The organism is Pseudomonas sp. NPDC089743, from assembly GCF_044748785.1.
GTDB classification, from domain to species: Bacteria; Pseudomonadota; Gammaproteobacteria; order Pseudomonadales; family Pseudomonadaceae; genus Aquipseudomonas; species Aquipseudomonas putida_X.
In genome coordinates, this window is the sequence record NZ_JBIVGS010000008.1 from 1 (window position 1) to 113,953 (window position 113,953).

The following is a 113,953-nucleotide window of genomic DNA, read 5'->3' on the forward strand; positions in this document are numbered from 1 at the left end:
AATGGGTTATTCCAGGGCCTTGATGGGCGGGTCCTGGTAGTTTTCATCGATGGCGATGCCCATCTTTTTCAGGCGTGCTTCGGTTTGGGCGCGTTGCTGAGCCATGCAGTTGGGTTTGGTGGCGAACCTCATCATCAGGAATGCTCACTCGTTTGCTGGTCGGCAACTGCTACCTGCGATGGGCCAAGCAGCCAACCCTGGGTCTGCGTCGAGGCATGCCGGTCGAGCACCAGCACCGCCCCCTCCAGGCTGTTGGCCGCCTGCAAGGCCAGCGCCAGCCCGCTCATCTCGATGATGCCGTGCCCGTATTCGCCCGCCAGCAGCGCATGCCCGATGACGTGCTGCTGCAGGTCGCAGTCGGGCAGGCAGTTACTCAGGAACTGGTAAAGATGCTCAAGGCGATTGTCGTCGTGGTGGCCGTCGGTGACCACAGCCTTCACTTCGGCGACTGTGAGGCCACACCGCTCACACAATGCCGCGGCCACCTGCTCCAGGCCACCCGTACTTTTGCGTGACTGCGAGGCGCGGGGCTCATGGGTGTGAGCGACGGCAGGGTAGATATGCCAGCGGGGATTGCTATCGACGTTGGCCAGGTCGATTCGTTGCAACGCGAGCACGGCGATGGCCTCACCGGCCATCCGCTCACCCGTCAGGCCGCCAGCCCTGGCGATAGTCGCCCAAGAGTCGAGCCCGATGCACAAGAGGTTGGGGGCCTCCAAGTCATTCTGCAGCGCCCAAGGCAGCCAGGTGGAGAACGTTTGCTCCGGGGCAATGAAGCCATGACCGGGCAGATAGTCGAATGGCCACACCTCGAGCACCGCATCGAGCCACGGATCTGGAGCTATATCGGTGGGGGCGAACAGCACGACCTGAACCTGGTCCCAGTCCAGCTCGGTAGCGAAGTCATGCCACTGTCTGAGCATGGCCTGTAGCAATTGCAGCGCCCTCGGCAACGGCCTGACCTCAGCGCGGTCGGTGCCCGCGCGGATACGCCGCACATTGCGCCGATGGCCAGCCGGGCTGACCAGCCGTGGGTCGTGCTCGAAGTCAGCATCGACCTTGCCCAGCGCCTTGCCTGCCTTGGCCTCAGCCGGGGTCAGGTTGGGTAGCCACAGCCAGGCATCGGCCAGCCCGATGCGCGCGGTGTCGTAGTGCGCAACGGGGCGGGGAGGGGGCGCCAGGCGTTGCTCTTGTTCACGGCGTTCACCGATCACGTCCCATAGCGAGCGATGGCCCTGGGCAAAGGGTTTCAACATGCTGGCAGTCCTTAGAGTATTCCGGTGTCGCTGTTGGTCGCGATCAGGCTCGAGCCGCAGGCGGTCTTGTCGCCATGACGGGCCACGGGCTTACCGTCGACCAACGTGGTGGTGTCGCCACTGACGATTACGCAAGCACCGTGCGGGCACATCACCTTGTCACCCAGCCGGGCGACCGCACGGCCGTAAACCAACGTTGACGTTGAGCCTTGCACGACCATCCCTCCGCGGTCGGTAGGGTCGTTCAAGAGAATGATCGGACGCATGTCGAAACTCCTTTTCTGGCGGCTAGGACCACAAATCAGTCACGAGGTTGCAAGGTGCCGAGCACATCGCGAATGTTATCGACCACGCTGCTGTCCTTGATCACATCGTTGAGCCAGGACTCCAGCGGCATGTTGCCCCATTTGATGGCTCGTTCGACCAGGTAAGGCACCGGGCTGTGGGGCTCGGCTTGCTTGAAGTACTGCGCCACTCCCTGCAGCAGGGTGAAGGCTTCTTCGCGGTTGAGCGGCACAGTACGCAGCGGTGCATCGGCGGCGCGGTGTTCATACGCGACAGCAGTGGGGGCGACGTCATCGACGCGTTGCTCGGGCGCGGGTTCGTTTGTGGCTGGTGCTGCAGCCAGTTCGACGCCGCGCTCCTTGAGCAAGCGTTCGACCAATTGGCGGGCGTGCACCAGCACGTCGTTCAGTGCGAGGAAGCTAGGCGCATCGTGTACGAATACCTTGGTGACGGCAGCCTGAAGCTGCTGGCAGGCGACCAGGCATTCGCTGATCTGCGCATGCCGTTGGTGCAGATGTTCGGTGTCAGTGAGCACCACCGAGCGCTGGAACAGTTCGGCGTTGATCTTGCCTTCTTCCAAGGCTTGGTGCATTGCCGATGGGTTTTGCCGGGCGAGGTTTTCGACCTGCCGCGATTCTTCATATCTGTGCAGGCTGTAGTTCTGCCCCTGGGTGATCGGCAGGGTGCGCACCACCTGGGTCAGCGTGGTCGTAAGCCATGCGATGCGGGCCGCGCGTTCCTCCACACCCTCGTCGAGGGCCGGGTACAGCGTGTCCCAGAAATCTTCCAGCAGGGCTTGAGCCACTGCCAGGGAAAAACGAACGCCAGGGAACTGTTTCCTGTGTGCCAGGCCTTCGCCGAGCCAGGCCACCAGCATCAAGTCCTTGCTCTGCTCGGTGAGGCCAGCCGCGGCTAGTTGAATTACCTGCTCCCAGTCGGCCTGCTTGAGGTCGGTTTGCCAGTCGCCCTGGGTCAGGTAGTCAGCATCGGCACGGCGAGCCTCCTTGATCTGATCGAACAGGCTGGAAAAGCTCAGGTCCTCACCGGCACCGCCATCAATCGGGGCACGCAAGGCAGACAATGAAAGGTCGTCAAGAATGTCGGACATGGACGGCTCTATCGCTAAGGTAAAAGGAAGGTCGCCGTGCCGTGTGGCACGGGACCCTCTATCCAGCTGCCCGTTACAGGCGGCAGCTCAGGTCAGGCTCAGGCGTAGACCTTGTTCAGCGAACGGTCCCAGCCGCCGGTGACCTTGCCACCGCCAGCACCATCGGAGCGCTTCTGCTGGGTGTAGGTGGTCTTGATGCGCGAGAAGTTGAACTTGATCTCTTCCATCGGCAGGTCGCTTTCGGACTTGGCTTCGCCGTCCACCGGCAGGTTGCCGAGGAAGTTGACAGAGGAGATCACAACTTCTTCCAAGGTGATGGTCAGGTAGGTCACCTTGTCACCACCGGCGCGGTTTACGTTCAGCACCACTTCCTTGATGTGCTGGCCTTTGCAGCACGCCTCGAAAGCCTTGGCAGAGGCTTTGTCCACGTACTTGCGAATGGTGAAGTCGCTCAGGTTGACACGCTCGGACGACGCACCGCCCGAAGAGCTGGCAGTCGCCGAAGTGGCTTGGGTAGCGCCGTACTGGTACCCCAGCACTTCGATCCAGTCCTTGTGCTTGTCATCCAGTGCTTCGCCTGGGATGCCGTCAATCTTGAGGTATGCGTCAAATGCCATCTGTAAGTTTCTCCATAGGTGTAAAGGGCTTCCTTGATCCAACGATTGGACCTGCCCTGAGTTTGACCCCTGCGTACATGCCGCAGGGGTCGTGTTGAGACCTGGCATCAATCAAGTGCCCGGACCTCGATCTCGACGCGCCTGTTAGGTTCCAGGCACTGAATCAGTTGGGCGCGCGGCGCTTGCATGTTGCAGCGCACCAATGGTTTGTCGCTGCCTTCGCCCACGGCGTCGACCAGCTCTGCAGGCAGCCCTTTGCCTACCAGGTAGGTCTTGATGGTCTGGGCACGTTGCCGCGAGACCTGCAGGTTGCTCTGGCTGTCGCCAATCTGGTCGGCGTGGCCAGTGATGATGATCTTGCCTACGTTGGGGGTGTTCAGCAGCTTGTTGGCAATGCTGCTGAGCTGGCGTTGGCCCGCGGGCTCAAGGCTCTGGAAGTCGGCGCGGCCGAAGGCGAACAGTGTGTCGGACTCCAGCGTGATGGTTTCGATTGCGCGCAGCGACCGTGACAGCAGGCTGTTGATGTAGTTGCGCGAACTGGAAATCAGGAACGCGTTGTTGAGAATGCGCGGTACGTCCGGCTCGTGGATCTGATCGGCATAAAAGGCTATCTGGCGCCCGGCGAACTGGTAGTCATCGGCCTCGCCCGCGGCTTGCGCGGACTGCCCGTCAGCGTGTGGCACCTGCTTGTAGATGGCCGGGTACCAGTAATCGGGAATGCGTGCCTTGAGCACGGCGGGCTGGGCTTGCTCGCGCTGTGCCTTGGACAACATCAGATAGGTATCCAGGGTGGTCTGGCCGAAGGTCGCCACTGATTGAGCACGGTTGTCCACCGGCAGGGCGCGCGGTTCGACACTGTCGATACCACTCACCGCTTCCAGGCGGGGAGCGTTGCGCTGGTAGATCTTGATGCTGCTCAACAAATACAGAGAGCGGGTCAGGTTGTCGGCAGTTGGCTTGAGCATGACCTTTTCAAGTTGGGCGAAATACGCCTCGCGCAGGAACGGCTCGATGGCGTGGCCGGTGTACAGGCCCATGCGCATGGCCAGCGGCACGCCGTCGACGTGGTGGCGGGCATACAGTTTGGCTGCAGCGTGACGCATTTGGTCCAGTGTGTGCCAGTCGGTATATTGCTGGCTGGCTGCCGCATCCTGTTGTTGGGCTACGCTCAGGTTGGCTGCCAGCGACTGGAGGGCTGCCTTGTTGTTGCTGTACGACCAGCCCCAGGCCAGACACAGCAGCAACCCGGCAAGCCCGGCGACACCCACCCAGGTCGCCTTGCGACGGGTTTCGTGGTGGTTGCTGGTGTACAGCGCCACCAAGTGCTGATCGGGGATGATCACTTTGCGGAACAGGCTGGCGATGAACAGCGGCGCGGGTTGGCTGTTGGCGGCAGCGGCGTTGTCGGGTGCAGCCAGGGCAAAGCGTTCACGCACCTGGCGGGCGTACGCCCCCTCGGCTGGATCAGCGGCGTCCAAAGCACTGGTGAAGTAGAACCCGCGCAGCAGTTCGGCGCTCTGATAAGGGTTGGCGCGTAGCAGGTCGGCCACGAAGGTGTTGAGCAAGGGCTTGAGTGCTGCGAGCTCCAGCGGTAGTCGGTACGCAGCCGGGTCTTGACGGGTCAGTTGGATGTCCTGCTGCAGCATCTGCTGGTCGGCCAACGCCTGCCAGTGTTCGACCAGGTCGTCCAGGCCAGTGCTAAAGCGCGTGCCCCAGTCGGATTTTTCGAAACCTTCGTGGGCGAAGGTCTTGCCCATGACTTCGTCGCGCGCTGACGAGTCGAGCTGACGGTAGAAATGGGTGAAACCGGGCAGCAGGTCGCACTTGGTGAAAACCAAGTAGATCGGCAAGCGCAATTGCAGCAGTTCGTGCGCCTCCTGGATGCGTTCACGCAGGCGTTTGGCCAAGCGCTCGCGGCCTTCGGCGGTGGCGTGCAGGATGTCTTCGATGCTGACTGCGACTATCAGGCCGTTGAGGGGCCGGCGCTGGCGGTGCTGACGCAACAGGCCGAGGAAGGCGCGCCATTTGCCGGCCTCTTCCTGGTTATCCATGTAGCGCCCGGCGGTGTCGAGCAGGACCGCTTCGGAGCTGAAGAACCAATCACAGTTGCGCGTACCGCCCAGGCCGGAAACCCTTGCGCCTTCGCGGTCGGCGTAAGGGAACGTGAGGCCGGACTGGTAAAGCATGGTGCTCTTGCCCGAGGCCGGCTGACCGATGACCAAGTACCAGGGCAGGGCGTACAGGGCGTCCTTGTTGGCCCCGGATTTACCCGTGCCTTGTAAGCGCTCGATGCTTTGCAGCAGACGCTCACGTAGCAGGCTTATTTCTTCGCGGTCCTGCGGGTTGGCGTTGAGCACGGCCTGGTCGGCGTCATCGCGCAGCAGCGCTTCCAGGTCGTGGTGGTTGGACACGCCACGGTACATCAGCAATACATACGCGGCGGACAGAAGCACGAACAACCCGATACCTGCGAGCAAGCTATAGAGCGAGGCAAAGCCCAGCGCCACGCCGACGGCCCAGACCAGGAAAATGGCCAGGAAGAACACCACACCGAGTACATACGGTTGGTATTTGAAGAAGTAATACTTGAGCCTGTTCATCAATACTGTTCGTCCCGAGCACTGGCAAAGCGCTCTATGAAATCGTTCAGGGCGAGGTCATCGGCAGGTAGCGCCAATGCGCCGCCTGCCGCTGGCTGTGGCAAAGGGTCCAGCAGGTTGTAGCGCTCAGTGCTGTCGGCAACGCCAGTCAGCACGCGGTAGACCTCATCACTGCCGCGCGACACGAAGCACAGCAGCCCAGGTCGCATGAAGTCGTCCACCAGCACGCTGACGTCGGGCATGCCCCCCGTACCGCGCAGGCGGGATAGCAACGTGCACCAGAGGTCAGCCATCGGCCGTTTGAGGCCGCTCTGCGCTGGCAGTGGCAGGCTGATCGCTGCGAGTTGCTGTTGCTGCAGGGCGGCGCGCAGACGGTAAAGGCTGGCCATGCCGGATTGGGTGTCGAACTCCGGGTAACTGTGGCGCAGCGGCCGGGCGACGTCGCGCAGGTTGAAATCGTGCAGAAATTTTTCGTGCACACGGCGGTAAAGGTCGAGGTCTTGCACGGTCCAGCCGCGCATCGCCTTGATCCGGGCGAACAGTTCGGTCATGTCGGTGCCTTGTGCTGCCTGCATCAGCAACGGTTTGATCTGCCCGGCAAACAGCTCGCAGAGAATATGCGGGCTGACGAACAGTTCGTCGTGCTCCACCCGGATGCTTTGGAACACCATGAACGGGTACCGCCGGCCACTGGTGTCGCGCGAGCTGATGAAGCCGCCAAGCAGCCAGTGGCCGTTGCGGCTGCGGTAACAGAAGAAACACACCGGCAACGTGTCAAAGCGCTCACGCCAGTCGGCCTGAGACTGCATACGGCCCAGGCCGCTCTGCAGCCACAGGTCGAACTCGCACACCTCTGGCAGGGCGCCGTTGAGGCTGACGAAGTCGGCGCTGGCCGGGACTTTGCCGAAGCAACCGATCATCAGTTCACCCGCGCGCTGTCGTTGAGCACGCTCAGTGCTTTGACCTGAGCCAGGTCGGTCATCTTCACCCCGCCGTAGTTGCGAACGACCAGGCTCACCGGACCGGCCACCGATTGCCAGGTAAAGCGCTGCTGAATGGTGTCCAGGTCGGTGACACGGGCGCTATCGTTCATCTTCAGCAGGCCCCAGCGGCCGGGGTAGTCGAACACCGTGACGCGCTGGCCTTCGAGGGTCACCACGTCCAGGCGTGCCCCCGGTGCGTTGTTGCTGCCAGGCCAGGCGAAGCGGTTCCAGCTTGTGCGGCCGTTGCGGTAGTGCTGCTCCTGGCCGTCGAGAGTGAAAATGATGTCGGTGTAGCGTGCTGACGGTTCCAGCATGATCTCGAACCCGTTCTCGCGGTCTGACAGGCTGGCGATGACCTGGCCAACCGAGCTGGCCTTGTCGATGCTGTCGACCATCTTCGTGTTGACCAATGGGCTGCTGCTATTACCGGTACCCATGCCCAGGCCTTCACCGCCGGCCAAGTTGCCGATTTCGTTACGTTTGAAGGCGGGCAGCAAGCCGCTTTCGGGGTCGACGAAGCGCTGCAGGTCTTTGACCGAGGCTTCGTTATTGCTGTTGGCGACGATTGGATAACGGTGCGCCATGACCTGCTGCCATGGGCGGGCGATATCCTGCGCCCAGGCTTTGGCGATCTGCTGTCCGGCCGGGTCCCGCAGAGTTTCCCAGGTGTACTGCAGGGGCGAATTGAACAGGCGCAGCAGCGAATCGGACAAACTACCGGCACTTGTATCGACGCTGGTTTCGACGTAGTTGCGTACCAGGGTTATCTCCGAAGGCTGGCCTTCGAGGGTTTCGCTGATCAACAGTTTGCTGTTCTTGCCGACGTCCTGGGAGCGCTGGATATTGCTCAGGCGTACCTTCAGTTTGCGCAGCGCGGCCAGATAGCGATCCATCACGGTGCTGTCGGCGCCTTCAGCGTTCTGCGTGGCAAACAGCCGCGATACCGGCTCGAAACGTTTGGCCAGGCTGGCATCGTCAACGCGAGGCAATTTGGCGACGATAGCAGCCCCCTGTGCGCCCTGGCCGGCGAAAACGCCCTTGATGCTGCTCCAGAAACTGTCTTCGACGGGACTGGTCGGCGAGGTGGACGCTTGTTTGGGCAGGTCCCAGTCGGTGTTGTGGTTCACAGCCGCGAGCAGGCTCTTGACCGGCGAGTTTTGTACGTCACTCAAGACCGTAAGGCGTTCGCTGGCGTTAGCCATGTCGGTGAAATGACGCACACCAACGCCCTGCAGCAGGGTGAACCAGGCTTCGGCGTAGTCAGATTTGTAACGGGCCAGCAGCTCACGCATGAAGTTGGCTTTTTGCACCAGGCCGTTGCCGCCTTCGCCATCGAGCACCCAGTCGCTTTCGTTGCGCAACTCGCCCGACAGCAGCTTGATCAACTCGGGCTGGACGAATTCTTCCCAACCCTGGCGGGTGTAGAAGGCAGGGACAGATTCGGCGGAGAACAACTGGTTGCGGCTGTTGGCCGGGACCATATCGGCAAGCGTCAATGCTGGGTATTGACGGCCAGACTCCAGTTGCAGGCGCAGGTATTCACGGTCGACCAGGGAGCTGGCGATCATGAACGAGCGCAGGCTCTGCCGTGCATCGGTGACCAACTGCTCATTGCGGCGCAGTGCCGGAGCGCTGCCTTGCTCAAGGTAACGTACATAGGTTGCGCTGTTGGCGGCGATCAGCTCCGGGCTGATGTCTAGCCCTTGCGCCTGCGCTGCCTGTGCCCAGGCGCGGGGCAACTCGGTGGCGACGAAGTCGGCATCCGGGTGCGCCTGCGGGTGGGTCAGGATCAGGTACAGTTTGAGTGCGCTGTAGGCCTCGATTACCGAGGCTATCTGCTGCTCGCTAAGGCGTCCAAGGCTGTCCTCGGACAGCGAAAGCCCCGCAGTGAGTGCAGTGTCCTCAGAGGAGTCGGCGCTCGATATCGAGCGCGCCTTGTCCTGCAGTGCATCGAGCGCGCGTCGGCGGCCTTCCTGGCCGGCCTGGGTGGCTGTCGAATGGAGTTGGCCGAGGGTCGGGCTACCAGTGCCTGCAAGACCGGTCACCAACGGCGCACTGGCGGGGGTCTTGAACACTTTAACGGACTTGGCAGGTGCAGCATTGACGGCGGTTGCCTTGGCTGTGGGACGTTTGCCGGGTGCGGCCAGCGGGGTGCGGTCCACGGTCTCGGCAAACTGGTTGAGGGCGCGCAGTTGCACCTGCAGTTGCTTGCCGATCGGTTCAAGTGCCTGGGTACGCAATTGCTGCAGGTAAGCCTGGCGTAGCGGGCTGAGCAGATCATTACCACTGTAAAGCCCTGCGCCCAGGGCCAAGGGGACACCGTCGCTGTCGTAACCTTCGAATTCGCCGAGGTAGCGGCGCAACTGTTCCATCGCCTGGCCCGAAGCCAGCCGCTCGGCCTGGTCGGGTGCCTGTTCCAGTTCGCTGAGTTCGCCAGCGATGCTGGCAAACACTTGGCGGTTGTTGTGGAACGACACACCTTCCCACGCCAGCAGGGCGACCCCCGCAAGTGCAGCCGCTCCGGCGAGCGCCGGTGTGAGGGCGCGGGTGCGCCCTTGGCGCGAATAATAGAGGCTCAGGTTGCGGTCAGGGAACACGACATTGCGGAACGTACCAGTGATGAAGTAGCTCTTGTCGCCAACCTTTTGTGCGGGCGTGCCGGCAGCCGGGCGAGCGCTCGCTTGCAGCGCGTAGTGCGCGCCCAGTGCATCTTCATACACCGGCGGCAGTTGCTCATCGGTTTGCAGTGCACTGGTGAAATACACACCGCGCACGATCGGGGGGGTACGGCCATCGGCGTTGCGTTCGAACTGCTCTAGGAAGCCACCAAGCACCGTGGACAGCTCGGCAAAGTAGTTCGGGAACTGCAGCAGCTCGACGTTGGCCGTGTTGCCAGCGCCGATCAGTTGAGCGTCTACATGCTCGCGCACACTGGCCAGCAACTGGTTGAAGCGTTCTTCGGCCACTGCCCGCAAGCCCTTGCTGCGCAAGTCGGCCAGCGGGAAGGTCATGCCCAGGGGGTGCTGACGCTGGTTATTGTCCAGGCCTTCGAATGCCTGATTGAACCCCGGCAGCAGGTCGGTCTTGCTGAGCATCAGGTACAGCGGCGGGTTGACGCCCAAGCACTCGCTGTACTCGTCAATGCGGTTGACCAGGCGTGCGGCGATGGCTTCGCGCTCGGCAACGGTCGCGCAGATGATCTCTGGCAGGCTGACCACCAGCACCAAGCCGTTGACGGCAGGTTTGCTGCGTTGCTTGCGCAGCAGCCTGAGGAATGACGCGAACTCGCTGGCCGAGGCATCGTCACGCAGGTAGCGGCCGGCGGTATCGATCAGCACCGCCTCCGGGCTGAAGTACCAGTCGCAGTGTTGGGTACCGCTGTCGAAACCACTGGCCTGTGCACCGGCGATCGATGCGGACAGCCCGGAGCGGGTCAGCAGCGAGGTCTTGCCGGAAGCCGACATCCCGATTACCAGGTACCAGGGCAGGTCGGACAGTGCCGATGCACCCCCACCGCCCGCCGAGCGTGCCGAGCGCAGCATGGCGATGGCGTGCTTGAGGCGCTCGCGCAGCACATGTTGATCGCGGAATTCACCTTCGCTGCCCAGCGAGCGGTCAACTTCCAGTTGCACCAGGTTCTCGATGTTCTGCTCTGCACGGATGCGGCGGTATTGGCGCAACACGACCAGCAGCAGGCACACGGCGCTGAACAGCGTCATCGCCACATAGATTTGCTCGCGCGACACCTGCCAGCGCGGCAGTGCGAACCAGCAGGCCAACAAGCCAATGGCCCAGACCAGCGCCAAGGCAAACCAGAAATTTTTCAAACAGCGCAGTAGTGCTTTCATGTCTTCCTGACCGTACCCGAATTAAACGCCGAACAGCCGTCGGACCTGTTCCGCCAAAGCGGCGACTTCCTTGCCCAGCAACCAGTCCAGGGTCAGGTAGACCGCCCCGCAGACCAGTGCGATGAGCACCAGGTAAAGCCACAACGGCACTTCGTAACGCAGCATCTGCGACACCTGGTCGGGCAGTGCCCATTGCGGGGCGAGTGCCTTGCGGGGTGCCCGGTGGCGGGCGATGTCCTGGCCTAGGGTGTTGGCGATGTAACGCAACTGGTCCTTCTGCTCGAGGCTGTATTTGCCTTCGAAACCTAGCGCCAGGCACAGGTGGTAAACCTCGAGCACGTCCAGGTTGCGTTTGACGTCGGTGCGCAGGCTGTCGAGCTTGTCGAAGAAGCCCTGGCCAGCCAGGTGTACGCCGAAGTACTGGAATTGCAGCGGATTGATTTCGATCTGGTTGCGGATTTCGCTAGGGCCTGCGTTCAGCACGCTTTCGTCGAGGAAGGCGCACAATGCGTACTGGGCATCCTTGACCTGTTCGACGCTATAGTTGGCACGGCGTGCATCACGCTCCAGCGCAGGGAAGAACTCGTCAACACTGGCTCGAAGGCGCTTAACATCGACAACCTTGTTGCCCCGGCGGATCATCAGGGCCATGGTCAGGAAGTCCTTTACCAGGTCCTTCAGGGTCGAGGGCTGTTCAGTGGCGGCCACGCCGCCTGGCATTACGGCAACAGTCATTTGAGCACCGCCATCAGTTCGAGCTTGAGATTCTTGAAAGCACTGGGGACGTAGAAGGCGATGGCATTGGCGCTCATCATGCGTTCATACACACGTCCATGGGGTTCGATTGCGAAGTACTGGTTGTCCAGGCGTACCGGAATGGCGTTCGGTGTGCGTACGCAGTGGTTGAGCGTGGCACCGGGCATGGCCGTGTTGACCACCACTTCGATGTCTTCCGGTGAGCCAACCTTGAAGGCTCGGGGCACCAGTTCGAGTACTTGGGCGCCAGGCATGTCGGCGTGGACCGAGAAGTAGAAATCGGCGTCCACCAGGCGTGGATCGTTCAGGCGGCCGACGTAATACGAGGGGCGAGTCTGGTCCAGCGCAATCGGGATGTACTGGTTTGGCACCACGCTGTTGAGCAGTTCGCGCACCAGCCGGTCGAGCTTCATCAGCGAGGCGGCCGGGTCTTGGTGGTCGTAGGCCGGGATGTCGTCCAGCCGGGCGTTCAGCGAGAAGGTCAGCAAGCTGCCGGCCAACTCCGCGAGGAAGCGGTACAGTTGTTCCGGGTGCAGCTGCGGATGCTGCAGCAGGTGCGCAAGACCGGGGTAAGCGCGGTTGACGGTGTATAGCAGCCAGAACAGGCTGACATCGCTGGAGCCGAACTCGGCAATGTGATCAGCGCGTTCGCGTCGCCGGCCGGACAAGGTCTCGCTTTTGCTGTGCAGCAAAGCCAGCAGGCGCTGGGCGATAGTCAGCAAGGTTTCGTGGGCGCCCAGGTGCAATGCCGGGTGGACAAACTGGCTGTCGATGCTGAAGGCGTTGAGGTTGTTACGCTGCAGGTGAAGCAACGGGCAATAGCTGTAGCCGTCAAGCGCATCGCCATCGACCAGCAGCACCACGTTCAGGCGCAGGCTAGTGATTTCGTTTTCCAGATCACCTTCGTTGAGGTCGGGCAGCGTATCGAACGCTTTGCGGTAACGGCGGGCACCGGTTCGCTCGGCTCCGTCCTCAAGGTAATTGGCACTGTAGGGCTCTGCCAGTTTGAGGGCGGCGTACACCTTGAGGCCAGAGCCCTGCATCACCTCCTTGAGGTCGCGGGCGGCCGGCAACGGGTCGTGCTGCGGCGCATCGAATACGGAACCATCAGGGAACACCAGGTGCAGGCGTTTGAGCTGCAGTACACCGCTGCTCAAGGCCTGTTCGTCGACTTCCAGTACCTGAACACCCCAGTGGAACGGCGACGAGCGTAGGGTCGCCTGGGCCAGCTGATGTTGGTGGAACTCGTCCTGGTACTGGAAGTGCTGGGGCAGGAGGAACATCCCCTCCGACCACATCACACGGCTTTTCTTACTCATGGATACCTTCCAGTGAAGAGTCGAATAGGTTGTTCACTGATTTTTTGATGGATTTGTCAGCTGCCTCTTCGGCAGCCTGTTGGGCAGAGTCCAGCGCTTTGGCCTGCAGTTGCTGGGCAACAGACGGTTGTGCTTGCTGGGGCTGAGCGGGTTGCAACGTGGCGATTTCCTGCTGGGAGGGCATCTGCAGCACGTCCTGGCCGCGCTCGGCGATAATCTCGTTGCGGTCCAGCAGAATTCGACCACCGCTGGAAGAGAACAGGATGCCGTCTTTGCGGAAGGCGTCAGCGTTGAAGGCCATCTTCCAGCGCCCTCCGCTTTCATCGCGGAAGAACGCGGCCACTGCGACGTAGCGGGCCTGCTTGGTCAGTGGCCAGCGCTGGATGTCGCCGATGCCTGGCAACACAACCAGCTCGCGGGTATCGAGCAGGGTGTTGCCCAGTGCTTGCTCCGGGTTGGCCAGTAGCGTATCGGCGTCACTGCTGATGAAGCGTTCCAGGCTAGTGAGCTGATAGATACGGGTGACCACCGACAGCGGCGTGCCTGCTACGTCTGGGTTCAGCTGGTTGCCGCCATCAACGGTCAGGGTCACCTGCTCGTCGCTGCTGAACAGCATGTCGCCTGCCCACGTGTCGTCCACTCGCTTGCCGACCCGGTCTGTGACCCCACACGCGCTGAGCGCCGACGCCACGATCAATACACCCAGTAACCTGCCCATTGCACTGCTCCTGAAATCTCGGTCTGGCAGCTCCCGAACGGTGCGGGCTGCTGCTGATGGTCCTTGCGTCACGACTGCATCTCTTACGCCAGGCTGTAGGCGAAGCCACCGGCTTCATCCAGGTCGATGCGCAGGTTGCTGATCGGTTGATCCTCTGCCATGCGCGTGAGTACACGGTCGGCCAGCTCTGGCATGAGGCTGCCCGACAGAATGTTGTCGATGTTGCGCGCGCCGCTGTCGACCTCGGTGCAGCGTGCGGCGATTGCCGGTACCAGGGCCGGGCTGAAGTGCAATTGCGCTTGATGATTGCGTTCGAAGCGCTGGCGGATGCGCTCAAGCTTCAGACCTACAATGCGTTCGAGGATGGCGTCCTGTACCGGGTAGTAGGGGACGATGCTCAGACGGCCCAAGAACGCCGGTTTGAATACGGTATTGAGTTGCTCTCGCAGGTCCTCGACCAGTTGTGCCGGCGCCGGGGGCTGTTCGGCACCCAGGCAAGTACGCATGATGTGGTCAGTACCGACGTTGGAGGTGAGGATGATCACGGTATTGCGGAAATTGATCTCACGCCCTTCGCCATCGTCCAGGACACCCTTGTCGAACACCTGGAAGAACAGTTCGAGCACGTCCGGGTGGGCTTTTTCCACTTCGTCGAGCAGCACCACACTGTAGGGCTTGCGTCTCACCGCCTCGGTCAGCACGCCGCCTTCGCCGTAGCCGACGTAACCGGGGGGCGAGCCTTTGAGGCTGGAGACGGTGTGGGCCTCCTGGTATTCGGACATGTTGATGGTGATGACATTGCGCTCACCGCCATACAGCGTGTCGGCCAGCGCCAGGGCTGTCTCGGTCTTGCCCACGCCGCTTGGCCCGAGCAGCAGGAATACACCGATGGGTTTATTCGGATCTTCCATGCGCGCCCGAGAAATTTTGATGCGTTTGCCGATCTCGTGCAGGGCATGATCCTGCCCGAGCACGCGCTCCGCCATCAGCTGAGGCAGGCGTTGCACAGTGTCGATTTCGTCGCGCAACATCTTGCCCAAGGGAATACCGGTCCAGCCCGAGATGACCTCGCCAATGGTCGCGCCATCTACCAGTGCATGGACCAATGGCTCTTCACCTTGCACATCAGTCAGCTGGTTGCGCAATTCGGCCAGCTCGACGCGATTGTCGGTATCGCTGGCCTCGCTGAGGGTATGGATCTGGCCTACCAATTCCAGCTCACGCTGCCATTGCAGGTTCAGGCGCTGCTGGCGCTGAGTGGCTTCTTCGATCTGTTGGCGCAACTGTTCGAGTCGGCGCTGATGGTCACTGCCTTTGCCCTGTTCCTGCTCCAGCAGGTTGATTTCAGCCTGCAGATGCTCGACCAGGCGCAGGCAGTCTTCCAGGCGCCCTGGTTGCGAACTTTGGCCCAGGGCCACCCTGGCACAAGCGGTGTCGAGCACACTGACGGCCTTGTCGGGCAGTTGCCTGCCGGTGATGTAGCGGCTGGACAGGCGCACGGCCTGAACCAAGGCGTCGTCCATCACCGCCACGCGGTGATGCTCCTGCATCTTGTTCAGTAGGCCGCGGAGCATATAGATGGCCTGGTCCTCTTCTGGCTCCTCCACCTTGACCACCTGGAAGCGGCGGGCGAGTGCGGCGTCCTTCTCAAAGTACTTCTTGTATTCGGCCCAGGTAGTGGCTGCGATGGTGCGCAACTCGCCGCGCGCGAGCGCGGGCTTGAGCAGGTTGGCAGCGTCGTTTTGCCCGGCTTGGCCGCCGGAGCCGATGAGCGTATGAGCTTCGTCGATGAACAGGATGATCGGGTGGAGACTGCGTTTGGTCTCCTCGATCACCGATTTCAGGCGGTTTTCGAACTCGCCCTTGATGCCGGCGCCGGCCTGCAGCAGGCCGAGGTCAAGGGTACGAATGGCGACGTCCTTGAGCGGTGTCGGCACATCGCCCAGGGCAATGCGCAGGGCCAGGCCCTCAACCACTGCAGTTTTGCCGACGCCAGCTTCGCCAGTGAGGATTGGGTTGTTCTGACGGCGACGGGTGAGAATGTCGACCATCTGGCGTACCTCGGCCTCGCGACCCAGCACCGGATCAATCCGGCCTTCGCGGGCGCTGCGGGTCAGGTCTACGGTGTACTGATCCAGTGCTGGTGTCTTGCCGGGCGAGCGCACAGTTGGTTGAGCACTGGCGTCAGTGGGCAGAGCCGCGGTGATCTGAGCTTCGCCACTGGCGCTGATCAGGTCTGCCAGGTTGGCACGCAGGTCGTCCACATTGATCTTTTCCAGCTCGACCGCGTTGCCCAGCAACAGGCGGCGCAGCTCGGGGTCGTTGAGCAATGCCAGCAACAGATAGGCACTGCGGATCTGTTGGGTGCCGTACTCAATTGAGGCAAGGACCCAGGCGCGCTCGATCAGCTGAGTGATGTGAGGCGACAGGGCAGGGGTGCGGGTGTTGCCGGTCTTGAACCCTTCAAGCGCCTGAGCCAGCTGAGACTGCAGGCGCTCGATCACCACGTCGTAGTGGCGCAGCACGGGGCGCAGGTCGTTGTCGTCGGCTTCGAGCAGTTGCAGCAATACATGTTCGATGTCTACTTCGTAGTGACGCTCTGCCAGACACAGCGCGGCCGCGCTCTCGGTGGCACTGCGGCAGGTATCGTTGAGCTTGGCAAACAAGGACTTAAGGTTCACAGCGAGACCCCATCAAAAGGAATACTAAAAATGCCACAGCGAGCAGGCTTGGCCTGGCTGCCGGGCCGCTTCAGCCAGCCCAGCCAACCCAGCGCAACACCGCCTTCGCGGCCCAAGCGGGCAACGGGAACAGCCTCGGGCTTGAGTTGTGGTGCCAGTTCGAAATCGAGGGCGGGACCGAGGTAAAAACGCACCAGCTCGACCAGCTTGCGGTGGTTGTCGGTGCCGGGCAGGAACCGTTGATAATCGGCAAGCTCCAGCGGGCCTATTTCGATACGCACACACGACTGGTAGTCCCATACGCGATTACCGGCGACCGTGCTCTGCCCCAGCTGGGTGTTCTGCCGACCCAGCCGCGTGCATTGCTCTGGTTCCAGCTTCAACCAGCGCCCGGCGAACTGGCGCAGCGTGAAATTCAAGCCGAAGTAGAAGCACAGCATCGCCTGCAGGTTTTGCGCGTTGCGCGGTCGCTGGGTGAACAGGCCTGCGAAGTGGCTGAACAGTTCGTAGCGCAGCCCTGGGGCTGCTTTGTCGAACTTGCGCTTTTGCGCTTGCTCGCCAAACCCCACCAGGTTGAGCAGGTAACGCTCGAAGTCGGAGGTGCCTTTGCGTTCGTGCTCGATGTGAAACCTGTACTTTTGCCAGGCCTGGTAGAACAGCGCGACCATCCGGTGGGAGAACAGGTCCATGAAAGCATGCGCGGCATCGTCGCGGTGCTGAATGTGACGGTTCAGCAGCATCTCGGTGTAAGGCCGTGGCAGGACCCCGGACGGCCCGACCAGGCCCATGAAGGTAACCTGCACTTCGGACAGCGGTTGATCGTTGGCATTGGTGCGTTCGGCCCGCTCGAACTTCAACTCGCTGACTTCACTGACCGGAAAGTTCAGCGACAGCTGCGAGCGAAACCGCAGCGGGTCGTCATGCGGTCGCGTTTCTGGATCAATCCGACCCGCCCTGCTGTAGTGCAGGCGCAGTAACCGTACCAGTTGGAAAAACTCGAACCGGTACGGCTCCGCGCGTGCCTGGTCGATCAGACCAGGGGTTGATCGCCGGTTCTGGCTGGCCATTGTACGATTCTCTTTTCCCGCTGGCGGGTACGAAGGGTAAGTTGGGTAAAGCTGTTGACGGTGCAGTACAGGCCGAAAAAATGGTCCAGGATCTTGCCGAACAAGAAGACGCCACTGCCTATGTACTGGCTTTCGTCGAGCTCCAGGGTAATTCCGACACCGCGTACGAAGTTCGGCCGCGGGTGGCCGATGCGGGCGACTACCGGTTCGCTCTTGATCGAGAGAATGCCAGCGATCTGCTTGCGTACGGCCAGCCCGCGCCGGTAGTTGTAGAGGCTGAGCATTTCCTGCAGGACCTCTTTGCCTTGGGACACCAGCGACAAGTGGTTCAATGACAGGTGGGAAACCAGCCGCCAGATCAGGCCATCGCCCAGCGGCACCCGGGCAGTGGCCGTGGGCTTGCGCAGCATGCGGATGCTGTCGACCACGCCGTCCTGATCCAGGCTGAAATCGCTCTGGCTACCGCCATAGCTGAGTAGTTGGGGCAGGTCTCGGTTGCTGCAGGTCAGGGCGATACTCAAGGTATCGCTGCTGGTATCGATCAGATCCAGTTCGCGGTCGACCACACGGATCATCATGTCGGTGCCCGGCTGGCTGCCGCGACGCGATGGCTGTCGACGTCCTATCCAATAGCAGGCTTCAGGCCCCAGCTCGCCGCGGGGCTCGAAGAAAGGATTGCATTCGCTGACTCTGTCGGTGCCAGCGAGTTTACGCACGCGCTGTACGCGATCGATTGACACCACTTCGGCATTGCCTTGCAGGCGTACGTCCGGTGTGACGGGATATTCGTGCTGCGCGTGCGTGAGCTTGATCGGCTCGGCCTGTTGCTTGAACAGGTTGATGATCGGCGTGCAGCCGAGTTTGAAGTTGTTGCGCCCGATGTTCTGCGCCAGACGCACCAGGCGCTCGCCAAGTTCGTAGTGGGCGAAGTAGAAATTGATCTCGATCGTTTGCAGGTCACGGCCCGCAAGGCAACGCTGTAGCCCACCCAAGTCGAAAAACATGAACTTATCGGGGAAGGTGAAATAGTCGTGCAGCAAGCGGTAGCCGGTGAACGAACGGGGAGAATAGTCCACCAGGCCATCGGCAGCCTCGAAACCTACTGCTTGCAACGCGTCAGCAGGCAGGCCGATTTCGCGGCGCTGGCCGTTTTCTGTAAAGCTCAAGGTGGCTTTCGCCAGGTTGTTGAACAGAAGCTCGTACAGTTGCAGCATCAACGTGCTTTCGCCGTCGAGAAAGAACCGCAGCGAATGAATGTCCAACTGGCCGAAGTGCAGGTCGGTAGTAGCTGCCAGGCCAATTTTCAGGTGCGCTACCAGGTCGGCGCTGTGGCCGTTGAACACTGAGCGCTCGAGCTCGGCAAACGAGGCGTCCTGCACGACGATAGGCCACAGTTGCACGGGATAGCAGGTGCGGAACCGGCATGCGACGCCATCTACGCTGCGTGAGGTGATCTCGGTATGGCGGGCGATGTCATAGCGCGTCGTCAGCGCTGCCCGGTTGCCAGCAGAGAATTCGGCGATCGACAGCGCCGGCGTCGGGCGTAAGTAGTGCGGGTACAGGACTTCGAGAAAAGCCTCGACGATTTCCGGAAACTCGTCATCGAGTTTTTTATGGATACGTGCAGACAGGAAGGAAAACGCTTCGATCAGGCGTTCGGTGTGGGGATCTTCGCAGTTGTCCCCCTCGATCAGCAGGCGCGAAGCGATTTTTGGATACTCGCGCGCAAATTCCTGCCCAAGAAAGCGCAGGTGCGAGAGTTCCTTTTCGTAATAGGGCAGCAGGTCGTCTAGCATCAGTTGAGGTTCTGCACTTTGTATTCTTGGGTATTGACCTGCAATACCGCGTCGAAGGACACCTGGCGTGTGGCGTCCTGCAGTTGCAGCACGGCATCGACTCTGAAAGTCAGCATGCGGTGGCCTACCTGCTGGTTCATCAATTGCACGCGTACAGCGCGAAAACGTTTGTCACCCACGCTGATGGCACGCTCCAGCTGGGCCTGGATCAACCGCCGATCCTCCGGGTTGAGCACGCCTTTGCTGGTGAAGTCCGGCATGCCGTACTCAAGGATGGTTCCCGCCAGTTGAGGGTGGCTGCCGAGCCGGTCGGCAACCAGGCACTGGCGGGTATTGACCAGCACCTCAAGGTCGCGGATCAGGCTGGCTTTGTAGTCGGCCAGAGAGCACAGGCGCTTTGAGACCGCCTCGCTTGAGTGATGAGGAACATCATCAAGCAAGCGATCCAGCAGTGTTGGCACCAACTGATAGTGACGGCTCATGGGTGTACTACGCCTTCCTGGCCTGGGATCGATCAGCTACGAGTAGACTGCGGAAGTTCGGCGACCAATCGCAGAGACGCGGTCAATTCATCGAGCTGGTAGTGCGGGCGCAGGAATGCCACGGCCTTGTAAGCCCCGGGCTTGCCTGGCACTTCAACCACCTCGACGCTGGCATCGCGCAGCGGGAATTTGGCCTTGGCCTCCTGGCTTGCGGTGTCGTCGAGTAGTACATAGTCCGCCAGCCATTCGTTGAGGAAGGACTCGACATCCTTGCGCGAAGCGAAGCTGCCGATCTTGTCGCGCATGATGGCTTTCATGTAGTGAGCAATGCGCGAAGTGGCAAAGATGTATTGCAGTTGCGCCGACAGGCGTGCGTTGGCATTGGCGATGTCGGTGTTGTATTGCTTCTGCTTCTGCGTCGACTGAGTGCCGAAGAAAGCGGCGTAATCGGTGCCTTTGCAATGGACGAGGGGAATGAAGCCAAGGTCCGACAGCTCTTTCTCACGGCGGTCGGTAATGGCGATTTCCGTTGGGCACTTGAGGGCTACTTCACCGTCATCGGTCTTGAAGGTGTGGGTAGGCAGGCCTTCAACCAAACCGCCGCCTTCCACGCCGCGAATGGCGACGCACCAGCCGTAGCGGGAAAATGCATCGGTCACGCGAGTGCCCAATGCGTAAGCAGCGTTCATCCAGAGGTACTTGTTGTGGTCGCGGCCGTCGACGCTCTCTATGAAGTTAAACTCATCGACGGGAACGGTGTCCGGGCCGTACGGAAGGCGCCCAAGCACGTGGGGCAGCGTGAGGCCGACGTAACGCGAGTCCTCCGACGAGCGGAAGGACTTCCATTTGGCATATTCGACTGTGTCGAAAATCTTTGCCAGGTCGCGCGGCCCGGACATGTCTGTGAATGAGTCCCAGCCGAACAGCTCCGGTGATGCAGCGGAGATGAAGGGGGCGTGCGCTGCGGCGGCGACATGAGAAATTTCTTCGAGTAGATACATGTCTTCCGGGCTGCGGGTGAACTCATAGTCACCCACCAGCATGCCGAACGGCGCGCCACCGAAAGTACCGTATTCTTCTTCGTAGATTTTCTTGAACAGCGCGCTCTGATCAAACTCGGAGGCCGCTTTCAGATCCCGGACCAGATCTTTCTTTGAAGCGTTGAGCAGTTGGATCTTCAGCGTGGTACTGGTTTCGGTTTGGTCGACCTGGTACTTCAGGCCCCGCCACGAAGCTTCCAGCTGTTGGAACTCACGGGCGTGCATGATCTCGTTCATCTGCTCCGTAAGCATTGCATCGATTTCGGCGATGCGTGCATCGAGCACCGCGATCAGGTCCTTGCTAGGCGTCAGCTCACCTTCCAACACCTGGCCGACCAGCTCACCGATCAAGTCTCGGGTACGGCTACGCTCGGTGTCGGAGCGGGCAACGCGGCTTTCCGAGATGATGCTGTCGAGCAGCGAGGCCTGCGGGGCGAAGGTTTCCACCTCGACCAGGTCAGTGTCCTGTTGTGGCAATGTTTGCTTGTCGGTCATCGTCTGGCTCCTGCTTACTCTTTGCCATCGGCGGCGGGGACGGCGGCTTCGCGACCGAATTCCTTGCCCAGGGTTTTCAGCTTCTCGGTGTTCTGCAGCACGTCCATCAGCAGCTCTTCGAGCTTGTCGTTGCCGCCCATCTTGTTGCGCAGGTCGGCCAGCTTGTTACGCACTTCCAAGAGCTTGCGCAGCGGCTCGACTTGCTTCACGACGTTCTGCGGCTCGAAGTCTTCCATGCTGTTGAAGTTCAGCTCCACGCCCAGCTGGGTGCCGTTCTTGGCCAGGGTGTTGTCGACGCGGTAGGTCAGGCGCGGCTTGATGCCTTTGAGCACGCCGTTGAAGTTGTCGCGGTCGATGAAGACGAACTTGCGGTCCTTGAGCTTGGGCAAGGGCTCCAGCGGGTTGCCGGAAAAATCACCCAGCACGCCAACGACAAAGGGCAGCTCCTTTTTCTCGATCGCATCACCGATGTCCACGTCGTAAGTGATGTGAACCCGCGGCGCGCGAACGCGGTCGAGTTTGTGCTGGGTACTTTCCTTCTTCGCCATCGTGTTCTCCAGTGCGAGCAATTCGCTGCGAATCATGGCGCGGCCCGGCGGGGCCTGCGCGTTACAGTCCTTCGATCGTCAGCAGCAGGCGCTGACGGATTTCGTCGTTCATTTCCAGAATGTTGTCGCGGCCCACCAGCTCTTCGAAACTGGTGTTGCCGGCAATTTGCGTGCTGCTACGGATGACCGAATCGTCGGGAAGTTCCGAACGCACCGGCGAGCTGATGACGCAGAAAGGCAGGTCGCCCATGCCTTTGAGGCGTTCGAAGCTCAAGCCAAAGCGCAAGCCTTCGAACAGGCGGCCAAGGCCAGGCGACTTGCTCAGGCAGTAGAACAGCACCAGGTAATGCACCACGAAGCGGTACAGCTCGGCGCTGCTGCGGTTGGGGTCGTTGATGACATTGCGAAAGCGCGCCAGCTCGAAGCCCTGAAAACCCACGACCCAGCGCACAGGGCTGGTGACGCGGATGACCTGCCCGCTGGGGGCCAGGACCTTGTCGTATTCCAGGGGGAACAATTCGGGGGTGGTGCTGATGAGGTTAAGCGGCACTTCCAGTTCGCTGACCAGCTGGAAAGGCGTGGCCGAACCGATGCGTTCGTACAGTTCGATAAGCGACTGGAAGTGGCCTTGGGTTTCGCGCCCGCTGCTGCGTTGCGCACCCTGCAGGTATTCGCCGAACAGCGTTTGCGGACGGATCAGCGGCGCCACGGTAGCGAGGTAATCGGCCGCCTGCGCCTTGAGCGCATCGGAGATTGCCCGCGTCTGGCTACGCAGCTTGATCAGTGCTTCGACATCAAACGTCTGTGTCATCGGTACATCGTCCATGAGCCTTTTGAATCGTCCTGATACGCCGCTGGCGTGGACTGGAAACTCGGTACTGGCACATGAATATCGTGTTGCCAGTAATGCCGTGTATGGCACCCCGCGTTGGAAGAAGTTCCTGCTGGGGCCGCGATTTTTTCCCTGTTTGTGACGCAGCGCAATGATGTCGCATTGATATCTGGTAGCCGTTTTGAGTGCGTAGAATCTGGGCTTGGGCCCGTGGGGAAGGGGTTTTAGGCAGAGGAAAACGGCTGAAAAATCTTCTGGAAAATAATTTTAAAAAGGTGATGTAAGTCGCATTTTGGGTTGGCCCAGTAGGTGCTGTGAGGGCTTTAGGACGCCGCTTTCAATGATGGCAATGCGACGGAATACGCCGCACGTGGCGGCCGGTGAAGAGGTTTTTTATGATCCAGGAGCCGGCATATGTGATCTGCTTGTTCGACAGGATGACTGGCACGGGCTGGGCCCGTGATCGCCGGCAAGCCGGGTCCCACTGGAGGGAGGTGTGGGCTTTGGATATTTGACTCAGACCGCTATTGGCACGCTGGTCGCAACCGCTTGTGCGTCATCAGCTCCGACGATTGTGACACCGCTTGCTTGGCTCTTTTCCAGCATTGATGAGATTTGTGCAAGGGCAGTCCACCCATGTGGGCCGGCTTGCCGGCGATCAACGGCTGAGCCGGTGACATCCCCGCTCGACCGTGCCGTTCGGCGGCAGGTTGGGGCGTAGCTATCTACCGTCCACCTGGACGCAAATAGTCTTGTTACCCACAACTTTGCACGGCCAGTGGTCGTTGATGTAGGAATCGGGCGTAAAGCATATGCGCTCATCGTTCACCCAGAACATCTGCCATCCGGAGCCTGAAATACGTAGCTTTGGGCAAGACCAGTAGCCCTTCGCAGAGAGTGTGGCCGTGGTCGCGATGATCATGGCCGGGGCAGCCCAGCACATTATGGCGACCATCAACTGCAACGACCGGATTTCGAAGGTGTGAAGCCTGGATTTTGTGGGCGGGTCGAATTTCTGACCGGTCCATGCCGCGAAGGCGCAGACAACGAGCAGGTAGGGCGTTCCTGGAATCGCCGCGAGTACGAAAAAACTCATGAGCGGCGTTTCCACAACGGGTGCATTTCTGTAGAGGCGGCCATACAGCGGCAGCAGTTCGGCCCACAGCACGTAGAACGCAAGTGCGCACACCGCTAGCATGCACAGGGCAACGCCGATGGCCACGCAGCGAAAAAGCAGCGGGGACCTGACATGGAGTTCGGGATGAGATTTCATGATGACGTCAGCGTTCCTTGCTGTGCTTGATCGTTGATTATGCCAGAGCCTGTCTGGCGCTGTTGTCAGTGGCTGGCCAGGTCAGCAATATGGGCCCATGGATGAGAGTAAGCCTTTGCAAGGAGCCAGCATGATCGACCTGAGAAGCCCAGACGCAGTCCTGAGCGAATACGCCCAGCGCTATATCGACTTGGGCCCCGACATATCCCCCCAGTTACAGCAGCGTATGGAGTACATGTACGATCCAGGCGCGCCCATATTGCCACGTATCAAGCCAACCTGGCTTAGCGACAGGCCTTGCACGCTCTTACCCGAGCAAGCACTCGACCGCGCACAGGGCGCACTGCTAGGCCTGGCAATCGGTGATGCGGTGGGAACCACACTGGAGTTTCAGCGCCGCGGTCAGGGGCAGGTTACAGACATGGTCGGTGGTGGCCCATTCCGCCTCGCGCCCGGCGAGTGGACCGACGATACCAGCATGGCGCTGTGCCTGGCCGACACCTACGCGGCCAAGGGTGGCTTCGATTTTGCCACTTTTGCAGATGCACTGGTGCGCTGGTACCGCCAGGGCGAGAACAGCGTCAACGGGCGCTGTTTCGACATCGGCAATGTCACTCGGCGCGCGCTCGAAGGGTGGGAAGCTGAGGGGCTTGCTTGGCAAGGGAATACCGAGTCCTCGTCTGCTGGCAATGGTTCGTTGATCAGGCTTGCGCCCACTGCCATTTTTCGTCGCCACTCGCTCTCGGCGACCTGGCGAGAATGTGCCACACAGAGCCTAGTCACACATAGCGCGCCCGAAGTACTGGAGTGTTGCAGCCTGTTCGGCGCGCAGTTGTATCTGGCGCTCAATGGCGCCGACAAACACGAGGCGCTGGCAGCCAAAGTGCGCCCGCTCAAATCTCGGCCGCAGATCATCAATGCTGGCGAATACAAGCTCAAATCACGAGAGCAGATTCGCTCTTCTGGCTATGTGGTCGACACCCTCGAAGCAGCGCTCTGGGCGGTTTGGCACACTGACAATTTCAAGGATGCGATTCTGCTCGCGGCCAACCTTGCCGACGATGCCGACAGCGTGGCCGCCACGGCGGCGCAGTTGGCGGGTGCATTGTACGGAGTATCGGGAATGCCGCCCGAGTGGGTAGCCAAGGTTGCCTGGTCGCAGCGTATTGGCCACCTGGCAAGACGCTTGTTCGAGCATTCGCCGGCAACTGACGAACTCGATGAACTGGTGTATGCCGACAACTGATGCTCAAGCCTTCCTCTGGTGAACGGCTCGCGGCACGGGATCTTGCGCCACCTCATTGAGGTACGAATCACTCCCAGGTCTGCTGCTTACTACAAGGGGCTTCGGGCTGGGGGCGAATAGGGTGATTTATTAGCAGGTAACAAATAGGCTTATGTTTACCACCGATAGATTTTTTGCAAAGATTTGGTCGGCCTGGATGCTGGTCGTAATAGTCACCGTACTGATGATCGGGCTAAACCCAACGTTTTTCGCTATACCGGTATTTATTGGGGTGGTCGCAATGACGCTGTGGTGTATCCATTGTGCTTATCGGACTGAGTACTTCGTAAGCTTCGCGAAATTGCGCATGTTCTTCAATATGTCGTGTGCGCCAATGTTCGCGTCGTTGCTGATATCGGGTATAACGTTCAAGAAAATGAAGTTAAGTACGTCAACGTCGTTGATGTTAGGGCTCGCGCCCGTCGTGTTGGTGCTGTTGGCCTACGCTGTGGCTTATTACTGCCGCAGCAAAAACGACATCCTCCATTACAGAGGGGACCGCGTTGAATCCATAGAGCCGCCTCAGAAAGTTAGTTGGTGGCAGGCGGGTTTGGCCGCGGGTTTGAGCAGCCTAATGTACCCACTGATGAAAAGTCATGACGTGCCAGCCACCGGGTTAATCTATTGCTTGATGCTCCTCTCCGTGTATATGGTTTTTTATAATCGCGACAAGATCAGTGCGCTCAGAGACCTGAAGACGCTTGAGTCGAAGGAAAACCGACATTACATTTTCATGGACATTGAGGCTATTCAGAGCATGCGGGCTGCCTCGTGGCTCGGTAGGCTATTTGCCGTGCGTGCGCGCTAATTTCCACTGTTGCGGGGGAGTTACTTACTGACCGATGTGCTTTAGTTAGCACCTCCATAATTGGTTCCGCCATCGTTGGGGATTGGCGTTCGCAGGAATGCAGGCGTCACTATCCGGCTCGCTTGAGCGATGAAGTGACTGGCAAACTCATCATGTACACACAGAGCTGGCCCATCAAACTCTGCCACACGAAAGGCCAGCCTGAAGATTGGCTACCTAACGACGCATCCCCAGCTCAGCATCATCCAGAAGCGCCTTGGCCAGCGCGCTCAGGTAGTAGGACGCCCAGATCAGTTGCGGATTTTCATCCATCACCCCGGTGATGGTCAGATCGCGCACGCAACCCATCAGCTCCGAGGCTTGCTCCCTGGCATCCTGGCAGGGGATACCTGGGGCGATGCAGAACAGCGGGCGGGTTTGGCCCTCTGCCTGGTAGAACATGGTTTTGCCGGGTGTGGTGTATTCGTTTGTGCCGTCTTTTGGCATTGGTTAGCTCCCTGAAAATGCGGGTGCCTGGGCTGGCCCTTTCGCCGGCAAGCCGGGCCCACACGGGTTCACCACGCGCCTAAGGGTCGTCTACAACCTCAGGGGCGGCGCCGTGCGAGTGGTTAGCCTTCGAAAGCGCCAGAACAGGCCTGACATGATGCGGCTTAGTGCAGCGTTCTCGGCTCTGTCGGCATTTGCACTTGCACCAAGGCCACCTCAAGCAGCTTGCGCAAGGTTTCGAGCTCGTGCATGGAGGTCATGATCAACAATGAGCAGGGCGATTTGGGGTGCATCATCATCGCCTGCTGGGCGACGGCCTCGGCACAGAGTGCGTAGTCCGCAGCCATCATGAGTGTGTCTTCCAGGGTGTGGGGAGTGTGGGGTGGGTCGGGGACTATCTTCAGCATAAAACCCTCTCAGTGCCTGCAGGGCTGCCGCAAATCCGCTGTCAAACGGAAAGGGTGGCAGCTGTTCGTGGGTTGACAGACCGAGGGCACTGAGAATCCCGGCGCACACAGAGGTGCCCCACGTACAGCTGCCATAACAGGCATTGCACATGCTCTCAGTGACTCACGGTCTGTCAAAACCGTATCGCCGATTGGCAGCGACCGGCCGAGACTATGACCCACGTTTAGCGCATGCAACGAAAAACAGGCGCACGCATTATCTTTGGGAAATGGACTACAACAAAGGGAATTAATCTGATCCTTTCAGCCGTTTTCCGTAGGAAAACAGCCCCGCCACCGTGATGTTCCACCACGTGAAACCACATTCAATTGTGCTCCCGCCCCACTCGCGCTTATCTGTTCGCAACCACGACCTGCCTCAACCGTCGTGACCTCAAAGCGAACAACAAGAACGGGACCCACCCGCGCGAGGAGATTCCCCATGCAGCAGCACCAGCACATCCTGGCCTGGCTCACCGACGTGGCCAGCGACCTGCGCGCCATCCGCCACGATATCCATGCCCACCCCGAACTCGGTTTCGAAGAAAGCCGCACTGCGGCCCTGGTCGCGCAACTGCTCCAAGACTGGGGCTACGAAGTGCACACCGGCATCGGCAAAACCGGTGTGGTTGGCGTGCTACGCAATGGGAGCAGCTCACGCAAACTGGGCCTGCGTGCCGATATGGACGCACTGCCCATCGTAGAAACCACCGGCGCTGAATACACCAGCCGCCACCAGGGCTGCATGCACGCCTGCGGCCATGACGGCCACACCACCATGCTGCTCGGCGCGGCTCGCTACCTGGCGGCCACGCGCCAGTTCGACGGCACGCTGACGCTGATCTTCCAGCCGGCCGAGGAGGGCCAGGGCGGGGCCGAGGCGATGCTGGCCGATGGGCTGCTGGAGCGCTTCCCGTGTGATGCGCTGTTCGGTATGCACAACATGCCGGGGCTGCCGGCCGGGCACCTGGGTTTTCGTGAAGGGCCGATGATGGCTTCGCAGGACCTGCTGACCGTGACTATCGAAGGCGTCGGCGGGCATGGCTCGATGCCGCACCTGACGGTCGACCCATTGGTGGCGGCAGCCAGTGTGGTGATGGCGCTGCAAACCGTGGTGGCGCGCAATATCGATGCGCAGGAGGCGGCGGTGGTAACCGTGGGCGCCCTGCAGGCAGGCGAGGCGGCCAACGTGATCCCGCAGCAGGCGCTGCTGCGGTTGAGCTTGCGTGCGCTGAACGCCGAGGTGCGGGCGCAGACCCTGGAGCGGGTGCAGGCGATCATCGGCAGCCAGGCCCAAAGCTATGGCTGCAGCGCCCGCATCGAACACCGCCCGGCGTACCCGGTGCTGGTCAACCACCCCGACGAAAACGCCTTTGCCCACCAGGTCGGCGTCGAGCTGCTCGGCGCCGAGGCGGTGGATGGCAACACCCGCAAGCTGATGGGCAGCGAAGACTTCGCCTGGATGCTGCAACGCTGCCCCGGCGCCTATCTGTTCATCGGCAACGGCGTACAGCGCCCGATGGTGCACAACCCTGCCTACGACTTCAACGACGACATCCTGCTGACCGGTGCCGCCTACTGGGGCGCCCTCACCGAGCGCTGGCTCAACTAGGCAGCTTCAAGCTTCGAGCTTCAAGCTGCAAGTAAAGGCCGCGCATGGCCCGCTTCTGCTTGCAGCTTGCAGCTTGCAGCTTGCAGCTTGCAGCTCGCCGTTCGCCGCCGTTTCTGGCCAACAGATTGATGGAGTGTCCCGCATGCAGACTTCACACACAGGCGCGTCGCGTACCCGGCAAGTGGTCGCGGCGGTCATCGGTAACGCCCTGGAGTGGTATGACTTTATCGTGTACGGCTTTCTGGCCAGCATCATCGCCCGTCAGTTCTTCCCCTCCGACGACGAGTACGCCTCGCTACTGATGGCCTTGGCCACCTTCGGCGTGGGCTTTTTCATGCGGCCGGTGGGCGGGGTGCTGCTGGGTATCTATTCCGACCGCAAGGGGCGCAAGGCGGCGATGCAACTGATCATCCGCCTGATGACCGTGTCCATCGCCATGATCGCCTTTGCGCCCAGCTACCTGGCCATTGGCATGGGCGCGCCGCTGTTGATCGTGGTGGCGCGCATGCTGCAGGGCTTTGCCACGGGCGGGGAGTACGCCAGTGCCACGGCGTTTCTGGTAGAAAGCGCACCGGCCCACCGCAAGGGGTTGTATGGTTCGTGGCAACTGGTGGGGCAGTGCCTGGCGGTGTTTTCGGGCGCGGCCATGGTCGCGCTGGTGACCCACTTGTGCACACCCGAGGCGTTGGACAGCTGGGGCTGGAGGATCCCGTTCGTGATCGGCTTGCTGATCGGGCCGGTGGGGCTGTGGATTCGCAAGCACATGGAAGAGCCCGAGGCGTTCCTCGAAGCGCGCAAGCAGGCCAAGGGCAAGGCGCCGAGCTTGTGGCAGGTGCTGCGCGAGCATCGGCGCAGCTTGCTGGTGTCGATGGGGCTGGCCTGTGGGGCGACCGTGTCGTTCTACGTGGTGCTGGTGAACATGCCCACCTTCGCCCACAAAAACCTTGGCCTGCCACTGGACCAGGTGCTGCTGGTGCAGATGCTGGCCGTGGGCCTGATGACCGTGGTCATCCCCCTGGCCGGAGCGCTGTCGGACCGGCTTGGCCGGCGCCCGGTGCTGATGGCCTTTACCTTGGCATTTTTCGTGATGGTGTACCCGCTGTACGTGTGGGTAGCCGCAGCGCCGTCGATCGAACGCCTGCTGGTGATGCAACTGCTGCTGTGTACCGCCATCGGCGGCTTCTTCGGCCCGGCGCCCACCGCCTTGGCCGAGCAGTTCCCGATCGAGGTGCGTTCCACCGGGGTGTCGGTGGCCTATAACGTGGCGGTGATGGTGTTCGGCGGCTTCGCGCCGTTGATCGTCACGTGGCTGAGCAAGGTGCTCGGCACCCCGGTGGCGCCGTCGTTCTATGTGCTGTTCGCTTGCTTGTTGACGCTGCTGGGCACCTACTGCCTGAAAGAAGCCCCCCGCGCTGGCAAAGCTGCCGCTTTCAACCTTGGAGTGAAACCGTGAACCCGTTAGCCATCGATCCGATCGTTGCCCTGGATGCCCAGGCGTTGTCCGAGGCGATCCACGCGCGCCAGGTGTCGTGCCGTGAAGTGATGCAGGCCTACCTGGGCCATATCGAGCGCTTCAACCCACAGGTCAATGCGCTGGTGTCGCTGCGCGAGGGCGCGGTGCTGCTGGCCGAGGGCGAGGTGCGTGACCGCGAGCTGGCCGCTGGCCAGTCGCGCGGCTGGATGCATGGTATGCCGCAGGCGGTCAAGGACCTGGCGGCCACGGCGGGGCTGCGCACGACGCTTGGCTCGCCGCTGTTTGCTGAGCAAGTGCCGGCGCATGACGCCATCAGCGTGGCGCGGGTGCGGGCGAGCGGGGCGATCTTTGTCGGCAAAAGCAATGTGCCGGAATTCGGCCTCGGCTCGCAGAGCTACAACACGTTGTTCGGTACCACCACCAATGCCTATGACCACCGCCGTGTGGCCGGCGGCAGCAGTGGCGGCGCCGCGGCGGCGTTGGCCATGCGCCTGCTGCCGGTGGCTGACGGCAGCGACATGATGGGCTCGCTGCGCAACCCGGCCGCGTTCAACAACGTGTTCGGCCTGCGCCCTTCGCAAGGGCGGGTGCCTTACGGGCCAACGCCGGAGCTGTTCGTGCAGCAGCTGGCCACCGAGGGGCCGATGGGGCGCACGGTGACGGACGTGGCGCGGTTGCTGTCGGTGCAGGCCGGGCACGACCCGCGCGCGCCGCTGTCGCTCAGTGACGGCCCGCGTGACTTTGCCGCCGGGTTGCAGCGCGATTTCAAAGGGGTGCGGGTGGGCTGGCTGGGCAACTTCGACGGCTACCTGCCGATGGACGAGGGGGTGATGGACCTGTGTCAGGCAGCATTGGCAGACTTCGCCGAGCTGGGCTGCGAGGTCGAGGCGTGCCAGCCAGGGTTTGACCCGGGGCGTTTATGGCAATGCTGGCTCACCCTTCGCCACTTCCTGGTGCACGGCAACCTGGGCGCGGCGTATGCCGACCCAGGCAAGCGTGCACAGCTCAAGCCTGAGGCGCAGTGGGAAGTGGAGGGCGGCCTGCGCCTGACCGCGGCGGACGTCTACCAGGCTTCGCTGGACCGCAGCGCGTGGTACGTGGCGTTGGGCAAGTTGTTCGAGCGTTACGATTATTTGCTGTTGCCGGCTGCCCAAGTGTTCCCTTTCGATGCAGCCCAGCCGTGGCCCAAGGTGGTTGGTGGGCAGGCGATGGACACCTACCACCGCTGGATGGAGGTGGTGATTGGCCCGACTTTGGCCGGCCTGCCGAGCATGAGCGTGCCGGTGGGGTTCAACGCCGCCGGGCTGCCGATGGGCCTGCAGATCATAGGCCCGGCCCAGGCGGACCATGCCGTGCTGCAACTGGCCTATGCCCATGAACAACTGACCCGCTGGGTAGCGCGGCAGCCGCCTGGGTGCCTGCAGGTGCGCTGAAAGCCCTGGGCAGGCCCGTATCTTGCTGGGCATGATGACCATCCACGCACAGACACGGAGGTCGAACCCATGGGTATTACCGCAGACAGCGGGGGCGTGCGCTCGGTGGAGCGGGCACTGGCGATTGTCGAACTGCTTGGTGAGCACCACGCGCTGGGGCTCGAAGAGCTGCATTACCTGACGGCACTGCCCAAAGCCACGGTATCGCGCATGCTCGCCACCTTGCAGGAGCAGGGCTGGGTCTACCGTGGCCTGAGCGACCGCCGCTACCGCTTGTGTGCCCGGCGCCTGTTTGGCGACCGCCAGCTGCGCTTCAAGCGCACACTGGTGGAACGCGCCGCGCCGCTGCTGTTGGAGCTGAGCGAGCGCACCGGGCTGGTGGCGGACCTTTCTTCTTTTGACGGCGAACGGCTGGAGGTGATGGAAAGCGCCATTGCGCAGGTGCTGCGCAAACGCTACCCGCACACCTGCCAGCTCGTTGGGCACCATGCCAGCTTGTTTCACTCGGCCATGGGCCGGGCGTGCCTGAAGGAGCTGGCGGCGGATGAGGTACAGCGCTTGGCGGCGCATGAGCGGGTGCGCGATGAGGCGCTGTTGCGCGATATCGAGGCTGATGGGCACAACGGCTTTGGCCAGCGCACCGAAGGGTTCTGGGAATACCCGGTGCGCTTGCCGTTCCTGATCCGGGCGATTGCCCTGCCGGTGCGGGTGGAGGGGCGGCTGGTGGGCAGCATAGCGCTGCACTGGCCGCTGGACCTGGCACCGGTGGAGCGGGTGCAGAGCTTGCACCTGAACAGCTTGGCGGCGACGGTGGGGCAGGTACAGCACGCGTTGCTGAATTGAGGCGGCTGTTCCGGCCTCATCGCCGGCAAGCCGGCTCCCACAGGGACCGCGCAGTGCTTGAGCTCTGTGCTGTACCTGGACTGCCCAGGGCATTGGATTGGTGTCCAGATTCCTGAAGACAGCCCAGATCCCTGTGGGAGCCGGCTTGCCGGCGATGAGGCCAGTGAAAACAGTGCAAACAGTTGCCCCAAAGCGGCGTTTGCAGCTATGCCTACTGTTGCCCCCCAAACAAGGTCCCAAGCTAATGTTGGTCGTCGAAAACCTGCGCAAGTCATTCGCCACCGCCCAAGGCCCTCTGGAGGTGCTGCGCGGGGTGGACCTGTCGCTGGACCGTGGCAGCAGCCTGGCCCTGATGGGCGAGTCGGGCAGCGGCAAGAGCACCTTGCTGCACCTGCTGGCAGGCCTGGACCGCGCCGACAGCGGGCGCATCCTGATCGATGGCCAACCACTGGACAACCGCGGCGAAGCTGCCTTGGCACGCTGGCGGCGCGAGAGCATCGGCCTGGTGTTCCAGCAGTACAACCTCATCAGCAGCCTGGACGTGGCGGCCAACCTGGCCTTCCAAGCGCGCCTGGCGGGGCGCCATGACCCGGCCTGGGTGACCCACTTGGCCAGCCGGTTGGGGCTGGCCCCACTGCTGCAACGTTACCCGGAGCAACTGTCCGGCGGGCAGCAGCAGCGTGTTGCCATCGGCCGCGCGCTGGCCAGCCGGCCGTTACTGCTGCTGGCTGACGAGCCCACCGGCAGCCTTGACGAGGCCAGCAGCGATGAAGTGTTGACGCTGCTGCTGCAACTGGTCAACGAGGCGGGTAGCAGCGTGCTGATGGTGACCCACAGCCAGCGCCTGGCCGCCAGGCTGCAGCGCCGCTGCATGCTGCAGATGGGCCGGGTGCAGGGGTGATGAACAGTTTGCGGATCACCTTGCAGGCCCTGTGCAGCCATTGGTGGCGCCACCGGCTGCAGTGCATCAGCATCTTCACCGGGCTGTGGCTGGCCACGGCGCTGTGGAGCGGCGTTCAGGCGCTCAACACCCAGGCCCGTAACGACTACGCACAAGCCAGTGCAGTGCTCGCCGGGCCTGCCCGCCCACAACTGGTAGCACGCTCGGGGCAGCGTTTCGACCAGGCGTTGTATGTGCAATTGCGCAGGCTGGGCTGGCCGGTGACGCCCGTGCTGGAAGGGCGCCTGCGCCTGGCGGGGCAGCAGCAGGTCGCGTTGCGGCTGATCGGCATCGAGCCGCTTGGCCTGTTGCCGGGCATGGCCGTGGCCGGTGCCGATGTGCAGAATTTTGACGTGCAGGCGTTCGTGGGCACGCCGGGGCAAGCGTGGGTAGGCCCGGACACGCTGCGCCAGCTGGGCCGCCAGCCCGGCGATCAGGTCAGCACGGTGGATGGGCAGGTACTGCCGCCGCTTACCTTGCACGCGCAGCTGGCACCGGGTGTAGTGGTGGTCGACATCGGCCAGGCGCAGGCCTTGCTCGATGCCGCCGGGCAATTGTCGTGGCTGCTCAGCGACAGTGACCGGCCACTGCCGAGTGACATCGCGGCCAGCCTGAAGCTGCAGCCGCCCGGCGACGATGCCGACCTGCAGCGGCTGACCGCCAGCTTTCACCTGAACCTCGCCGCCCTCGGCCTGCTGGCCTTCGTGGTGGGGTTATTCATTGCCCATGCTGCGATCGGCCTGGCGCTGGAGCAGCGCCGCGGGTTGATCCGCACCTTGCGCGCATGCGGTGTGAGCCTGAAGGTGCTGTTGACAGCGCTCGCCTTGGAGCTGGGGTTGTTTGCGCTGTTGGGTGGTGTGGCGGGCGTGGCTGCAGGCTACCTGCTGGCCGCGCTGATGCTGCCTGATTTCGCCTCCAGCCTGCGCGGGCTTTATGGGGCCCAGGTGGCAGGGCAATTGCACTTGCCGGCGCACTGGTGGCTGGCAGGCATTGCCGTCAGCTTGTTCGGCGCGCTGCTGGCGGGGCTCGACAGCCTGCTGCGTGCGGCGCGCCTGCCATTGCTGGCCTTGGCGCAGCCCCAGGCCTGGCGCCTGGCGCAAGTGCCTTGGTTGCGGCGCCAGGGTGGCGCTGGCGCCGTGCTGCTGATGGTAGCGGCGGGCTGCGGCTACCTGGGTCAGGGGCTGCCCAGTGCGTTCGGCATGCTGGCCGCTTTGCTGCTGGCGGCGGCGCTGTTGTTGCCGGGGTTGCTGGCGCTTTTGCTCGGCGGCCTGGCGCGGGTGTGCAAGCGCCCGCTGGCGCAGTGGTTCGTTGCCGACAGCCGTCAGCAACTGCCGGCCTTGAGCCTGGCACTGATGGCGCTGTTGCTGGCCTTGGCCGCCAGTGTCGGGGTCGGCGGCATGACCGAAGGCTTTCGCCGCACCTTCATCGGCTGGCTGGACCAGCGCCTGGCCGCCGATGTGTACGTCACGCCCCGCGACAGCGCGCAGGCGCAGCAGATCTACGCGCGCTTGCGGGCAGACGGTACCGTCAGCGCGGTGCTGCCCAGCTGGCGGGTGGACTGGCGCCTGCAGCAGTGGCCGGTGCAGGTACAGGGGGTGGATGATCACCGCTTTTACCGTCAGCACTGGCCATTGCTGCAGCAGGCGCCGGGCGCCTGGCAGGCGCTGGCCGACGGCCGTGGCGCGATGCTCAGCGAGCAGCTGGCCCGTCGCCTTGGCCTGGCTGTAGGGCAGGCCCTGCAGTTGCCTGGCGAGCCACCGCAGGCCATGGCCGTGGTGGGCATTTATGCCGACTATGGCAACCCCAAAGGCCATGTGCTGGTCAACGCTGACTGGTTGCGCAGGCATGCACCAGCGGCCAGCCTGGCCGGCTTGAGCCTGCTGGTACCGCCTGAACGGGTAGCTGCGCTGAAGGATGAACTGCAACGACGCTATGCCCTGGATGACAATCAGGTGGTGGAGCAGGCCCGCCTCAAGGCCTGGTCGAGCGAGGTGTTCAGCCGCACCTTCGCGGTCACCGCGGCATTGAACAGCCTGACGCTAGGGGTTGCCGGCGTTGCGTTGTTCATCAGCCAGCTGACCTTGAGCCAGCGCCGCCTGGGGCAGTTGGCGCCGTTGTGGGCGTTGGGTGTGCCACGGCGCTGGCTGGCCTGGCTAAGCCTGGGGCAAACGCTGATGCTCAGTTGCTTCACCGTGCTGCTGGCGATACCCCTGGGCCTGCTGCTGGCCTGGTGCCTGGTGGCGGTGGTGAACGTGCAGGCGTTCGGGTGGCGGCTGCCTTGGCATGTATTTACCGGGCAGCTGGTGCAACTGGCCGTATTGGGTCTGTTGACCAGCCTGCTGGCCAGCGCCTGGCCGTTATGGCAGCTGGCACGCAGCCAGCCAAGCGCACTGTTGAGGCAATTTGCCGATGAAAGCTGAAACGTGGCTGTTGATGGCATGCCTGCTGCTGGCCGGCTGCGACCCGCCTGCGCCAGCACCCAAGAGCTTTGCGGGCCTGGGTGAGGATGCGGCGGCGTTCAGCCAGGTGGTACCGGGGCATGCGCTGGCATTCCCCCGTGACCATGGCGCGCACGAGGGCTTTCGTATCGAATGGTGGTACGTCACCGCCAACCTGCGCGATGCCCAGGGCCGTGACTGGGGCGTGCAATGGACGTTGTTCCGCTCGGCCTTGCGGCCCGGGCCTGAGACCTGGAACTGGAACAGCCCCAACCTGTGGATGGGCCACGCCGCGCTGACCGGCCCGGGCGGCCATCAGGTCAGTGAAACCCTGGCGCGCGGTGGCATCGGCCAGGCTGGCGTCGAGGCGCAACCGTTCCGGGCGTGGATCAACGATTGGTCGCTGCTGGGCAAGCCCGGTGTCGAGCGCCTGCAGATGCGTGCCAGCGGGGAGGGGTTTGGTTATGACCTGGCCCTCACCAGCGATCAGCCGCTGCTGTTGCACGGGGTGCAGGGCTACAGCGAAAAATCCGGCAAGGGCCAGGCGTCGTACTACTACAGTCAGCCGTTCTACAGGGTCAGCGGAGAGGTCGAGCGAGCGGGGCAGCGTGTCGCCGTCACAGGGCAGGCCTGGCTTGACCGGGAATGGAGCAGCCAGCCGTTGGCCGCCGGGCAAAGTGGCTGGGACTGGTTTTCCCTGCACCTGGCTACGGGCGCCAAGCTGATGCTGTTCCAGGTACGCGAGGATCAAGGGCCGCCTTACCGCGCGGGCACCTGGGTCGATGCCCAGGGGCAGGTACGGGCGCTGCAGGGCGGGCAGATCGAATTGGCACCGCTGGCCTGGACGCGGCAAGACAATGGCAAACAGGTGCCCACCCGCTGGCGGGTGAAAGTGCCAGCGGTGCAGGTGGATGTCGAGGTGGATGCGCTAGAGCCCAAAGCCTGGATGGGCACACGCTTCCCTTATTGGGAGGGCCCGGTACGTGTGGGCGAGAAGGGCCGTGGGTATCTGGAGATGACGGGTTACTGAGGCCCGCACTGGCAGCGCAGTGCTGTGCGGGCATCGGATTGCCACAGGAGGGATTTCACCGGCCTACTTGAAGCCCGTCACCGCATGTGGCACATACGGGGCTTGCAGGCGCTCCACTTCCTCAGCGCTGAGCTCGAACTGCAGCGCGCCAATCGCATCGTCGAGGTGCGCCACCTTAGATGCCCCTACGATCGGCGCCGAAACCCCTCGCTTGCCCAGGACCCAGGCCAGCGCCACCTGCGCCATGGGCACGCCACGTTCGCCGGCTATCTGTTCGACCACATCGATCACCCGACCGTCTTCCACTTCAGTTCTTTCATAGAACGACTGGCCGGAAATGTCGGTACGGGTACGCGCGGTCTGCTGGCCATGGGGGCGGGTCAGGCGGCCGCGGGCCATCGGGCTCCAAGGCATCAGGCCCACGCCCTGGTCCAGGCACAGCGGGATCATTTCCCGCTCCTCCTCGCGGTAGATCAGGTTGAGGTAGTTCTGCATCGACACGAAGCGGCTCCAGCCATTGCTGGCTGCCACCTGCTGGGCTTTGGCGAACTGCCAGGCATACATCGAGGAGGCGCCGATGTAGCGCGCCTTGCCGGCTTTGACCACATCGTGCAGCGCTTCCATGGTCTCCTCGATGGGCGTGTGGTAGTCCCAGCGGTGGATCTGGTAGAGGTCTACATAGTCGGTGCCAAGGCGGGTGAGGCTGGCGTCGATATTGGCCATGATCGCCTTGCGTGACAGGCCTTGTTCGTTGGGCCGGGTGCTGCCTTCCCACATGTTGGCCGGGAAGAACACCTTGGTGGCGATCACGGTTTCTTCGCGGCGGGTGAACGCCTTCAGCAGCTTGCCCAGGATCAGCTCCGAGGTGCCGGCCGAGTAGCTGTTGGCGGTGTCGAAGAAGTTGATGCCTTGCTCCACGGCGTGGCGGATGATCGGGCGGCTGTCGTCTTCGCCGAGGGTCCAGGGGTGGGTGCCGGCGCCCGGCTCGCCGAAGGTCATGCAGCCCAGGCACAGTTTCGAAACATCCAGGCCGGTGTTGCCCAACTTGACGTACTGCATCCGCTTCTCCTCGTGGTCGTTTGCGATGGGTGAAGCTTAGCGGGGCTATGGCCCTGCGGAAATCCCGTATCGCTGCAGGCGAGCTCTGCAGAAATTCACAAGCGCAGCAGGGGCTTGACCTGTTGCTGCAAAAAGTCGGTGACGGCCTTGATGCGTGGTGTATTGCGCACGTCCTCATGCACATTGCCTTTGCCGAAACCCTGGGCTACGAGCACCTGGGCCTTTCGGCATTCGCCACGTTGAACAATTTCATGCGCAAGAGCGCCGAGGCAACCGGCAAAGAACTGCGTTTTCGCTCCTATGTGTCGTCGTTCGACGCCGCGTACCGGCTGGTGCAGTTCGGCCTGGGCCTGGCGGTGTTCCCACAGGAGGCCGTGGCGCGCTATGCGCCGCTGTTCGATTTGCGCGTGATCCCGCTGACCGATGACTGGGCGCTGGGTGAATTCGTCATCTGCATGCGCGACCGGCATTCGCTGTCGCTGTCGGCGCGGCGCTTGCTGGACCACCTGTTGTTGCGCGCCCCAGCCAGGCAAAGCCTGCCCTGATATCCATCGTGGCTGGCGATGGATCAGCCCGTGAAACACGTCTTTTCTGCCTGCCGTGGTGCTCGTAGTCTGGCTGCACGCTTCAGACAGAGAACCCCTGATGACAACAATAACAATCAACGAAGTCGGCCTGCGTGATGGCCTGCAGAGCCTGCAAACGGTCATGCCGACCGCCGCGAAGCTGCGATGGATCGACAGCGCCTACGCCGCCGGCGTACGCCATATGGAAGTCGCCTCGTTCGTGCCGGCCAGGCTGCTGCCTCAGATGGCCGACGCCAAACAGGTGGTCGCCCACGCCCTGACATACCCCGATTTGCTGGTCACGGTCCTGGCCCCCAACCTGCGCGGCGCCCTGGATGCGCTGGAGTCTGGCGCGCAGCGTATCGTGGCGCCGGTGTCGGTTAGCACTGCCCACAGCCTGGCCAACGTCCGCCGTACGCCCCAGGAGATGGTCGAGGAGCTGGGGCGCATGTGCCAGTTGCGCAACGAGACGGGCCGGCATGAGGTGCAGATGATCGCCGGCATGTCGGTGGCCTTTGGCTGCACCCGCCAGGGTGACGTGCCGCTGAGCGACCTGTGCGCCTTGACCCGCCAGGTGATCGAGGTCGGTTGCGACCTGGTTTCGCTGGGCGACACCACCGGTTACGCCAACCCCGGCCAGGTCGCGACGGTGATCCAGGCCGTACGCGCCATCGCCGGCGAGCGGCTGCGCGCCGCGCATTTTCATGACACCCGTGGCCTGGCCTTGGCCAACAGCCTGGTCGCCGTGCAGCAGGGCATCCGCGAGCTGGACGCTTCGCTGGCGGGGCTTGGCGGTTGCCCGTTCGCACCGGGCGCCTCCGGCAATACCGTCACCGAGGACCTGGTGTTCATGCTGCAGAGCATGGGCCTGGACACCGGCATCGACCTGCAGGCGCTGATCGACTCACGCCAGGTGCTGCGTGACGCCTTGCCCGAAGAGCCGCTCTACGGCGCTATCGCCCGTGCCGGGCTGCCACTCAACTATTAAGGGATACAGCAATGTCCAGACTCCCCTTGGATGGCATCCGTGTCGTCGAGATTTCGCACATGGTCATGGGCCCCACCTGCGGCATGATCCTCGGTGACCTTGGCGCCGAAGTGATCAAGATCGAGCCTACCCGCGGTGACGGCACGCGCCGGTTGCTGGGTGCGGGGGCGGGTTTTTTCCGCACCTTCAACCGCAACAAGCAATGCATCGCCGTTGACGTCGAAACGCCCCAGGGCCGCGAAGCCGTGCTGGAGCTGATCGACACGGCCGACGTGTTCATCGAGAACTTCAAACCCGGGCGCATGCACAAGCTTGGTTTCGACTACGCCGCGCTGCGCCAGCGCAACCCCCGGCTGGTCTACGCCTCGCACAAGGGCTTCCTCAGTGGCCCTTACGACAACCGCCTGGCGCTGGACGAAGTGGTGCAGATGATGGCGGGCCTTGCCTACATGACCGGCCCGGTGGGCCGGCCCTTGCGCGCGGGCAGTTCGGTGAACGACATCATGGGCGGCATGTTCGGCGCCATCGGTGTGCTCGCCGCGCTGAACGAGCGCAACAGCACCGGCAGCGGCCGCGAGGTACAAAGTGCGCTGTACGAGAACTGCGTACTGCTGGCCGCCCAGCACATGCAGCAGTATGTGGTGACCGGGGAGGCCGCAGCGCCCATGCCCAACCGCATCAGCGCCTGGGCCATCTACGACGTGTTCACCTTTGCCGGGGGCGAGCAGATGTTCGTGGCCGCGACCGGGGAAGGGCAGTGGAACGCGCTGTGCCAGCTGCTGGGCCAGAGCGCATTGCGGGATGACCCGACGCTGGCCACCAACAATGACCGGGTGCTGCAGCGCCCACGCTTGCTGGCGCACCTGGCTGAGGTGTTCGCCAACCTCGATGCCCAGCAACTGGCGGCTGAGCTGGAGGCCAACGGCATCCCGTTCGCGCCCATCCGGCGCCCTGAAGAACTGTTCGATGATGCGCACCTGCTAGAAAGCGGCGGCATGGCCGAGCTGGTCCTGGAAGACGGCAGCAGCACGCCGATGCCGTTGCTGCCGCTGTCGCTCGATGGCCAGCGCCTGCAACCGCGCCGCTCGATCCCGCGCATTGGCGAGCACACGCACAAGGTCATGCGCGAGCTGGGCTACAGCGACCAACACATCGCCCAGCTGTGCGCAGCGGGCGTTCTCAAGACTGACGAGCAGGGGTGCTAAGGATGGCTATCTATCGCTACGACACACTCACTCCCAACCTACACCCAGAAACCTTCGTCGCCGAACAGGCCACGGTGATAGGCGACGTCACCCTGGAGCAGGGTGCCAGTGTCTGGCCGCAGGCGGTGCTGCGCGGCGACAACGCTGCAATCCGCATTGGCCAGCACAGCAATGTTCAGGAAGGCGCGGTGCTGCATGCCGACCCAGGCTTCGCACTGACCGTGGGCAATGGCGTCACCATTGGCCACCAGGCGATGCTGCATGGCTGCACGGTCGCTGATGGCGCACTGATCGGCATTCAGGCGGTGGTACTCAATGGCGCGGTCATCGGCCGCAACTGCCTGGTGGGCGCGGGCGCCATCGTTACCGAAGGCAAGGTCTTCCCCGACAATTCCCTGATCCTCGGCGCACCGGCCAAGGTGGTGCGCGAGCTGACGCCTGACGCTATCGCCCACATGCATGCCAACGCAGCCGATTACCTTCGCAAAGGGGCCGCCTACAAGGAAAAGCTTGTGCGCATTGGCTAACAGCCCTTCAGTGGCGCCCATAAGGGCGCCGCCGCTCTCCAATAATTACAAGAACGGAGATCCATCATGGTTGCCTTGACCGGTGTTCTGGCGCGCGAGCGCAATGACAGCCACATCAATGAACTGCTGCTGTACCGCCGCGTGGCCTGGCGCATCATGCCGCTGGCCATCATCTGTTTCCTGTTTTCCTACTTCGACCGCATCAACATCAGCTTCGCCAAAGCCCAGATGCAGGCTGAGCTTGGCCTGAGCGACGCTGCCTATGGCCTGGCCGCGAGCATGTTCTTCATTGGCTACGTATTGTTCGAAGTGCCGAGCAGCCTGGGCCTGAAACGCTACGGGGCGCCGGCGTGGATCTGCCGGATCATGGTGTCCTGGGGGCTGGCCACCGCCGCGCTGGTGTTCGCCTACACACAGTACACGTTGTACTTCCTGCGCTTTCTGATCGGTGTGATGGAGGCCGGTTTCGGGCCGGCGATCCTGTTCTACCTGGCGTGCTGGTTCCCGCGTAGACACCTGGCGAAGATGAATGGCCTGTGGTTCCTCGCAGGGCCTCTGGCCGGTGCGATGGGTGGGCCGGCAGCGGGTTTCTTGCTGGGGACCATGGACGGCGTGCTTGGCCTGGCCGGTTGGCACTGGCTGTTTTTGATGTCGGGCCTGCCATGCGTAGTGCTGGGTATCGTGGTGCTGTACAAGCTCGACCGTGATATCGAGTCGGCCCGCTGGTTGAGCCGTGCAGAAAAAGACCTGCTGGTGGAAAACCTGGCGCAGGACCAACGCGCGCAGAAACCGGTGCTGGGGTCGTTGTGGCGGGTACTGCTGACCCGCGAAGTGGCGATCATGGCGTTCATCTATTACGTGGTGAAATCCGCGTCCTATGGCCTGAACTTCTGGATGCCGCACCTGATCAAGTCCTCGGGTGTGCAGGACATGCTGTGGGTCGGCGTGCTGTCTGCGCTGCCGTACGCGGTAGCCTGTGTCGGCATGGTGCTGCTGACCCGGCGCTCGGACCGCACCGGCGAGCGCAAGCGCTACCTGGTCTATTGCCTGCTGGCGGCCGCGGCCGGCTACTTGCTGGCGTGCCTGTTCTCGGACTCGTCCTGGGCGATGATGGCGGCGCTGGTACTGGCCACGGCAGGTACATTCATCGCCATTCCGATCTTCTGGACCATCCCGCAGTCCACGTTCTCGGGCCTGGCGATCGCCACCGGCACGGCGGCGATCAACTCTGTGGGGCAACTCAGCGGCATCGTGGCGCCGGTGATGGTGGGGCAGATCAACGACCTCACCGGTAGCAGCTACATGGGCATGCTATCCATTGCGCCGCTGATCCTGCTCGCCTGCCTGGTGGTGATGCGTTACGTCAAAAACCCCAAGGCCTGAACCTGCCCGACAACAACAAGAACAAGGCACATTCATGATCACTTCCACCTCCGTGCGGGCATCGCTGATGCTCGCGGCGTTCTGCTGCGCGTGGCCACCCGCGCAGGCTGCCTTTGTCGAGGACGGCAAAGGTAGCCTGGAGCTGCGCAACTTCTACTTTGACCGCGACTTTCACGGTGAGGCCGCCAGCCAATCCCGGCGTGGCGAATGGGCCCAGGGCTTCATGCTCAAGTGGCAGTCCGGCTACACCCAGGGTGTGCTGGGGTTTGGCCTGGATGCGGTCGGGATGCTTGGCGTAAAGCTCGATTCATCGCCGGACCGCAGCGGCACCGGGCTGCTGCCGCGGGGCAGCGACAAGCGCGCGGCGGACAGCTACAGCAAGGCGGTCGCCACGTTCAAGACGAAGCTGTCGCAGACCGAGCTGCAGGTGGGCGCGCTCAGCCCGCAGTTGCCGTTGCTCGCGTCGAACAACAGCCGCTTGTTCCCACAATGGTTCAACGGCGCGCAACTGGTGAGCAAGGACCTCGACAACCTGGTGCTGACGTTACTGCAGGTAGATGCCACCAAGCTGCGTGACTCCACCGATTATGAAGACCTGACGGCGATGGCGCAGCAGGGCGCCTATTAGGCCACAGTGAGCAGTACCCGGTTGTATTACCTGGGGGCCGATTATCAGCCGATCAAGAACCTGACCCTGAGCCTGCACGGCAGCCAACTGGATGACCTGTTCCGCCGGGATTACGCCGGGTTCAAGTACAGGACTGGCGTGGGGCCAGGTGAAGCCTTCACCGAATGGCGCTGGTTCAATGCCCAGGAGCAGGGAAGGGCGTTGCTCGGTGAGGTGGATAACCAGACCTTGAGCACCCAGTTTGGTTACAGCTTCACCGGCCATACCCTCAGCGGGGGGTATCAGAAGGCCAGTGGCGATACGGCCTACGCCTATGTGGGCGGGACCGACACTTATCTGTTCAGCGAACAGCAGGTGAGCACCTTTGCGCTGGCCAACGAACGCGCCTGGATGTTGCGCTATGACTACAACTTTGCCGCGCTGGGCATACCTGGGCTCACGTTCAATGTGCGCTATGTGAAAGGCGATCAGGTCGACCCGCAGCGCATCGCCAGCGCCAAGGGCAGGGCGCTGGCTGCACGGGGCGGTGAAGGGGAGGAGTGGGAGCGCACAACGGATGTGACCTATGTGGTGCAGTCGGGGGCGCTGAAGAATCTTTCGCTGCGCTGGCGCAATGCGAGCATGCGCTCGAATTTTGCGGATGCGGCGGATGAAAACCGGGTGATTGTGGGGTATGTGGTCGAGTTTTGATGGGTGGAGTACAAGTGTGCTCCAGTGGGTGGATGGCTTGTTCTTCGCTTTGGGTGGCCTCCCGCGCAAGCGCGCCTGCGCGGGTGGCTACGGCCCATGCAAGTGATATGAAACCGGTTTCAAAATGTTTCCGAACCAGCTAGATTAGGCGGTTTATCAGGGCCTCTCCCTGACCGAAACCCAGACGGCGCAACCCAAGGCCGCCCAATGCTGATGAGGACTCGCAATGCCTGAGCATGCCCCCGACAACCCGCGCCGGGACTTCCTGCGCAAAACGTTGACCCTGATTCCGGTGGTCACCGTGGCGACCAGCACCGGCCTGGGTGCCGGCCAACTGCTGGCCCAGCCGGCCCGCGAACCGAAGGTGCCCGCGACACCGCCCGCTGGCCATTACCAGCCGACGTTCTTCACCGCTGAGGAATGGGCCTTCGTGCAGGCGGCGGTGTCGCGCATCATCCCCGCTGACGAGCTGGGCCCCGGCGCACTCGAAGCAGGCGCCGCCGAATTCATCGACCGCCAGATGAACACCCCCTATGCCACAGGTGCCCAGTGGTACATGCAAGGCCCGTTCAAGGCCGACGCCGCGCCGGAGCTTGGCTACCAGCTGCAACTGAGCCCACAGCAAATCTACCGCCTGGGCATCGCCGCTGCGGACGCCTGGTGCAAAAATGCCAGCGGCAAAACTTTCGCCGAGCAAGATAGCGCTACCCGAGACAAGGTTCTTGGCAAGATCGAAGCCGGTGAGATCGTTTTCGACCAATTGCCGGCAAAGGTGTTTTTTAGCCTGCTGGTGCAGAACACCCGCGAGGGGTTCTTCTGTGACCCGATTCACGGTGGCAACAAGGGCATGGTCGGCTGGACGCAAATCGGCTTCCCAGGTGCCCGCGCAGACTTCATGGACTGGGCCGAGCGCAACGAGCCTTACCCCTTCCCGGCAGTATCGATTCGTGGCGAGAGGGCGTAAGGCATGGCCAATGCAATGAAGAAGGTCGATGCGGTGATCGTCGGTTTCGGCTGGGCCGGCGCCATCATGGCCAAGGAACTCACCGAGGCCGGGCTGCAGGTGGTCGCGCTGGAGCGCGGGCCGATGCAGGACACCTACCCCGAGGGCAGCTACCCACAGGTCATCGATGAGCTGACTTACAGCGTACGCAAGAAGCTGTTCGTGGATGTCTCCAAGGAAACCGTCACCATCCGCCACAGCGTCCACGATGTCGCGCTGCCCAACCGCCAGCTCGGTGCCTTCCTGCCCGGCAAGGGCGTGGGCGGCGCAGGCTTGCACTGGTCCGGCGTGCATTTTCGTGTAGACCCGATGGAACTGCGCATGCGCAGCCACTACGAAGAGCGCTACGGCAAACGCTTCATCCCTGAAGACATGACCATCCAGGACTTTGGCGTGAGCTACGAGGAGCTCGAACCTTGCTTCGACTTCGCCGAGAAGGTCTTCGGCACCTCGGGCCAGGCCTGGACCGTGAACGGTAAGGTGGTCGGCGAAGGTAAGGGCGGCAACCCCTATGCACCGGACCGCTCAAACCCCTTCCCGCTGGTGTCGCAGAAGAACGTGGTGTCGGCGCAGCTGTTCCAGAAGGCCGCCGCCAGCCTGGGCTACAAGCCCTACAACCTGCCTTCGGCCAACACCTCGGGCCCCTACACCAACCCTTATGGCGCACAGATGGGGCCGTGCAACTTCTGCGGCTTCTGCAGCGGGTACGTCTGCTACATGTACTCCAAGGCCTCGCCCAACGTGAACATCCTGCCGGCGCTGCGCCAGGTGCCCCATTTCGAGCTGCGGGCCAACGCCCACGTGCTGCGGGTGAACCTGGACGACAGCAAGCGCAAGGCTACCGGCGTGACCTACATCGATGCCCAGGGGCGGGAAGTAGAGCAGCCGGCGGACATCGTCATCCTGGCCGCGTTCCAGTTCAACAACGTGCGCCTGATGCTGCTGTCGGGCATCGGCAAACCCTATGACCCGATCAAGAACGAAGGGGTCGTGGGGCGCAACTTCGCCTACCAGAACATGGGCACGGTGAAAGCGTTCTTCGACAAGGACACCTACACCAACAACTTCATCGGCGCCGGTGGCAACGGTGTGGCGATCGACGACTTCAACGCCGACAACTTCGACCATGGGCCGCACGGTTTCGTCGGCGGCTCGCCGATGTGGGTCAACCAGGCCGGCAGCCGGCCGATTGCCGGTGTTGCCAACCCACCTGGCACGCCCGCGTGGGGCAGTGCCTGGAAGAAGGCCACGGCCGATTACTACACCCACCAGGTGTCGATGGACGCCCACGGCGCGCACCAGTCTTACCGTGGCAACTACCTGGACCTCGACCCGACCTACCGTGACGCCTACGGCCAGCCGCTGCTGCGCATGACCTTCGACTGGCAGGAAAACGACATCAAGATGAACCAGTTCATGGTCGACAAGCTAAGCAAGATCGCCCAGGCGATGAACCCGAAAACGATCGCTGTGCTCGGCAAGAAGGTCCAGGAGCACTTCAATACCGCCAACTACCAGACCACCCACCTCAACGGCGGCGCGATCATGGGCACCGACCCCAAAACCAGTGCCCTGAACCGCTACCTGCAAAGCTGGGACGTGCACAACGTGTTCGTCCCGGGGGCTTCGGCGTTCCCCCAAGGGCTGGGTTACAACCCCACCGGCCTGGTGGCTGCACTGACTTACTGGTCGGCGCGGGCCATCCGCGAGCAGTACCTGAAAAACCCCGGCCCGCTGGTTCAGGCGTGAGGAGCGATGGCATGAAACGACTGTTGATCGCGACCCTGCTGTTGGGCACGGGCCTGGCTGCCCAGGCTGAGGAAGCCACCGATGCACTGGTGAAGAAGGGCGAGTACCTGGCCCGTGCCGGTGACTGCGTGGCCTGCCATACCGCCAAGGGCGGCAAGCCTTTTGCCGGTGGGCTGCCGATGCAAACCCCTATCGGCACCGTGTACTCCACCAACATCACCCCGGATGCCACCGGCATCGGCCAGTACAGTTTCAAAGAGTTCGACCTGGCCGTGCGCAAGGGCGTGGCCAAGGACGGCAGCACGCTGTACCCGGCCATGCCGTACCCGTCCTATGCGCGGGTCACGGACGAGGACATGCGCGCGCTGTACGCCTACTTCATGCAAGGCGTGCAACCGGTGGCGCAGCCGAACAAGGCCACCGACATCCCTTGGCCCTTGAGCATGCGTTGGCCGCTGGCGATCTGGCGGGGCATGTTCGCGCCAGAAGTGAAAGCCTGGCAAGCGCCGGCCGGCGCAGACCCCGTGGTCAGCCGCGGAGCCTACCTGGTGGAGGGCCTGGGCCATTGCGGCGCGTGCCATACCCCGCGTGCCCTGACCATGCAGGAAAAGGCCCTGAGCCCCGCCGATGGCGAGCAGTTCCTTGCCGGCAGCGCGCCGTTGGAAGGCTGGATCGCCAAGAACTTGCGCGGTGACCACAAGGATGGCCTGGGCAGCTGGAGCGAGGAGCAGTTGGTGCAGTTTCTGAAAACCGGCCGCAGTGACCGCAGTGCCGTTTTCGGCGGCATGAGCGATGTGGTCGAACACAGCATGCAGCACTTGAGCGATGGCGACCTGACGGCCATTGCCCGCTACCTCAAGACGCTGCCGGCAAGCGACCCGGACGACCAGCCGCATGTGTATGACAAGCAAGTGGCACAGGCTTTGTGGAATGGCGATGACAGCAAGCCGGGTGCGGCGGTGTACATCGACAACTGCGCCGCCTGCCACCGCACCGATGGCCAGGGCTATACCCGGGTGTTCCCGGCGCTGGCCGGCAATCCGGTGGTACAGACGGCCGATGCCACCTCGCTGATTCATGTGGTGCTCGAAGGCGGCACGGTGCCGGCGACCCATACCGCGCCGTCGAACCTCACCATGCCAGCGTTCGGCTGGCGCTTGAGCGATCAGGAAGTGGCTGAGGTAGTGAACTTCATCCGCACCAGTTGGGGTAACCAGGGCAGCGCTGTTTCGGCCAGTGATGTGAAGGCCATTCGATAGGACTGGCGCTATCCCTTTTGTGGGAGTCGGCTTGCCGGTGACCCCCGGCAAGTCATTAGCGACAGAGAGTGATTTCAGATCTGGAGATTGAATGACTCGGTGCTCCGTAAAAGGGGCTCCCCTGTAAAATCCCGACGAACGGTAGGTGACGAAAGCGCGCGGTTTTGATGTATTGAAACCGGTTTCATTCACCGTCACCGACAATAATCACAAGGGACCGAAATGACCGATCTGCCTGCCCATTCCCGTGAGCGCGTGACCATCAGCGAGGTCGCACGCGTTGCCGGCGTCTCCAAGGCCACCGTGTCGCGCTACATCGGCGGCGATCGCCAACTGCTGGCAGAAGCTACCGCCAAGCGCCTTGAAGAAGTCATCGAACGCCTGGGCTACCGGCCCAACCAGATGGCCCGCGGCCTCAAGCGTGGCCAGACGCGTTTGATCGGCATGCTGGTGGCAGACATCCTCAACCCCTATTCAGTGGCGGTGATGCACGGCGTTGAAACCGCCTGCCGCCAGCACGGCTACAGCCTCGTGGTGTGCAACACCAACCGCGACGACGAGCAAGAGCGCCATCACCTGGCGGCCCTGCAGTCTTACAACGTCGAGGGCCTGATCGTGAACACCCTCGGCCATCACCCCGGCGAACTGCTGAACCTGCAGCGTGACATGCCCATGGTCCTGGTAGACCGGCAACTGCCAGAACTGAACGTCGACCTGGTGGGGTTGGATAACGCCCACGCCATCGGCCAGGCCCTGGACCATTTGCAGGCGCGCGGCTACCGCGACATCCTGGCGGTCACCGAACCGCTGGACGGCACCAGCTCCCGGCTGGAACGCACCCAGGCATTCACCGCGTCGATCAGCCGCCGCGCCGGCATGCGCCAACAACTGGTGGAAATCGACAACGCGTTGCCCGCCCGGCTTGACGCCTTTCTCGCCAGCAAGGGCCATGGCCCGCAGGCCATCTTCACCTTCAACGGCGTTGCCACCCTGGCGGTGACCCGTGTACTGCACGACGCTGGTTGCAACCTGTTCCAGGACGTAGGCCTGATTGCGCTGGACGAACTGGACTGGTACCCGCTGGTTGGCAGCGGCATCACCGCGCTCGCCCAACCCACCCAACGCATCGGCGTGGCCGCCTTCGACTGCCTGCTCGACCGCCTGCGCGGGGAGAGCGGGGCGCCCCGGCGCCTGGACTTCGAAGCAGAGTTGATCATCCGAGGTTCCACTCAATCACGAGCCTGAAGCAACGGCCGGCAACGACGCTGGTCATTGCTGCAGCCTATAAATGAAACCGGTTTCATAAGGATAAGAACAATGCACGCGAACCCCGTTTCCATCAGCCTTTCCAGCTACGGTGCCAGCCTGGTCCGGGAGCGTGGCCAGGAGAGCTTCCTTGAAATGCTGGCCGCTGCCGGCGTGCGCTGTGTCGAACTGCGCGAAGAGCTGTTCGACGAGGCGCCGGATGCCACCGCGCTGTCGGCGGCAATCACCGCGCTGCAGTTGCAGTGCCTGTATTCCTCGCCACTGGAGCTGTGGACGCCTGAAGGGCAGCTGGACGCGCGCTTGCCCGCCAAGCTGGCGCTGGCCCGCGCACTCGGCGCTGTGGCGCTGAAGGTGTCGTTGGGGCATTACCCTGGCGCAGCCGACCTGACAGGCTTGCAAGCGCACCTGCGCCCGGGTGACCCGCTGTTGCTGGTGGAGAACGACCAGACCGTGCAGGGCGGGCGCATCGCCCCGCTGCTGCAGTTTTTCCAGCGCTGCGAGGAGCAGGGGCTGGCGCTGGGCATGACCTTCGATATCGGCAACTGGCAATGGCAGGGTGAATCCGCCGCGCAGGCAGCCCAGTCGCTTGGCCGCTGGGTGCGCTATGTGCATTGCAAGGCTGTGCAGCGCGAAGCCAGCGGGCGCCTGGTAGCCGTTGTGCCCCAGGCACGCGACCTGATGGCTTGGGAGGCACTGTTCGCCGAGTTCACCCCTGGGCTGATGCGCGCCGTGGAGTACCCGCTGGCCGGCGCTGACTTGCTGGCGTTGACCCGCGCCCAGGTCAACAACCTGGCCCGCATCGCCATGAGCGAGGAGGTGAGCCATGCCTACGCATGACGTTCTGTGTTTTGGCGAAACCATGGCCATGTTCGTTGCCGAGCAGGTCGGTGACCTGGCGGCTGTAGGGGCATTTACCAAGCGCATTGCCGGCGCCGACAGCAATGTGGCCATCGGCCTTGCCCGCCTGGGTTTTCGGGTGCGTTGGTTGAGCCGGGTGGGCAACGACTCGCTCGGCCGCTTCGTGCTCGACACCCTGCAGCAGGAAGGGCTGGACTGCAGCCACGTGGAGGTCGATGACCAGCACCCGACAGGCTTTCAGCTCAAGGGCCGTTGCGACGACGGCAGCGACCCGGCGGTGGAGTATTTTCGCCGCAACTCCGCGGCCAGCCACCTGTCGCTGGCGCAGCTCAGCCCGGCGTTGCTGCAGGCCCGCCACCTGCACGCTACCGGTATTCCACTGGCGCTATCGGCCGGCTGCAGGGCGCTGGCCCATGAGCTGGTCGAACGCATGCGCAGCGAAGGGCGCAGCATCTCCTTCGACCCCAATCTGCGCCCGTCGCTGTGGCCCGACAGCGCGAGCATGGTTCGTGAGGTCAACGCGCTGGCGGTGAAGGCGCATTGGCTGCTGCCAGGGCTGGAGGAAGGGCGCCTGCTGACCGGTTTGCAAAACCCGGCAGACATCGCTGCGTTCTACCTGGACCGTGGCGTCGAGCATGTGGTGATCAAGCTGGGCGGCGAGGGTGCCTACTACCGTAATGCCCAAGGCCAAGGGCAGGTCGCCCCTGTACCGGTGGCCAGGGTGGTGGACACCGTCGGCGCCGGCGACGCCTTTGCCGTTGGCGTGGTCAGTGGCCTGCTCGAAGGCCGCCCGCTGGCCGAGGCGGTCGCTCGCGGCAACTGGTGCGGCAGCCGCGCCGTGCAATCGCGCGGCGACATGGAAGGCTTGCCCCTGCGCCGGGAGCTGGAAGCGTACGCGTTACTCAAGAGTGCCTGAAACTTTGATCGCCGGTACGCCGGCCGGTTGCTACAAAAACAACAAGCTCAGGAGCCGCATCATGCAATCGACAAGCCTCGCCCCACGCCGTTGGTGGTACATCATCCCGATCGTCTTCGTCACTTACAGCCTGGCCTACCTCGACCGCGCCAACTACGGCTTCGCCGCCGCCTCAGGCATGGCCGATGACCTGAAAATCACCCCGGCGCTGTCGTCCCTGCTGGGGGCGCTGTTTTTCCTCGGCTACTTCTTCTTCCAGGTGCCTGGCGCCATCTACGCGCAAAAACGCAGCGTCAAAAAGCTGATTTTCGTCAGCCTGATCCTCTGGGGCAGCCTGGCGACCCTGACCGGCATGGTCAGCAACGTCTACCTGCTGATTGGCATCCGCTTCCTGCTCGGGGTGGTCGAGGCCGCGGTGATGCCGGCGATGCTGGTGTACCTGTGCCATTGGTTCACCCGCGCCGAACGCTCGCGGGCCAATACCTTCCTGATGCTGGGCAACCCGGTGACCATCCTGTGGATGTCGGTGGTCTCGGGGTACCTGATCAAGCATTTCGACTGGCGTTGGATGTTCATCATCGAGGGCCTGCCGGCGGTGCTCTGGGCGTTCATCTGGTGGCGCCTGGTGGATGATCGGCCAGCCCAGGTGGGCTGGTTGAGCGAGGCGGAAAAAGCCTCGCTCGAACAGGCCCTGGCCGCTGAGCAGCAAGGCATCAAGCCGGTGAAGAACTACCGCGAAGCGTTTCGCTCGGCGCAGGTCATCGTGCTGTCACTGCAGTACTTCTGCTGGAGCATCGGGGTGTACGGCTTCGTGCTGTGGCTGCCTTCGATCCTCAAGCAAGCAGCGAACGTCGACATCGTCGAGGCCGGCTGGCTGGCCTCGGTGCCCTACCTGGCGGCGGTGCTGGCCATGGTCGGGGTGTCGTGGGCCTCTGACAAACTGCAAAAGCGCAAGCGCTTCGTCTGGCCGCCCTTGCTGATCGCCGCGCTGGCCTTCTATGGCTCCTACGCGTTGGGCACCGAGCATTTCTGGGCGTCCTATGCATTGCTGGTGATTGCCGGGGCTTGCATGTACGCCCCCTACGGCCCGTTCTTCGCCATCGTGCCGGAGATCCTGCCCAGCAACGTGGCCGGTGGGGCCATGGCCCTGATCAACAGCATGGGCGCGCTAGGTTCGTTCGGCGGCTCGTGGCTGGTGGGCTACCTCAACGGCGCCACCGGTGGCCCTGGCGCTTCTTACCTGTTCATGTGCGGTGCGCTGCTGACAGCAGTGGCGCTCACGGCTGCACTGAAAACACCGCAAACCTCCGGCCAGGCCAAGCCCCGCGGCCAGCGCCTGGCCATGAGCCAATAGGAAACAGCCATGAAAAAGCGAATCGTCCTTTACAAGCGCCTGCCCGAGGCCCTGCTGGCGCGCCTGCAACAGCAGGTCGAGGTGACCTGGGTGGATACCACCGGCAGTGACGGCCTGGCCCGGCTGCGCGATGCCTTGCCCGGCGCCCACGGCCTGCTGGGCGCCAGTGTGCGGCTGGACAGCAGCCTGCTGGACCTGGCGCCCCAGCTTGAAGTGGTGGCCAGTGTGTCGGTCGGCGTCGACAACTACGACATTGCCGAACTCACCCGCCGTGGCGTGATGCTGACCAATACCCCTGATGTCTTGACCGAGACCACCGCCGACACCGGGTTTGCCCTGATCCTGGCTACTGCCCGACGGGTCGTGGAGCTGGCCGGCTGGGTACGTGACGGCCACTGGCAGGCCAACATTGGGCCGTCGCACTTTGGCAGTGACGTGCATGGCAAGACCTTGGGCATCGTTGGCATGGGGCGCATTGGCGAGGCCTTGGCAAGGCGTGGCGCCGCCGGGTTCGGCATGCGCGTGCTGTACCACAGTTCGCGGGCCAAACCAGAGGTGGAGGCTCGCTATGGTGCCCGCTATCGCACCCTGGACGCGCTGCTGAGCGAGGCGGACTTTGTCTGTTTGACGGTGCCTTTGAGCGCCAGCACCGAAGGCTTGATCGGTGCACGGGAGCTTTCGCTGATGAAGCCCGAGGCGATCCTGGTGAACATTGCCCGCGGACGTGTGGTGGACGAGCAGGCACTGCTAGCGGCGTTGCAGGCCAAGCGCATACGCGGCGCCGGGCTGGATGTGTTCGTGCAGGAGCCGTTGCCGGCACATTCGCCCCTGTTGCACCTGGACAATGTGGTGGCAACCCCGCATATCGGCTCGGCAACCCATGAAACCCGCGAGGCCATGGCGCGCTGTGCGGTGGAGAACCTGTTGAGCGCGTTGGCGGGGCACAGGCCGGCGAATCTGGTGAATGAGGTCTGAACGTGAGCGCCGCCGGTGCGGCGCTCACTGGAAGGCAGCCTGCTACTGGCCACCCTTCATGCGCCGCGCCACCGCGTATATCCCCAAGCCCACCAGCGCCGCAGCGGCGCCGATATAGCCGGTGCTGGTCCAGCCCAGCCCGGCACTGATGGCCATGCCGCCAAACCAAGGCCCCAAGGCATTGGCCAGGTTGAAGGCCGCATGGTTGGAAGCCGCTGCCAGGCTCGGCGCTTCGTGGGCAATGTCCATCAGGCGGATCTGCAAGGGCGCGGCCAGTGCGATCATGGTGCCGACCAGGCCGATGCCCAACAACAGTGTCCACAGCGAATGGGCAGCGAAGGTGAAGAACACCAGCACGGCGGTCGACCACACCAGGACGATGCCCACGGCGCGGAACTGCAGCCGGTCGAACAGCTTGCCGCCGGCAATGTTGCCGATGATGCCGCCAAGACCGAAAGCTGCCAGGCCAAAGGGAATCCACTGGGGCGCTACTTGAGTCACTTCCAGCATGGTCGGCGCCAGATAGCTGAACACACAGAACATGCCGGCAAAACCGATCGAGGCGATGCCCAGCGCCATCCACACCTGCGGCAGGGTGAAGGCTTTCAGTTCCTTGCGTGGGTCGCTGCGTACTTCATCGCTGCGTTGCGGCACGTAGTGCCAGACCAGGGCGATGGTGCACAGGGCGATCAGGCCCACCAGCAAAAACGCCGAGCGCCAGCCAAAGTACTGCCCCAGGAATGTCGCCACGGGGTTACCCAGCAACATGGCCAGTGTGAGGCCCATCATTACCCGGGCCACGGCGCCGGCGCGCTGGTTGCTCGGTACCATGCTCGAAGCAACCACCGCAGCGATGCCGAAGTACGCACCATGGGGCAGGCCGCTGATGAAGCGGAAGGCCACCAACCCTGCAAACGACGGGGCGAAGGCGGTGGCCAGGTTGCCGATGGCATACAGCGCCATCAACAAAAGAAGCATGTGCTTGCGCAGCAGCTTGGCACCGAGAATGGCCAGTGCCGGCGCACCTACCACCACACCCAGCGCGTAGGCGCTGATCGCATGGCCTACCTGAGGCTCGCTCAGTTGCAGGTTGGCGGCGATGTCCGGCATCAGCCCCATGATCGCGAATTCGCCGGTGCCAATGGCAAAACTGCCCAAGGCCATGGCGGCTTCCATCTTGCCGATTTCGCCTTTGGAAAGGGCGACTGGCGGTACTTCATGAACTGACATTAAGGTCCCTATTGAAACATGCTGAAACGTTCAACGCGGGATCATAGTCAATTCGTCCACTGAGCGTCGAGGATGACGGGCAGTGGATCAGTCCATCATCTGCAGCTCGGGCAGCTTCACCCGAAAGGCGCGGGTCAGCCCGAGCAAGCAGACGAAACCTGCCGCCATCCAGCACAGGCCGATGGTGAACGACATGCTCGACAGGCTGCTCCACAGCCACAGTGTGCTCAAGAAACCCAGCGCCGGCAGGGCGCCATACAGCAGGCAGTTGCGTGTGCCACGCAGCTTTTGGTCGACGAGGTAATGCTTGACCACCGCTAGGTTGACGGCCGAAAAAGCGAACAGTGCGCCGAAGCTGATCATGTTGGCGACGGTGTCCAGGGTGATGAACAGGGCGACCAGCGACAGGGTGCTGACCAGCATGATCGCCGTGGCCGGCACGCGCTTTCGCGTCGCCAGGCGGCCAAACGCCCGCGGCAATGCGCCGTCGCGGCCCATGGCGAACAGCACGCGGGACACGCTGGCCTGGGACACCATGGCCGAGGCGAAGCAGCCGGCCACGTAGGTGGCGGTAAAGCCGGTCACCAGCAGCTCGCCACCGACATGGCGCATCACATCCACCGAGGCGGAGTCCGGGTCAGCGAACGAGGCCCAGTCGGGGAAGACCATCTGGGCGCAGTACGACACCAGCAAAAACAGCAGGCCACCGATCACCGACACTGCCAGGATCGCCTGCGGGATACGCCGGGTCGGCTCGCTGGTTTCCTCGGCCATGGTCGACACCGCGTCGAAGCCCAGAAACGACAGGCACAGCACCGCAGCGCCGGTCATGATCAGCGGAACACTGAAGCCCTCGTGATGGAACGGTGCCAGCAATGACACCGGTGCGCTCTGCTCGCTGAGGTTGCGCACCGACAGCGCGACGAAAACGATGATGAACACCAGTTGCGCCACCACCAGGATCCAGTTGACCCGGGTGATCGACTCGATGCCGATCAGGTTGAGGAAGGTGACCAGGGCGATCGAGCCCAGCACCCACACCCAGGCGGGCACCGCCGGGAAGTATTCGGACATGTAGATGCCGATCAAAAGGTAGCTGAGCAAGGGCAGGAAGATGTAGTCGAGCAGCAGGGTCCAGCCGGCGATGAAACCGAAGTGGCTGCCGAAGGCCTTGCGGGTGTAGGTGTAGACCGAGCCGGAGTAGGGGTGGGCCTGGACCATGCGGCCGTAGCTGTAGGCGGTGAGCAACATGGCGGCGAGGGTCAGCAGGTAGGCGGTGGGCAGATGCCCTTTGGTCATCTGGGTGACCAGCCCGTAGGTGGTGAACACGGCCAGGGGCACCATGTAGGCGAGGCCGAACAGCACCAGTGCGGTCATGCCCATGGATTTTCTGAAGCGGCCTGAAGCGGTGGGGTGCGACGCAGAGTGGGGCGGGTGGGCTGTATTTGTTGTTGTATGCATTGCTGACTCCTGGTTCTGGATGCAGGACGCCGCAATATGCGAGCAGGCTCGATACTGTGGATGGCGTTGGATCAGGGGCAGAGCTTGAGGTGGGACGTGGGAATGCTCCCACACTCGCGGCGCACCCGAAATCACCCTTTGGGGGGAGCCTGTACAGGGGCCGCGCCATGGCTCCTGCACGCAGGTGGCGCGCTAGGCCAGCAGGTTTTCCAGGTTGTGCAGGATCGAGGCTGCGTCGTAGGGCTTGCGCACCACCGGCACATGTTTCAAATGCTCGGGGATGTTCATGCTGTCGCCGTAGCCGGTGGCGAACAGGAAGGGGATATTCAGGTTTGTCAGCGCTTCGGCCACGGCAATGGAGGTGCCGGTGCCCAGGTTGATGTCCAGCACGGCGACATCCGGGGTGTGGCTGGCAAGCAACTTCAGGGCTTCGGCTTCAGAGCTGGCGGTGAGCACTTCCTGCACCTGCGCATCGGCCAGGATCTGCTCGAGGCCAACCGCAATCACCAGCTGGTCTTCGAGTATCAGCACGCGCGCCTTGGCCAGGCTGCTGCAGTCTAGCTGTGGCTGCTGGTGGGTAACGGCCGGGGTCTCGCTGGCGAGCTCTTCGACCAGCGTCAGGTGCTTCGCCGGAATCCGGAAGAAGCCCTGCAGGCCCTCTGGCCTGTATTCAAGGGTGCTGCTGCCACCCAGGTCGAACGGGATGCTCCGTTCGATAAGAACAGAACCGAAGCCGCTGCGGGTCGGTGCCCGTACGGTTGGCCCGCCGCTCTCGCGCCAGGTGATGTCACAGGCCCCGCCCGTGTCGACCACCCAGTTGACGGCCAGCTTACCGCCCGCCCTGGACAAGGCCCCGTACTTGGCCGCATTGGTCGCCAGTTCGTGAAGCACCAGGGCCATCACCGAATAGGCGCGGGCATCGAGCAGCAGCGCGGGGCCGTTGAGCGCCAGTGCATCGGCGCTGGTGCGGTATGGCGACAGTTCGGCCTCCAGCAAGTTGCCAAAACGGCCGCCACCGTCACCGCGTACCACCTGATCATGTGCCAGGGACAATGCCTGGATCCGCCCTTTGAGCGTCGCCACATAGCCACTGAGCGTCTGGTTTTCCGAGGTGGGGTGGGCCACCAGCGCACCGATGAGCGAAAGAATGTTCTTCACCCGGTGGTTCAGTTCCTCGTTGAGCATCCGCTGGCGAACAGCCGCCCTGGAACGCTCATCGGCCAGCAGTTCGCTGTTATGCAGCGCCACCTCGACCACCGCCGCACGGATGGCTTCGCCAAACTGGCGGTCCTGCTCGGACCAGGGCAAGCAGTGGTGGTGGACTGTCTCTTTCCACACGGCGAAGCTCTTGCGGGGGGTGAGGCGGTCGCCCAGAGGGCCGCTTTCGTACGTCTTGTTGGGGTCGCCCGCCCAGCTCAGGGTTTCGACCACCTCCTTGCGAAACAGCATGAGGTAGTCACGTGGGTGCTGCGACATCGGGATGATCAGCACCCCCGCGACATCCATGGCATAGTCCTTGGCTGCAGGGTGCGCCAGCGACAGGCAGTTCGACGCCCAGGTACGGCCTTCGGCGACGCCTTCGGCAAAGCTGAGCAAGCCGGGTACCGCCTGCCTTGGCGGCGTCAGTCCGGCCACGGTCCATTGGCCTTGCAGCGACATGCCAATACCGTCGCAGGGGATCAGGCCCTGAAAGTCGGGCAAGCGCGCGCGCAGCAGTTCGTCGATGTCCGTTGTGCGGTGCGCATCGTGCAGCAGGTTGTCGAGCACCTGCCGGGCGTGGGCGGCGGCCTCCAGCGTTTGCCGGGCGTTGAGGGTCTGGATGTGCAGGGAAAAGAACTCGCCGAACATCTCAGCCGCGACCCGCTGGCCCATGCTCAGCGTGCGTGGCGCGTAATGGTGGCAGGCGATCAGCCCCCAAAGGGCACCGTCGACGATCACTGAAATGGACATGGATGCGCCCACGCCCATGTTGTTCAGGTATTCGCAGTGAATCGGCGAAACGCTGCGCAGGTGGGCATAGGAGAGGTCGAGGGGCTCGCCAGACAAATCCAGTACCGGGTCGAGCGGCACGGCCTTGAAGTTGGCGTCGGAAATGACCCTCACAGGGTTACGCAGGTACAGTGCACGGGCCTGCTGCGGAATGTCCGAGCCTGGGAAGTATTGCCCCAGGAAGCTCTCAAGCCCGCTACGCCTGGCTTCGGCCACGACCTTGCCAGCGCCGTCGGCGCCCAGCTGGTAGATCATCACGCGGTCGTAACCGAGCAGGGCGCGAACCCGCTTGGCGGTATCGGCCACGAGCCTGTCGGAGCGGTCGATCTCGCGCAATTGGGCGATGACCGTGCGCACCAGTTCGATTGGTTCGGCGATGCTTTGGCTGGCAGGCTCGAACTCAAGGATGACAGTGCCCTTGAACAGGTGGGCAGACACGTCGAATGCTTTGCCAGAGGCCAGCGCCACGCCGAACGACAGCGCTGGCCGGGAAGCTTCCCTCACACGCGCCAGTGAGTTGCGAACCGTATGGGCTGCCTCGACGCCGATGATTGTCTCCAGCCGTTGACCATTGACGCCGCCTGCCACGCCGAGCATGTGCGCGGTATTTGCCGAGTGGCGCAGGACCAGGCTGGCTGAGGCGTCGCAGGCGAGCAGACAGCCGTGTGGCTGGATGCTGCCCGGTATCTGGATCGGCTCGCGATCGCAATTGGTCAAGTTGACGTGAGGTTGCAAAGTCATGGGGTTTCCGCCGGCAGTGCTAAGACCGGCTGCCTGTGTGACCGCCGAGCATGTTCAAGCAAACGCAGTGTTCACAGTTGCATCAACTGGCGAGTCTAGCCTGCGCCTATGGCTTAGTCACCTTGGCGTTGCAGAGGTTTCGGCGGCTATCGCCCAAATTGCCATCAACGGGTGCCGGCGCAATGGCGTGGGTGTGCAGGCTTGGGCCAAGGGCGCCGGGGCGGGTTGACCTACGCCTGGAAGTCCGATGGGTTGGGCGCATCATTGAGTGCATCCTGGCGGATGTCGAGATATACGGCCGCTCCACATACGCCGAGCAGGCCTACCGAGGCGATCACGATGTCGCCCAGCAGCATGCCGGCGAGCAGGGTCAACAAACTCAGCCTACAGAACAGCGCCATGGCCACCTCCTTGGCAATTGGGATGCGCGATGCCCCGTACCCTATCGCCTGAGGCCCAGGGATGCAGCCTTGCCTGCTGGTTGTGGCAAGCCTGGCGCCTGCTTTGGCAGAACGAGCGCCTTCGGGGCGCGAACGGTGGTTCACCTGCCTGATCTGGTGTCCGTTTTGCCCTGCGCGCGCAGGTGGACCAACAGGTTCGCCAGTTGCACTGCACCGATCAGGATGAAGCCGGCCACGATCCCTTCCAGGCGGATCAGCCCAGGTGCAGGGCTGGCATCGGCATAGGCGTCCGGCACCATCACCACCAGGTACACCAGCGCGAACTGAGTGCCGGCATAGGCGAAGGAGCGGTTGCTGTTCTCGATATGCCGGCCCAACAGCACCCCGATGCACATCATCAAGGTCATGGCCAGCCAGTTCGAACCCATCAACCCCAGTGCCAGCCAAGCGCACGCGGCGCCGGCAGCACAGCCGATCAGGCGATGGATATTGCGCAGGGTCACTGCCTTGCTGCCAGGCACCAGCGCGGCTGGCGGCACCATCATCACCGCCATGATGGTAATGGCTGCCTGGCTCAGCCCCTCGACGGCGAGCCACTGGCCCAGCAGTGGAATCAGTGCCAGCGCAACGCCGGCCTGCAGGGCGTGCACCCGCATGCTGCGGGTAACCTTGGCGGGCAGGGCCGCCTTGGCAAGCGGGGCGTGCGCTGTGACGGCAGGCAACGCGCGCCTCACTGTGTGGCCAGAGAGCATCGCCACGAACCAGCAGGCCAGGGTACCGCAGGCCACTTCTTCGATCCGGGTTCTGGCGAAGTACAGCACGGCATCGGTGTCGTCGGCCTGCAGGCTCGCGATAGACACCATGGCGAAGGTAAGCCCGGTGAACAACCACGCATAACCATGGGCATAGCGGATGGCACACAGCAACGTGGCCGCACCGACCAGGCCGATGACCAGGCCAAGCCAGTGCCCGGGCAGCCCCGTGCGCGTCGCGAGTACGGCAGCGGCCATGGCGCCGGCCGCGGTGCCGATGATTCTCAGCCCGCCCCGATAGACAGTGTCGTGCAGGCTGGAGCGCATGACCATGTACCCACTGAACGCTGCCCAGCCGACATTGGCAACGCCCAGGTAGTGCGCCATGGCAATGGCCAACAGCACTGAAAGCAGGGTTTCCGCCTCGTCGACCAGGCGCTGGGGCAGCCGCTGTGGGGTGACGAACTCCGAACGTATGCCTTGGCAGAATTTCGCCAGGCCGTGCCAAGGTGAGTGTTGATCGGACATTGCAGTACCGTGACCATGTTCGACGGCGTGGCGCGACCTGCCACTGGCCCCTGAGCACAGGATAGGCCAGCAGCGGGCAGTGGTCGGTTTACCTAATCCCCCTGGGGTACTGCACTGTTGCCATTAACCGCTGCTTCAGAAGCCTTCCAGCACGATCTTTCCGCGGGCTTTGCCGCTTTCGAGCAGGGCATGGGCCCGCCGCAGGTTGTCAGCGTTGATGGCGCCGTAGTGCTCGCCCACGGTGGTCTTGAGCACACCCTCGTCGACCAGGGCCGACACGCGCTCGAGCAACTGATGCTGTTTGATCATGTCTTCGGTCGTGTACAGCGAACGGGTGAACATCAGCTCCCAGTGCAGCGACAATGACTTGCGTTTGAGCGGCACGACGTCCAGTTGGGCGGGGTCATCGATCAGCGCAAGCTTGCCTTGCGGCCGAAGCACTTCCACCAGTTGCGCCAGGTAAGTGTCGGTGTGCGTCAGGCTGATCACGTAATCGACGGGCTCCAGGGCGTGTTCTGCCAGTTGCTGGGGAATCGAAATGGTGTGATCGATCACATGGTGGGCACCCAGTTCGCTGACCCATTGCTGGGTTTGTGGGCGCGATGCCGTGCCGATCACGGTCAGCTGCGTGAGCTGCCTGGCCAGCTGCACCAGGATCGACCCAACGCCGCCACCGGCGCCAATGATCAGCAGGCTTTGCCCCTTGCCACCGTGCTGCTCAACGCCCAGGCGGTCGAACAGCAGTTCCCAGGCGGTGATGGACGTCAGCGGCAAGGCTGCGGCGCTGGCATTGTCCAGGCTGCGGGGTTTACGCCCGACGATGCGTTCATCTACCAGGTGGTACTCGCTGTAGCTGCCAGGGCGGTCGATGGCACCGGCATAGAACACCTCGTCACCGGGCTGGAACAGTGTCACCGCGTTGCCGACCTCGCGCACGATACCGACCGCATCCCAGCCCAGCACCTGGGGTTGGTCGGCGCTGCGCGAGGCCCTTACCTTGGTGTCCACTGGGTTGACCGCAATGGCCTTGACCTCGACCAGCAGGTCGCGGGCACCTGGGGTGGGCTTGGGCAGATCGGCCTCGTACAGCGACTGCGGGTCCTGAATCGGCAAACCGGGTTGGGTGAAAACAATGGCCTTCATTGCCATGACCTCGTTAGGGGAAGGAGTGCTGCTCAGGCTATCTGCATTGTGTTGAGTCAAAAACAGGGGCAATCGGATAAGACTTTCACTTTTACGGTGAAAATCAGCCGCGCCGCGCCTGTTTCGGTCGGCGTGGCTCAAAGCCTCTGCAGCGCCGGGGCTGGCTCGTGACACAGCGACAGCACCCCGCGTTCCGGCGAGTTGAACATCGACTTGAGATTGCTTTCGATATTGCGGCAAAAGTCTTCGGTACGGATGCGGTGCTGGCTGTTGCCGAACGGCGCCTGAAGGTCCGTGCCGATCCGTTCCATGGCCAGCAGCATGCAGCCCACGACCGTCGATACGACCGGTGTGAACCAGCCTAAGGTTGGAACCAGGCTCAGCGGCATGATGATGCAGAACAGCGTGCCAAACAGCCTGGGGAAATACACATAAGGGTAGGGCAGCGGTGTATTGGCGATACGCTCCATACCGCCTTGCCAGTTCGACAGGTCTACCAGGGTCGACTCGATGCGCGCCAGCCTGATGCTGTCCAGGCGGCCTTCGTTGAACTCGTGCGTGATCAGTTCTGCCGAACCGCTGAGAATGTCGTTGGGCAAATTGCTGGACCCGGCCAGGCGGGCCCGTTCACTTTCAGTGAGCAAAGCGCCCAGCGCTTCGGGGTTTCTGTCGCCGCCCAGGTGCATGCGCAGGGCATGCAGATAAGCCACATGCCGGCGCATGAGCTGGGCTTTGACCGGGTTCAGCCCCTGGGTGTCTTCGATGAGGGTAAGCACCTGCCGGCCCAGGCTGCGCGAGCTGTTGACCATCGAGCCCCACAGCGTCCTGGCCTCCCACCAGCGATTGTACGCACTGGAGTTGCGAAAGCTGATGAGCACCACCAGCGCGGAGCACAACAGCGTCAGGGGCATCAGCGGAAGCTCGAACCCGTAGCCTGTGACCAGCATGGCATCGAGGGTAACGGCCACGTCCCACAGCAGTAGCCACAGCAGCGACCACCCGACGTATGTGACCGTCCTGGCCAGGCATTTCCATTTCATATCCAGTGCGTGGGTCATGGCACAACTCCTTGTAAGCCCTTTGAAGACGGGCGAAAGCGCCTTTGCTGGGGACAGGTTAAGGTGCCAGACTTAAGCGCAGCTTAATCTTGAGCTTGAGCATGGTGGAGCCTTCCGGCGCTTGGCGCAGGTGTGCGACCATGGCCGACGGTTGCCACTGAGAGACAGGTTATGGATCGCGAAAGTCCTGGCATTTACAGCCCTACTGGCGCGTCTGCAGCGCAGAACCAGGAACATGCGTTTCCAACCAATACTGCAGAGCGATTGCAGTTGGCGCTCGATGCAGGTGCGATCATCGGCACCTGGTTATGGGATATCCCCAACAACCAGGTCACAGCCGATGAGCGCTTCTCCCGATCCTTTGGGCTGCCGGCAGACAGGTGCATGGCGGGCATACCGATCGAAGAAGCGTTCGCCTCCATTCACCCGCACGACCGTGAGCGAGTCTGGGCAGACATCCAGCAAGCGATGGACCGTGGTGGGGCATTCAGGTGCGAGTACCGGGTACGTCACGACGATGGCGGCTACAGATGGGTCGAGGCCAATGGCCGCGCAGAGCTCGACCTGCACGGTGTGGCTGTGCGCTTCCCTGGCATACTCATGGATATCGAGTCACGGCGCTCGGCAGAGGCTGAGCGCGACAGGATGTCGGCCCTTTTGCGAACATTCACGGCAGCGGTGCCCGGGGTTGTCTATGCCAAGGACCTGGCAGGGCGCATGTTGGTGGCCAACCATGGTGCCACGCAACTGATCGGCAAGCCGCCGGAGTTCTACCTGGGCAAGACCGATGTCGAGTTCCTGGAGGACAAAGCCCAGGCTCGCCAGGTGATGGAGACAGATCAGCGCATCATGCACGGCGGTGTGGCCGAGCAGATCGAGGAGCGGGTCGACATGCCCGATGGCTCGGCGACCTACTGGCTGTCCATCAAGGCCCCGCTACTGAGCGACACCGGCGAAGTCATGGGCCTGATCGGGTCCTCCATCGATGTCACTGCCCGCAAAAATGCTGAAGCCAAGTTGCGTGAGCTCAACCGTACGCTGGAAGCACGCATCGAGGAAGCCGTTGCCGAGCGCGAAGCGGCCCAGGCGGCGCTGCGTCAGTCGCAGAAGATGGAAGCGGTCGGGCAACTGACCGGGGGGATTGCCCACGACTTCAACAACCTGCTGGCAGGCATCACCGGCAGCCTGGACCTGATCAAGCTGCGTTTGAACCAGGGGCGGGTCGCGGACGTGGAGCGTTACTTATCGGTAGCGCAGGGGGCTGCCCAGCGTGCTGCCTCACTGACACACCGCCTGCTGGCATTCTCGCGCCGCCAGACGTTGCTGCCTGAGCATACCGACGTGAATACCTTGATCAGCGATATGGAAGAGCTGATTCGTCGAACGGTCGGCCCCTCGATCAACCTGCGGGTGCAGCTCAATGCGCAGGCCAGCACGTGCCTGGTCGACCCGGCGCAAGTCGAAAATGCGCTGCTCAATCTCTGTATCAATAGCCGTGACGCCGGCGGCGGCGAGATATCCATCAGTACATTCGACAAGGTGCTGCAGCCAGGGCCGGACCTGGATCCGGAGCTGTCCCCCGGAACGTATCTGACAGTTTGCGTGGCTGACAATGGCATCGGTATGAATGCCGAAACACTCAGCCGCGCATTCGAGCCCTTTTTCACGACAAAGCCGGTCGGTGCGGGCACCGGGCTGGGCTTGTCGATGATCTATGGGTTCGCCAAACAGTCAGGGGGGCAGGTGAAGATCGAATCGCAGGAGAGCGCAGGCACCCGCGTGTACCTGCAGTTACCCAGCCAAGCCGCCCGTGCAGGCCAGGATGCGTCTGTACGAGCGCCAGTCAAGGCGCCGCCGGTGCTATCCGGAGCCACGGTCCTGGTGGTCGACGATGAGCCCTCGGTGCGGATGTTCGTCAGCGAAGCCTTGGGTAGCTGTGGCTATGTCGTGATTGAAGCGGCTGACAGCCTGGCGGGCTTGCAACTGCTGCGCTCGGATACGCGTATCGACCTGCTGGTGACGGACATCGGCCTGCCAGGTGGCATCGACGGCCGGCAGATGGCGCAGACGGGCCGCCTTTGCAGGCCTGGGCTGCCGGTGCTGTTCATGACCGGGTATGCGCAACCGCATGTACTGGACCAGGCCCCGATGGAAGCGCACACGGCAGTGCTGACAAAGCCGTTTGCACTCGAAGCGCTGTCGCTGAACGTCAATACGCTGCTTGGACATTCAAGCCGATAACGGCTGGACGCTGCTGTTGCACCTCACGGTTCAGCGCGTGCAGCACTTTTGCAACGGCGGTGATCAGCGCTCGACAGGGCAAGTGCTGTTCGTCGACGAAGCCGCTTGACTGATCAGTGCCACCAGGCGCTTGACGTTGGCTTGTTGGGCGATCACAACGTCATCGATGCTATTGCCGGCCGCCGTCTGCAAGGTGCTGCGGCACGTCAGCTGGGCATCGGCGCCGCGTGCTCGCAAGCGCCAGCGTGCGTCCAGCAGGGCATACTGCCCGGGCACCGAATCGAACCGTTGCACATCCACCCGCAGTGACAGCTTGCGCGCAGGGCGGGTGTTGCTCAATTGGTCGATCAAGGCGCTGCGCAGCTCATCCACCAGGGTGGCGCCCCACCACTGCGTCTCGAGGATGGCCAGGCTGCTATTACCTTGACGGATCACCAGTTGGGGCCGGTCGACCTGGGGCGGCACGCTGACACTTTCAAGCAGGATTTCGTCCGTGGCGGCGTGGGAGGACGGCGCGGGCATCGCCGGGGTGAGGGTATGGAACTGGATAGGGTCACTGCGGCAGGCGCCCAATGCCATCAGCGCGACCAGCAGGGTAATCCTTGGCAACGGTGTCATGCTCAACACTCCTGTGGTCAATTGCGTGGCGGCCCTTGCAGGTCCATCGGCGCGGCGTTGTCCGGGCGGCCACGCAGCAGGGACTCAGGGTTCCGGCCCAGGTAATCGGCGAGCTCGCGCAGCGAGCGCGACATACGACTGAGCTCGTCCAGGGTCTGCGTCAGTTGTTCCCGCTGGGGCGAATCTTCTGCCAGCGTCGCGTTGGCAGATTTCAGCGTGCTGCTGACTTCGGCCAAAGTGCCTTGCACCCCGGGCAATGTCTTGCCGTTGAATTGTTTCAGGCTCTTGCGCAGCTCGACCAGGTTGGCGTCCAGGTTGCTGGCAATACGTTCCAGCGGCAGCCGGTTGACCTTGTCTACCATGGTCTGCAACTGCTCTTGCAGCAGCTCCAGGCTGCCAGGAATGGTCGGGATCATCACCGGTCGGGCAGTAGGGTCGAATGCCGCTTTCGGCGCTTTGGGGAAGAAATCCAGGGCGATGTACAGCTGGCCCGTGAGCAGGTTGCCACTGCGTGCCTGGGCTCGCAGGCCGTTGTCGATGAACGTCCCCATCAGTTTGGCGGCGGAGGCTTCGTCATTAGGATCGTGCTGCAGGGCCTTGAGCATCTTCTCGTGCGCGCGCCCCAAGCGCTGGGGGTAGATCACGATGCCGACGTTGACCGGGAAGCTGCGCTGTTTCTCATCGAAGTCAAGGTTCACCGAGACCACGCGGCCAATCTCCACGCCCAGAAACTCTACCGGTGCCCCCACCTTCAGCCCGCGCATCGCCTGGTCGAAGCGCAGTGCCAGGTACTGCGCCTTGCCGGCGGGCGGTGCCAGCGCGCTGGCCTGGTCGGCGAACAGCTCGAAGCGCTGGTCTTCGCTGGCGGCGCTGTCATTGGGGTTGTAGTCCGGTGCACGGAAGGCGATGCCCCCGACCAGAATGGAAGACAGCGATTCGGTCTTCAGCGCGAAGCCATTGGCGCCGACGTCTATGTCAATGCCACTGGCGTTCCAGAAGCGGGTGTTGGCGGTCACGAAGGCATCGTTGGGCGCGTGGACGAAGATCTCTACATCAACCCCTCTGCCATCCTTGTCCAGGGCGTAGGCGACCACCTGGCCGACCGGGATCTTGCGGAAATACACCGGGGAGCCGATGTCCAGTGAGCCCAGGTCCTGGGTGTGCAGGGTGAAATGCTTGCCGGGCTCGCCGTAGGTGATGGCGGGCGGGTTTTCGAGGCCGGTGAAATGTTTGACGCGGGTGTTGGACTGGCCGATGTCGGCGCCGATGTAATCGCCCGAGAGCAGGGTGTCTATGCCCGACACGCCGCCGGCACCGATCCGTGGGCGGACCACCCAGAATTTCGAGTCCTCACGGGTGAAGCCTTCGGCCTGCTTGTCGAGCTTGACGGTGGCGTTTACGTTCTTCTGGTCGTTGCTGAGTGCGACCTCGGTCACGTGGCCGATCACGACGTTGCGATAGCGCACTTCGGTCTTGTTGGCTGCAAGCCCGGCACCGGTCTTGAAGGTGAGGGTAATGGTCGGGCCTTCCTGCATGAGGTTGTGCACCACCAGCGAGAGGCCCACAAGCACTGCCACGATCGGCACGATCCACACCAGTGAAAAGCTGAACCGACGGGTCTTGACCGGTGCCTTGCCCGGCACGGCTGGGCTGTCATTGCTGGATGGGTTCATCCATGAGCTCCTTGTCAGGTGGCGTGTCCCAGATCAGACGGGGGTCGAAACTCATCGCAGAAAGCATGGTGAACACCACCACCAGGCCAAAGAACAGAATGCCGGGGCGCGGCTCGATATCGCCCAGCGCCTGGAACTTCACCAGCGCCGCAACCAGGGCAACGACCAGCACATCGAGCATCGACCAATAGCCGATCAGCTCAACGAACCGGTAGAGCTTGGAGCGCTGCTGTTGCGCCCAATGGCTGCCACGCTGGACCGTGATCAACAACATCGACAATGCCATGAACTTCACGCCTGGTACGGCGATGCTGGCAATGAAGATGATCAGCGCGATATCCCAGGCGCCGTGCTCCCAGAACTCGATCACGCCGCTCATGATGGTGCTGTCGGCACCGCTGCCGAGCATGGTGGTGTTCATCACCGGCAGCACGTTGGCCGGTATGTAGAAGGCAAGCGCCGCGAGAAGGTAGGCCCAGGTACGGCCCAGGGAATTGGTCTTGCGCCGATGCAAGGGGGCGTCACAACGGGGGCACCGATGCGGTTCGTCGCGCATGTCGCAGGCAAGCCCACAACTGTGGCACAGGCACAGGTTGAGTTCGCTGGCGGTTGGCGGCCTGTTCATGGCATATCCCACAGGTCGCGGATGTCCCGGCCGGCAATGCGGATCATCAGCAGGCTCAGGGCGGCCAGTGCGAGCAGGCCGATGCCCGGCAGCACATCGAGCATCCCGGCGAGCTTGAACACCGCCACCATCGCGCCGAGCAGGCACACTTCCAGCATGCTCCAGGGGCGCAGTGTCTCCAGCCAGCGCATGCACAGCTTGAATGCTGGTGAGCGGCGGGCGGCAAGGGCGTAACCCAGGACCCAGATGAGCAGAAGCAGTTGGAATGCCGGGGCGATGATGATCGAGATGGCCGCGACCATGGCCATGAACGTGATCGGCCCCTGGCTCAGTGCCAATACCGAATCCCACAACGTGGCGCTGTTCTTCAGGCCCTTCAGGCTGATGCTCATCACTGGATAGAAGTTGGCGAACAACCACAGCACCGCGGCCGTGAGCGTGAGCGCCAGGCGTTGCTCCACCGTCAGGCCATTGTGCCGCTGCAGCACACCGCCACAGCGGGCGCACAAGGTCTTCTGATGCTTGGCGAGCAGTGCTTTCTCGTACACGCAGTCGCAGTGCTCGCAGATGATCAATTGCTCTGTCGGGGGCATCATGACGCTCTGGTCAACTGAGGGCAGGCCTTTGTGAATATAGAAGCGCTGCTGTATTAGGCAAATGTTGTGCGAACAATCTGTAAATCCATGGGCCAGCGCATTCAGCCGGGTCTGTAGCTGCCTTTGCCCGATAGCACCGCTGGCGGCCTGCGGGCCGGTGAGCATTGCCCTGAGGCTCAGCTGACCGGGCCTTGTTCAGGGGGTTGGGGGCTGGCCGGGGCGGTATGCCACTGCTCTTTGGGTACCCATTTGGCCTGCTCGGGGTCACCCAGGTAGTGCGGGGACATGATCTGCACCCCATATTCGTTGAACACGTCCTGAATGTTGGCGTGCAACAGGCTCAGCAGCAGCGCGCGCGGCCTGGGCTCAGCGGGAACGGCCTGCGCGACCAGGCGGTATTCGGGGTAGAAATCCGAGAGAGCCGTCTGGAACACCTGTGGCCTGGGGTCCTGGAGTACGCCGTCGGTGCGCCGTGCCGCTTCCAGCAACATGGCCTCCACCTGTCGCCAAGGCGTGTCGTAGCCGATGGTCACAACCGTGTCCACGACATAGCCTTGCCCTTGCACGATACGCGAGTAGTTCTTGGTCACCGCCCCTGTAATCATGGAGTTGGGCAGCGTCAGGACTTCGCCGAGCCCGGTTCTGATCGTCGTGGTGAACATCCCCACTTCGGTCACTGTGCCTTCGTATTCGCCCACCCGGACGAACTCGCCGGCCCGAAGGGTACGGGTGTAGGTCAGGATCAAACCGGCTGCGCCCTGGCCGATGACGCTGGTCGCCCCCAGTGAAATCATCAAACCGATCAACACCGACAGCCCTTTGAAGGCATCGGTGCCTGAACCTGGCAGATACGGGTAAGCCATCACCAGCGCGAACAGCCAGATGGCCAGCGAGGTCAGGCGCATGGTGGGTTGCAGGGTTTCGGCGGTGAGCCAGGTCAATGTGCCCGGGCGGGCCATGCGCCGCAGCACACGCTTGGAAAAGGCGCTGATGCCACGGGCGATGAAGAAGATCGAGATGGCCACGGCAAGGCCCGGCATGGCACGCAGAATGCCGCTGACCAGGTACCTGAACAGTTCCATCAAGTGGATATTCAGGCTTTCGCCCCAGGAGCGGGTGTAGGGGAACTGCGACAGCACGAACCCCAGCCACTGGTAACAGAGCAGCAGCACGATCAACCAATACAACAGCCACAGTGAGCGGTCGATCAGGTAGTAGAGGTTCTGCAGATCGAACAGCGGCGTGTGCCCGACCTTGAAGCGCTCGGAGTGTTTGCCCATCAGGCGGGGCAACAGGCCCAGGAGCTTGCCGCGACCCAAACCTGCAGCCTTGAGCAGCAGGACGAACACCAAGGTGGCGGCCGCCGAGTAGCCCACCGCCGTCAACAGGAACTTCAGGCTGCGTGCCTGGCGGGTTTCCTCGACCACCAGGCGCAGGTTTTCGGCAGCACGTTCGGCAGCCTCGTTTGGCGTGATGGCGTCGGCTGCGGCATCGAGCGGTGTGACGATGAAGGCGCGACGGCCCCCCAGCAACACCAGATAACTGTTCAGGATAGGGTCGGTCCTGACTTGCAGGTCGTTGTCTTCCTGCAGGGTTTCTTCGATCAGGCTCTTTGCGCGCTGGGCGCGCGCCTTGGGCGTTTCGCCCAGCAAGGTAGAACGAAAGACGAAAACCGTGCGGTTGATGACCGTGAGCGCGGCTGGCTCGGCAATGACGCCCTCGACACCTGTGGCGGGCTGCTCGCCGTCGGCGTTAACGAGGGGAGAGACCATCATGTACAACCCCAGAATCAGCCAAGCCACCCGCCCAGACCAACGCTTGATCCCCATGCTTCACTCTCCGGCGCCTGCGTGCGAATTGTTTCCAGCATAGCCGGCTTCAGGCAACCCTCCGTGGCGTGCAGCAATCGGCTTCATCAAGCGGTGCAGGGACGTCACCACGCTGTAGAATGCTCACCTCTGCCTTCGCCAAGGAATCAAGATGCCGTTGCACCCTATGCCCACCGTAAGCGCCGCTTCATGAGCCGTTCGCTGTTCGTCTCCATGGACGGGCCCAAGGGCACCGGCAAAACCACATTGTTGGAGTCCGTCACCCAGGCACTGCGGGCTGACGGGCTGAAAGTCATCCGCATCTGCGAGCGAAAGAGCGACCCCTACAGGGGTGAAACCATGGCACTGGTCAACCAGTTCGTCAGAAACCCCAGCCCGGAACTTGAGCTGGCGATCTGTGAGCGCTTTGCCCAGAGCCGTGCGTGGATATCCCGGCACGTGCTGGCCAGGCAGCCGCCGGACAGCATCATCCTGATCGACCGCTGGTACCCTTCGGACGCTGCCTTTCGCCGGCTGATCCCGTTCCCTGGGATTCTGCGCCTGAACACCGCTTGTGATGTGCGCATACCCGACCTGCATGTGGGGGTGGTCACCGCCCCGGCTATTTCATGGGCGAGGGCGACGGCACGCACGCGCGGGTTGAGCAGCACGGTGATGCACAGGTTCGAAGAGCATGTGGCCTGTACCCAGGCCTTCGAGCGAGCCGTTGCAGACAACGGCTGGCTGATGTGCCGCAATGAAGGGACGATCGAAGACGCTACGCTGCAGGTGGTTTCAGCGATTCACCGCGTGCTTCGACGCCCTTAGTGTGTGCAGCTTTCAGGCGTCGAGCACCAGGCGCGAAGAGCGCGCCCCTGAGACGCACGGCGTGATCCATTCCCCGCTGCTGCGTTGAGCGTCGCTCAGGCACTCGTCACGGTGCTCTGGCGTGCCCTCGAGGACCCGGCACATGCACGCGCCGCAAATGCCCATGCCGCACGAGATGGGCAGGTCCACCCCGACCCGCGCAGCAGCTTGCAACAGGCTCTCGCCCGTTTGTACCTGCACCTCATGCCCGCTGCGCTGCAACACCAGTGTGCAGCTGGAATGGGTTACGGCGGTGGGCTCGCCGGGCTTGAAGTGCTCGCGGTACAGGGCCGATGCTGGCCAGCCCTGGTTGAGAGCGGCGTGCTCCACACTGTCCATGAACCCTGCGGGCCCGCAGCAATACACGCTGGCGTGGGGCTGCCAAACGGGCAACAGCTCGCTCAAGGCTTGCTTGATCTGCGCAGCGCGCAAGCCGCTGAATACTTCGATGGGCAGGCCCTGGCGCTGGACCAGCGGCAGCGGGTGCGCGTCACGGGTGAAATACAGCAGGCGCACCGCGCGCCCTTGGGCCAGGCATTGGCGGTACATCGGCAGCAGGGGCGTGATGCCGATGCCGGCCGCCAGCAATACCACTGAGCCTGTCCCCGGTTGCAGGGCAAACTGGTTGCGCGGGGCGCCGACCTCGATCCGTGCACCCAGGCGCAGGTGCTCGTGCAGCCACTGTGAACCGCCGCGTGACGCAGGCTCACGCTTGATGCCTAGGTACAGATGGCCCTCTTCGGGCAGGCTGACCACCGAATACTGGCGGACCATGCCGTTGCCCAAACGCAGGTCGACATGGGCGCCGGCTGCCCAGCTCAGCGGCAGCGGCGCGCCGCCCGGCGTGCCGAGCTCGACACCCAGCACGTCATCAGCTTCCAGGCGCAAGGCGCGTACTTGCAATGAGGTCCAGCTCATGCGCGCACCCCCGCAGCGCGCTGCAGGCGCAGCACGGCCTCACGGGCCTGGCTACCGAGTTCGGCGAGGTCCAGGCCAGGGATCGTGTCGTTGTCCACGCTCAGGCGCCCACCTACCAACAAGGCCCGCAAGGTCGGCCGGCCACCCCCCACCACGGGCGCAATGCCCGGGTCATGCAAGCCGAAGTACCGCGGCTGGTCCAGGCGGTAGACTGCCAGGTCCGCGGCCATGCCAACCTGCAGCGTGCCAAGGGCGTTCAGCCCGAGCACCTGAGCACCACCGGCAGTGCCCCAACGCACCACGTCTTCCACGCTGGCGGCATGGGCGCCGCCTTCCAGCTCGCCGCCTGCATAGTCGGGCAACGCCCGCTCACCGGCCTTGGCCCGTTGCATCAACCAGGCGGCGTGGGTTTCGCTGATCATGTCGCAGGCTTCGTTGGAGGCTGCGCCGTCGACACCAATCGAGATCGGCATGCCGGCCGCTTCCATCGCCAGGATATCGGCGATGCCGCTGCCCAAACGCCCGTTGCTTTGCGGGCAGTGGGCAATGCCGGTACCGGTGGCGCCCAGCAGGCGGATTTCCTCGCGGCTGAGCTTGACCAGATGGGCGAACCACACGTCTGCGCCGAGCCACTCGTGCTCTGCGCAAAACGCCACCGGAGACAGGTTGTAGCGGCGCTGCACCTCGTTCTGGTACTCCACCGTTTCGCTCAGGTGGCTGTGCAGGCGGATGCCCAGCTGGCGTGCAGCGCGGGCGGTTTCGCGCAGGTGCTCTGGCGGCATCGAGTAAGGCGGGCTGGTGGGCGCCATCACCACCCGGCGCCAGGCGTCGGGGGCAGGGTCGTGGTAGGTGCGCACCAGCCGCCCGACGTCATCAAGGTACTGTTCGAGGGTTTCCGGGCCGGCACTGGCGGCGCCTTCGGCCTGGCGCACCTGGGTTGCGCCGCCTCGGCACAGCACGAAACGCAGGCCTAGCCGCTCTGCCTCCTCGAACAGAATCTGCGCGCTATCAAAGGCCATGCCTGGCAGGTACAGGTAATGATGATCAGCGACCATGCTGCAGCCGGAGCGGGCAAGCTCGACCAGGCCGATACGCGCGGCCAGGCGGAAGCTGTGCTCATCGAACAGGCCGCGGTAGCGATAGGGCACCGCGGCCAACCACGCCCCCAGGCTGTGATCGATGCCAGCCGGGATCCCTTTGAGCAGTGACTGGAACAGATGATGATGGGTATTCACCCAACCTGGGTAAACCACGCAGTCGGTGGCGTCGAGCACCTGCTCTGCGGCCAGCGGTTGCAAAGCGCCGAGGGCAGCGATGCGCCCTTGGCTGATACGGATGTCCGGCCCGGCGTGGCGGGCGGCTGCGCCGGGCCGGCCAGTGAGGATGGCACTGGCGTTGCGGATCAGCCAGCTGTCGGTAGGGTTCATGAGGGGCTCCAAGGGCTTAACCCAGTTCACTTTCGTGCCAGTGGCGCAGGCTCAAACGTGCCAGCAGGGCCATCAGGCTGAACAATGCGACGCCGGTCAGGGCGATCAGCACCAGGGCGGCGAACAGCCGCGGAATATTGAGCTGAAAGCCCGCTTGCAGGATCTGGTACGCCAGCCCGGCGCCGGTGCCCCCGGTGCCGGCCACGAATTCGGCCACCACAGCGCCGATCAATGCCAGGCCACTGGCAATGCGCAGGCCGGCGAAGAAGCACGGCAGGGCACTGGGAATACGCAGGCGCAGCAGCACCTGCCAACGGCTTGCGCGATTGAGGCGGAACAGGTTGAGCAGCCCTGGGTTGAGGCTGCGCAGGCCCAGCACAGTGTTGGCGATGATCGGAAATACCGCCACCAGAGTGGCGCAGATCACCAGCGCCAGGGTGGTGTCGCTGCACCAGATGATGATCAGCGGTGCAATCGCCACCACCGGCGTCACCTGCAGCAATATCGCGTAGGGGAACAGGCTGGCTTCCACCAGCCGGCTCTGTACGAACACGAATGCGGCCAGGGTACCGATGACCACTGCGAGGGCGAACGAGAGGAAGGTGATCTTCAGGGTCATCCACAGCGCAGCGAGCAGCATGGGCCCGTCGCTGATCAGCGTGCGGCCGATGTCGGCGGGTGATGGCACCAGGTAGACCGGTACTTGCCAGGCAATGCATGCCAGCTGCCAGAGGCCCAGCAGCACAGCGCCGACCAGCAGCGGCGAAGCGATGCGCAGCACCGTGGGGTTGTGTAGCCAGGGAGTAGAGTGTCGACTCATGTCAGGGCTCTCAAGTTGTGCTCTGAAGTTATGCGCTCAAGCAGGCTCGCCGTTGGCCTGGGCCAGCAGCCGGGACAGGTGGGCGCATTGGGCGATGAAGGCGGGGGAGGTGCGGTAGGCCTCATCCCGCTGCAGCGGGCCGTCGATGGGCACATCGGCGATCACCCGCCCGGGCCGGGCACCCATCACCACCACCCGCGATGACAGGTACACCGCCTCGAAGATGCTGTGGGTGACGAACACCACGGTCAGGTCGCGCTGGGCCCAGAGCTGGCGCAGGTCGCTGTCGAGCTTGTTACGGGTGAACTCGTCCAGGGCGCCGAACGGCTCGTCCATCAACAGCAGGTTGGGTTCGGTGGCCAACGCCCGGGCGATCGATGCGCGCATCTGCATGCCGCCCGACAACTCGCGGGGGTAGGCCTGGCCGAACGCGCCCAGGCCAACCAGCTCCAGCGCCGCCTGTACCTTGGGCTGGCTGTGGGCTTTGGGCATGCCGGCAAGGTCCAGCGGCAGGCGTACGTTGTCCTGCACCTTGGCCCAGGGCATCAAGGTCGCCTCCTGGAACACCATCGCCAGGCTGCGCCCCGCACCGGTGCCCAGTGGCTCGCTGCCAGGGGCATCCTTGCCCCACCAGCGCACGTGGCCTGCCGAGGGTTGTTCAAGGCCGGCGAACATCTTCAACAAGGTGCTTTTGCCGCAGCCTGACGGGCCCAGCAACGACACGAACTCGCCGCGCTGGATCGCCAGCTTGACGCGGTGCAGGGCGACGGTGCCGTTGCTGTAGGTCTTCTCGACCTGGTTGGCGAACAGCGGCGGATCGCCACCCAAGGCGTCGGCGTTGGGTGGCGCCTGCAGCTGGGCGCGGGTTTCGGATAGGGTCTGCATCAACATGGCGCTCTCCCATAAGGTCATGAGCGGTTGCATATGCCCCGGCACACCGGGGCGCCGAACCGGCGGTCAGTGGCTGGCGAACACTTCGCTTTCGCCGTGGGCTTCGAGCAGGCCCAGCAGTTGCCGGCGGATCACCAGGCCTGGCTTGTCCGAGGGCATGTGCAGCTCCACACGCCGCCGGGTATCGACGCAGGCGTCCGGGTCGGTGGCCTCAAGGATGTCACGGTCTTCGGCGGTGATCGCCGCGTCCCAGTCGATCAGCGCCTGGGTCGGGCAGTCGGTCTCGCTGTCATTGCGATAGAGCCACTGCACCAGCATCAGCCGGCCGTCATCGATCGGTGTGGCGCAGTTGTAGATGATGTGGTGGATGCCGCTGTCCGGGTACATGCAGCCAAAGCGGCGAGAGAACGGCAGGTAGTAGCGGTTGACCAGGTGGCGCTCGGTGATCGGCGCACGGGTGCCGGTAATGGCGAAGCTTTCTTCAGGGTTGCGGATGGGCACGCGGGTCTCGGCTTCAAAGCCGTAGTCGGTTTCGCGAAAGTCATAGCTGGCCGGTTGGGGCTGGTCGAACAGGCCGAAGTTGGCCTTGTGCACGAAGGAAAAATGCGAGTTGTCGAACGAGTTCTCCATTACCCGCAGCGGGCTGGTTTTCCACTCTTGCTGGCCGGACGTAGAGACCAGCACCTGCTTGTTTTTCAGGCCGTCCAGGCCGTTGACATCGGCGTGCGTCATCAAGCCCTGCGGGTCACCCTGGAAGGGTGCAGCCACCGCGACCACCGGCAGCCCTTGCTCCACGCTCTTGAGGATCTGCAGGTCGTAGTTGACGATGAAGTCGGCTTGCTTGCTGACCAGCAACTGCATGCCGTTGACCTGTGGGCCGCCCATGCGGATGGACACATCCAGGCCTTGTTTTTCGTACAAGCCATCGGCCACGGCCTGGTAAAAGCCGCCCTGTTTTGCCTGGGCGTACCAAGAGGTGAGCAACACGACTTTGTCGTTGGCCATGGCCAGGGAGGCGCTGCTCAGCACTGCTGCGCCAAGCAGCGAGCGAAGCGGGTTAGTCAAAGCAAAGCGGTTTTTCATGATTGTTCTCCACCTCGATTCGAAATGCGCCAGGTGTTCGGGAACACGCCAGCGAGGACCGAGCGGAGAGAGAACGCAGCAAGAGGAGGGGTGCACAGCATGCAGCAGCCACGGCTGACACTTCTCTACTTGCCCAGGGCCGGCAGGCCTCGTGCAAATCATCCGCTCGGATGTACGCCCTATCCAAGGCGCAAGAGCAATGCCCCATGCCATGTCTGGCACTGACCGCTTCTACTCGAAGGCAGCTCAAGCCAGAAGCGTGCCAATGTGCGGCAACCGCCAAATACGGGCTGTTCAGGTGCAGGTAGGTGTTGCGAGGGCAGGACAGTGATCCGGGAAGGTGCAGGGCAGGACTGCCGGGCGCCATTAGAGTGCGCAATCCTTGGGTGGCCTGGTACTCAGTCATCCACGAAATTGGCCACAATCACCGAGCTAGACTGTATTCGATCAGTTGGCACGCGCCCTGCTATGGCACAGTCGAGTAGAAGCGGTCAGTGCCAGATATGGCATGGGACATTGCTCTGGCGGCAGCACGCCGCACACCCGGCAAGGGTGGCGCCACGGTTTGCAACGTGGCCAGAGGAGAGGTCCGTCCGCTGAATCCCTTGCTGGTGAACCTCACCGACCTCGACCCAAGGGATGCCCATGAAACTCACCCCTCTTGCCTGCCTTAGCTACTGCTTCCTGCCCCTCTGTGCCCTGGCCAGTTCCGGCGCCCAGGCCGGCCCGCTGATGTGGTACGACAATAGCCTGAGCTACCTCTATGGCCACAATTACAAAGTCGACGGCACCGGCAACGACATCCAGCAGACCGTCACCTTCGAACACGCCAGCGGTTGGAGCTGGGGGGATGTGTTTCTGTTCGTCGACAACAAATGGTCCAACGGGTTGTCGGGCAATGACGGCCATACCTACTACGGTGAATTCTCCCCGCGGTTATCGCTGGGTAAGGTCAGCGGACAGAACCTGCGCTTTGGCATCGTCAAGGATGTACTGATCGCCGCCACCTACGAGCGTGGCGAGGGGCACAATCGCAAGTACCTGCTGGGGCCTGCCGTGGACTTGACTATCCCGGGGTTCGATCGCTTTTCGCTCAATACCTATTACCGCAAGCCCGACGGGATTACCGGCAAGGCGTCAGGGCAATGGCAGATCAACCCGACCTGGGCGATGACCCTACCGCTGGGGCGGTCGGACATTCTGTTCGATGGTTACCTGGAGTGGTACGTGAATGACGTGGGCAGCAAGGGTACGTCGGATTACGTGGCCAAGAGCTTCCACTTCAACCCGCAGGTCAAATACGACGTCGGCAAGGCCCTCGGGCACACGCCGAAGCGGTTGTATGCGGGGCTCGAATGGGATTACTGGTCGGACAAGTATGGGATCGAGGACAGCCACGGGTTCCCGACGGATCAGAATGCGGTGAGTGTACTGGTCAAAGCGCATTTCTGAGAAAACATATTAGGATTGTGGCGTATCCCGTTGTTTCCAAGTGAGTATTGCATCGAGCGCAGCACGGGCTGCGCTCGATGCTCACGAACGCCAAACCGATAATGTTCGATTATCGGGCGCTAACGCCCTTCATGCACTCAACCTTCTGATTAACATGCCGAACGTAATGGGTAGTACATCCCACTGCCATCCGGATACGTCCCCCATGCGCCTGCGCCATCTCAATATCGCTACTCGCTCTTACCTGAGTTTCAGCCTGATCGCTGCACTGGTCGTAGTGCTCGGGCTGTTTTCCATCAACAAGATCTCCAGCATGCGCGAAGCGGTGGTGTATACCGAGCAGGTGACCAACGTCGGGACCCGCTACCTGGGCGAAGTGCGCAGCCACATGCTGGGCCTGCGCATCATCACCATGCGCATGGCCATCGCCCGTGAGCCCGCCCAGCTGGCACCGACCCTGGCGCGCCTGGAGGTGCTCAAAGGCCTGCTCGACAAGGGTGTAGAGGGCTACGGTGCAGTACTGCCAGCGGCGGGCAAACCGGCCTTTACCGAGATGCAGCACCTGATCGACGAATACCGTGTGCTGCTCGACCAGTACAAGGCGTTGTCCGAGCAAAACCAGGTAGCCCAGATGCAGGCGATGCTCAGTGGCGCCATGCAGGACATTTCCAACCGTATCGGTGAGCTATATGACAACCTGGTCAAGTTCAGCAGCGACACCGCCGAACAGCACACCGCCCACGCCCGCGCTGAGTACCAGAGTGCCCTGTACCTGACCTTCGGTGTGCTTGGCTTGGTGCTGGTGCTCACCATTGGCCTTGCCTGGTTGCTGACCCGCAGTATCGTCAGCCCGCTGCGTGAAGCCATCGACGTGGCACAGAACATTGCCCAGGGCGACCTTTCCCACACCGTGCATGCCACTGGCCGCGACGAGGCGACCCAGTTGATGCATGCCCTGGCGGCGATGCAGGCCAGCCTGAAGGACGCCCTGCGGCTGATCGGCGATTCCTCCCATCAGCTGGCTGCGGCCAGTGAACAGATGTCGGCGATTACCCAGCAAACCTCCCGCGACCTCAACCGGCAGAACGACGAGATCCAGCAAGCGGCGACTGCCGTGACGCAGATGAGCGTGGCGGTGGAAGAGGTGGCGCGTAATACCGTCAGCACCTCGGAAATCTCCCGTCAGTCCGAAGACGCGGCGCGGCGCGGTCGTCAGCGGGTGGGCGAGGCGATCAGTTCGATCGGCAAGATGAGCCAGGATGTACATGAGGCGTCGCGGCAGATCGAAGCGCTGGCGGTGCAGTCGCAGGAAGTGGGCAAGGTACTCGATGTGATCGGCGCCATTGCCGGGCAGACCAACTTGCTGGCGCTCAACGCCGCGATCGAGGCGGCGAGGGCGGGTGAAGCGGGGCGCGGCTTTGCCGTGGTGGCAGATGAAGTCCGCGCGCTGGCAGCGCGTACCCAGACCTCGACTCTGGAGATCGAGGAAATGATCAACGCCATTCGCAGCGGCACGGCGCGCGTGGTGGAGTCGATGCACAGCAACAGCCAGCAGGTGGGGCATACCCTGCAGGTGGCTGAGTTGGCCGGGCAGGCACTGGATGAGATCACCGATGGCGCGACCACGATCCATGAGCGCAATATGGTGGTGGCCAGTGCCACTGAAGAACAGGCACAAGTGGCTCGAGAAGTCGATCGTAACCTGTTGAATATTCGGGAACTTGCCGTGCAGACCTCTGAGGGCGCGGACCAGATCAGCACGGCGAGCCAGGAGCTGGCCAGCTTGTCGATCGGCTTGAACGGGATGATGAAGCGTTTTCAGCTCTGACAACCGAGGGATGATGGTCGACATAAGTCGAACCATATGCTGACCCACTGGTCAGGATATTTACCTATCCAGCACTAGAGAGGTCAGCATGCACACGTACAACCTGACGTACCTGTTCAAGGGCGAACCGCGTGATCACCGTTTCGAGCTCAAACAGCACGGGCTTTCGCTTCATGAAGCCGCGTTGCATTTGATTGTGTTGCATTACGGGGATGGCGAAAACAGCCTGGTGATGCCTGCTGCAGATGCCTCCCCGACGGAGATTCTGCAGCAGGCCAAATCGCTTGAGATAACCCAAATCGAAGTACATCCAAGCGAGTAAGCGTGGTCGGCGGGTTGCGCGCGTGCAGGCTGCTCAGCCTGCCTTCAAGCCGGCCAACTGCTGCTGAAGCTCGGCCAGCAACCGCCGACCCGCCGCTTCCACCAGGTCCCCGTACTGAGCGATGGCGTTACACTCCCGGCAGGTGACAATCGATTTTCTGTGGAGCCTGCCGGGCTTTACCAAATCTTGCCCACCGCACTTGAGGCATTTCAGGGTGACACTCATGATCTTCCTCTCCATGGAACACGCGCAGGATCCTTCACGGCGCTTTTGTGGCGGCTGGCAATGATGATGCGGTACATGGAGTGGTCAAGTGGGTAAAACGTTCATTCCGAAAGCAATTTAAGCAGAGCGGGCCCTTCAAAAGTTGCCAGGGAACGCCTTGCGCGTCACCAAGCCCCAACAGAACCGGAGATCGCGAAGTGATTGACCATCTGGACCACCTGGTACTGACCACCGTCGATGTCGATGCATGCAAAGACTTCTATGGCCGCGTGCTCGGCATGCGCCTGGAAACCTTCGGCCAAGGACGCTTGGCGTTCTGCTACGGCAATCAGAAGATCAATGTACATGTGCGCGGGCATGAGTTCGAGCCAAAAGCTCATCTGCCTGTTCCGGGCGCATTGGACCTGTGCTTCATCGCCAGTGTCAGCCTGGAAGAGGTCATCGCGCAGCTGGAACGTCAGCGTTGGCCGATCATCGAGGGGCCGATTCAGCGAACCGGTGCGACCGGGCCTATCCGTTCCGTGTACGTGCGCGACCCGGATCTCAATCTTATCGAGATTTCCGAGCAGTTGTGACAAAAGCTGGCAATGGGCGTTACAGGCGTCACCAAGCGTGACAAGAGGCGCGCCCGGCAAGCCGGCGCAGAAGGCTGAAAAGGCGGGCTGGTATATCGCAGTAGAACGCCGCCACGGCGGCAATGGGCTTCTCGGCCCCTTGGCCGCCAGGCGGATACAGGCAGTAGCTTACTTGATCAGCGGCACGCCACTGAGCTTCTGCAACTCGTCGAAGTCGATGTCAGCGCAGATCTCTACCACTTTCAGGCCGTCGGAGGTCACTTCCAGCACGGCCAGGTCGGTGTAGATGCGGCTGACGCAGCCGATACCGGTCAGCGGGTACGTGCACTCAGGCACGATCTTGCTTTCGCCCGTCTTGGTCAGGTGGTCCATCATCACGAACACCTGGCGCGCGCCGGTGGCCAGGTCCATCGCGCCGCCTACGGCCGGGATGGAACCCTCAGCGCCAGTGTGCCAGTTGGCCAGGTCACCTTTGACCGACACCTGGAAGGCGCCCAGAACGGCGATGTCCAGGTGGCCGCCACGCATCATCGAGAAGGAGTCGGCGTGGTGGAAGAACGCACCCCCGGTGAGCAGGGTCACGTGCTGCTTGCCGGCGTTGATCAGGTCATCGTCTTCCTCGCCCGGCGCGGGGCTCGGGCCCATGCCCAGCAAGCCGTTTTCGCTGTGCAGAAACACTTCCTTGTCGCCCAGGTAGTTGGCCACCAGCGTTGGCGCGCCAATGCCCAGATTCACATACGCGCCTTCCTGGATGTCTGCGGCCACGCGCTGGGCCATCTGGGTGCGGGAAAGTTTTGTGGTAATGGTCATGGCAGGCCTCAGACAGCGTTGGCGATCGAAGAAGCAGCAGCGCCGGTAACGGCGACCACGCGCTGCACGAAGATGCCCGGGGTGATGATGTGTTCCGGGTCCAGTTCACCGAGTTCGACGATCTGGTCGACCTGAGCGATGGCGGTCTTGGCCGCCATGGCCATGATCGGGCCGAAGTTGCGCGCCGCCTTGCGGTAGATCAGGTTGCCCCAACGGTCACCCTTGTACGCCTTGATCAGCGCGAAGTCGGCGTGCAGCGGCATTTCCAGCACGTACTGGCGACCATCGATCTCGCGGGTTTCCTTGCCTTCGGACAGCAGCGTGCCGTAGCCGGTCGGCGAGAAGAATGCACCGATGCCCGAGCCTGCTGCGCGGATACGTTCGGCCAGGTTGCCTTGCGGCACCACTTCCAGCTCGATCTTGCCGGCCCGATACAGTTCGTCGAAGACGTAGGAGTCGGACTGGCGTGGGAAGGAGCAGACCACCTTGCGCACGCTGCCGGCCTTGAGCAGGGCGGCCAGGCCAATCTCGCCATTGCCGGCGTTGTTGCTGATGATGGTCAGGTCACGAGTACCGGTATCGATCAGCGCATCGATCAGCTCGGACGGCATGCCGGCAGTGCCAAAACCACCGACCATGATGGTCGACCCGTCTGTGATTCCTTCCACCGCGCTGGCGATGGACTCATATGTTTTATTGATCAAAGCGAGCTCCTGGTTGTTCCTGGAGTATGGGTTGTGGGCCTGCCTGGCGCGCCCTTTGAAGAGGGGGCCAGTCAGCGCTTGGGACATGTTTGCTGCATGTGCTAAGCGTGCCGCAAGATCGGGCACAAGTAGAGAGGGGGTAAGCGGATGGTGTGCGATTATCGAACCATTGTGCGATCTGCGGGCGGGTCTGTTACCGATGTGGGCCATGCCACGGAGCCGCCGATCAACGGTGCGGGTTGGGCTATGAGGGTTCTCCCGGGAGCACGCCCGATGCGCTGGGCTATGGAACGAACCAGTGAGGCGATGCCCCCGGTATAACCGCTGATCAAGCCGGCGGAGAATGGGCCCCTTGCGATCTGTGTGACGCTACCTTGTTCTTCCACCAGCCTCTGAGGTTCATGAGGCAGAGCACGACCTGCAATACGATCAAAGCCCACGCCTGGGCATGCAAGCCCCAGATCGACCACAGCAGGTTGCTGGCGATAAAACAGCAGAATCCCAGTTTACGCCGCCCGGGGCGGCGCGAGCCGATACACCAGGCCGCCACCACCGTGACGGCCATGGCAGGCCACTCCAACAAACCGATCCAGTCTTCCATCGCGCCGAACCCAAATCGTTGAACCAAGGCCATCAGCCTGCCAATGCTTTGATCAATTGCTCATTGAAGGCAGGAATATCGTCCGGCTGGCGGCTGCTGATCAGGTTGCCATCGACCACCACCTGTTCATCTACCCACGTGCCGCCGGCGTTGCGAATATCATCCTGCAAGGTCTTGTAGCTGGTCATCCGCTTGCCTTTGACCAACCCACTCGATATCAGCAACCAGCCACCGTGGCAGATGACCGCCAGGGGTCTGCCGGCAGCGTCATGGCTTTTGACCAGCTGTTGCGCGCCAGGGATCAAGCGAATGGTGTCGGAGTTCTGAACGCCGCCGGGCAGCACCAGGGCATCGTAAAGATCGAGCTGGGCATTGTCGAAAGTCGCATCCACGGTGAATTCGTCGGCGGGCTTGTCATGGTTCCAGCCTCGGACCGTACCTTCTTTCTCACCCAGGATGTCGACCACCGCGCCGCTCTTTTCCAAAGCCTCACGGGGGCCGGTCAGTTCCACCTGCTCGAAGCCGTCAGTGACCAGAAAGGCCACACGCTTACCGCTCAGTTGGGCATTCATCATTCATCTCCTTTACCAATAAACCTTCAATAGGGGCCCGCCATGGCGAGCAAAGTTCCTGCTCGATGCTCAGCGGTGTGCTCAGCGGCGCCTGCGTGGCGAGCGGGTGGCGGCGAGCCCGGCGATGACACCGACGGCTGCCGCAACCACCCACAGGGTCATGTTGCCGTTGCTGGATTTCCAGCCGCCCTCCACGCTGCGCCGGTCACTGGTTGGCTCGAACAGGTTGCCGGAGGTGATCCGTGCACTGGGGCTGCGGTTCAACGCCCTGCGTGTCAGCCACCCTGTGACCAGCGCCAGGCGCGGCACGAGGTAGCTCGCCAGGTGGGCAAGGCGGGCGGCAGTGCCAACGGTGGTGTGGGCGCGAGGGGAAATAGCGCTGGCCACCATGGCCTTGGCTACCTGCTGCGGGTCGTAGATCGGCCCGGGCGGTGTGAGCGCATGGCCGGTGTAATTGCCACCATCCCTGAAGCCCGGGGTGTCCATGACCGCTGGATAAATGTCGCAGACGTGGATGTCCGGGAACTCGGTCAATTCGCCGCGCAGCGCCTCGGTCAGCCCGCGCAGGCCGAACTTGCTCGCCGAATAGGCCGCCGCGTAGGGTTGGGCGATCCAGCTTCCCAGTGACAGGGTGTTGATGAGAATGCCGCTGCGTTGGGCCTTGAAATAGGGCAGGACCACGTAGGCGCCACGCAGGTAACCGATCAGGTCGGTCTGAATGACCTGTTCGTGTGCTTGCAGCGGTGTTTGCTCAAAGTTGCCCACCGCGCCAACGCCGGCGTTATTGACCCAGATATCGATCCGTCCGTGGCCAAATTCGGCAGCCTGCGTGGCCAGCGCCTGCACCTGGTCGCTGCGGGTAACGTCGGTGACGATCGCCACGGCGTCTGTGCCACAGTCGGTGCACTCATCCAGCACATCGAACAAGGCTTGCTCATCGCGTGCAGCGAGCACCAACCGCGCACCGGTGCAAGCGAATGCATGCGCCGCGGCCCTGCCTATCCCACTGGAAGCGCCGGTGATGACCACGACCTTGCCGCGCAACGGGCCCTTTCCGGGGGTAGGGGCCGCGGGGTGGGCAGGTTCTGGGGCCTGCTCGAGGTTGTCGGTAGGTGCGAGGGTGGCGCTGGCGGGTATCTTCGAGAGCTGCAGGGCCGTGCCGTCGATCAGCACCAGCTTCATGCCCTCGATGGTGCCCGCCACCCGGTCCGGGAAAACGGGTTCACCCTGCGCATCCAGGCTGTCATAGAGGAATTTCGTCCCTTCGAGCCAGCCTACTGCCGTGAGCAGCTCGGGGCCGAGGTAATACTTACCGTCCTGAAAAAACCCAGGGAACTGATGAGCGCGCTCGACGTTCTCCACGCAGTAGCGTTCGCCTGGTTTCATGCCTGTCGCTTGATCGATCATGGTTCGAACCCCTTCGGTCAAAGGCCAGCAATCGCTTGGCGTTTGCTGTGTTCGTCGGACTCTGCGAGGCACAAGCCCCAATGTGGAGTGACTAAGCAAATGAAGCCGGCAGAGGCAGCAAAGTTCAGCGCAGGTGGCAGGCGGCGTTACCAAGGCAATAGCGCGAATGTGGATGGCTTGAACTTGCCGGATCTTCAGGCGGTCCACCGTCACTCAAGAATGGAAAAGGGAGTGAGGATGTCGACACCTGGCAAGCTCCGGACGCGTGCAACAGTGCTCTGCTTTCGCAGCGGCCGACTGTTGTTGGTGCGCCGTAAATCGCGTGGGTGGAATTTCCCAGGTGGCAGCGTCAAGCCGCATGAGTGCCCCCTCAGTGCTGCCGTTCGTGAACTCCAGGAAGAAACGGGTATCCGCCGGCAACGCTTGGTACAGCTGTGTACTGTCCGTGCCGGTCGCATTGTCCATCACATCTTTACCTTGCAGATCGATGAACGAGACCGGCCAGTGCCGCAGAACGAAATCGTGGCGTGCAAGTGGGTACAGCGCCGCAAGCTGGGGCCGTCCCGACTAGGGCCCGCAGCTGCTGAACTGCTGGCGCGCAAGCTTCCGGCCTTGGTCGCTTGATTGGAGAAGGTAGCGCTTTAGCTAGGCAAATGATGCCCGAGGGTTTGGGCACTAAGCCGGTCCTTGTTTCAGGTGCGCCACGTTACAGACAAGCCACTCCAACCGGCCTGATTGTGCAACTGCCCGGCGCGTGCAAACTCAACGGTTCATCTCCAGACAAAGCCATTACGTCAAGGTGGCAGTTGACCTGAACCGGTTTTGATGGTCATCTGCGCGCCTGTTTCAGGTGCCCCCTGCCGCCGTGCATGGGGTGAAACGGGAAGCCGGTTCGTCATCCTCGCGATGATCAGTCCGGCGCTGCCCCCGCAACGGTATGCGAGCGAAGTATTCGACACACCACTGTGCCTCGGCATGGGAAGGTGAATGCTTCATGACCCTCGCGAGCCCGGAGACCGGCCTGAAGCACAGTTTGGCAAACCCGCGGTGGGCGGGCGCAGGCCGGTTTCCGTGGGCGTGCGCGCCTGCGCGTTCCCCATGCGTTGTTCCCTCCGGGATTCTTTCATTCCTGCTGCAAGTGGAAAGACATGTCCCGTTTCTCGCTTTTCAGTTCTCTGCCAGGCACGTTGATGCGTGCAAGCCTGGTGCCTTGTGTTTTCATCACCGTCCCGGCGTACGGCGCCGATGCTGACCAGGCGCTGGCGTTACCTGCTACCGCCATTACAGGCACCCTCGGGCAGGACACCCCACCGGATCTGCATACCCCCAGCACCAGTGGTTCGCGCCTGAACCTCACACCCCTGGAAACGCCTGCGAGCGTCACCAGCATCAGCGCCGAGCAGATTCAAGCCCGCAACAACAACACCGTCCAGGATGCAGTGACGCGCTCGCCCGGCATCACCTTCATCGGTACCCCCGGCAACGGCGGCACGGCGCTCTCGGCCCGAGGGTTTACCGGGCACAGTTCCACCATGCAGCTGTACGACGGCACCCGGCTGTATGTGGGCGCCGGCACCGTCACCTTTCCTGTGGACACCTGGTCGGTCGAGCGCATCGATGTGCTGCGCGGCCCGGCATCGGTGCTCTATGGTGAGGGTGCCACGGGCGCGGTCATCAACGTGGTGCCGAAAAAGCCCTTCGATGGGGAAGTGCGTAACCATGTACGCTTGGGCTACGGCTCCAATGATCGTCGGCAGGTGGCGCTGGACAGCGGCGGCTCGCTGACCGATACGCTGAGCTACCGACTGAACCTCAACAAGCTTGCCAGTAACGGCTGGGTCGACCGCGGTGAATCAGAAAGCATCGCCGTCAGCGGCGCGTTGCACTGGCAACCGAATGACGACCTCAGCGTCACCCTCAGCCACGATTACGGTGATCAGGACCCACAGCAGTACTTCGGTACACCGCTGGTCAACGGGCATTACCAGGAGTCGATACGCGACCACAATTACAACGTCGATAACGCCGAGGTCCACTACAACGACCAGTCCACGCGGCTGGTCACTGACTGGGTGATCAGCGACAACCTCACCGCCAGCAATCAGTTGTACTTCCTCAAGGCTCAACGCCGCTGGCGCAACGCCGAGAGCTATACCTGGCTGCCGGGTGGTCAGGTGCAGCGCAGCAACTTCATCAGCATCAAGCAGGTCCAGGAGCAGATCGGCGATCGCCAGTCGTTTACCTTGCAGCATTCGCTGTTCGGCCTGGACAGCCAGACTGTGGTCGGCGCCGACTACAACTCGATCCGGTTCGTGCGCAAGCATGACTTCGACAACACCCACACCGATACCGTGCCGCTGTCTGGTTCGGGTGGCGGTGACTACATCAGCACTGACCCCTACCGCTCGCGCGAAGCCAACCAGGCCAAGCAGTTCTCGTTGTTCGCCGAAAACCGCACGCAGCTTACCGAGCGGTTGTCGTTGATTACCGGGGTGCGGCGTGACCAGGTGCACCTGGACCGTGAAGATCTGGATACCGATACCCGGTCGGATCGCAGCCTGAGTGGCGACAACTGGCGAGCGGGCCTGGTGTTCGCGCTTAACCAGGACCTCTCGGTCTACGGCCAGTACGCCACCAGCACCGAGGGCGTCAGCAACCTGCTGACCCTCAGTGCCGCGCAACAAAGCTGGGACCTGAGCACCGCCAAACAGACCGAGGTGGGCATCAAGCAGATGCTGCCTGAGGGCCGTGGCGAGTGGACCCTGGCGGCCTACCACATCGTCAAGAAGAAGCTGCTCAGCACCGATCCGCTCAACCCGACGGTGCAACAACAGATCGGCCAGCAGTCTTCGGACGGCATCGAAGCCACGCTGGAGCTACGCCTGCCGTACGATATGCAGCTTTCAGCCAACGCCGCCTGGGTGCGTGCCGAGTACGACGAGTTTGCCAGCGGCAGCAACGACTACAGTGGCAACCGGCCCGTCAACGTACCGCGGCGTTCGGCCAACCTGTGGTTGAGCAAGGACTTCGGTCAGCGCTTCAGCGCCGGGGCAGGGGCGCGTTATGTCGACAGCCGCTATGGCGATAACGCCAACATCGTGCAGGTGCCGAGCTACACCGTGGTCGATGCCAACTTCGACTGGCATGTCCAACCTGATCTCACGCTGGGCCTGCAATTGAACAATCTGTTCGACCGCCAGTACGCCACCACCACAGACAACAACGGCCTGCAGTGGTACCTGGGCGAGCCGCGTTCGTTCTTCGTGACGGCTGACTACAGCTTCTGACGGGGCCGCCACCGGCCTTCGGGCCGGTGCTTGCTGGAGTGTGTTCAATGATGCATCTGAGAATCGACGGCCTGCATTGGTCTGTGCCTGAGCGAGGCGGCAGGCAACGCCCGTTGCTGCACGCCGTGGATCTGTGTGTCGGCAAAGGAGAGTTCGTTGGGCTGATTGGCCCCAACGGCAGCGGCAAGACCAGCTTGCTGCGCTGCGCCTACCGGGCTACGCAGCCAACCGCAGGCCGGGTGAGCTTGAATGGCGTCGAGTTGTGGCAGCGCAACCCGCGCTGGTGCGCCCAACGCATTGCCGTGGTACTGCAGGAGTTTCCAGAGGAGTTCGGGTTGAGTGTCGGCGAAGTGGTCGCCATGGGCCGCTCGCCGCACAAATCGCTGTTTGAAGGGGACACAGCCGACGATCTGCAACTGGTCGCTGAGGTGCTCGAGCGGGTAGGGCTGAGCGGCTACCGCGAACGCACCTTCGCCACGTTGTCAGGAGGTGAAAAGCAGCGAGTGCTGCTGGCCCGTGCGCTGGTACAGCGCCCTGAAATGCTCATTCTCGATGAACCGACCAACCATCTCGACCCCCGCTATCAACTCGGGTTGCTGCAGCATTTGCGAGGCCTGGGCCTGAGCACCCTGGCCAGTTTCCACGACCTCAACCTGGCAGCGGCGTTTTGCGACCGCTTGTACGTCATCGACGGCGGGCGAATCATTGCCAGTGGGGCGCCGCAGCAGGTGTTGACCGTCGAGCTGCTGTGGCAGGTCTTCGGCCTGCAAGCGCTGATCGACACGCACCCGCTGCATCCTTACCCACGCATTACCTGGATAACCCGGCCATGAACATTCACGCCTTGATCGGCCTGTTGTCGCTGCTGATGGCATTGCCCATCGCGGCCAGTGAATACCCATTGAACATCCGCAGTTGTGAGCGTTCGGTGAGTTTCAGCAAAGCGCCGCAGCGGGTTGTGGTGCACGATGTGAACATGACCGCCATGCTGTTGCACCTGGGCCTGCGCGAGCGCATCGTCGGTTACACCGGCTTTACCCGCCACAAACACCGCGACCCATGGATCGATGACGCGCTGGAGGGCGTGCCGCAACTGGCCAGTCGTTACCCCTCCATCGAAACCTTGCTGGCGGTGGACGCCGACTTGTTCTTCGCTGGCTGGAACTACGGCATGCACGTGGGGGGGCCGGTCACGCCCGCAGCGCTGGCAGCGTTTGAGATCCCGGTCTATGAACTGAGCGAGTCGTGCTCCTGGATCATGCCCCAGCAACGCGCCAGCTTCGATGATGTCTACCGCGACCTGGGCAATCTGGGCCGCATCTTCAATGTCGAGCCGCAAGCCGAAGCCCTCACGGCGCAGATGCGCCAGCAGGTTGCCGAGGTGCGCAGGCGGGTAGGTCAGGCGCAGCATCGGCCACGGGTATTCCTTTACGACAGCGGTGAAGACCGGCCGACCACGTCGGGGCGCCTGGGCATGCCGCAGGCCTTGGTCGATGCTGCCGGTGGCGTGAATGTGATGCAGGACGTGGCGGCCAGCTGGACGCAGGTGAACTGGGAGAGCGTGGTGGAACGCGACCCTGAAGTGATTTTGATCGTCGATTACGGCCCTAGCACCTGGCAGCAGAAGCGCGACTTCCTGTTGCGCCAACCGGCTTTGAAGGATGTGCGGGCCATACGCGAGCAGCGCTTTGTTCCCTTGACGTACCTGCAAGTCACCCCTTCGGTGGAAAACGCCGAGGCCGTCGCGAAGATCGCGCGGGCGTTGCATCCGGCGTTGTTCAAGGAGGCAACACCATGATCTGGGGGCGCAGCCCGGGGAGTTATCGCTGGCTGATCGTGATCCTGGTTGCACTGTTGGTGTTTTCTTCAGTGATCGCTTTGGCATTCGGCCCGGCCTCGGTTCCGCTGGGCCATGTGTTCGGGATCGTTGCCCAGCAATTGGGCGTCGATCTGCCGGGGGCGTGGAGCAACAGCCAGGCGCAGATCGTCTGGATGATCCGCGCACCGCGTGTGTTGTTAGGGGTAGTGGTAGGCGCGGGGCTGGCATTGGTGGGTACCGCCCTGCAGGCCGTCACGCGCAATCCGCTGGCCGACCCGCACCTGCTGGGCGTGAGCTCTGGCGCCGCGCTGGGCGCGGTGCTGGTCATGCTGTACCTCGGCGAATTCATCGGCGTGTTCAGCCTGCCCCTGGCAGCTTTTGTGGGGGCAGCGGCGAGCATGCTGCTGGTTATCGCCGTGGCCAGGCGTGGAGGGCGCATGGAGAGTGACCGCCTGCTTTTGGCGGGGGTCGCGGTGTCATTCGTCCTGATGGCCTTGGTCAACCTGTTGCTGTACACCGCTGACCAGCATGCTGCAGCCTCGGTGGTGTTCTGGATGTTGGGTGGGCTGGGCGCGGCGCGCTGGAGCGTTATCGGCTTGCCGGCAGTGTGTGTGTTGCTTGGGTTGCTTGCGCTACAGGTGATGGGGCGTGGCCTGAATGCGCTCATGAGCGGAGAGCAGACCGCGATCAGCCTGGGGTTCAGCGGCCGCCGCCTGCGTCTTCATGTATTCATCTGCACGTCGTTGCTGACAGGCGTGCTGGTTTCGCTTTCGGGCGCCATAGGCTTCGTGGGGCTGATGGTGCCGCACGTGGCGCGTGCGCTGGTGGGGGCGGAAAACCGGCGGTTGATGCCGGTCAGCGCGCTGCTCGGCGGGCTGTTCATCGTTTGGGTGGATGTGGCTGCGCGCACGCTGATCGCGCCGGAGGACCTGCCGATCGGCATTGCCACCGCAGCCTTGGGTGGGCTGTTCTTCATCGTCCTGCTCAAGCGTTGAGAGCACGGCAAGCGACGGCCTGGTCGCTTGCCGTACCTTGCGTCAGAAGTCGACGGTGAGCCCCGCATACAGGGCGCGACCGTCGCCGGGGGAGTGCAGCGATGCATCGGCACCGTCCGGGTCGTACCAGACGTATTCGTAGTAGCGATCGGTCAGGTTCTTCAGTTGCAGGTCGACGCTCAGCGTTTCGCTGAGCTTGTAGGTGGCGCCGAGGTTCATCAGCACGTAGCCGCCATACGTGCCTTGGGTGTTCTCACGCTCCAGGTAGTAGTTGGTCTGCCCGTTCGCCCAGGCAGTCAGCTGCAGCTTCGGGGTAGCCTGATAGCTGATGCCGGTGTTCCACAGATGGTGGGGCACGTGATCGATTTCCTGACCTTTGCTGCCTGGTAATGCGCTGCTGGGCTCAAGGATCTTGGAGTACTGCCAGGAGTAGGACATCCACACCTCAGTGCGTTCGTCCGGGTGCAGGTTGACCTGCAGGTCATAGCCCCAGCGGCGTGTTTCACCAACGTTGTCCGACTCCCCGCTGGGGTCGTTCAGGCGACGGCTCACCTCGCCAGAGGCGTCCTGACGCCAATAAGCCACGCGGCCATCGATCCAGCTGGCTGGGGTGAACTTGACGCCCGTTTCCCAGCCTTCGTTGATCGATGGGTCCAGGTCCTCGTTGCGCGGCGGCACCTTGTAGGCTGCGGCGCCCGTGCCGACCTGGAAGGTCCGGCCCCAGTTGGCGTAAACGCTGGCGAACTTCCACGGCGAATAGACAATGCTGAGCTTGGGCTGCTTGATCAGCCCGTAGTCGTTGATGTCCGAGTCCAGCCCGGTCATCTTGTTGGTGAAGTCACCGCTGATCTTGTCGACGCGATAGGCCGGCACGATCTTCAGCGACTCCACTGGCTCGATTTCAGCCTGCACATAGGCCCCGACCGTGTTGAAGTCGAAGTCCTGGTCACGGGTCTGCGCCTGCCGCACGCGATTGAGCGTGCGGTATCGCTCGCTGCGGTTCTGCTGTTTCTGCACATCGCTTCCGCCTTCAAGGGCGAACGCATGCAGCCAGTCCACCTGTGGCCGCCAGGTCAGTGAGGTAATGGCACCGTACTGATCCTCGTAAGTGTCGCGCTCCTGCTGTGAACTGGTGCGCCAGTACTGCGTCCAGCGACGGTCGTCATAGCTGTTGAGGTAGGTCTTGGCCGACCAGGACAGCGTTTCGGCCAGGTCGGTGTCGAAGTGCACGCTGACCTGGTTCATTCGCCGCGTGCCTTTGTCCGTGGCGTTGTAGTCATTGCTCATGCGCGGATGATGGCGGGCGTCATCCTCGGTCAGGTAGCCGGCCTCCTGGGCTTCGGACTCGTAGTGGCGGGCGATCAGGCCAAGGCGATAGCTGCCATCGTCAGGGGTATAGAACCACTTGCCGCCGAAGCTGTAGCGTTCGGTGTCGGCATGGTCGCGGTAACCGTCGACCTGCTGGCGGGCGAAGAAGTAGTTCTGCGTCCAGTTGCTGGTCTCGATGCCCTTGGCCAGTTGCACCTCGCGGGTGTTGAAGCTGCCGTAGCGCAGGCGCGCCTTGTTGTAGTTGCCGCCGGTGCGGGTGTTGATATTGACGTTGCCGGCGATGTTGTTCAGGCCATAGCGCGGGTCGCTGGTGCCGCGCACCACCTCGATGCTGTCGATGTCCATGGGGAACACCGAGTCGATGAAGGGCATGTTGCCGTCATTGGTGTTGCTGGGGATGCCATCGATCAGCAACTTCACCGCGTTCACTTCGCCTTCGCCATTGAAACCGCGAAACGACAATTTGCCTGAGGTGGTGCCCTGATTGAATTCGGTCAGCATTACCCCGGGCGCGCGGCTGAACAGCTCCCAGCTGTAGGCCACGGGCATTTTTTCGAGGATGTCACCGCCCAGAATGTCCACCGAACTGAGCACGCTGCTGGTGGCCAGCGGGCCGCTTTCGGTACTGGTCACGTTGACCGCGCCAAGGGTGAGGGTGGAGTTTTCAGCAGGCAGAGTTTCGGCAACGGCCAGCGACAGGGGGCTGAGGCTGAACAAAGCGAGCACGGGCAGGACAGCGCGTGCGGTGCAACGGAACGCAGGCATGGAAGGTTTCCTGGTCAGACAGTCGGGCAGGGCTGCGCACCGAAGGTCACGGTGCAGCCGTGGGCAAGCAACGACAGGTCAGGCCAGGGGAGAGGCACGCGGGTTGAGCTTTGGCCACTGCTCGCGCGGCAGCAACAGCGTGTGGCTGGCGCCGAGCAGCAGCGCGTCGGGCCAGTAGCGGGGATAGAGATGGCGATAATGGGAGCTGGCCAACATGGCATGGCCGGCATGACCACAGCAGCAGTCACCTGCCGGGTGTTTCGTCTCGGACTGATCGCCGAGTTGCGGCAGTTCGGCTTTGAGCTGGGCCAGCAACGATTTGGGCAGGCTCTGCGCACCGTGCAGGCTGCAGAAGCTGCCGAGAATCAGCGATTGGCTGTCGATGCGGGGTGTTTGCAAGGCACGGTCGAGTGGCATCGCCAGCAGGTTGAACAGCATGGCGAGACAGGCGAGGAGGCAAAAATGTGCGCGAGCACGTACGGTCATGAAACCCCCGGACGGGTGAGGCGTGCATTAAGCCGCATCTGTTGCGGGCTGTAAAAGTTCAGCGGTGCGCCATTTTGTCGCAGACGCACCCCGCCGAAGGCTCAATGACTGCGCATGCCGGCGGCCACCTTGGGAGCGTCCTGGCCGGCTCTGCGCTGTTGTCTGCGTGGGATTGCACCGAGCCATTGCGATGGCGGCGCCACTGTAAGGATCGTGGTGGGTCTGACCAACTGTGACAATCTGTCCCTGGCGGCCACCCGCATTGGCCAATGGCGTCCAACTGCGCCAGGTGTGGCGGCTTGTCGCAGACGGGGCAGGCCACCGCTGAAGCTTCTACGGGGCCGGTTTCGATGCTAAAGTCGCCGCCCATGAACCGTCTGCCTTCAAACCGACCCCTCATTGCCTGGGCACTGTACTTCTGTGTCCTGTTCAATGTACTTGGCTGTGGCCTGGCCCACGGGCAGGCAGTGGGGCTGGCGCTGAATGGATTCGGCGGCGCGTTCTGCAGCTTAGGTGGCGATACCGCCCCACTGAAGGCCAAGCAGGACGGCGCCCTGGCGAGCGACTTGAGCATTCCGTTCAGTTGCCCGATGGGCTCGGCGGCTTTTCTCACCTTGGTCTTTCTCATCGCTGTCGCCTGGCTGCTGGCCAGCAGCGAGCGCCGGCCAATCCTGCGTGAAGTACGCAGCCATGCCCCGCCGCGTTATTGCTGGCCCTCATCCAATCCTCGCGCTTCACCTCTCTGACGCTACCTGCGCCTAGGCGCCGTGGCGGGCCAGTGCCTGCCATTTAACACGCCGGATCTACGGTTCATGCTCAGGCATGCACCTGCCGGTTGGTTTGGCCGTCGTTGGAGGTAAGCCCTCATGACCTGTCGAATCTCCACGCCCGCGCTACCTGGCGAGGCATGAACATGCGCCATTGCGGCCTGCGCGCACGCACCTGGGATAGCCTCTGGGTCGCCGCGTTGCTTGCCATGTTGCTCAAGGTATTGGCATTGCCCATGGCCAGTACCCTGGGCGACCTGAGCCTGGCGCAGTTGCTGGCGGGCAGTTATTGCTCGTCGGGCGGCGTTCAGCCGGCCATGCCGGACAAGGACGGCAACCTCAGCCCGAAGACGTCCGCCCCGGGGCATTGCTGTTGCGCCCAGGGCGGCCCTGCACCTCTGCCTGCCTCGTTGATCCTGGCCGGCTTCGTGCTGCCCGTGCTGCCGGTCGACCAGCAGCCCGCCGTTCTGGTGCATTCACCGCGGCACTGCTGGCCGTCGATCAACCCCCGTGCCTCCCCGACGTCGATCGCCTGACCCGCAAGGACCCAGGCCGCACCCGCTGGAAGCGGGGCGTCGGCCTGCCGATGGCTAGCCGTACCCAGGAGCACACGATGTCTCGCACCCTGACCGCTTCAGCGTTGCTGGAGCCCTCCATTCGCCCGTCGCGCGCGGGCGACTTCCTGTTGCCGTTTCCCGATTACCCCTGCAACGCCCGCAGTTTCGTCAACCTCGATGCGCGCCTGCTGCCTTACTGGCACACGCTATTCGATGTCTGCCCCAGCTTGCTGAAGCTCGACCCGCCTGAGGGGCTTGAGTTGTTCCGACGCTTCATGACTTGGGCCTACCGGCACCATCCGGCGCTGGATTGGACGTATTACATCAGCGTTTGCCGCTGGTTGCTGAGCTCCCCCTACCAGGCGCGTGTGACTGAGGAGCACATCGAGGCCTTCATGGCGGCGGCGGCCGCCTTGTGGGTGGCGACTGATGTGTCTCAGGCCCGTGGCTTGGTGCTGGCCTGGCAGCCTATGGGCGAACGGGTCGTGGAGTGGAAAACCGGCGTACGGCCGGCGCTGCCAGCCTCCCAGGCGGACGAAGACTTGCCGTCACCCCCTTGGGAATTTTCCTGGAGCCCACTCAGCGCCAAAGGCCAGAGCAGCTTCCGGCGCTGGTTGCCGGTACCTGGCTAAGGCAGGGCGGCACAGGGGCGGCCTTGCGCCGCCCGTTTTCCTGTTCATTGAATGCTTAGCGAGAGACCGACGATGGACATACTCCAAGCCATGCGCGCGTTCAGTTGCGTGGTTCAGGCCGGCAGCCTGACCGGCGCGGCCGAACGCCTCGACACCACCACCGCCAGCGTTTCCCGGATGCTCTCCAACCTGGAGGCGCATCTGCATATTCGCTTGTTGAACCGCACGACCCGCCGCATCGCCCTGACCGAAGCCGGCAACCGTTACTTGAAGCGCTGCCGGGTTATCCTCGAACTGGTGGATACCGCAGAGAACGAGATACACCGCCACACACTGGACTTGCCCACGAACGGGCAGGCCAACACCCGAACGGGCGCAGCACTCCAACTGGGCGCTTGTTAATCGGGTAGGTCGTCTTCGCCGCTGGCCAACGGGCGCACCGACCTTGACCGAGGGACGGGGGCCTGAGAACCCCCGGGTTGTTCATCAGTGATTGCCGTGGGCAGCGTCCTTGTCGACCTTGACCACGCCTTGGAACAGCGCGAACTGCTTGACCCGCTCGGCGGGTTGAGCACTTTCGGCCTGGCGCACTGCCTGGCTCAGTTGGGCCGCGTCCTGTTCACTGAGCCCGGCGCTGTGCAGGGTTGCCGGGTCGAGCAGTGAATCGCCGGCGCACAGCACCACGCGCCAGCCGTGAGGCCCTTTACGCAACAAGGCACGGCCGCCGCGCTGGTCTTGCAACCAGCCGGCTACCGCATGCTCGCCCTGGATGGTAACCGGGCCAACGTCCAGTGGCGCATCCGGGCGTTCGAAGTTGTGTCGCATCAGGTGCTGAATGCTCTGCTGCTCGCTGGCGGTATCGGCCACGGCCAGCAGCGGGCTGCAGGCCAGCAGCAGCGCAAGGATCGGTGCTTTCATGTGCTTGTTCCTTGTAAGGCTGCCGACTGCTGTCGGCAGCTTCCGGTGGCGGGCTCAGAAGCCCATCTTCACACCCAGTTGCGCCGAAGTACCGGGCATCGGGTAGTTGGTACGGTAGGCGTAGTCACGGTCGAACAGGTTCTCCACGGCGACGAACACTTCGCCCACCTTGCCCAGTGCGGGTACGGCGTAACCGACGCGCATGTTGACCACGGTGAAGCTATCGACTTTGGAGAAGTTGCTGGCGCCGGCGGTGCGTTCCTCGGCCAGCACGTACATGTCTTTCTGGTACTGCGCATCAGCCGACAGGCGCCAAGGCCCGGTCTCGTAGGTGGTGCCCAGCGACAGCGATTTCTGCGGCGCGTAGGGCAGGGTCTTGAGGGACGGATCGAGCCAGGTGAAGCCGACGAAGCTGCTCCAATTGCTGGTCCAGCGCTGCTGCCAGGTGGCTTCGGCACCCTTGATGTCGTAGTCACCCAGGTTGATGTAGGAGGGGCTCGACACGGCCGGCGGGAAGGCGAACAGATAGCGGTCCTGCAGCTTGTCCTTGAACACCGCGAGGTCCAGGGTGGCGCTGTCGATGGGGTTGAAGCGCACGCCCAGTTCCTGGTGGTCGACTTTCTCGGGCTTCAGGTCCTTCCAGGTTTCACCCAGCGCCGGGATCAGGCTCGACATCACCGAGGCTTCCAGGCCGGGGTAGTTGATGCCGCGCGAGGCGTTGGCACGGAATTCGACATTGCTCGATGACAGCAACAGGCCGGCGTGCGGGGCGGTGGCGTTGTCGAACACATTGTGCTCATACGTGCGTACGCCGACCGAGGGGGTCAGGGTCCAGGTGTCGTTGAGGGCAAAGGCATGGCTGACGGCGAGGTGCGGCGATGTCACGCGCAGGGTGGGCGCATCGAACTTCGCTTGTGGCGCCGGGGCGATGCGCTTGAAGTGGACCTCGCCCTTGCTCTCGTCGATGTCCAGGCCCAAGGCCACTTCGCCGCCTTGCCAGGGGCGCAGCTGTTCTTCCCAGCGAATGCCTTGGAGCGTGAAGTCACTGATGGTGTCGCCGTCCAGGCCGGTCTGGTCAAGGGCCGAACCTCGGCCTTCGTTGTGGTAGACCTTGAGGCTGCCATCGCCCCATTCGTGATTGTGCGCCAAGGACAGCGAAGCGAGTGTGCCGCGGGTATTGAACTCGCCATTCTTGGTTTCCGGCAGGCCTTTCTGCCCGGGGTCGGAGACCTGGTTATTGGCATGCAGCACCAGCAACCCGGTACTCCAGTTCTCATTCAGCCGGTAACCCAAGCGCGCCATGCCATTGTTCAGCCGGCCATCACCGTCACTGCGGTCACCGTCGGAGTGGGCCGCACCCTGGGCCAGCAGGTAATCAAAATCGCCTTCCCGGCCAATCAGGCTGGCTTGTTCGGTGGCTGTGCGGAAGCTGCCGCCGGTGAGTTGCAGCTCGCCATGGTGGTTGTCGCCCTGCTCGGCAACCTTGGGCGTCAGGTCGATGGCCGCGAAGGTGTTGCCGAACTTCTGCGGCTGCGGGCCTTTGTACACGCTGATGCTCTGCATCGCGTTGATCGGCAGCAAGTCGAGCAACGGGTGGCCCCAGACGCCCATGTAGAACGGAACGCCGTCGATGTAGGTCTTGATCTCGCTGCCCGGGCGGCTGGCACCCATGCCGCGGATGTACACCGCACCGCCTTCGGCACCGCCGAACGAGCCTACCGGGTTGAAGCGCGACACCACTACGCCGGGTGTACGACGCAGGGCCGAGGACAGGTCGAGGGCGTTGAGGTCGCGGATTTGCTCCTGGCCTACCACGGTGGTCAAGCTGCCGAAGCTGTCGACGTTGTTCTGGTCGATGACCGAGGTCCCGACCACCGAGGTTTCGGCCAACTCCACCGTGTTGGTCTGGGCCAGCGTGGCACCACTGGATAACGCGAGTGCAGCAGCGCAGCAGATTGTCTTGTTCTTCATGCTCTGGGTATTCCTGAATGCAAAAGTGGCAAGGCGAGCCGTACTCCACGCGCCAGGCGACATCCCCATGTGTATAGAGCCAGGGGCGTGGTGAGGCTACTGGGTTGATTCAGGCCAGGGCGGGTGAGGCGCGGGGGTTGACTGCAGGCCAAAGGCGACGAGGCCAGGCTGCAGGGGAGGCGGGCAGGGAACTGTCAGGTGTCACCCGGACGACCGGAAGGTCGCGCAGCAGGGGCATCAATGCCAGGCCGGTGTGGCTGCACAAGGGGCAATCGAGCGTAGCGCCTGCGGCCAAGGTGTCACCCAGCCTTGGCGCGAAGCCAAGCGGACCGGGCGGGCCCCCGGCGTGGCCGCAGAAGGCGCTACCTGCGCCATTGAGCGTCAGGCCGCTGGACTGGCCGTGGCCGAGCCCGCAGTGCAGCACGGCAAACAGCACGCTGGCGTAAAGGAGCCAGGCGTAGGCGTGACGACGTCCTGCTGATCGGTGCATATCCCTTGCTCGATGACTGCGGCGGTTGTAATGGGGCGGTGCGCGAGTCTAGCAACGCTTGCTGTTCACGCAGGGTGCGACAGCCTGCCGCACCTGAACTTGGCTTGCAAGATACCGCCGCACTGACCCTGTGTAGGCGGTTACCAAGGGCGCGCCTTGCTGAAGGCGGCCCTGGTACGCCAATCACTTGGACATGTAGTCGATCACGGCCTTGTAGTCGTCTGCGGTGCAATCCATGCACAGGCCGCGCGGCGGCATGGCGTTGAAGCCTTCGGTGACGTGCTTGACCAGTACCTCGTTGCCTTTGGCCAGCCGTGGCTTCCAGGCCTCGTGGTCACCATTTTTCGGTGCCGTGGGCAGTTGGCCGTTGTGGCACATCTGGCACGCGCGGTTGAACACTGCCTCCGGGTCCTGGGCCGCTTGAGCCAGGCTGGCGGTTGCCAGGCAAGCAAGCATTGCCAGTGTTTTTTTCATGACCGACCTCTCAGGTTTTTATTGGAAGGCAGAGTCTATGGGAGTACGCATGCCTGTCAGGTGCGCCACCCTGCCGCACCCCGGGCTGCCAAGGCTTACCTGCCTGGTTGGTGCATGGTGTGCGGCAGGGTGTCGCAGGGCGGCGTTGAGCCGAGGCCGTGCTACGTTGAAGTCGATCCGGTGTTTGACTCTTGGCAGGGTTTTCATCGGGTCAAACAAAAGCCGGGGCGTATCAACGCCCCGGCTTTTGTCTTTTCAGGTGCTCAGTTGAAATTTCAGGCCGCGAGCACCTTGACGCTGGCCAAGCGGGCGCCTAGCAGATCGCCGCTGCCAAAGCCGTTCAACCGCGGGCTCGAACTGTGGAGCGACGTAGCCTGCGCCAGCCTAAGATGATTCCACTTAGCGAGATCACCAGGCCGCCGATGCTCAAGGCGATGATCAGGCTTTCGCGTAACGCCGGCCTTTGCAGCAGGGGTTGCAGGTCCCAGCTGTGCAAGAGATTGAACAGCCAGCGGCCGGTGCGTTGCCTGGTATCGTGGCTGGCCACCATCTCCCCGCTGGCCGGATCAAGGTAGACCCAAGTGCTGGCAGCGTCATCGAATCGCAGGCGCAGCACCGGCAACGGGCGGCGCTGGGAGCCATACATGCTCTGGGGGTCGCGGGCGAAGTAGTAGGCGTCGTAGTGGCGCTGCCAATGGGTATGCACCGGGATGCCTGCTGCCATCGCGTTGGCAGCGTTGAGCAGGCGTTGCTCGGACAACTGCCGTACGGGTGCCGCGTCGGCCTCTAGCATCCGACTATCGCCCACGGCATCGCGGGCCACCAGAAAGGTGTCAGCGCCAAGGCGTTGCCACTGCAGTTCCACAGGGGCGAACCCAGGTATCTTGTGCAGGCGGGCCAAGGCCTGGGCCACTGGCTGGCCGATGTCCACCGCACGTAGCGGCCCTTGATGCAGAGCCTGGGTGGCCAGTTGCGAGCGACTGTCGGTGAGGCCCCAGGGGCGCATCGACATGAATCCGCTGAATATCCACAGCACCAACATCCCACCGAACAGTAATCCACCAATATGGTGCCAGCGCAGCCAACCGCCGGGATAAGGGCTGCACGAGCCACTGCGATAGCGCTTGCGCAGCCGCAGGCGCAAGATGCCGACAGCCATGCCCAGCAGCGCCATGATCGTTGCGGCCAGAGACAGCCCGATTACCAGGGTGCGCCAGCCGTTGCTGAACCCAAACCCGCCGCGTAGCGGGTAGAGCCAATGCAGCCAGGCCCCGACCCAGTTCCAGGCGCGCTCCCGGGCTGTGACGTCACGCACCACTTCTGCAGTACGTCCGGACAGGTACAGCCAGGTACCGGCTGCATCGTCGACCTGCACCCGGTGCAAGGGGCGGTCGCTGTCCAAGGCGGTGGAGTGGGTCCACATGTCCTCGTCCACCGTGCCCCGGTACGCCACCCCGACCTCGCCTGCATACTGCCGCGCGCTTTCCAGTGCCCAGCCGGCGTCGACCTGCGCCAGGGGCTGGCCGCTGGCAGCGTCGAGCGCAACGCGGCGGCCATCGGCCAATTCCAACAGGTAGTACGGCCGACCACCCAGGCTGGTCAGGCGCAGCGCTTTCAGAGGCCGCTGCGCCCACTGCTCGGGTAACTCGGCGCAGCAACCCGCAGGCAAAGCCGGCAGGTGGGCAAGGCGTTCGGCCGGTGTCAGCTTGGGGTAGCCGACATACAGCATGACCACCCCAGAGACGAACCACAGCGCCATGAACAGGCAGGCGACGATTCCCAGCCAGCGGTGCCACAGGTAGAGCTGGCGCTTCACGCTCATCAGTAGCGCCACTGCACGGCGACTTCCAGGCTGCGCGGCTCACCCAGGTAGTACTGGGTATTGGTCTGGTGGATGAACCGGGCGTAGACCTCGTCGGTCAGGTTTCGCAACCGCGCGCTGACTTGCACGTGCTTGTCCAGGTCGTGGGTCATGGAAAGCCCGTAAACGGTGTAGGACGGTACCCACGAGGTATTAGCGGTGTTGGCGTACACCGACGACACATAACGGGCGTCGGCGCCGACCTGCCAGCCCGGGGCGAGGTCGTAGGTCAGCCAGAGATTGGCCACCCGATCAGGAATGTTCACCGGGTTCTTGCCTTTGCGCGAATACACCACACCGCTGATGGTCTCGTTGAATTCGTCGTATTCGGCGTTCACCCAGCTGAAGTTACCTGCCGCCAGCAGCTTGGGCGTGACTTTGAACGAAGCGGCCAGTTCGATACCGGTAGAGGTCTGCTGGCCTGCCTGCTCGGTGGTGTTTGGCACGGTCGAGGAGGGCACCGAGATGTTCTTGCGCACAATCCGGTAAGCCGCTGCAGTGGCCGTACCGCGGCCATCGAGGAAGTCGAACTTGCTGCCCACTTCGACCTGGCGCCCGGTACTCAGGTCGAAGTCGCCCACTTGGCTGATCGAGGCACTGGTCAGGGTGCCTCCCGGCGGCTCGGCCGAGGTGCTGTATTGGGTATAGAAGCTGACATTCGGGGTCAGGTCGTAGACCAGGCCCAGGCGACCGGTCACTGCGTCCCAGCGCCGGTCCAGCTTGGCCCGCGCAACGTGGTCGATGACGTCGAAATCGATGTGGTCATAGCGCAAGGCGGTTATCAATGACAGCTGATCCGTCAGACGGGTACGGTTCTCGACAAAGGCCGAGGTGGTGTCGGTGGTGGTGGTGCGTCCCTTGGCCATGGGCGCGTCCATGCCGGGGATATCGAGGAAGTGCCCTGGCTCGAAGCCATTGGGGTCAACCGTGTCGAACGCGCCCTTGGACAGCGGGTAGTTGGTTTGCTGGTTGGTGTTGTAATCCATGCCGAACGCCCAGTCACTGGCCAGGCCGAACAGCTCACCCTGATGGATCAGCTCGACCCTGTCGCCGTTCACCTCCTGGTCGTGACGCTGGCGGTAGCCGCCCGAGCGAGCGATGGCGCTGTTGTCGGCGTTGTAGCGATACACCTCGAGGTTGCGGTAATCGCGCTGGCCGTTGTAGTGATAGAAGGTATTGCGCAGTTGGGTATTGTCGTCGAAGCGGTAGTCGGTGATCGAGCGTAGCCAGCGAGTGCGCTGTTCGTAGCGACCGTCTTCAACGTTGTAGTTGTTGAAACGGTTGTGCTTGTCGATGTGCAGGGTGCCGACCAGTGGCTGCAATACCGGAGTGCCCCAGTAGGGGCTGTCTTCTTTCTCTTCCAGGTATTCGATGGCCAGCGTGTGCGAGAGCTGGTCGTTGATGTCGCTGAGCAGCGAGAAGGCCAGGTTGCCGGCCCCATTCTCCTGGCGATCGATGTAGCCGTTGGTGCTGGTGCGGCTGTAGTCGAGACGGGCGTAATGGCGCGGGCCGTCGCCTGTGTTCAGGGCTTTGTTGAAGCCGACCGAGGTTTCCGTGGTGTCGAAGCGGCCATAACTGACGCGCCCTTCAAACGTGTCTTCGTCTCGGCTTGCCAGCCGGGTGATGAAGTTCAGGCTGCCACCGACAGCACCGCTGCCGTTGAGGAAGGAGGACGGCCCGCCGAGCAATTCGATGCGGTCGTAGATCCAGGCGCCCACCGGGCGCGCTGCGCCGCCATACTGCAAATTGATGCCGTTGAACAACTGGCTGATCTGCGCGCCATTGAAACCCCGGTACGACACATAGCCGCCCCAGCCTGGCGGCGCCGAGGCGTTCACACCAGGCAGTGCGTTGGCGGCGTCCTGGAAGTTGCGCGCGCCGATACGCTCCATGGTCTTGCGGTCGGCCACACTGACCGAAGCAGGGTTCTCACGGGCGCTGAGGTTAAGGCGCGAGCCGCTTTCGATGGGGCGGTCGAGGTCCAGGCGCGTGGCCTCGGTGGGTTGGTCAGCGGTGGCGGTAACGGTGCTGGATGGCAATGTAAGGGTTTCATCCTGCGCCCAGGCGCAGTTTGCGCTGCCAACGAGCAGCGCCAAAGTGGTCATGCGGAGCATGCGAGGCTTCCTGGTTGAAATCGATGAACGCACCGCCGATGCCGGTCGGGTGGCTCGGGGGCGATGTCAGAACGCGGGAAGCGAAGCAGGAGAGGCGCGGGGGTTCACCCGTGGCCAGCGCAGCTTGGGCAGGCGTGGCGTGGGTTGGCTGGGTAAGGGGCTGGCCGGCTGTTCGGCGAGCAGGGTCAGCAGGCCGAAAAATACGGCCAGCAGCGTGGCGCTGAACAGGCTGGCGATCACGCAGTCACCGCCGGCAGGCAGCATGGGGTCGGCAGTATCTTGCTCAGCTTTGAAAGCGCCGCTGGCGTCGGCGGAGCACCAGGCGGCGTCATCCAACCCGGCAAGGCGCAACCCGGCCATCTGCCCATGGCCCATGGCGCACAGCAACGAGCCGAACAGAATGCTGAAATACAGCACCCAGGCGACATGCGATCGTGTGTGGCGGGCCAGTTTCATGGCAGTACTCTGGAGGGCACTGAGTTGTCAGGTTAGATGTGGCGGCGCGATTCTACATCTTCTGAAACATCTGAACAGGGTGTTTTTTAAGGTGTGAGCATTCAACCGAATGATGCAGTTCGCTGCCCGAGCCCAACGGATGTCGAGTAAAAAGTGCTTTGTTGGTATGCGGTAATCACACGCTTTTCTACCTGTAGCGGCGGCCAGGGCCGACTCAGTTGCAATCGTTTGAAAGGCTGTGACTAGAAAGAAAGGCGTTGCTTTCGACGTGTTATAACATATCATTATGCGGGTGAGGCCAGGGTTTTCCGGCCGCGTCATTCCTTTCGTTTTGGAACTCACCCGTGATTCTGTGCCAAGACCTCTTGTGGGGCGCTGCCAAACGCCCGTTGACCCCGCATCTGAACATCACGCTGCCAGCGGGTAGTTTTACTGCAGTGGTGGGGGCCAATGGTGCTGGCAAAAGCAGCCTCTTGAAGGTGCTTGCCGGCTTGCAGAAGCCTCTGTCCGGGCGCCTTCGCATCAGTGCCGAAGGCACGAAAATTGGCTATCTGGTCCAGCGCTCTGCCATTGACCGGCAGTTCCCCATCAGCCTGGGCGAGTTGGTCAGTGGCGGCTTCTGGGGGCAACGCCTGCACCGTCGGGAGCGCAGCGAGCGGTTGCGCCAGGCATTGCAAGCCTGGGAAATCGAAAAGCTCGCAGCACACCCGCTCGAAGCGCTTTCCGGCGGCGAACTGCAGCGTGCGCTGCTGGCACGCTTGAGCCTGACCGACGCCAACCTGCTGCTGCTCGACGAGCCGGACTCGGCGCTGGACAAGCCGGGGCAGGCGTTGCTCTGGCGTCATATCGACGCTTGGCACAAAGCTGGCCAGACAGTGGTGGTGGTCAGTCATGACCTGCCGCGCGTGCAAGCGATGGCCGACTATTGCCTGCTGATCGACAGCGAGGGGTGCCAATACGGACCCAGTCAATCTGTGATCGGGCGTGCCGCACTGGGGCAGGTGCAGTGATGTTGGATATGGCATGGGCACCGTTCGTCGAGTTCGCCTTCATGCGCCGTGCGCTGTTCGGCGGGCTCACCCTGGCGCTGAGTGTCGCGCCGTTGGGGGTATTCCTGGTGGTACGGCGCATGAGCCTGATCGGTGACGCCATTTCCCATGGCATTTTACCGGGCGCTGCTTTGGGCTTTTGGCTGGCAGGGCTGTCCGTGGTTGCCATGACACTGGGCGGCCTGGTGGCGGGCTTGATGGTGGCAGGCTTTTCAGCCCTGGTGAGCCGGCACACCGGTTTGCGTGAGGACGCTAGCCTGGCGGCGGTTTACCCGATTTCACTGGCTTCGGGCGTTCTGCTGCTCGGGCTGGCGGGCAAGCGCCTGGACCTGCTGGGGTTGCTGTTCGGCTCGGCCCTGGCGGTCGATCAGGCGACCTTGCAAACCATGGTGTGGGTAGCCGTAGGCAGTCTCTTGGCTTTTGCCCTGATTTACCGGCCTTTGCTGCTCGACAGCCTGGACCCCTTGTTCCTGCGTAGCGTCAGCCGCTTTGGGCCAATCGCCCATGGCGTGTTCCTGGGCCTGGTGGTCATCAACCTGGTGGTTGGCTTCCAGGCCATCGGCGCCTTGATGGTGGTTGGCCTGATGATGCTGCCAGCCATCGCCGCACGTTTCTGGAGCCAGCGCCTGCCCTGGCTGATAGCCATTTCGGCGCTGATCGGCATGGGCTCGGTCTGGCTGGGGTTGCTCTTGTCCTACTACGCCTCACTGCCCTGTGGCCCGGCGATCGTCGTCGTGGCCGGCTGTGCCTACCTGCTGTCGGTGATGGTGGGGCCGGTCCGCGGGCTGCTGCGTCGTCACTACACCCCTGTCACTCACTGAGGAGCCGCTATGCGCCCGTTGATCGTTGTGCTCATGTTGTTGCTGTCACCGTTACTGTCTGCCGCCGAACGCATCAAGGTAGTGACCAGCTTCAGTATTCTGGCCGATATCACCCGACAGCTCGGTGGCGATCAGGTACAGGTCATCAATATCGTCGGGCCCGACAGCGATGCGCATGTCTACGAAACCACGCCGGATGATGCCAGGCACGTGTTGCAGGCGCGCCTGGTGGTGGAGAACGGCCTGAATTTCGAGCCCTGGCTGGACCGCCTGATCAAGACCACCGGCACCCAGGCTCAGGTCGTCCGGGCTAGCCAGGGGATCCTTCCGCGTACCTTGGACGAGGAGGGCCAGACCATCCCCGACCCCCATGCCTGGAACAGCCTGGCCAACGCCAAGATCTACGCGGCCAATATTGCCAAGGCGCTGGAAGCGGTTGACCCCGGCAATGCGCAGGCCTATCGCAGCCACCTGGCTGCCTACCAGCAGCAGATCGACGCCTTGCTGGCCGAGGTGAAGAAAAGCTTCGCGGCCTTACCAACAAACAACCGGCGCATCGTTACCTCGCATGATGCCTTCGGTTACCTGGGCCAGGCTTACGGCATCGAGTTCCTGGCTCCCCAAGGCCTTTCCACCGACCAGGAGCCTACTGCCAAGGATGTCGCCAGCATCATTTCGATGATCAAGCGCGACAAGATCAAGGCCGTGTTTATCGAGAACATCAAGGATTCCCGGCTGATGCAGCAGATTGCCGACGATACCGGAGCGAAGATAGGTGGGACGCTGTATTCCGATGCACTTGCCGCCCAAGGCCCTGCCAGTACCTACCTGGGCATGTATCGGCAGAATGTGCAAACCCTCACCCAGGCGCTGGCAGGCCAGTGAGGCCAGCGCCTCCAGCCCTTGCCGGCTGGAGGCGGGCAACGGTCATTTGACCACGGTCACCGGGCCGTGGTCGTCGCAGTGATCGCCGTGCGGGTGGTGCAGGTGGCCATCGACCAGGTAATCGACATGATCACCATGGGGGATCGCCTCATGCCCGCAGCCCGGGCCGTGGGTATGGTCGGCAGCATGGCCGCCACATTGGTGGCCGGGGGTGCAACGGTCGGGATTCTGGCCGTTGGCTTCCAGTGTGTGTTCATCGACATGGTCGCCATGCACGTGATGCAAGTGCCCGTCGTGCAGGTAATCGATATGCCCATCGTGCTCGATTGCAGTGTGGCCGCAGCCGGGTTTGTGCTGATGGTCATGGTGGGGATGCTGGTTGCAGGTACCCATTTCGAACGCCTTTAACGAGTGCTGAGACATTCAGCGTAGTTGGCGGGCGCCGCTTCTTCCAACCCGCTGAAGACCGTCGGTCCTTTGGGCTGACATCCCTGCCGTACCTCGGCCGAGATGGCCGAGGTACGCTACTTTCGTCACTCGTGGTGCGGTTCACCCAGGAACGTCAGCGAACTGAAGAAGCTCTGCTGGGCAACGGGGCTGCCTTCGGCCATCGGCAGGGTAGCCTGAGCCGCGATGATGTTGAGCCCTTCATTGCGAACGGTGACACGTGCGCGGCCTTGCTGGTCGGTGGTGGCGCTGACCTGGTGAGGGGCGCCCCGGTAATCGCCCAGCAGCGGGATATCCGCAGCCGGTTTGCCATCGAGCAGCACCTGCACTTCCAGCATCTTGCCCGGGCCGACCTGCAGAGGATCGCTCAGGGGAACGATCGCCAAACGCAGCATGTCCAGTTTCGGCAGCCGAGCACCGCTCTGGTAGATCGCCAGGCTGTACTTGAAGCTGTGGGTGGAGGCGATCGCATCCTTGATGTGGGTGCGATCCTGATTGACCCACTGCTTGTCCGGGCGCTGCGACCAAGGCCCGTTGTCCAGCAGCACGGCCAGTGCCGCAGGCGGCGTGAGCGGCTGCAGAACAGCATGGTCCGCCAGGCGCTCGACGGTGACCGGGACCATGTCCCCGGTCGCGTCGAACGCCCAGGCGCGTTTGATCTTCTGCGCCTTGTAGGCGTTATCCTCGGCACCGTGGCCGTACACGACCTCGATATTGCCGCGTCGCTCCTCGGTCCACAGGCCGTGGGCGCCTGCGTTGACGCTGACCATCAGGGTCAACAGGGCGACGACTTTCAACGATGGATGCATGATGATTCCTCGGTTCAAAGGCTTAGGGTCAGGCTGACACTGAAGTTGCGCGGCTCACCGGGCAGCACCCAAGAACTGTTGTACGACCGTTCGTAGTACTTGCGGTCGAACAGGTTGTTGAGGTTGAGGCCGACGGTGACCTGTTCGCTGGCCTTGTAATGCGCCAACAGGTCGACGGTGGTATAGGCGTCCAGGGTGAAGTCGCTGCCGGCCTGACCGGAACGTTCGCCGACGTAATTCACCGCCGCCCCAACGTCCGAACCGCGCAAGGCACCTTCCTGGAATTCGTACACACCCATCACGCTGCCGCTGTTGCGAGCGATGCCCAGCAGGTCGCTGCCTTTTGGCAGGGCCGCGTCGCCCTTGGTGACCTCCGCGTCGATATAGGCGTAGGCACCTATCACGCGCAAGGCGTCGGTCAGCTGACCGCTGAACTGCAGGTCCAGGCCTTGGCTGCGGGCCTCGCCAGCCGCCACGCTCTCGCCAAGGGCGTCGGTGGTGATGACGTTCTCCTTGTCGATATGGAACAGGGCGATGGTCGCGCCCAGGCGGCTGTCGAGCAGGTCGAGCTTGACCCCGGTCTCGTAACCCAAGCCCTTTTCAGGCTTGTAGACCTGACCCTGGGTGCCGATGGTATTGGGTTTGAACGACGTGGATGCGTTGGCGAACACGCCGACTTGCGGGGTCAGTTGATACAAGACCCCGATGCGCGGAGTCGCGACGTCCTTTTCCTGGCTGTCGCTGGCACCGGTGGTGCGGTTCTGCGATGTCTGCTCGAAGCGTTCCAGGCGTACACCCAGCAGTCCGCGCAAGCGGTCGGTGAAGGCGATCTGGTCTTGCAGGTTGATCGCGTAGCTTTCAGTGTGCTCGAAGAAGTCGTTGGCACGGGTGATGGCCGGCTTCGGCTTGCCGTATACCGGGTTGTAGATATCCAGGCCATAACCTGCTGAGGTGGCGCTTTGCGGATACTTCTGGCTGTTGCGGTAGTTTTCGTACTCCAGCCCGACCAGGGTCTGATGCTGCCAGCCACCCAACTCGAACTGCCCGTGCAGCTCGGCCTGGGTGATGTTGTCGTTCCATTCGAAGTCGCGTTCGCGATAGAAGCGCGTGATGGTGGTGCCCACCAGGGCCTGGGGCTCGGAGCTGTTGCCCTTGAGCGTGCCTTGGGTGTAGTGGTTGGCCAGGCGCAGCTTCCAGTTGTCGTTGAGCACGTGTTCCAGTGCGACGTCGAGGGTCTGGTTGTCGTTGCGGATCTTGCCGTCATTCGGCTCGCCGAGGAAGGTCGAGCGCTTGACCGAACCCATTTCGCCGTTGACCGCCGGAATGCCACGGTCGAACACCGACTCGGTACGGGAAAACTCGGTGTCGATCATCAGCCGGGTGTCGGGCGACAGCTGCCAGCTCAGGGAGGGGCTGACGATACGGCGCTCGCTGCCGACATGATCGCGGAAGCTGTCGTTGTCCTCGATGGCGAGGTTGATCCGGCCCAACAGGTTCCCTTCGCTGTCCAGCGGCGAGTTGGCGTCCAGGGCGGTGCGGTAGCGATCCCAGCTGCCGGCACTGAGGGTGAGGTTGCTGAACGCTTCGGCCTGGGGACGCTTGGTGACGATGTTGACCAGGCCTCCAGGGTCGCCACGGCCGTAGAGGCTGGCAGCCGGGCCTTTGAGCACTTCGATGCGCTCGATGTTGGACGTGTCCGGCGCGCTGTAGCTGCCGCGGTTGATGGCGAAACCGTTCTTGTACAGCTCGCCAGTGGTGAAGCCGCGCACACTGTAGTTGAGGAACGTCAGGCCGCCGAAATTGTTCTGCCGCGACACGCCGCCAGCAAAGTCCAGGGCGCGGTCGATGCGGGTGGTGTTGAGGTCCTTGATGACCTGCGCGGGCACCACATCGATACTCTGCGGTGTGTCGCGGATGTCGGTATCGGTGCGGGTGGCCGTGGCTGAGCGGGTGGCACGATAACCTTGCACCGGCCCGTCGGCGCGCTCTTGGAGGTAAACGTCGGTGATGGCGGTTTCGTCCAGCACCAAAGGTTCTGCCGCTAGAATCGGCTGGCCGAACAAACCCAGCGTCAGGCCGGCCAGAAGGGGTGTACGAGGGTTCACGAAAAGTCTCCGTTTTTCACGCCATAACGCTGCATTTTTTAGTTGTCCTGGCTTGGGCACTGCCCGCGAGTTGGTAAGGGATTACAAGGGACACACGTCAGGTGTCACGGCGCAGGCCTAGCGCCAGGCCTGACAAATGAATCTTGATGAGGAAACGTTCATCTGGGGGCGCGCATTTTAGAAGATGTAATAACGTAACGCCAGAGCTTAATGATCATTCCCAGTTGCAAGTGATTCGTATTGGTAGTGTAATGTTATCCAGTAACGTTAAGGAGTTATTCATGAAACCTGGCATCCATCCCAACTATCGTCCCGTGCTGTTCCACGACACCTCAGCGAACATCTTCTTCCTCATCGGCTCTACGGCCGAATCCGACCGCACCTACCAGCACACCGACGGCAAGACATATCCCTACGTGCAACTGGACGTTTCCAGCGCCTCGCATCCGGTGTACACCGGCCAGCAACGTCAAGCCACGACTGAAGGGCGCATCGCCAACTTCAAGAAACGCTTTTCCGGGTTTGGCGGTAAGCCGTAAGTAGCAGGCTGGGCTAGAAGGCGAACCGTGTCAGCGCACTCTGGAGGGTCGCATGCAATGCTGCCCTCCAGAGGCGTGGGTTCAAGGCGGGGTCAGGCAGTCGCTGAGCGATTGGCAGGCGAGACGCCCGCCCACAGGCGCTCCATCTCCAGTCGCCGCTCAGCCGCATCCGGCGCTTGGCACTGCTGCAACAGCAGGTCGATGGCCGAGCGCAGTTCGAAGCTGCCCATGTCTTGTCCGTCGCGATTGCGAATGGCGATGGTGCCTTCTGCCTGTTCCTTGGCACCGGCAATCAACAGGAACGGAACACGTTGCAAGGTCTGCTCGCGCACCTTGTAGCCGATCTTTTCATTGCGCGTATCGGCCTCGACACGCAAGCCGGCGCCGCGCAACAGCTTCGCCACATCCTGGGCATAACCTGCGTACTGCTGAGTGATCGAGGACACCGCCACCTGTACCGGCGACAGCCAGGCTGGCAGCTTACCGGCATGGTGTTCGAGCAGGATGCCAGTGAAGCGCTCCAGCGAGCCGAACAGTGCACTATGCAGCATCACCGGTCGCTGGCGCTGGCCGTCCTCGTCGACATACTCCAGGCCGAAACGTGCTGGCAGGTTCATATCCACCTGCAGGGTGCCGCATTGCCAGTCCCGGCCAATGGCGTCGCGCAGCACGAACTCAAGCTTCGGCCCATAGAACGCGCCTTCGCCGGGGTTCACCTGATAGGCCAGGTGCATAGCGTTGAGCGCGGTGATCAGCGAGCCTTCCAGCAGGTCCCATGTGGCATCGTCGCCCATACGGTTGTTCGGGCGTGTGGAAAGCTTGATACGCACATCCTCGAAGCCAAACTGGCGATAGATGTCGAGCACCATGGCCACCACCGACTGGCATTCCTGATCCATCTGCTGTGGCGTGCAGAAGATGTGCGCATCGTCCTGGGTGAAGTGGCGCACCCGTAGCAGCCCGTGCAGCGCACCCGAGGGTTCGTAGCGGTGCACCTTGCCGAATTCACCCATGCGAATTGGCAGATCCCGATAGCTTTTCAGGCCGTGCTTGTAAAGCAGCGAGCCGCCGGGGCAGTTCATGGGCTTGAGCGCCAGTGCACGGCCATCTTCGGTTTCGGTGGTGAACATGTTGTCGCGGTAGTTGTGCCAGTGGCCGGAAATTTCCCACAGGCTGCGGTCCATCACATCCGGCGTGTTGACCTCGATGTAGTCTGCGTCGTCCCGGCGACGACGCATGTAGGCGATCAGCGACTGGAATACAGCCCAGCCCCGTGGATGCCAGAACACCGCGCCAGGCGCATCGTCTTCGAAATGAAACAGGTCGAGCTCGCGGCCCAATTTGCGATGATCGCGCTTTTCTGCCTCTTCGAGACCGCGCAGGTGCTCCGCGAGCTGTCTGGCATCGGCCCAGGCAGTGCCATAGATGCGCTGCAGTTGTTCGTTGCGCGCATCACCGCGCCAGTAGGCGCCGGCCAGCTTGGTGAGCTTGAATGCTTTCAGCAGGCGGGTGTTCGGCACATGCGGACCGCGGCACATGTCGACATATTCCTGATGGAAGTACAAGCCGAGGTGCGTGGCCATCGGGAGATCGTCGATCAAGCGAAGCTTGTAGGTTTCGTTGCGGGCGCTGAACACGTCGATGGCTTCTGCGCGGCTGAGCACGCGCTTGATCACGTCGTAGTCCTGGGCGATCAGTTCGCGCATGCGGGCCTCGATAGCCTCCAGGTCGGCCGGGGTGAACGGCCTTTCATAGGCGACATCGTAGTAGAAGCCATCGCGAATCACTGGCCCGATCACCATCTGCGCGGTGGGGAATACCTGTTTCAAGGCGTGCCCAAGCAGGTGGGCGCAGGAGTGTCGGATGATTTCCAGGCCTTCGTCATCCTTGGGCGTGATGATCTGCAAGCTCACATCGTGGGCGATAACCTCGCAGGCATCGACCAACTGCCCGTCGAGCTTGCCGGCAACGGTGCTACGAGCAAGGCCGGGGCCAATCGATCGTGCGACGTCGAGCACGGTGACGGGGCTGTCGAAGTGACGCTGCGACCCGTCGGGCAAGGTCACGGAGAAGGCGGGGGATTGGGCGTTTTCTGGCATTTTTTCAGGCTCGGCGTTCAATAGTGTGGCAGCGGGTCGGTCAACCCAGCCCTTGCAGCTCGGTCTGCAGCATGGCGGAGTGGGATTTGAGGTGCTCGAACACGCCAGGGTTTGCCCAGGCTTGGCAGATGGCGGGCGAAAATTCGATGGCGTGCAGGTCGATCAGGCCCATTCGCGGGTTCTGCGCGTCTGCGCGGAAGCACTGGGCGTAGCCGGTCTCGGTTTCATGCACGATGACCGAATGCAAGCGTACATCCGCCTCGCCATTGCGCATTTCGGCCTGCGACAGCGCTGCGTCGACCAGGCAGAAGAACAGGCGCGAGAATTGTTCGGCACTGGGCGAAACCGGCACCAGCACCCAGCGTTCCGAATGCCGGCGGACCGACGCCAGGTAGTCGGGATCATCACCGGACCACAGCGCGACGCTATGGTCAAAGGCGTCGATCAAGTCCCTGATGTCGCCCTTGAGCAGGCCGAAATCGTAGACCATCTGGCCATTGTCCAGCGCGTCGGCGTGCAGGATCAGCTCGACCTTGTAGGAGTGCCCATGAATAGAGTGGGAACAGCGCCGGGTGCTGCAGCCCCGCACGATGTGGGCGTTCTCGAATTTGAACAGTTTGCGAATCAGCATGGGTCACCTGCATTGCCGGGGCCGCGGGTGGTCTGCTGGAGGCGGCGCAGTCTTGGCCCTTGAGCAGTATCCTCGGCGGTGTAGCCAGCCTCTTCCAGCTCGCTGCGCAGCCGGTCGGCAGTGGCAAAGTCGCGGGCGTTGCGCGCGGCCTCGCGGGCCTCGAGCAAACGGAGTAACGCGGCTTGCGGTGGCGGCTCGTCCCTGTGTGGCTGTAGGGCCCGCAGTGCTGCCAGCGGTGCCTGCTGTAACAGGCCGAGTAGCGCGGCCGACTTGAGCAGCCGGGCCTTGGCCTGGGCACGGGATGCACCGTCACTGGCATTGTCGAGCGCCTGGCGCAGCACATGTAGGCGGGCCAGGGCTTCAGCGACGCCCAGGTCGTTCCTGAGGGCGGCAAGCAATTGCGCGTCGGCTGGCACATCGTTGGCGTCGGGCACGGCGTCGCAGCGAGCCAGGCTAGCGTAGAAGCGGATGAGGCTCTGCACGGCCGCGCTCAGGCGCTCGGCGTTCCAGTCCATCGGGCGACGGTAGTGGGTGGACAGCAACGCCAGCCGAATCGCTTCGCCAGGGGCCTGGCCGAGCAGGTCGCGCACCAGTAGCACGTTGCCCAGTGATTTGGACATCTTCTGCCCATCCACGGTGACGAAGCTGTTGTGCACCCAGGTGCGGCAATACAACGTGCCGTGGGCACAGGTGCCTTGGGCAATCTCGTTCTCATGGTGAGGGAAGATCAGGTCCTGGCCACCCCCATGGATGTCGATGGTATGCCCAAGGTGTTGCCCGATCATCGCCGAGCACTCCACATGCCAGCCCGGCCGGCCTCTGCCCCAGGGGCTGCCCCAGCCGGGTTGGTCGGCCGTGGACGGCTTCCACAGCACGAAGTCCAGCGCGTCGCGCTTGTAAGGCGCGACCTCCACGCGGGCGCCCGCCAGCATGTCCTTGGTGTTACGGCCGGAAAGCTCGCCGTAGGCTGGGTAGGCGGGCACATGGAACAGGACATGGCCTTGCGCCACATAGGCATGGCCACGCGCGATGAGGGTCTCGATCAACTCGATGATCTGCGGTATGTGCGCGGTGACCCGGGGCTCGAGGTCGGGTGACGCCACCCCGAGTGCCGTCATGTCCTGATGGTAGGCATCGATGAAGCGGTCAGTGATATCGGCGATGGGCACGCCTGCCGCTGCCGCGGCGGCATTGATCTTGTCATCTACGTCGGTGAAGTTGCGGGCATACACCAGCTCGGCGTAGTCGTGGCGCAGCAGCCTGGCCAACAGGTCGAAGACCACCGCAGGGCGGGCATTGCCGATGTGCGCATAGTTGTAGACCGTGGGGCCGCAGACGTACATCGTCACTCGCTCG

At 62.8% G+C, this 113,953-nt stretch carries 99 protein-coding genes, 3 pseudogenes and 1 riboswitch (1 of these 103 cut by a window edge); of the genes and pseudogenes, 42 read left to right on the top strand and 60 right to left on the bottom strand.

The annotated features are described in order from the left end of the window. Positions 1 to 6 precede the first annotated feature (6 nt). The 19 genes from ACIPZC_RS15560 to ACIPZC_RS15650 all read right to left on the bottom strand — a co-directional run bounded on the left by ACIPZC_RS15560 (position 7) and on the right by ACIPZC_RS15650 (position 23,704). A complete protein-coding gene (locus ACIPZC_RS15560; protein WP_400627890.1) occupies positions 7 to 135 on the bottom strand; it encodes a hypothetical protein in 129 nt (42 codons plus the stop codon). Continuing rightward, on the bottom strand, positions 135 to 1,256 hold the full coding sequence (locus ACIPZC_RS15565) for a hypothetical protein (protein WP_400627892.1): 1,122 nt from the start codon (positions 1,254 to 1,256) through the stop codon (positions 135 to 137). Before ACIPZC_RS15565 ends, ACIPZC_RS15560 begins: the two co-directional genes overlap by 1 nt. Before the next feature lie 11 nt (positions 1,257 to 1,267). Further along, entirely contained in the window at positions 1,268 to 1,522 is a 255-nt protein-coding gene (locus tag ACIPZC_RS15570) for a PAAR domain-containing protein (RefSeq protein WP_400627894.1), read from the bottom strand. 35 nt (positions 1,523 to 1,557) lie between these two features. Then, positions 1,558 to 2,649, bottom strand: coding sequence for a type VI secretion system protein TssA (gene tssA, locus ACIPZC_RS15575; RefSeq protein WP_400627896.1), 1,092 nt, complete (start codon positions 2,647 to 2,649; stop codon positions 1,558 to 1,560). 98 nt (positions 2,650 to 2,747) lie between these two features. After that, complete coding sequence (locus ACIPZC_RS15580) at positions 2,748 to 3,266, bottom strand: Hcp family type VI secretion system effector (RefSeq protein WP_400627898.1); 519 nt, start codon at positions 3,264 to 3,266, stop codon at positions 2,748 to 2,750. A 107-nt stretch (positions 3,267 to 3,373) separates the two neighbouring features. Then, positions 3,374 to 5,866 carry a type VI secretion system membrane subunit TssM gene (gene tssM, locus ACIPZC_RS15585; protein WP_400627900.1) on the bottom strand — a complete coding sequence of 831 codons (2,493 nt, stop codon included), beginning with the start codon at positions 5,864 to 5,866 and terminating at the stop codon, positions 3,374 to 3,376. After that, positions 5,866 to 6,786, bottom strand: a complete 921-nt coding sequence (tagF, locus tag ACIPZC_RS15590) for a type VI secretion system-associated protein TagF (RefSeq protein ID WP_400627902.1) — start codon at positions 6,784 to 6,786, stop codon at positions 5,866 to 5,868. Before tagF ends, tssM begins: the two co-directional genes overlap by 1 nt. Further along, on the bottom strand, positions 6,786 to 10,697 hold the full coding sequence (locus ACIPZC_RS15595; protein WP_400627904.1) for a type VI secretion protein IcmF/TssM N-terminal domain-containing protein: 3,912 nt from the start codon (positions 10,695 to 10,697) through the stop codon (positions 6,786 to 6,788). Before ACIPZC_RS15595 ends, tagF begins: the two co-directional genes overlap by 1 nt. Positions 10,698 to 10,718: 21 nt before the next feature. After that, positions 10,719 to 11,432: a type IVB secretion system protein IcmH/DotU gene (gene icmH, locus ACIPZC_RS15600; protein WP_400627906.1), complete on the bottom strand. Its 714-nt coding sequence runs from the start codon at positions 11,430 to 11,432 to the stop codon at positions 10,719 to 10,721. Further along, entirely contained in the window at positions 11,429 to 12,772 is a 1,344-nt protein-coding gene (tssK, locus tag ACIPZC_RS15605; protein WP_400627908.1) for a type VI secretion system baseplate subunit TssK, read from the bottom strand. Before tssK ends, icmH begins: the two co-directional genes overlap by 4 nt. Next, positions 12,765 to 13,490 (bottom strand): type VI secretion system lipoprotein TssJ, encoded by a 726-nt coding sequence (gene tssJ / locus ACIPZC_RS15610; RefSeq protein ID WP_400627910.1) that lies wholly within the window; start codon positions 13,488 to 13,490, stop codon positions 12,765 to 12,767. The genes tssK and tssJ overlap by 8 nt, the downstream gene beginning before the upstream one ends. 83 nt (positions 13,491 to 13,573) lie before the next feature. Then, positions 13,574 to 16,171 (bottom strand): type VI secretion system ATPase TssH, encoded by a 2,598-nt coding sequence (gene tssH, locus ACIPZC_RS15615; protein WP_400627912.1) that lies wholly within the window; start codon positions 16,169 to 16,171, stop codon positions 13,574 to 13,576. Beyond that, the gene (gene tssG, locus ACIPZC_RS15620) at positions 16,168 to 17,238 is read right to left on the bottom strand and encodes a type VI secretion system baseplate subunit TssG (RefSeq protein WP_400627914.1); all 1,071 of its coding nucleotides are present in this window, start codon (positions 17,236 to 17,238) and stop codon (positions 16,168 to 16,170) included. Before tssG ends, tssH begins: the two co-directional genes overlap by 4 nt. After that, positions 17,202 to 19,034: a type VI secretion system baseplate subunit TssF gene (gene tssF / locus ACIPZC_RS15625; RefSeq protein ID WP_400627916.1), complete on the bottom strand. Its 1,833-nt coding sequence runs from the start codon at positions 19,032 to 19,034 to the stop codon at positions 17,202 to 17,204. The genes tssG and tssF overlap by 37 nt, the downstream gene beginning before the upstream one ends. Further along, complete coding sequence (tssE, locus tag ACIPZC_RS15630; RefSeq protein WP_400627918.1) at positions 19,034 to 19,516, bottom strand: type VI secretion system baseplate subunit TssE; 483 nt, start codon at positions 19,514 to 19,516, stop codon at positions 19,034 to 19,036. Before tssE ends, tssF begins: the two co-directional genes overlap by 1 nt. A gap of 32 nt (positions 19,517 to 19,548) precedes the next feature. Then, positions 19,549 to 21,051: a type VI secretion system contractile sheath large subunit gene (gene tssC, locus ACIPZC_RS15635; protein WP_400627920.1), complete on the bottom strand. Its 1,503-nt coding sequence runs from the start codon at positions 21,049 to 21,051 to the stop codon at positions 19,549 to 19,551. Between the two features lie 14 nt (positions 21,052 to 21,065). After that, positions 21,066 to 21,599: a type VI secretion system contractile sheath small subunit gene (gene tssB, locus ACIPZC_RS15640; protein ID WP_012314370.1), complete on the bottom strand. Its 534-nt coding sequence runs from the start codon at positions 21,597 to 21,599 to the stop codon at positions 21,066 to 21,068. Between the two features lie 61 nt (positions 21,600 to 21,660). Next, complete coding sequence (locus ACIPZC_RS15645) at positions 21,661 to 22,410, bottom strand: hypothetical protein (RefSeq protein ID WP_400627922.1); 750 nt, start codon at positions 22,408 to 22,410, stop codon at positions 21,661 to 21,663. 742 nt (positions 22,411 to 23,152) lie between these two features. Beyond that, on the bottom strand, positions 23,153 to 23,704 hold the full coding sequence (locus ACIPZC_RS15650; RefSeq protein WP_400627924.1) for a hypothetical protein: 552 nt from the start codon (positions 23,702 to 23,704) through the stop codon (positions 23,153 to 23,155). Between the two features lie 130 nt (positions 23,705 to 23,834). On the opposite strand from ACIPZC_RS15650, the gene tri1 reads away from it, so the two are divergent. Beyond that, positions 23,835 to 24,950 (top strand): ADP-ribosylarginine hydrolase Tri1, encoded by a 1,116-nt coding sequence (gene tri1, locus ACIPZC_RS15655; protein WP_400627926.1) that lies wholly within the window; start codon positions 23,835 to 23,837, stop codon positions 24,948 to 24,950. Positions 24,951 to 25,101: 151 nt separating this feature from the next. Continuing rightward, entirely contained in the window at positions 25,102 to 25,797 is a 696-nt protein-coding gene (locus ACIPZC_RS15660) for a hypothetical protein (protein WP_400627928.1), read from the top strand. A 216-nt stretch (positions 25,798 to 26,013) separates the two neighbouring features. Here the strand turns inward: ACIPZC_RS15660 and ACIPZC_RS15665 are convergent, their stop codons facing one another. Then, positions 26,014 to 26,283, bottom strand: coding sequence for a DUF3077 domain-containing protein (locus ACIPZC_RS15665; RefSeq protein ID WP_241807125.1), 270 nt, complete (start codon positions 26,281 to 26,283; stop codon positions 26,014 to 26,016). Positions 26,284 to 26,447: 164 nt separating this feature from the next. Further along, on the bottom strand, positions 26,448 to 26,690 hold the full coding sequence (locus ACIPZC_RS15670) for a hypothetical protein (protein WP_349975508.1): 243 nt from the start codon (positions 26,688 to 26,690) through the stop codon (positions 26,448 to 26,450). 481 nt (positions 26,691 to 27,171) lie between these two features. Here ACIPZC_RS15670 and ACIPZC_RS15675 point away from each other — a divergent pair, with 481 nt between their 5' ends. From ACIPZC_RS15675 to ACIPZC_RS15705, 7 genes are all read left to right on the top strand, one after another. Continuing rightward, entirely contained in the window at positions 27,172 to 28,341 is a 1,170-nt protein-coding gene (locus ACIPZC_RS15675; protein ID WP_400627930.1) for a M20 aminoacylase family protein, read from the top strand. A 142-nt stretch (positions 28,342 to 28,483) separates the two neighbouring features. Then, positions 28,484 to 29,794 (top strand): citrate-proton symporter, encoded by a 1,311-nt coding sequence (locus tag ACIPZC_RS15680; RefSeq protein WP_400627932.1) that lies wholly within the window; start codon positions 28,484 to 28,486, stop codon positions 29,792 to 29,794. Continuing rightward, positions 29,791 to 31,248, top strand: a complete 1,458-nt coding sequence (locus ACIPZC_RS15685) for an amidase (RefSeq protein WP_400627934.1) — start codon at positions 29,791 to 29,793, stop codon at positions 31,246 to 31,248. Before ACIPZC_RS15680 ends, ACIPZC_RS15685 begins: the two co-directional genes overlap by 4 nt. 69 nt (positions 31,249 to 31,317) lie before the next feature. Next, a complete protein-coding gene (locus tag ACIPZC_RS15690) occupies positions 31,318 to 32,091 on the top strand; it encodes an IclR family transcriptional regulator (protein ID WP_241807130.1) in 774 nt (257 codons plus the stop codon). Positions 32,092 to 32,335: 244 nt separating this feature from the next. Further along, entirely contained in the window at positions 32,336 to 32,992 is a 657-nt protein-coding gene (locus ACIPZC_RS15695) for an ABC transporter ATP-binding protein (RefSeq protein WP_400627936.1), read from the top strand. Continuing rightward, positions 32,992 to 35,451 (top strand): FtsX-like permease family protein, encoded by a 2,460-nt coding sequence (locus ACIPZC_RS15700; protein ID WP_400627938.1) that lies wholly within the window; start codon positions 32,992 to 32,994, stop codon positions 35,449 to 35,451. Before ACIPZC_RS15695 ends, ACIPZC_RS15700 begins: the two co-directional genes overlap by 1 nt. Further along, a complete protein-coding gene (locus ACIPZC_RS15705; RefSeq protein WP_400627940.1) occupies positions 35,441 to 36,499 on the top strand; it encodes a lipocalin-like domain-containing protein in 1,059 nt (352 codons plus the stop codon). The genes ACIPZC_RS15700 and ACIPZC_RS15705 overlap by 11 nt, the downstream gene beginning before the upstream one ends. 63 nt (positions 36,500 to 36,562) lie before the next feature. On the opposite strand, the gene ACIPZC_RS15710 is transcribed toward ACIPZC_RS15705, so the two are convergent. Continuing rightward, entirely contained in the window at positions 36,563 to 37,558 is a 996-nt protein-coding gene (locus ACIPZC_RS15710) for an aldo/keto reductase (protein ID WP_400627942.1), read from the bottom strand. A gap of 179 nt (positions 37,559 to 37,737) precedes the next feature. On the opposite strand from ACIPZC_RS15710, the pseudogene ACIPZC_RS15715 reads away from it, so the two are divergent. The 14 genes and pseudogenes from ACIPZC_RS15715 to ACIPZC_RS15780 all read left to right on the top strand — a co-directional run. Further along, positions 37,738 to 38,103, top strand: a pseudogene (locus tag ACIPZC_RS15715) (LysR substrate-binding domain-containing protein); the annotation flags it as partial. 100 nt (positions 38,104 to 38,203) lie between these two features. Further along, entirely contained in the window at positions 38,204 to 39,112 is a 909-nt protein-coding gene (locus ACIPZC_RS15720; RefSeq protein WP_400627944.1) for a hydroxymethylglutaryl-CoA lyase, read from the top strand. Between the two features lie 11 nt (positions 39,113 to 39,123). Further along, the gene (locus tag ACIPZC_RS15725) at positions 39,124 to 40,317 is read left to right on the top strand and encodes a CaiB/BaiF CoA transferase family protein (RefSeq protein ID WP_400627946.1); all 1,194 of its coding nucleotides are present in this window, start codon (positions 39,124 to 39,126) and stop codon (positions 40,315 to 40,317) included. A 2-nt stretch (positions 40,318 to 40,319) separates the two neighbouring features. Continuing rightward, positions 40,320 to 40,844: a gamma carbonic anhydrase family protein gene (locus ACIPZC_RS15730; protein WP_349975502.1), complete on the top strand. Its 525-nt coding sequence runs from the start codon at positions 40,320 to 40,322 to the stop codon at positions 40,842 to 40,844. Between the two features lie 66 nt (positions 40,845 to 40,910). After that, positions 40,911 to 42,227, top strand: coding sequence for an MFS transporter (locus ACIPZC_RS15735; RefSeq protein ID WP_400627948.1), 1,317 nt, complete (start codon positions 40,911 to 40,913; stop codon positions 42,225 to 42,227). Positions 42,228 to 42,261: 34 nt separating this feature from the next. Next, a pseudogene (locus ACIPZC_RS15740) lies at positions 42,262 to 43,545 on the top strand (OprD family porin). A gap of 226 nt (positions 43,546 to 43,771) precedes the next feature. Continuing rightward, positions 43,772 to 44,509, top strand: a complete 738-nt coding sequence (locus tag ACIPZC_RS15745; protein WP_241806879.1) for a gluconate 2-dehydrogenase subunit 3 family protein — start codon at positions 43,772 to 43,774, stop codon at positions 44,507 to 44,509. A gap of 3 nt (positions 44,510 to 44,512) precedes the next feature. Continuing rightward, entirely contained in the window at positions 44,513 to 46,297 is a 1,785-nt protein-coding gene (locus tag ACIPZC_RS15750; RefSeq protein ID WP_241806881.1) for a GMC family oxidoreductase, read from the top strand. Positions 46,298 to 46,308: 11 nt separating this feature from the next. Beyond that, a complete protein-coding gene (locus ACIPZC_RS15755; RefSeq protein ID WP_400627951.1) occupies positions 46,309 to 47,556 on the top strand; it encodes a c-type cytochrome in 1,248 nt (415 codons plus the stop codon). A gap of 222 nt (positions 47,557 to 47,778) precedes the next feature. Further along, positions 47,779 to 48,801: a LacI family DNA-binding transcriptional regulator gene (locus ACIPZC_RS15760; protein WP_400627953.1), complete on the top strand. Its 1,023-nt coding sequence runs from the start codon at positions 47,779 to 47,781 to the stop codon at positions 48,799 to 48,801. Between the two features lie 72 nt (positions 48,802 to 48,873). Continuing rightward, positions 48,874 to 49,659 (top strand): sugar phosphate isomerase/epimerase family protein, encoded by a 786-nt coding sequence (locus ACIPZC_RS15765; protein ID WP_400627955.1) that lies wholly within the window; start codon positions 48,874 to 48,876, stop codon positions 49,657 to 49,659. Then, positions 49,646 to 50,596: a sugar kinase gene (locus ACIPZC_RS15770; RefSeq protein WP_400627957.1), complete on the top strand. Its 951-nt coding sequence runs from the start codon at positions 49,646 to 49,648 to the stop codon at positions 50,594 to 50,596. Before ACIPZC_RS15765 ends, ACIPZC_RS15770 begins: the two co-directional genes overlap by 14 nt. A gap of 61 nt (positions 50,597 to 50,657) precedes the next feature. Further along, positions 50,658 to 51,950: an MFS transporter gene (locus ACIPZC_RS15775; RefSeq protein ID WP_400627959.1), complete on the top strand. Its 1,293-nt coding sequence runs from the start codon at positions 50,658 to 50,660 to the stop codon at positions 51,948 to 51,950. A gap of 9 nt (positions 51,951 to 51,959) precedes the next feature. Further along, complete coding sequence (locus ACIPZC_RS15780) at positions 51,960 to 52,925, top strand: 2-hydroxyacid dehydrogenase (RefSeq protein WP_400627961.1); 966 nt, start codon at positions 51,960 to 51,962, stop codon at positions 52,923 to 52,925. Positions 52,926 to 52,967: 42 nt separating this feature from the next. Here the strand turns inward: ACIPZC_RS15780 and ACIPZC_RS15785 are convergent, their stop codons facing one another. From ACIPZC_RS15785 to ACIPZC_RS15815, 7 genes are all read right to left on the bottom strand, one after another. Then, entirely contained in the window at positions 52,968 to 54,155 is a 1,188-nt protein-coding gene (locus ACIPZC_RS15785; RefSeq protein WP_400627963.1) for an MFS transporter, read from the bottom strand. A gap of 87 nt (positions 54,156 to 54,242) precedes the next feature. Further along, positions 54,243 to 55,616 (bottom strand): APC family permease, encoded by a 1,374-nt coding sequence (locus ACIPZC_RS15790; protein ID WP_400627965.1) that lies wholly within the window; start codon positions 55,614 to 55,616, stop codon positions 54,243 to 54,245. Positions 55,617 to 55,808: 192 nt separating this feature from the next. Then, positions 55,809 to 58,346, bottom strand: coding sequence for an HWE histidine kinase domain-containing protein (locus ACIPZC_RS15795; RefSeq protein ID WP_400627967.1), 2,538 nt, complete (start codon positions 58,344 to 58,346; stop codon positions 55,809 to 55,811). 230 nt (positions 58,347 to 58,576) lie between these two features. Then, positions 58,577 to 58,747 (bottom strand): hypothetical protein, encoded by a 171-nt coding sequence (locus ACIPZC_RS15800; protein ID WP_241806894.1) that lies wholly within the window; start codon positions 58,745 to 58,747, stop codon positions 58,577 to 58,579. A 140-nt stretch (positions 58,748 to 58,887) separates the two neighbouring features. Continuing rightward, on the bottom strand, positions 58,888 to 60,027 hold the full coding sequence (locus tag ACIPZC_RS15805) for an FUSC family protein (protein WP_400627968.1): 1,140 nt from the start codon (positions 60,025 to 60,027) through the stop codon (positions 58,888 to 58,890). 135 nt (positions 60,028 to 60,162) lie between these two features. Then, the gene (locus ACIPZC_RS15810) at positions 60,163 to 61,170 is read right to left on the bottom strand and encodes a zinc-binding alcohol dehydrogenase family protein (RefSeq protein ID WP_400627970.1); all 1,008 of its coding nucleotides are present in this window, start codon (positions 61,168 to 61,170) and stop codon (positions 60,163 to 60,165) included. 137 nt (positions 61,171 to 61,307) lie between these two features. Beyond that, positions 61,308 to 62,228, bottom strand: a complete 921-nt coding sequence (locus ACIPZC_RS15815) for a bestrophin family protein (RefSeq protein WP_400627972.1) — start codon at positions 62,226 to 62,228, stop codon at positions 61,308 to 61,310. Positions 62,229 to 62,399: 171 nt separating this feature from the next. On the opposite strand from ACIPZC_RS15815, the gene ACIPZC_RS15820 reads away from it, so the two are divergent. Then, positions 62,400 to 64,469, top strand: a complete 2,070-nt coding sequence (locus ACIPZC_RS15820; RefSeq protein WP_400627974.1) for a PAS domain-containing protein — start codon at positions 62,400 to 62,402, stop codon at positions 64,467 to 64,469. Between the two features lie 63 nt (positions 64,470 to 64,532). On the opposite strand, the gene ACIPZC_RS15825 is transcribed toward ACIPZC_RS15820, so the two are convergent. From ACIPZC_RS15825 to ACIPZC_RS15845, 5 genes are all read right to left on the bottom strand, one after another. Then, entirely contained in the window at positions 64,533 to 65,087 is a 555-nt protein-coding gene (locus ACIPZC_RS15825) for a membrane integrity-associated transporter subunit PqiC (protein ID WP_400627976.1), read from the bottom strand. A gap of 17 nt (positions 65,088 to 65,104) precedes the next feature. Continuing rightward, positions 65,105 to 66,760, bottom strand: coding sequence for an intermembrane transport protein PqiB (locus ACIPZC_RS15830; protein WP_400627978.1), 1,656 nt, complete (start codon positions 66,758 to 66,760; stop codon positions 65,105 to 65,107). Continuing rightward, on the bottom strand, positions 66,741 to 67,385 hold the full coding sequence (locus ACIPZC_RS15835; RefSeq protein WP_241806901.1) for a paraquat-inducible protein A: 645 nt from the start codon (positions 67,383 to 67,385) through the stop codon (positions 66,741 to 66,743). Before ACIPZC_RS15835 ends, ACIPZC_RS15830 begins: the two co-directional genes overlap by 20 nt. Next, positions 67,382 to 67,978: a paraquat-inducible protein A gene (locus ACIPZC_RS15840; RefSeq protein ID WP_400628278.1), complete on the bottom strand. Its 597-nt coding sequence runs from the start codon at positions 67,976 to 67,978 to the stop codon at positions 67,382 to 67,384. Before ACIPZC_RS15840 ends, ACIPZC_RS15835 begins: the two co-directional genes overlap by 4 nt. A gap of 179 nt (positions 67,979 to 68,157) precedes the next feature. After that, on the bottom strand, positions 68,158 to 69,810 hold the full coding sequence (locus tag ACIPZC_RS15845; protein ID WP_400627980.1) for a mechanosensitive ion channel family protein: 1,653 nt from the start codon (positions 69,808 to 69,810) through the stop codon (positions 68,158 to 68,160). Positions 69,811 to 69,999: 189 nt separating this feature from the next. Between ACIPZC_RS15845 and ACIPZC_RS15850 the strand changes: the two genes are divergently transcribed. Then, positions 70,000 to 70,617, top strand: coding sequence for a dTMP kinase (locus tag ACIPZC_RS15850; protein ID WP_400627982.1), 618 nt, complete (start codon positions 70,000 to 70,002; stop codon positions 70,615 to 70,617). Between the two features lie 12 nt (positions 70,618 to 70,629). Here the strand turns inward: ACIPZC_RS15850 and ACIPZC_RS15855 are convergent, their stop codons facing one another. The 5 genes from ACIPZC_RS15855 to ACIPZC_RS15875 all read right to left on the bottom strand — a co-directional run bounded on the left by ACIPZC_RS15855 (position 70,630) and on the right by ACIPZC_RS15875 (position 75,795). Next, positions 70,630 to 71,574, bottom strand: coding sequence for a PDR/VanB family oxidoreductase (locus tag ACIPZC_RS15855; RefSeq protein ID WP_400627984.1), 945 nt, complete (start codon positions 71,572 to 71,574; stop codon positions 70,630 to 70,632). Further along, positions 71,571 to 73,001 (bottom strand): amidohydrolase family protein, encoded by a 1,431-nt coding sequence (locus ACIPZC_RS15860; protein WP_400627986.1) that lies wholly within the window; start codon positions 72,999 to 73,001, stop codon positions 71,571 to 71,573. The genes ACIPZC_RS15855 and ACIPZC_RS15860 overlap by 4 nt, the downstream gene beginning before the upstream one ends. 16 nt (positions 73,002 to 73,017) lie before the next feature. Beyond that, entirely contained in the window at positions 73,018 to 73,746 is a 729-nt protein-coding gene (locus ACIPZC_RS15865) for an ABC transporter permease (protein ID WP_400628280.1), read from the bottom strand. 111 nt (positions 73,747 to 73,857) lie between these two features. Further along, positions 73,858 to 74,712, bottom strand: a complete 855-nt coding sequence (locus ACIPZC_RS15870) for an ABC transporter ATP-binding protein (protein WP_400627988.1) — start codon at positions 74,710 to 74,712, stop codon at positions 73,858 to 73,860. Positions 74,713 to 74,778: 66 nt separating this feature from the next. Next, positions 74,779 to 75,795 (bottom strand): ABC transporter substrate-binding protein, encoded by a 1,017-nt coding sequence (locus ACIPZC_RS15875; RefSeq protein ID WP_400627990.1) that lies wholly within the window; start codon positions 75,793 to 75,795, stop codon positions 74,779 to 74,781. Positions 75,796 to 76,440: 645 nt separating this feature from the next. On the opposite strand from ACIPZC_RS15875, the gene ACIPZC_RS15880 reads away from it, so the two are divergent. The 3 genes from ACIPZC_RS15880 to ACIPZC_RS15890 all read left to right on the top strand — a co-directional run bounded on the left by ACIPZC_RS15880 (position 76,441) and on the right by ACIPZC_RS15890 (position 79,397). After that, positions 76,441 to 77,247, top strand: coding sequence for an outer membrane protein OmpK (locus ACIPZC_RS15880; RefSeq protein ID WP_400627992.1), 807 nt, complete (start codon positions 76,441 to 76,443; stop codon positions 77,245 to 77,247). A gap of 205 nt (positions 77,248 to 77,452) precedes the next feature. After that, on the top strand, positions 77,453 to 79,075 hold the full coding sequence (locus ACIPZC_RS15885; protein WP_400627994.1) for a methyl-accepting chemotaxis protein: 1,623 nt from the start codon (positions 77,453 to 77,455) through the stop codon (positions 79,073 to 79,075). An 88-nt stretch (positions 79,076 to 79,163) separates the two neighbouring features. Next, positions 79,164 to 79,397 (top strand): hypothetical protein, encoded by a 234-nt coding sequence (locus tag ACIPZC_RS15890; protein WP_400627996.1) that lies wholly within the window; start codon positions 79,164 to 79,166, stop codon positions 79,395 to 79,397. Between the two features lie 33 nt (positions 79,398 to 79,430). On the opposite strand, the gene ACIPZC_RS15895 is transcribed toward ACIPZC_RS15890, so the two are convergent. Further along, the gene (locus ACIPZC_RS15895; protein WP_241806913.1) at positions 79,431 to 79,622 is read right to left on the bottom strand and encodes a hypothetical protein; all 192 of its coding nucleotides are present in this window, start codon (positions 79,620 to 79,622) and stop codon (positions 79,431 to 79,433) included. Between the two features lie 197 nt (positions 79,623 to 79,819). On the opposite strand from ACIPZC_RS15895, the gene ACIPZC_RS15900 reads away from it, so the two are divergent. After that, positions 79,820 to 80,197: a VOC family protein gene (locus tag ACIPZC_RS15900; protein ID WP_400627998.1), complete on the top strand. Its 378-nt coding sequence runs from the start codon at positions 79,820 to 79,822 to the stop codon at positions 80,195 to 80,197. Between the two features lie 168 nt (positions 80,198 to 80,365). Here ACIPZC_RS15900 and ACIPZC_RS15905 read toward each other — a convergent pair whose 3' ends face one another. The 5 genes from ACIPZC_RS15905 to ACIPZC_RS15925 form a co-directional block, all read right to left on the bottom strand. Further along, the gene (locus ACIPZC_RS15905; RefSeq protein ID WP_241806915.1) at positions 80,366 to 81,007 is read right to left on the bottom strand and encodes a 3-oxoacid CoA-transferase subunit B; all 642 of its coding nucleotides are present in this window, start codon (positions 81,005 to 81,007) and stop codon (positions 80,366 to 80,368) included. An 8-nt stretch (positions 81,008 to 81,015) separates the two neighbouring features. Next, on the bottom strand, positions 81,016 to 81,711 hold the full coding sequence (locus ACIPZC_RS15910) for a 3-oxoacid CoA-transferase subunit A (RefSeq protein ID WP_039601534.1): 696 nt from the start codon (positions 81,709 to 81,711) through the stop codon (positions 81,016 to 81,018). 328 nt (positions 81,712 to 82,039) lie between these two features. Further along, the gene (locus ACIPZC_RS15915) at positions 82,040 to 82,312 is read right to left on the bottom strand and encodes a hypothetical protein (protein ID WP_400628282.1); all 273 of its coding nucleotides are present in this window, start codon (positions 82,310 to 82,312) and stop codon (positions 82,040 to 82,042) included. 32 nt (positions 82,313 to 82,344) lie between these two features. Continuing rightward, positions 82,345 to 82,884 (bottom strand): type 1 glutamine amidotransferase domain-containing protein, encoded by a 540-nt coding sequence (locus tag ACIPZC_RS15920; protein ID WP_400628001.1) that lies wholly within the window; start codon positions 82,882 to 82,884, stop codon positions 82,345 to 82,347. Between the two features lie 81 nt (positions 82,885 to 82,965). Further along, positions 82,966 to 84,291: an SDR family oxidoreductase gene (locus ACIPZC_RS15925; RefSeq protein ID WP_400628002.1), complete on the bottom strand. Its 1,326-nt coding sequence runs from the start codon at positions 84,289 to 84,291 to the stop codon at positions 82,966 to 82,968. A gap of 99 nt (positions 84,292 to 84,390) precedes the next feature. On the opposite strand from ACIPZC_RS15925, the gene ACIPZC_RS15930 reads away from it, so the two are divergent. The 5 genes from ACIPZC_RS15930 (at position 84,391) to ACIPZC_RS15950 (ending at position 90,392) form a co-directional block, all read left to right on the top strand. Then, a complete protein-coding gene (locus ACIPZC_RS15930; RefSeq protein ID WP_400628004.1) occupies positions 84,391 to 84,915 on the top strand; it encodes an NUDIX domain-containing protein in 525 nt (174 codons plus the stop codon). A gap of 207 nt (positions 84,916 to 85,122) precedes the next feature. Then, positions 85,123 to 85,331, top strand: a riboswitch (cobalamin riboswitch). A 108-nt stretch (positions 85,332 to 85,439) separates the two neighbouring features. After that, positions 85,440 to 87,578: a TonB-dependent receptor gene (locus ACIPZC_RS15935; protein WP_400628006.1), complete on the top strand. Its 2,139-nt coding sequence runs from the start codon at positions 85,440 to 85,442 to the stop codon at positions 87,576 to 87,578. Between the two features lie 47 nt (positions 87,579 to 87,625). Then, a complete protein-coding gene (locus tag ACIPZC_RS15940) occupies positions 87,626 to 88,411 on the top strand; it encodes an ABC transporter ATP-binding protein (protein ID WP_400628008.1) in 786 nt (261 codons plus the stop codon). Continuing rightward, positions 88,408 to 89,376 carry an ABC transporter substrate-binding protein gene (locus ACIPZC_RS15945; protein WP_400628010.1) on the top strand — a complete coding sequence of 323 codons (969 nt, stop codon included), beginning with the start codon at positions 88,408 to 88,410 and terminating at the stop codon, positions 89,374 to 89,376. Before ACIPZC_RS15940 ends, ACIPZC_RS15945 begins: the two co-directional genes overlap by 4 nt. After that, positions 89,373 to 90,392 carry a FecCD family ABC transporter permease gene (locus tag ACIPZC_RS15950; protein ID WP_400628012.1) on the top strand — a complete coding sequence of 340 codons (1,020 nt, stop codon included), beginning with the start codon at positions 89,373 to 89,375 and terminating at the stop codon, positions 90,390 to 90,392. Before ACIPZC_RS15945 ends, ACIPZC_RS15950 begins: the two co-directional genes overlap by 4 nt. Before the next feature lie 42 nt (positions 90,393 to 90,434). On the opposite strand, the gene ACIPZC_RS15955 is transcribed toward ACIPZC_RS15950, so the two are convergent. Beyond that, positions 90,435 to 92,486 (bottom strand): TonB-dependent receptor, encoded by a 2,052-nt coding sequence (locus tag ACIPZC_RS15955; protein WP_400628014.1) that lies wholly within the window; start codon positions 92,484 to 92,486, stop codon positions 90,435 to 90,437. 78 nt (positions 92,487 to 92,564) lie between these two features. Continuing rightward, a complete protein-coding gene (locus ACIPZC_RS15960) occupies positions 92,565 to 92,972 on the bottom strand; it encodes a DUF2946 family protein (RefSeq protein WP_400628016.1) in 408 nt (135 codons plus the stop codon). 368 nt (positions 92,973 to 93,340) lie between these two features. On the opposite strand from ACIPZC_RS15960, the gene ACIPZC_RS15965 reads away from it, so the two are divergent. The 4 genes and pseudogenes from ACIPZC_RS15965 to ACIPZC_RS15980 form a co-directional block, all read left to right on the top strand. Further along, positions 93,341 to 93,718 (top strand): DUF2946 family protein, encoded by a 378-nt coding sequence (locus tag ACIPZC_RS15965; protein WP_400628018.1) that lies wholly within the window; start codon positions 93,341 to 93,343, stop codon positions 93,716 to 93,718. A gap of 161 nt (positions 93,719 to 93,879) precedes the next feature. Next, positions 93,880 to 94,275, top strand: coding sequence for a DUF2946 family protein (locus ACIPZC_RS15970; protein ID WP_267823695.1), 396 nt, complete (start codon positions 93,880 to 93,882; stop codon positions 94,273 to 94,275). 77 nt (positions 94,276 to 94,352) lie between these two features. Then, the gene (locus ACIPZC_RS15975; RefSeq protein ID WP_400628020.1) at positions 94,353 to 94,928 is read left to right on the top strand and encodes a putative natural product biosynthesis protein; all 576 of its coding nucleotides are present in this window, start codon (positions 94,353 to 94,355) and stop codon (positions 94,926 to 94,928) included. Between the two features lie 72 nt (positions 94,929 to 95,000). Continuing rightward, a pseudogene (locus ACIPZC_RS15980) lies at positions 95,001 to 95,246 on the top strand (LysR family transcriptional regulator); the annotation flags it as partial. A 168-nt stretch (positions 95,247 to 95,414) separates the two neighbouring features. On the opposite strand, the gene ACIPZC_RS15985 reads toward ACIPZC_RS15980, so the two are convergent. The 7 genes from ACIPZC_RS15985 to ACIPZC_RS16015 form a co-directional block, all read right to left on the bottom strand. Further along, a complete protein-coding gene (locus ACIPZC_RS15985) occupies positions 95,415 to 95,846 on the bottom strand; it encodes a copper uptake system-associated protein (protein WP_267823702.1) in 432 nt (143 codons plus the stop codon). 54 nt (positions 95,847 to 95,900) lie between these two features. Continuing rightward, positions 95,901 to 97,817 carry a TonB-dependent receptor domain-containing protein gene (locus ACIPZC_RS15990; protein WP_400628022.1) on the bottom strand — a complete coding sequence of 639 codons (1,917 nt, stop codon included), beginning with the start codon at positions 97,815 to 97,817 and terminating at the stop codon, positions 95,901 to 95,903. A gap of 109 nt (positions 97,818 to 97,926) precedes the next feature. Then, positions 97,927 to 98,307, bottom strand: coding sequence for a DUF2946 family protein (locus ACIPZC_RS15995; protein ID WP_400628024.1), 381 nt, complete (start codon positions 98,305 to 98,307; stop codon positions 97,927 to 97,929). Positions 98,308 to 98,490: 183 nt separating this feature from the next. Further along, positions 98,491 to 98,781, bottom strand: coding sequence for a c-type cytochrome (locus tag ACIPZC_RS16000; RefSeq protein ID WP_400628026.1), 291 nt, complete (start codon positions 98,779 to 98,781; stop codon positions 98,491 to 98,493). Positions 98,782 to 99,121: 340 nt separating this feature from the next. After that, entirely contained in the window at positions 99,122 to 100,597 is a 1,476-nt protein-coding gene (locus tag ACIPZC_RS16005) for a PepSY domain-containing protein (RefSeq protein WP_400628284.1), read from the bottom strand. A 5-nt stretch (positions 100,598 to 100,602) separates the two neighbouring features. Next, a complete protein-coding gene (locus tag ACIPZC_RS16010; protein WP_400628028.1) occupies positions 100,603 to 102,756 on the bottom strand; it encodes a TonB-dependent receptor in 2,154 nt (717 codons plus the stop codon). Positions 102,757 to 102,822: 66 nt separating this feature from the next. Next, positions 102,823 to 103,212: a DUF2946 family protein gene (locus ACIPZC_RS16015; protein WP_400628030.1), complete on the bottom strand. Its 390-nt coding sequence runs from the start codon at positions 103,210 to 103,212 to the stop codon at positions 102,823 to 102,825. A 344-nt stretch (positions 103,213 to 103,556) separates the two neighbouring features. On the opposite strand from ACIPZC_RS16015, the gene ACIPZC_RS16020 reads away from it, so the two are divergent. The 3 genes from ACIPZC_RS16020 to ACIPZC_RS16030 are packed head-to-tail and all read left to right on the top strand — an operon-like array spanning position 103,557 to position 105,967. Next, on the top strand, positions 103,557 to 104,222 hold the full coding sequence (locus ACIPZC_RS16020; protein ID WP_400628032.1) for a metal ABC transporter ATP-binding protein: 666 nt from the start codon (positions 103,557 to 103,559) through the stop codon (positions 104,220 to 104,222). Further along, positions 104,222 to 105,082, top strand: coding sequence for a metal ABC transporter permease (locus ACIPZC_RS16025; RefSeq protein WP_241806939.1), 861 nt, complete (start codon positions 104,222 to 104,224; stop codon positions 105,080 to 105,082). Before ACIPZC_RS16020 ends, ACIPZC_RS16025 begins: the two co-directional genes overlap by 1 nt. A 9-nt stretch (positions 105,083 to 105,091) precedes the next feature. Continuing rightward, positions 105,092 to 105,967, top strand: coding sequence for a metal ABC transporter substrate-binding protein (locus ACIPZC_RS16030; protein WP_400628034.1), 876 nt, complete (start codon positions 105,092 to 105,094; stop codon positions 105,965 to 105,967). A gap of 42 nt (positions 105,968 to 106,009) precedes the next feature. On the opposite strand, the gene ACIPZC_RS16035 is transcribed toward ACIPZC_RS16030, so the two are convergent. The 3 genes from ACIPZC_RS16035 to ACIPZC_RS16045 form a co-directional block, all read right to left on the bottom strand. Further along, a complete protein-coding gene (locus ACIPZC_RS16035) occupies positions 106,010 to 106,360 on the bottom strand; it encodes a hypothetical protein (protein ID WP_349975473.1) in 351 nt (116 codons plus the stop codon). Positions 106,361 to 106,500: 140 nt separating this feature from the next. Beyond that, positions 106,501 to 107,223, bottom strand: coding sequence for a DUF4198 domain-containing protein (locus ACIPZC_RS16040; protein ID WP_400628036.1), 723 nt, complete (start codon positions 107,221 to 107,223; stop codon positions 106,501 to 106,503). 14 nt (positions 107,224 to 107,237) lie between these two features. Further along, positions 107,238 to 109,328, bottom strand: coding sequence for a TonB-dependent siderophore receptor (locus ACIPZC_RS16045; protein ID WP_400628038.1), 2,091 nt, complete (start codon positions 109,326 to 109,328; stop codon positions 107,238 to 107,240). A gap of 281 nt (positions 109,329 to 109,609) precedes the next feature. Here ACIPZC_RS16045 and ACIPZC_RS16050 point away from each other — a divergent pair, with 281 nt between their 5' ends. Continuing rightward, positions 109,610 to 109,867: a type B 50S ribosomal protein L31 gene (locus ACIPZC_RS16050; RefSeq protein WP_241806943.1), complete on the top strand. Its 258-nt coding sequence runs from the start codon at positions 109,610 to 109,612 to the stop codon at positions 109,865 to 109,867. A 92-nt stretch (positions 109,868 to 109,959) separates the two neighbouring features. On the opposite strand, the gene thrS is transcribed toward ACIPZC_RS16050, so the two are convergent. The 3 genes in view from thrS to cysS are tightly spaced (at most 40 nt apart) and all read right to left on the bottom strand, a layout consistent with a single transcriptional unit that may run on beyond the window. Then, positions 109,960 to 111,966, bottom strand: coding sequence for a threonine--tRNA ligase (gene thrS, locus ACIPZC_RS16055; protein WP_400628040.1), 2,007 nt, complete (start codon positions 111,964 to 111,966; stop codon positions 109,960 to 109,962). A 40-nt stretch (positions 111,967 to 112,006) separates the two neighbouring features. Then, the gene (locus ACIPZC_RS16060; protein ID WP_400628042.1) at positions 112,007 to 112,597 is read right to left on the bottom strand and encodes a 6-pyruvoyl trahydropterin synthase family protein; all 591 of its coding nucleotides are present in this window, start codon (positions 112,595 to 112,597) and stop codon (positions 112,007 to 112,009) included. After that, on the bottom strand, positions 112,591 to 113,953 hold the 3' portion of the coding sequence (cysS, locus tag ACIPZC_RS16065) for a cysteine--tRNA ligase (protein WP_400628044.1). Its footprint extends 68 nt past the window's final position; 1,363 of the gene's 1,431 nt are visible here — the last part of the coding sequence; its start codon lies beyond the right edge, outside the window; its stop codon occupies positions 112,591 to 112,593. Before cysS ends, ACIPZC_RS16060 begins: the two co-directional genes overlap by 7 nt.

Excerpts from the sequence above, each read along its gene's own strand:
- ACIPZC_RS15560 (WP_400627890.1), bottom strand. The coding sequence starts at position 135 with ATGATGAGGTTCGCCACCAAACCCAACTGCATGGCTCAGCAACGCGCC.
- ACIPZC_RS15565 (WP_400627892.1), bottom strand. The coding sequence starts at position 1,256 with ATGTTGAAACCCTTTGCCCAGGGCCATCGCTCGCTATGGGACGTGATC.
- ACIPZC_RS15570 (WP_400627894.1), bottom strand. The coding sequence starts at position 1,522 with ATGCGTCCGATCATTCTCTTGAACGACCCTACCGACCGCGGAGGGATG.
- tssA (WP_400627896.1), bottom strand. The coding sequence starts at position 2,649 with ATGTCCGACATTCTTGACGACCTTTCATTGTCTGCCTTGCGTGCCCCG.
- ACIPZC_RS15580 (WP_400627898.1), bottom strand. The coding sequence starts at position 3,266 with ATGGCATTTGACGCATACCTCAAGATTGACGGCATCCCAGGCGAAGCA.
- tssM (WP_400627900.1), bottom strand. The coding sequence starts at position 5,866 with ATGAACAGGCTCAAGTATTACTTCTTCAAATACCAACCGTATGTACTC.
- tagF (WP_400627902.1), bottom strand. The coding sequence starts at position 6,786 with ATGATCGGTTGCTTCGGCAAAGTCCCGGCCAGCGCCGACTTCGTCAGC.
- ACIPZC_RS15595 (WP_400627904.1), bottom strand. The coding sequence starts at position 10,697 with ATGAAAGCACTACTGCGCTGTTTGAAAAATTTCTGGTTTGCCTTGGCG.
- icmH (WP_400627906.1), bottom strand. The coding sequence starts at position 11,432 with ATGACTGTTGCCGTAATGCCAGGCGGCGTGGCCGCCACTGAACAGCCC.
- tssK (WP_400627908.1), bottom strand. The coding sequence starts at position 12,772 with ATGAGTAAGAAAAGCCGTGTGATGTGGTCGGAGGGGATGTTCCTCCTG.
- tssJ (WP_400627910.1), bottom strand. The coding sequence starts at position 13,490 with ATGGGCAGGTTACTGGGTGTATTGATCGTGGCGTCGGCGCTCAGCGCG.
- tssG (WP_400627914.1), bottom strand. The coding sequence starts at position 17,238 with ATGGCCAGCCAGAACCGGCGATCAACCCCTGGTCTGATCGACCAGGCA.
- tssF (WP_400627916.1), bottom strand. The coding sequence starts at position 19,034 with ATGCTAGACGACCTGCTGCCCTATTACGAAAAGGAACTCTCGCACCTG.
- tssE (WP_400627918.1), bottom strand. The coding sequence starts at position 19,516 with ATGAGCCGTCACTATCAGTTGGTGCCAACACTGCTGGATCGCTTGCTT.
- tssC (WP_400627920.1), bottom strand. The coding sequence starts at position 21,051 with ATGACCGACAAGCAAACATTGCCACAACAGGACACTGACCTGGTCGAG.
- tssB (WP_012314370.1), bottom strand. The coding sequence starts at position 21,599 with ATGGCGAAGAAGGAAAGTACCCAGCACAAACTCGACCGCGTTCGCGCG.
- ACIPZC_RS15645 (WP_400627922.1), bottom strand. The coding sequence starts at position 22,410 with ATGACACAGACGTTTGATGTCGAAGCACTGATCAAGCTGCGTAGCCAG.
- ACIPZC_RS15650 (WP_400627924.1), bottom strand. The coding sequence starts at position 23,704 with ATGAAATCTCATCCCGAACTCCATGTCAGGTCCCCGCTGCTTTTTCGC.
- tri1 (WP_400627926.1), top strand. The coding sequence starts at position 23,835 with ATGATCGACCTGAGAAGCCCAGACGCAGTCCTGAGCGAATACGCCCAG.
- ACIPZC_RS15660 (WP_400627928.1), top strand. The coding sequence starts at position 25,102 with ATGTTTACCACCGATAGATTTTTTGCAAAGATTTGGTCGGCCTGGATG.
- ACIPZC_RS15665 (WP_241807125.1), bottom strand. The coding sequence starts at position 26,283 with ATGCCAAAAGACGGCACAAACGAATACACCACACCCGGCAAAACCATG.
- ACIPZC_RS15670 (WP_349975508.1), bottom strand. The coding sequence starts at position 26,690 with ATGCTGAAGATAGTCCCCGACCCACCCCACACTCCCCACACCCTGGAA.
- ACIPZC_RS15675 (WP_400627930.1), top strand. The coding sequence starts at position 27,172 with ATGCAGCAGCACCAGCACATCCTGGCCTGGCTCACCGACGTGGCCAGC.
- ACIPZC_RS15680 (WP_400627932.1), top strand. The coding sequence starts at position 28,484 with ATGCAGACTTCACACACAGGCGCGTCGCGTACCCGGCAAGTGGTCGCG.
- ACIPZC_RS15690 (WP_241807130.1), top strand. The coding sequence starts at position 31,318 with ATGGGTATTACCGCAGACAGCGGGGGCGTGCGCTCGGTGGAGCGGGCA.
- ACIPZC_RS15695 (WP_400627936.1), top strand. The coding sequence starts at position 32,336 with ATGTTGGTCGTCGAAAACCTGCGCAAGTCATTCGCCACCGCCCAAGGC.
- ACIPZC_RS15700 (WP_400627938.1), top strand. The coding sequence starts at position 32,992 with ATGAACAGTTTGCGGATCACCTTGCAGGCCCTGTGCAGCCATTGGTGG.
- ACIPZC_RS15705 (WP_400627940.1), top strand. The coding sequence starts at position 35,441 with ATGAAAGCTGAAACGTGGCTGTTGATGGCATGCCTGCTGCTGGCCGGC.
- ACIPZC_RS15710 (WP_400627942.1), bottom strand. The coding sequence starts at position 37,558 with ATGCAGTACGTCAAGTTGGGCAACACCGGCCTGGATGTTTCGAAACTG.
- ACIPZC_RS15720 (WP_400627944.1), top strand. The coding sequence starts at position 38,204 with ATGACAACAATAACAATCAACGAAGTCGGCCTGCGTGATGGCCTGCAG.
- ACIPZC_RS15725 (WP_400627946.1), top strand. The coding sequence starts at position 39,124 with ATGTCCAGACTCCCCTTGGATGGCATCCGTGTCGTCGAGATTTCGCAC.
- ACIPZC_RS15730 (WP_349975502.1), top strand. The coding sequence starts at position 40,320 with ATGGCTATCTATCGCTACGACACACTCACTCCCAACCTACACCCAGAA.
- ACIPZC_RS15735 (WP_400627948.1), top strand. The coding sequence starts at position 40,911 with ATGGTTGCCTTGACCGGTGTTCTGGCGCGCGAGCGCAATGACAGCCAC.
- ACIPZC_RS15745 (WP_241806879.1), top strand. The coding sequence starts at position 43,772 with ATGCCTGAGCATGCCCCCGACAACCCGCGCCGGGACTTCCTGCGCAAA.
- ACIPZC_RS15750 (WP_241806881.1), top strand. The coding sequence starts at position 44,513 with ATGGCCAATGCAATGAAGAAGGTCGATGCGGTGATCGTCGGTTTCGGC.
- ACIPZC_RS15755 (WP_400627951.1), top strand. The coding sequence starts at position 46,309 with ATGAAACGACTGTTGATCGCGACCCTGCTGTTGGGCACGGGCCTGGCT.
- ACIPZC_RS15760 (WP_400627953.1), top strand. The coding sequence starts at position 47,779 with ATGACCGATCTGCCTGCCCATTCCCGTGAGCGCGTGACCATCAGCGAG.
- ACIPZC_RS15765 (WP_400627955.1), top strand. The coding sequence starts at position 48,874 with ATGCACGCGAACCCCGTTTCCATCAGCCTTTCCAGCTACGGTGCCAGC.
- ACIPZC_RS15770 (WP_400627957.1), top strand. The coding sequence starts at position 49,646 with ATGCCTACGCATGACGTTCTGTGTTTTGGCGAAACCATGGCCATGTTC.
- ACIPZC_RS15775 (WP_400627959.1), top strand. The coding sequence starts at position 50,658 with ATGCAATCGACAAGCCTCGCCCCACGCCGTTGGTGGTACATCATCCCG.
- ACIPZC_RS15780 (WP_400627961.1), top strand. The coding sequence starts at position 51,960 with ATGAAAAAGCGAATCGTCCTTTACAAGCGCCTGCCCGAGGCCCTGCTG.
- ACIPZC_RS15785 (WP_400627963.1), bottom strand. The coding sequence starts at position 54,155 with ATGTCAGTTCATGAAGTACCGCCAGTCGCCCTTTCCAAAGGCGAAATC.
- ACIPZC_RS15790 (WP_400627965.1), bottom strand. The coding sequence starts at position 55,616 with ATGCATACAACAACAAATACAGCCCACCCGCCCCACTCTGCGTCGCAC.
- ACIPZC_RS15795 (WP_400627967.1), bottom strand. The coding sequence starts at position 58,346 with ATGACTTTGCAACCTCACGTCAACTTGACCAATTGCGATCGCGAGCCG.
- ACIPZC_RS15800 (WP_241806894.1), bottom strand. The coding sequence starts at position 58,747 with ATGGCGCTGTTCTGTAGGCTGAGTTTGTTGACCCTGCTCGCCGGCATG.
- ACIPZC_RS15805 (WP_400627968.1), bottom strand. The coding sequence starts at position 60,027 with ATGTCCGATCAACACTCACCTTGGCACGGCCTGGCGAAATTCTGCCAA.
- ACIPZC_RS15810 (WP_400627970.1), bottom strand. The coding sequence starts at position 61,170 with ATGAAGGCCATTGTTTTCACCCAACCCGGTTTGCCGATTCAGGACCCG.
- ACIPZC_RS15815 (WP_400627972.1), bottom strand. The coding sequence starts at position 62,228 with ATGACCCACGCACTGGATATGAAATGGAAATGCCTGGCCAGGACGGTC.
- ACIPZC_RS15820 (WP_400627974.1), top strand. The coding sequence starts at position 62,400 with ATGGATCGCGAAAGTCCTGGCATTTACAGCCCTACTGGCGCGTCTGCA.
- ACIPZC_RS15825 (WP_400627976.1), bottom strand. The coding sequence starts at position 65,087 with ATGACACCGTTGCCAAGGATTACCCTGCTGGTCGCGCTGATGGCATTG.
- ACIPZC_RS15830 (WP_400627978.1), bottom strand. The coding sequence starts at position 66,760 with ATGAACCCATCCAGCAATGACAGCCCAGCCGTGCCGGGCAAGGCACCG.
- ACIPZC_RS15835 (WP_241806901.1), bottom strand. The coding sequence starts at position 67,385 with ATGAACAGGCCGCCAACCGCCAGCGAACTCAACCTGTGCCTGTGCCAC.
- ACIPZC_RS15840 (WP_400628278.1), bottom strand. The coding sequence starts at position 67,978 with ATGCCCCCGACAGAGCAATTGATCATCTGCGAGCACTGCGACTGCGTG.
- ACIPZC_RS15845 (WP_400627980.1), bottom strand. The coding sequence starts at position 69,810 with ATGGGGATCAAGCGTTGGTCTGGGCGGGTGGCTTGGCTGATTCTGGGG.
- ACIPZC_RS15850 (WP_400627982.1), top strand. The coding sequence starts at position 70,000 with ATGAGCCGTTCGCTGTTCGTCTCCATGGACGGGCCCAAGGGCACCGGC.
- ACIPZC_RS15855 (WP_400627984.1), bottom strand. The coding sequence starts at position 71,574 with ATGAGCTGGACCTCATTGCAAGTACGCGCCTTGCGCCTGGAAGCTGAT.
- ACIPZC_RS15860 (WP_400627986.1), bottom strand. The coding sequence starts at position 73,001 with ATGAACCCTACCGACAGCTGGCTGATCCGCAACGCCAGTGCCATCCTC.
- ACIPZC_RS15870 (WP_400627988.1), bottom strand. The coding sequence starts at position 74,712 with ATGTTGATGCAGACCCTATCCGAAACCCGCGCCCAGCTGCAGGCGCCA.
- ACIPZC_RS15875 (WP_400627990.1), bottom strand. The coding sequence starts at position 75,795 with ATGAAAAACCGCTTTGCTTTGACTAACCCGCTTCGCTCGCTGCTTGGC.
- ACIPZC_RS15880 (WP_400627992.1), top strand. The coding sequence starts at position 76,441 with ATGAAACTCACCCCTCTTGCCTGCCTTAGCTACTGCTTCCTGCCCCTC.
- ACIPZC_RS15885 (WP_400627994.1), top strand. The coding sequence starts at position 77,453 with ATGCGCCTGCGCCATCTCAATATCGCTACTCGCTCTTACCTGAGTTTC.
- ACIPZC_RS15890 (WP_400627996.1), top strand. The coding sequence starts at position 79,164 with ATGCACACGTACAACCTGACGTACCTGTTCAAGGGCGAACCGCGTGAT.
- ACIPZC_RS15895 (WP_241806913.1), bottom strand. The coding sequence starts at position 79,622 with ATGAGTGTCACCCTGAAATGCCTCAAGTGCGGTGGGCAAGATTTGGTA.
- ACIPZC_RS15905 (WP_241806915.1), bottom strand. The coding sequence starts at position 81,007 with ATGACCATTACCACAAAACTTTCCCGCACCCAGATGGCCCAGCGCGTG.
- ACIPZC_RS15915 (WP_400628282.1), bottom strand. The coding sequence starts at position 82,312 with ATGGAAGACTGGATCGGTTTGTTGGAGTGGCCTGCCATGGCCGTCACG.
- ACIPZC_RS15920 (WP_400628001.1), bottom strand. The coding sequence starts at position 82,884 with ATGAATGCCCAACTGAGCGGTAAGCGTGTGGCCTTTCTGGTCACTGAC.
- ACIPZC_RS15925 (WP_400628002.1), bottom strand. The coding sequence starts at position 84,291 with ATGATCGATCAAGCGACAGGCATGAAACCAGGCGAACGCTACTGCGTG.
- ACIPZC_RS15930 (WP_400628004.1), top strand. The coding sequence starts at position 84,391 with ATGAAGCCGGCAGAGGCAGCAAAGTTCAGCGCAGGTGGCAGGCGGCGT.
- ACIPZC_RS15935 (WP_400628006.1), top strand. The coding sequence starts at position 85,440 with ATGTCCCGTTTCTCGCTTTTCAGTTCTCTGCCAGGCACGTTGATGCGT.
- ACIPZC_RS15940 (WP_400628008.1), top strand. The coding sequence starts at position 87,626 with ATGATGCATCTGAGAATCGACGGCCTGCATTGGTCTGTGCCTGAGCGA.
- ACIPZC_RS15945 (WP_400628010.1), top strand. The coding sequence starts at position 88,408 with ATGAACATTCACGCCTTGATCGGCCTGTTGTCGCTGCTGATGGCATTG.
- ACIPZC_RS15950 (WP_400628012.1), top strand. The coding sequence starts at position 89,373 with ATGATCTGGGGGCGCAGCCCGGGGAGTTATCGCTGGCTGATCGTGATC.
- ACIPZC_RS15955 (WP_400628014.1), bottom strand. The coding sequence starts at position 92,486 with ATGCCTGCGTTCCGTTGCACCGCACGCGCTGTCCTGCCCGTGCTCGCT.
- ACIPZC_RS15960 (WP_400628016.1), bottom strand. The coding sequence starts at position 92,972 with ATGACCGTACGTGCTCGCGCACATTTTTGCCTCCTCGCCTGTCTCGCC.
- ACIPZC_RS15965 (WP_400628018.1), top strand. The coding sequence starts at position 93,341 with ATGAACCGTCTGCCTTCAAACCGACCCCTCATTGCCTGGGCACTGTAC.
- ACIPZC_RS15970 (WP_267823695.1), top strand. The coding sequence starts at position 93,880 with ATGAACATGCGCCATTGCGGCCTGCGCGCACGCACCTGGGATAGCCTC.
- ACIPZC_RS15975 (WP_400628020.1), top strand. The coding sequence starts at position 94,353 with ATGTCTCGCACCCTGACCGCTTCAGCGTTGCTGGAGCCCTCCATTCGC.
- ACIPZC_RS15985 (WP_267823702.1), bottom strand. The coding sequence starts at position 95,846 with ATGAAAGCACCGATCCTTGCGCTGCTGCTGGCCTGCAGCCCGCTGCTG.
- ACIPZC_RS15990 (WP_400628022.1), bottom strand. The coding sequence starts at position 97,817 with ATGAAGAACAAGACAATCTGCTGCGCTGCTGCACTCGCGTTATCCAGT.
- ACIPZC_RS15995 (WP_400628024.1), bottom strand. The coding sequence starts at position 98,307 with ATGCACCGATCAGCAGGACGTCGTCACGCCTACGCCTGGCTCCTTTAC.
- ACIPZC_RS16000 (WP_400628026.1), bottom strand. The coding sequence starts at position 98,781 with ATGAAAAAAACACTGGCAATGCTTGCTTGCCTGGCAACCGCCAGCCTG.
- ACIPZC_RS16010 (WP_400628028.1), bottom strand. The coding sequence starts at position 102,756 with ATGCTCCGCATGACCACTTTGGCGCTGCTCGTTGGCAGCGCAAACTGC.
- ACIPZC_RS16015 (WP_400628030.1), bottom strand. The coding sequence starts at position 103,212 with ATGAAACTGGCCCGCCACACACGATCGCATGTCGCCTGGGTGCTGTAT.
- ACIPZC_RS16025 (WP_241806939.1), top strand. The coding sequence starts at position 104,222 with ATGTTGGATATGGCATGGGCACCGTTCGTCGAGTTCGCCTTCATGCGC.
- ACIPZC_RS16030 (WP_400628034.1), top strand. The coding sequence starts at position 105,092 with ATGCGCCCGTTGATCGTTGTGCTCATGTTGTTGCTGTCACCGTTACTG.
- ACIPZC_RS16035 (WP_349975473.1), bottom strand. The coding sequence starts at position 106,360 with ATGGGTACCTGCAACCAGCATCCCCACCATGACCATCAGCACAAACCC.
- ACIPZC_RS16040 (WP_400628036.1), bottom strand. The coding sequence starts at position 107,223 with ATGCATCCATCGTTGAAAGTCGTCGCCCTGTTGACCCTGATGGTCAGC.
- ACIPZC_RS16050 (WP_241806943.1), top strand. The coding sequence starts at position 109,610 with ATGAAACCTGGCATCCATCCCAACTATCGTCCCGTGCTGTTCCACGAC.
- thrS (WP_400628040.1), bottom strand. The coding sequence starts at position 111,966 with ATGCCAGAAAACGCCCAATCCCCCGCCTTCTCCGTGACCTTGCCCGAC.
- ACIPZC_RS16060 (WP_400628042.1), bottom strand. The coding sequence starts at position 112,597 with ATGCTGATTCGCAAACTGTTCAAATTCGAGAACGCCCACATCGTGCGG.